Annotated in this window: 88 protein-coding genes (2 of these 88 running past the window's edge); 43 read left to right on the forward strand and 45 right to left on the reverse strand. The window is 71.2% G+C overall.

What is annotated here, in order from left to right; genetic code table 11:
• From G4D86_RS13795 to G4D86_RS13820, 6 genes are all read left to right on the forward strand, one after another.
• Positions 1-665, forward strand: the final stretch of a protein-coding gene (locus tag G4D86_RS13795; protein ID WP_163993594.1) for a lysyl oxidase family protein. The gene continues 1,282 nt to the left of window position 1, outside the view; the window shows 665 of its 1,947 coding nt (coding positions 1,283-1,947); its start codon lies off the left edge, out of view; it ends in the stop codon at positions 663-665.
• A gap of 11 nt (positions 666-676) precedes the next feature.
• Positions 677-1,831: a cysteine desulfurase family protein gene (locus tag G4D86_RS13800; RefSeq protein WP_163993595.1), complete on the forward strand. Its 1,155-nt coding sequence runs from the start codon at positions 677-679 to the stop codon at positions 1,829-1,831.
• Between the two features lie 173 nt (positions 1,832-2,004).
• A complete protein-coding gene (locus G4D86_RS13805; protein ID WP_163993596.1) occupies positions 2,005-3,231 on the forward strand; it encodes an ABC transporter permease in 1,227 nt (408 codons plus the stop codon).
• A gap of 15 nt (positions 3,232-3,246) precedes the next feature.
• Positions 3,247-4,467 (forward strand): ABC transporter permease, encoded by a 1,221-nt coding sequence (locus G4D86_RS13810; protein ID WP_163993597.1) that lies wholly within the window; start codon positions 3,247-3,249, stop codon positions 4,465-4,467.
• A gap of 166 nt (positions 4,468-4,633) precedes the next feature.
• A complete protein-coding gene (locus G4D86_RS13815; RefSeq protein ID WP_163993598.1) occupies positions 4,634-5,203 on the forward strand; it encodes a hypothetical protein in 570 nt (189 codons plus the stop codon).
• A gap of 51 nt (positions 5,204-5,254) precedes the next feature.
• Complete coding sequence (locus G4D86_RS13820) at positions 5,255-6,151, forward strand: aspartyl/asparaginyl beta-hydroxylase domain-containing protein (RefSeq protein ID WP_163993599.1); 897 nt, start codon at positions 5,255-5,257, stop codon at positions 6,149-6,151.
• 60 nt (positions 6,152-6,211) lie between these two features.
• On the opposite strand, the gene G4D86_RS13825 is transcribed toward G4D86_RS13820, so the two are convergent.
• Positions 6,212-7,000, reverse strand: a complete 789-nt coding sequence (locus tag G4D86_RS13825) for a hypothetical protein (protein ID WP_240360230.1) — start codon at positions 6,998-7,000, stop codon at positions 6,212-6,214.
• Positions 7,001-7,210: 210 nt separating this feature from the next.
• On the opposite strand from G4D86_RS13825, the gene G4D86_RS13830 reads away from it, so the two are divergent.
• Entirely contained in the window at positions 7,211-8,458 is a 1,248-nt protein-coding gene (locus G4D86_RS13830) for a phospholipase D-like domain-containing protein (RefSeq protein ID WP_163993600.1), read from the forward strand.
• An 85-nt stretch (positions 8,459-8,543) separates the two neighbouring features.
• Positions 8,544-9,071, forward strand: coding sequence for a GNAT family N-acetyltransferase (locus G4D86_RS13835; RefSeq protein ID WP_163993601.1), 528 nt, complete (start codon positions 8,544-8,546; stop codon positions 9,069-9,071).
• A gap of 4 nt (positions 9,072-9,075) precedes the next feature.
• Here the strand turns inward: G4D86_RS13835 and G4D86_RS13840 are convergent, their stop codons facing one another.
• Positions 9,076-10,044: a TolB family protein gene (locus G4D86_RS13840; RefSeq protein ID WP_163993602.1), complete on the reverse strand. Its 969-nt coding sequence runs from the start codon at positions 10,042-10,044 to the stop codon at positions 9,076-9,078.
• 102 nt (positions 10,045-10,146) lie between these two features.
• On the opposite strand from G4D86_RS13840, the gene G4D86_RS13845 reads away from it, so the two are divergent.
• Positions 10,147-10,974 carry a helix-turn-helix domain-containing protein gene (locus tag G4D86_RS13845; protein ID WP_163993603.1) on the forward strand — a complete coding sequence of 276 codons (828 nt, stop codon included), beginning with the start codon at positions 10,147-10,149 and terminating at the stop codon, positions 10,972-10,974.
• A 201-nt stretch (positions 10,975-11,175) separates the two neighbouring features.
• Here the strand turns inward: G4D86_RS13845 and G4D86_RS13850 are convergent, their stop codons facing one another.
• Together G4D86_RS13850 and G4D86_RS13855 are read right to left on the reverse strand one after the other, a co-directional pair.
• Entirely contained in the window at positions 11,176-11,649 is a 474-nt protein-coding gene (locus tag G4D86_RS13850; RefSeq protein WP_163993604.1) for a hypothetical protein, read from the reverse strand.
• A complete protein-coding gene (locus tag G4D86_RS13855; protein ID WP_163993606.1) occupies positions 11,646-13,307 on the reverse strand; it encodes a type VI secretion system contractile sheath domain-containing protein in 1,662 nt (553 codons plus the stop codon). The genes G4D86_RS13850 and G4D86_RS13855 overlap by 4 nt, the downstream gene beginning before the upstream one ends.
• Positions 13,308-13,542: 235 nt before the next feature.
• Here G4D86_RS13855 and G4D86_RS13860 point away from each other — a divergent pair, with 235 nt between their 5' ends.
• The 9 genes from G4D86_RS13860 (at position 13,543) to G4D86_RS13900 (ending at position 22,953) form a co-directional block, all read left to right on the forward strand.
• Positions 13,543-15,738 carry a type VI secretion system Vgr family protein gene (locus G4D86_RS13860; protein ID WP_240360231.1) on the forward strand — a complete coding sequence of 732 codons (2,196 nt, stop codon included), beginning with the start codon at positions 13,543-13,545 and terminating at the stop codon, positions 15,736-15,738.
• A 10-nt stretch (positions 15,739-15,748) separates the two neighbouring features.
• Positions 15,749-16,306: a hypothetical protein gene (locus G4D86_RS13865; RefSeq protein WP_163993610.1), complete on the forward strand. Its 558-nt coding sequence runs from the start codon at positions 15,749-15,751 to the stop codon at positions 16,304-16,306.
• Between the two features lie 22 nt (positions 16,307-16,328).
• A complete protein-coding gene (locus G4D86_RS13870; protein ID WP_163993612.1) occupies positions 16,329-17,003 on the forward strand; it encodes a hypothetical protein in 675 nt (224 codons plus the stop codon).
• Positions 17,004-17,046: 43 nt separating this feature from the next.
• Entirely contained in the window at positions 17,047-17,457 is a 411-nt protein-coding gene (locus G4D86_RS13875; RefSeq protein ID WP_163993614.1) for a hypothetical protein, read from the forward strand.
• 192 nt (positions 17,458-17,649) lie between these two features.
• Positions 17,650-19,134 (forward strand): CoA-acylating methylmalonate-semialdehyde dehydrogenase, encoded by a 1,485-nt coding sequence (gene mmsA / locus G4D86_RS13880; RefSeq protein WP_163993616.1) that lies wholly within the window; start codon positions 17,650-17,652, stop codon positions 19,132-19,134.
• Between the two features lie 63 nt (positions 19,135-19,197).
• Entirely contained in the window at positions 19,198-20,445 is a 1,248-nt protein-coding gene (locus G4D86_RS13885) for a GTP cyclohydrolase II (RefSeq protein ID WP_163993618.1), read from the forward strand.
• Positions 20,438-21,649, forward strand: a complete 1,212-nt coding sequence (locus tag G4D86_RS13890) for a DUF1688 family protein (protein WP_163993620.1) — start codon at positions 20,438-20,440, stop codon at positions 21,647-21,649. The genes G4D86_RS13885 and G4D86_RS13890 overlap by 8 nt, the downstream gene beginning before the upstream one ends.
• Positions 21,650-21,675: 26 nt before the next feature.
• Positions 21,676-22,311 carry a uracil phosphoribosyltransferase gene (gene upp, locus G4D86_RS13895; RefSeq protein ID WP_163993622.1) on the forward strand — a complete coding sequence of 212 codons (636 nt, stop codon included), beginning with the start codon at positions 21,676-21,678 and terminating at the stop codon, positions 22,309-22,311.
• Between the two features lie 111 nt (positions 22,312-22,422).
• Positions 22,423-22,953, forward strand: coding sequence for an MXAN_0125 family MYXO-CTERM protein (locus tag G4D86_RS13900; RefSeq protein WP_163993624.1), 531 nt, complete (start codon positions 22,423-22,425; stop codon positions 22,951-22,953).
• A gap of 3 nt (positions 22,954-22,956) precedes the next feature.
• Here the strand turns inward: G4D86_RS13900 and G4D86_RS13905 are convergent, their stop codons facing one another.
• The gene (locus tag G4D86_RS13905; RefSeq protein ID WP_240360232.1) at positions 22,957-24,336 is read right to left on the reverse strand and encodes an RluA family pseudouridine synthase; all 1,380 of its coding nucleotides are present in this window, start codon (positions 24,334-24,336) and stop codon (positions 22,957-22,959) included.
• Between the two features lie 113 nt (positions 24,337-24,449).
• Here G4D86_RS13905 and G4D86_RS13910 point away from each other — a divergent pair, with 113 nt between their 5' ends.
• Together G4D86_RS13910 and G4D86_RS13915 are read left to right on the forward strand one after the other, a co-directional pair.
• Positions 24,450-25,214, forward strand: coding sequence for a hypothetical protein (locus G4D86_RS13910; RefSeq protein WP_163993626.1), 765 nt, complete (start codon positions 24,450-24,452; stop codon positions 25,212-25,214).
• Positions 25,207-26,274 (forward strand): site-2 protease family protein, encoded by a 1,068-nt coding sequence (locus G4D86_RS13915; RefSeq protein WP_205519568.1) that lies wholly within the window; start codon positions 25,207-25,209, stop codon positions 26,272-26,274. Before G4D86_RS13910 ends, G4D86_RS13915 begins: the two co-directional genes overlap by 8 nt.
• 49 nt (positions 26,275-26,323) lie before the next feature.
• Here the strand turns inward: G4D86_RS13915 and G4D86_RS13920 are convergent, their stop codons facing one another.
• From G4D86_RS13920 to G4D86_RS13935, 4 genes are read right to left on the reverse strand one after another with little or no spacing between them, the layout of a single operon-like run.
• Positions 26,324-27,142, reverse strand: coding sequence for an Imm49 family immunity protein (locus G4D86_RS13920; protein WP_163993628.1), 819 nt, complete (start codon positions 27,140-27,142; stop codon positions 26,324-26,326).
• Positions 27,143-27,167: 25 nt separating this feature from the next.
• Positions 27,168-27,749 carry an imm11 family protein gene (locus tag G4D86_RS13925; protein ID WP_163993630.1) on the reverse strand — a complete coding sequence of 194 codons (582 nt, stop codon included), beginning with the start codon at positions 27,747-27,749 and terminating at the stop codon, positions 27,168-27,170.
• Positions 27,750-27,764: 15 nt separating this feature from the next.
• Positions 27,765-28,427: an AHH domain-containing protein gene (locus G4D86_RS13930; protein ID WP_163993632.1), complete on the reverse strand. Its 663-nt coding sequence runs from the start codon at positions 28,425-28,427 to the stop codon at positions 27,765-27,767.
• Positions 28,428-28,430: 3 nt separating this feature from the next.
• Positions 28,431-29,561: a hypothetical protein gene (locus G4D86_RS13935; protein WP_163993634.1), complete on the reverse strand. Its 1,131-nt coding sequence runs from the start codon at positions 29,559-29,561 to the stop codon at positions 28,431-28,433.
• Positions 29,562-29,843: 282 nt separating this feature from the next.
• On the opposite strand from G4D86_RS13935, the gene G4D86_RS13940 reads away from it, so the two are divergent.
• The 3 genes from G4D86_RS13940 to G4D86_RS13950 all read left to right on the forward strand — a co-directional run bounded on the left by G4D86_RS13940 (position 29,844) and on the right by G4D86_RS13950 (position 34,080).
• Positions 29,844-30,209, forward strand: a complete 366-nt coding sequence (locus G4D86_RS13940) for a hypothetical protein (protein WP_205519569.1) — start codon at positions 29,844-29,846, stop codon at positions 30,207-30,209.
• A 64-nt stretch (positions 30,210-30,273) separates the two neighbouring features.
• Entirely contained in the window at positions 30,274-31,626 is a 1,353-nt protein-coding gene (locus tag G4D86_RS13945) for a CapA family protein (RefSeq protein ID WP_163993636.1), read from the forward strand.
• 153 nt (positions 31,627-31,779) lie between these two features.
• The gene (locus G4D86_RS13950) at positions 31,780-34,080 is read left to right on the forward strand and encodes a membrane dipeptidase (RefSeq protein WP_163993637.1); all 2,301 of its coding nucleotides are present in this window, start codon (positions 31,780-31,782) and stop codon (positions 34,078-34,080) included.
• A gap of 110 nt (positions 34,081-34,190) precedes the next feature.
• On the opposite strand, the gene G4D86_RS13955 is transcribed toward G4D86_RS13950, so the two are convergent.
• Positions 34,191-35,486: a chloride channel protein gene (locus G4D86_RS13955; RefSeq protein ID WP_163993639.1), complete on the reverse strand. Its 1,296-nt coding sequence runs from the start codon at positions 35,484-35,486 to the stop codon at positions 34,191-34,193.
• Between the two features lie 222 nt (positions 35,487-35,708).
• Here G4D86_RS13955 and G4D86_RS13960 point away from each other — a divergent pair, with 222 nt between their 5' ends.
• Positions 35,709-36,797: an SGNH/GDSL hydrolase family protein gene (locus G4D86_RS13960; protein WP_163993641.1), complete on the forward strand. Its 1,089-nt coding sequence runs from the start codon at positions 35,709-35,711 to the stop codon at positions 36,795-36,797.
• Positions 36,798-36,900: 103 nt separating this feature from the next.
• On the opposite strand, the gene G4D86_RS13965 is transcribed toward G4D86_RS13960, so the two are convergent.
• On the reverse strand, positions 36,901-37,833 hold the full coding sequence (locus G4D86_RS13965; protein WP_163993643.1) for a hypothetical protein: 933 nt from the start codon (positions 37,831-37,833) through the stop codon (positions 36,901-36,903).
• Between the two features lie 108 nt (positions 37,834-37,941).
• Between G4D86_RS13965 and G4D86_RS13970 the strand changes: the two genes are divergently transcribed.
• Entirely contained in the window at positions 37,942-38,583 is a 642-nt protein-coding gene (locus G4D86_RS13970; protein ID WP_163993645.1) for a hypothetical protein, read from the forward strand.
• 68 nt (positions 38,584-38,651) lie between these two features.
• Positions 38,652-40,205, forward strand: a complete 1,554-nt coding sequence (gene lnt / locus G4D86_RS13975) for an apolipoprotein N-acyltransferase (RefSeq protein ID WP_163994188.1) — start codon at positions 38,652-38,654, stop codon at positions 40,203-40,205.
• A gap of 19 nt (positions 40,206-40,224) precedes the next feature.
• Here the strand turns inward: lnt and G4D86_RS13980 are convergent, their stop codons facing one another.
• Entirely contained in the window at positions 40,225-41,736 is a 1,512-nt protein-coding gene (locus G4D86_RS13980; protein ID WP_240360233.1) for a GMC family oxidoreductase, read from the reverse strand.
• Between the two features lie 149 nt (positions 41,737-41,885).
• Here G4D86_RS13980 and G4D86_RS13985 point away from each other — a divergent pair, with 149 nt between their 5' ends.
• Positions 41,886-42,815, forward strand: coding sequence for an alpha/beta hydrolase (locus G4D86_RS13985; RefSeq protein WP_163993649.1), 930 nt, complete (start codon positions 41,886-41,888; stop codon positions 42,813-42,815).
• On the opposite strand, the gene G4D86_RS13990 is transcribed toward G4D86_RS13985, so the two are convergent.
• From G4D86_RS13990 to G4D86_RS14005, 4 genes are all read right to left on the reverse strand, one after another.
• Positions 42,757-43,230, reverse strand: coding sequence for a hypothetical protein (locus tag G4D86_RS13990; RefSeq protein ID WP_163993650.1), 474 nt, complete (start codon positions 43,228-43,230; stop codon positions 42,757-42,759). The two genes, G4D86_RS13985 and G4D86_RS13990, sit on opposite strands and share 59 nt — an antisense overlap.
• 556 nt (positions 43,231-43,786) lie before the next feature.
• Positions 43,787-45,238: a reverse transcriptase family protein gene (locus tag G4D86_RS13995; protein WP_163993652.1), complete on the reverse strand. Its 1,452-nt coding sequence runs from the start codon at positions 45,236-45,238 to the stop codon at positions 43,787-43,789.
• Between the two features lie 402 nt (positions 45,239-45,640).
• The gene (locus tag G4D86_RS14000) at positions 45,641-47,479 is read right to left on the reverse strand and encodes an SWIM zinc finger family protein (protein WP_163993654.1); all 1,839 of its coding nucleotides are present in this window, start codon (positions 47,477-47,479) and stop codon (positions 45,641-45,643) included.
• Positions 47,476-53,985 (reverse strand): HEAT repeat domain-containing protein, encoded by a 6,510-nt coding sequence (locus G4D86_RS14005; RefSeq protein WP_163993656.1) that lies wholly within the window; start codon positions 53,983-53,985, stop codon positions 47,476-47,478. The genes G4D86_RS14000 and G4D86_RS14005 overlap by 4 nt, the downstream gene beginning before the upstream one ends.
• Positions 53,986-54,133: 148 nt before the next feature.
• Between G4D86_RS14005 and G4D86_RS53785 the strand changes: the two genes are divergently transcribed.
• The 7 genes from G4D86_RS53785 to G4D86_RS14040 all read left to right on the forward strand — a co-directional run bounded on the left by G4D86_RS53785 (position 54,134) and on the right by G4D86_RS14040 (position 69,571).
• Positions 54,134-58,081 carry a hybrid sensor histidine kinase/response regulator gene (locus tag G4D86_RS53785; protein ID WP_163993658.1) on the forward strand — a complete coding sequence of 1,316 codons (3,948 nt, stop codon included), beginning with the start codon at positions 54,134-54,136 and terminating at the stop codon, positions 58,079-58,081.
• A 101-nt stretch (positions 58,082-58,182) separates the two neighbouring features.
• On the forward strand, positions 58,183-59,466 hold the full coding sequence (locus G4D86_RS14015; protein ID WP_163993660.1) for a hypothetical protein: 1,284 nt from the start codon (positions 58,183-58,185) through the stop codon (positions 59,464-59,466).
• A 15-nt stretch (positions 59,467-59,481) separates the two neighbouring features.
• Complete coding sequence (locus G4D86_RS14020; protein WP_163993662.1) at positions 59,482-60,519, forward strand: hypothetical protein; 1,038 nt, start codon at positions 59,482-59,484, stop codon at positions 60,517-60,519.
• Positions 60,509-63,514: an ATP-binding protein gene (locus tag G4D86_RS14025; protein ID WP_163993663.1), complete on the forward strand. Its 3,006-nt coding sequence runs from the start codon at positions 60,509-60,511 to the stop codon at positions 63,512-63,514. Before G4D86_RS14020 ends, G4D86_RS14025 begins: the two co-directional genes overlap by 11 nt.
• Before the next feature lie 12 nt (positions 63,515-63,526).
• Positions 63,527-64,657: a trypsin-like peptidase domain-containing protein gene (locus tag G4D86_RS14030; protein ID WP_163993665.1), complete on the forward strand. Its 1,131-nt coding sequence runs from the start codon at positions 63,527-63,529 to the stop codon at positions 64,655-64,657.
• Positions 64,658-65,192: 535 nt separating this feature from the next.
• Positions 65,193-68,297, forward strand: coding sequence for a serine/threonine-protein kinase (locus tag G4D86_RS14035; protein WP_163993667.1), 3,105 nt, complete (start codon positions 65,193-65,195; stop codon positions 68,295-68,297).
• Positions 68,298-68,308: 11 nt separating this feature from the next.
• Positions 68,309-69,571, forward strand: a complete 1,263-nt coding sequence (locus G4D86_RS14040; RefSeq protein WP_163993669.1) for a hypothetical protein — start codon at positions 68,309-68,311, stop codon at positions 69,569-69,571.
• On the opposite strand, the gene G4D86_RS14045 is transcribed toward G4D86_RS14040, so the two are convergent.
• The 13 genes from G4D86_RS14045 to G4D86_RS14105 form a co-directional block, all read right to left on the reverse strand.
• A complete protein-coding gene (locus G4D86_RS14045) occupies positions 69,547-71,358 on the reverse strand; it encodes an NUDIX hydrolase (RefSeq protein ID WP_205519570.1) in 1,812 nt (603 codons plus the stop codon). The two genes, G4D86_RS14040 and G4D86_RS14045, sit on opposite strands and share 25 nt — an antisense overlap.
• Before the next feature lie 115 nt (positions 71,359-71,473).
• Positions 71,474-73,123 (reverse strand): serine/threonine-protein kinase, encoded by a 1,650-nt coding sequence (locus G4D86_RS53790; protein ID WP_163993673.1) that lies wholly within the window; start codon positions 73,121-73,123, stop codon positions 71,474-71,476.
• 50 nt (positions 73,124-73,173) lie between these two features.
• Positions 73,174-73,905, reverse strand: coding sequence for a hypothetical protein (locus G4D86_RS14055; protein ID WP_163993675.1), 732 nt, complete (start codon positions 73,903-73,905; stop codon positions 73,174-73,176).
• Between the two features lie 115 nt (positions 73,906-74,020).
• Positions 74,021-74,908: a cupin domain-containing protein gene (locus G4D86_RS14060; protein ID WP_163993677.1), complete on the reverse strand. Its 888-nt coding sequence runs from the start codon at positions 74,906-74,908 to the stop codon at positions 74,021-74,023.
• A 109-nt stretch (positions 74,909-75,017) separates the two neighbouring features.
• Entirely contained in the window at positions 75,018-75,815 is a 798-nt protein-coding gene (locus tag G4D86_RS14065; RefSeq protein ID WP_163993680.1) for an immunity 49 family protein, read from the reverse strand.
• A gap of 6 nt (positions 75,816-75,821) precedes the next feature.
• A complete protein-coding gene (locus G4D86_RS14070) occupies positions 75,822-76,406 on the reverse strand; it encodes an imm11 family protein (RefSeq protein WP_163993683.1) in 585 nt (194 codons plus the stop codon).
• A gap of 19 nt (positions 76,407-76,425) precedes the next feature.
• Complete coding sequence (locus G4D86_RS14075; RefSeq protein WP_163993685.1) at positions 76,426-77,349, reverse strand: AHH domain-containing protein; 924 nt, start codon at positions 77,347-77,349, stop codon at positions 76,426-76,428.
• A complete protein-coding gene (locus tag G4D86_RS14080; RefSeq protein WP_163993688.1) occupies positions 77,346-78,443 on the reverse strand; it encodes a hypothetical protein in 1,098 nt (365 codons plus the stop codon). The genes G4D86_RS14075 and G4D86_RS14080 overlap by 4 nt, the downstream gene beginning before the upstream one ends.
• Before the next feature lie 67 nt (positions 78,444-78,510).
• Positions 78,511-81,234, reverse strand: coding sequence for a hypothetical protein (locus G4D86_RS14085; protein WP_163993690.1), 2,724 nt, complete (start codon positions 81,232-81,234; stop codon positions 78,511-78,513).
• Between the two features lie 45 nt (positions 81,235-81,279).
• The gene (locus G4D86_RS14090; protein WP_163993692.1) at positions 81,280-82,137 is read right to left on the reverse strand and encodes a phospholipid scramblase-related protein; all 858 of its coding nucleotides are present in this window, start codon (positions 82,135-82,137) and stop codon (positions 81,280-81,282) included.
• Positions 82,138-82,148: 11 nt separating this feature from the next.
• Positions 82,149-85,463, reverse strand: coding sequence for a carboxypeptidase regulatory-like domain-containing protein (locus G4D86_RS14095; RefSeq protein ID WP_163993694.1), 3,315 nt, complete (start codon positions 85,461-85,463; stop codon positions 82,149-82,151).
• A 62-nt stretch (positions 85,464-85,525) separates the two neighbouring features.
• Positions 85,526-86,245 carry a lysophospholipid acyltransferase family protein gene (locus tag G4D86_RS14100; protein ID WP_240360234.1) on the reverse strand — a complete coding sequence of 240 codons (720 nt, stop codon included), beginning with the start codon at positions 86,243-86,245 and terminating at the stop codon, positions 85,526-85,528.
• Between the two features lie 82 nt (positions 86,246-86,327).
• Positions 86,328-87,227 (reverse strand): LysR family transcriptional regulator, encoded by a 900-nt coding sequence (locus G4D86_RS14105; protein ID WP_163993696.1) that lies wholly within the window; start codon positions 87,225-87,227, stop codon positions 86,328-86,330.
• Positions 87,228-87,324: 97 nt separating this feature from the next.
• On the opposite strand from G4D86_RS14105, the gene G4D86_RS14110 reads away from it, so the two are divergent.
• Positions 87,325-88,110 (forward strand): MBL fold metallo-hydrolase, encoded by a 786-nt coding sequence (locus G4D86_RS14110; RefSeq protein WP_163993698.1) that lies wholly within the window; start codon positions 87,325-87,327, stop codon positions 88,108-88,110.
• 75 nt (positions 88,111-88,185) lie between these two features.
• Here G4D86_RS14110 and sitI6 read toward each other — a convergent pair whose 3' ends face one another.
• Both sitI6 and sitA6 read right to left on the reverse strand, forming a co-directional pair.
• Positions 88,186-88,908 carry a SitI6 family double-CXXCG motif immunity protein gene (gene sitI6 / locus G4D86_RS14115; RefSeq protein WP_163993700.1) on the reverse strand — a complete coding sequence of 241 codons (723 nt, stop codon included), beginning with the start codon at positions 88,906-88,908 and terminating at the stop codon, positions 88,186-88,188.
• A gap of 12 nt (positions 88,909-88,920) precedes the next feature.
• The gene (sitA6, locus tag G4D86_RS14120) at positions 88,921-89,586 is read right to left on the reverse strand and encodes a SitA6 family polymorphic toxin lipoprotein (RefSeq protein WP_163993703.1); all 666 of its coding nucleotides are present in this window, start codon (positions 89,584-89,586) and stop codon (positions 88,921-88,923) included.
• Between the two features lie 279 nt (positions 89,587-89,865).
• Between sitA6 and G4D86_RS14125 the strand changes: the two genes are divergently transcribed.
• Together G4D86_RS14125 and G4D86_RS14130 are read left to right on the forward strand one after the other, a co-directional pair.
• Positions 89,866-90,957 (forward strand): hypothetical protein, encoded by a 1,092-nt coding sequence (locus G4D86_RS14125; RefSeq protein ID WP_163993705.1) that lies wholly within the window; start codon positions 89,866-89,868, stop codon positions 90,955-90,957.
• A gap of 59 nt (positions 90,958-91,016) precedes the next feature.
• Positions 91,017-92,075 carry a hypothetical protein gene (locus tag G4D86_RS14130; protein ID WP_163993707.1) on the forward strand — a complete coding sequence of 353 codons (1,059 nt, stop codon included), beginning with the start codon at positions 91,017-91,019 and terminating at the stop codon, positions 92,073-92,075.
• 4 nt (positions 92,076-92,079) lie between these two features.
• Here G4D86_RS14130 and G4D86_RS14135 read toward each other — a convergent pair whose 3' ends face one another.
• The 4 genes from G4D86_RS14135 to G4D86_RS14150 form a co-directional block, all read right to left on the reverse strand.
• On the reverse strand, positions 92,080-93,648 hold the full coding sequence (locus tag G4D86_RS14135) for a cyclic nucleotide-binding domain-containing protein (RefSeq protein ID WP_163993710.1): 1,569 nt from the start codon (positions 93,646-93,648) through the stop codon (positions 92,080-92,082).
• 339 nt (positions 93,649-93,987) lie between these two features.
• Complete coding sequence (locus G4D86_RS14140; protein WP_163993712.1) at positions 93,988-97,251, reverse strand: ATP-binding protein; 3,264 nt, start codon at positions 97,249-97,251, stop codon at positions 93,988-93,990.
• Positions 97,248-98,501 carry a metallophosphoesterase family protein gene (locus tag G4D86_RS14145; protein ID WP_163993714.1) on the reverse strand — a complete coding sequence of 418 codons (1,254 nt, stop codon included), beginning with the start codon at positions 98,499-98,501 and terminating at the stop codon, positions 97,248-97,250. The genes G4D86_RS14140 and G4D86_RS14145 overlap by 4 nt, the downstream gene beginning before the upstream one ends.
• Positions 98,502-98,648: 147 nt before the next feature.
• Complete coding sequence (locus tag G4D86_RS14150; protein ID WP_163993716.1) at positions 98,649-101,585, reverse strand: carboxypeptidase regulatory-like domain-containing protein; 2,937 nt, start codon at positions 101,583-101,585, stop codon at positions 98,649-98,651.
• Between the two features lie 111 nt (positions 101,586-101,696).
• On the opposite strand from G4D86_RS14150, the gene G4D86_RS14155 reads away from it, so the two are divergent.
• Positions 101,697-102,833 carry an aminotransferase class V-fold PLP-dependent enzyme gene (locus tag G4D86_RS14155; protein WP_163993719.1) on the forward strand — a complete coding sequence of 379 codons (1,137 nt, stop codon included), beginning with the start codon at positions 101,697-101,699 and terminating at the stop codon, positions 102,831-102,833.
• 70 nt (positions 102,834-102,903) lie between these two features.
• Here the strand turns inward: G4D86_RS14155 and G4D86_RS14160 are convergent, their stop codons facing one another.
• The 6 genes from G4D86_RS14160 to G4D86_RS14185 form a co-directional block, all read right to left on the reverse strand.
• Positions 102,904-103,182 (reverse strand): hypothetical protein, encoded by a 279-nt coding sequence (locus G4D86_RS14160; RefSeq protein WP_163993721.1) that lies wholly within the window; start codon positions 103,180-103,182, stop codon positions 102,904-102,906.
• A 142-nt stretch (positions 103,183-103,324) separates the two neighbouring features.
• The gene (locus tag G4D86_RS14165) at positions 103,325-104,200 is read right to left on the reverse strand and encodes an SAM-dependent methyltransferase (RefSeq protein WP_163993724.1); all 876 of its coding nucleotides are present in this window, start codon (positions 104,198-104,200) and stop codon (positions 103,325-103,327) included.
• The gene (locus tag G4D86_RS14170; protein WP_163993726.1) at positions 104,197-104,934 is read right to left on the reverse strand and encodes a hypothetical protein; all 738 of its coding nucleotides are present in this window, start codon (positions 104,932-104,934) and stop codon (positions 104,197-104,199) included. Before G4D86_RS14170 ends, G4D86_RS14165 begins: the two co-directional genes overlap by 4 nt.
• Complete coding sequence (locus G4D86_RS14175) at positions 104,931-106,274, reverse strand: sensor histidine kinase (protein ID WP_163993727.1); 1,344 nt, start codon at positions 106,272-106,274, stop codon at positions 104,931-104,933. The genes G4D86_RS14170 and G4D86_RS14175 overlap by 4 nt, the downstream gene beginning before the upstream one ends.
• Positions 106,271-106,588: a hypothetical protein gene (locus tag G4D86_RS14180; RefSeq protein WP_240360235.1), complete on the reverse strand. Its 318-nt coding sequence runs from the start codon at positions 106,586-106,588 to the stop codon at positions 106,271-106,273. Before G4D86_RS14180 ends, G4D86_RS14175 begins: the two co-directional genes overlap by 4 nt.
• 101 nt (positions 106,589-106,689) lie before the next feature.
• A complete protein-coding gene (locus G4D86_RS14185; RefSeq protein ID WP_163993729.1) occupies positions 106,690-106,887 on the reverse strand; it encodes a hypothetical protein in 198 nt (65 codons plus the stop codon).
• 277 nt (positions 106,888-107,164) lie between these two features.
• On the opposite strand from G4D86_RS14185, the gene G4D86_RS14190 reads away from it, so the two are divergent.
• The gene (locus G4D86_RS14190) at positions 107,165-108,055 is read left to right on the forward strand and encodes an EamA family transporter (RefSeq protein WP_163993731.1); all 891 of its coding nucleotides are present in this window, start codon (positions 107,165-107,167) and stop codon (positions 108,053-108,055) included.
• A 15-nt stretch (positions 108,056-108,070) separates the two neighbouring features.
• On the opposite strand, the gene G4D86_RS14195 is transcribed toward G4D86_RS14190, so the two are convergent.
• Positions 108,071-109,594: a hypothetical protein gene (locus G4D86_RS14195; protein WP_163993734.1), complete on the reverse strand. Its 1,524-nt coding sequence runs from the start codon at positions 109,592-109,594 to the stop codon at positions 108,071-108,073.
• A 137-nt stretch (positions 109,595-109,731) separates the two neighbouring features.
• Here G4D86_RS14195 and G4D86_RS14200 point away from each other — a divergent pair, with 137 nt between their 5' ends.
• Complete coding sequence (locus tag G4D86_RS14200) at positions 109,732-110,406, forward strand: hypothetical protein (RefSeq protein WP_240360236.1); 675 nt, start codon at positions 109,732-109,734, stop codon at positions 110,404-110,406.
• Positions 110,407-110,487: 81 nt separating this feature from the next.
• Here G4D86_RS14200 and G4D86_RS14205 read toward each other — a convergent pair whose 3' ends face one another.
• Positions 110,488-111,237 (reverse strand): DNA methyltransferase, encoded by a 750-nt coding sequence (locus G4D86_RS14205; RefSeq protein ID WP_163994194.1) that lies wholly within the window; start codon positions 111,235-111,237, stop codon positions 110,488-110,490.
• A 190-nt stretch (positions 111,238-111,427) separates the two neighbouring features.
• Here G4D86_RS14205 and G4D86_RS14210 point away from each other — a divergent pair, with 190 nt between their 5' ends.
• Both G4D86_RS14210 and G4D86_RS14215 read left to right on the forward strand, forming a co-directional pair.
• Positions 111,428-112,213: an alpha/beta fold hydrolase gene (locus tag G4D86_RS14210; protein WP_163993736.1), complete on the forward strand. Its 786-nt coding sequence runs from the start codon at positions 111,428-111,430 to the stop codon at positions 112,211-112,213.
• 28 nt (positions 112,214-112,241) lie between these two features.
• Positions 112,242-112,676, forward strand: a complete 435-nt coding sequence (locus G4D86_RS14215; protein ID WP_163993739.1) for a hypothetical protein — start codon at positions 112,242-112,244, stop codon at positions 112,674-112,676.
• 8 nt (positions 112,677-112,684) lie between these two features.
• Here G4D86_RS14215 and G4D86_RS14220 read toward each other — a convergent pair whose 3' ends face one another.
• Together G4D86_RS14220 and G4D86_RS14225 are read right to left on the reverse strand one after the other, a co-directional pair.
• Positions 112,685-113,377, reverse strand: a complete 693-nt coding sequence (locus G4D86_RS14220) for a molybdopterin-dependent oxidoreductase (protein WP_163993741.1) — start codon at positions 113,375-113,377, stop codon at positions 112,685-112,687.
• Complete coding sequence (locus G4D86_RS14225) at positions 113,370-114,047, reverse strand: cytochrome b/b6 domain-containing protein (RefSeq protein ID WP_163993743.1); 678 nt, start codon at positions 114,045-114,047, stop codon at positions 113,370-113,372. The genes G4D86_RS14220 and G4D86_RS14225 overlap by 8 nt, the downstream gene beginning before the upstream one ends.
• A gap of 228 nt (positions 114,048-114,275) precedes the next feature.
• Here G4D86_RS14225 and G4D86_RS14230 point away from each other — a divergent pair, with 228 nt between their 5' ends.
• Positions 114,276-115,343: the 5' end (the start) of a right-handed parallel beta-helix repeat-containing protein gene (locus tag G4D86_RS14230; protein WP_163993745.1), read on the forward strand. The gene runs 1,533 nt beyond the window's last position; 1,068 of the gene's 2,601 nt are visible here — the first part of the coding sequence; its start codon is at positions 114,276-114,278; the stop codon falls past the right edge of the window.

Here is a 115,343-nt window from a genome sequence, read left to right on the forward strand (position 1 = left end):
GCGGCGGCCGCGTGCCGAAGGAGCCGAAGGACCCGCCGTACATCGCGCCCGTACGCTCCTGCGACCTGCGGCTGGACCCGGTGAATGGCAAGCCGGACCTCACGGTGGACGCGGACACCATTGCCCGCACGCTGAACGTGGTGAAGAAGACGTTCGCCGCCGACGCGTGTGAGGTGTTCGAGGGCTGCGTGGCGGCCCCGGGGGAGCGGCGCCTGCTGCGCTTCAGCACGGCCATCCAGAACCTGGGGCGGGCCAGCGCCGTCTTCCCGCCCATCGACTCGCGGCCGGACCTCTACGTCTTCGACGAGTGCCACGGGCACGACCACCTGAAGGGCTTCGCCGGCTACGAGCTGCGCGACTCGCGAGGGCAGCAGGTCCTCACCGGGCGCAAGCAGGGCTTCGCGCTGGTGGACATCACCAGCTACTGCACGGACGCGGCGCCGACCGCCTTCTATGACCCCATGGGCATCTCCCCCGGCTGGGCGGACATCTACTCCTTCGACATTCCGTGTCAGTGGGTGGACATCACCGGCCTGGGGGACGGCGAGTACACCCTGCGCGTGGCCGTGGACACGTCGGACATCCTCGAGGAGGAAAGCGTCCATCCCAACGAAGTGTTCGTCCGCATGTCGCTGGAGGGCGACACGGCCACCGTCCTTCCGTAATCCTGCGGGGCATGAGCCCTCCAGAGCGCCCGCTGTATCTGGACCACAACGCCACCACCCCCGTCGACGCGGAGGTGGTGGACGCGATGTTGCCGTACCTGCGCGAGGAGTTCGGCAACCCGTCCAGCGGGCACCCCTACGGACGGAGGGCCCGCGCCGCGCTGGATGAGGCCCGCGCGAAGGTGGCCGCCCTCATCGGCGCGAAGCCCGGGGACATCCTCTTCACCTCTGGCGGCACCGAGGCCAACAACCTCGCCATCCGCGGCACCACCGAGGCCCGCGCGGAGCGGCGCCATGTCCTCACCTCGGTGATTGAGCACCCCGCCACGAAGCTGCCCTGCGACACGCTGGAGTGGCGGGGCTGGCGCGTGACGTGGCTGCCGGTGGACGCGGACGGCCGCGTGCGCGTGGAGGACGCGGCGCGCGCGCTGGACGCGGCGGGTGCGGACACCGCGCTGGTGACGCTGATGCACGCCAACAACGAGACGGGCGTCCTCCAGCCCGTGGCCGAGGTGGCCGCGCTGGCGCACCGGCACGGCGCCACCGTGCACACGGACGCGGCGCAGTCGGTGGGCAAGGTGCCGGTGGACGTGGAGGCGCTCGGCGTGGACCTGCTGACGCTGGTGGGCCACAAGCTGCGCGCCCCCAAGGGCGTGGGCGCGCTGTACGTGCGCGCCGGGACGCCGCTGCGGCCCTTCGTGCTCGGCGGCGGGCAGGAGCGGGGCCTGCGGCCGGGGACGGAGAACGTGCCCTACGCCGTGGCCCTGGGCACCGCGTGTGAGCTGGCCCGCGTCCGGCTGGCGCGAGGCACCGCTGCACAGGTGGCGCTGCGAGAGCGGCTGTGGGAGCGGCTGCGCGCGGAGGTGCCCGGGCTGGCGCTGAACGGCCATCCCACCGAGCGGCTGCCCAACACCCTCAACGTGCGCTTCCCGGGCGTGCGGGGCACCGACGTGCTGGCGGCGGCGCCGGAGGTGGCGGCGTCCACCGGCTCGGCCTGCCACGAGGGCGGCGAGTCCGCCTCGCCGGTGCTGCGCGCCATGGGCCTCCCCGAGCCCGAGGCCCTGGGCGCGGTTCGCCTGTCCCTGGGGCCTGACACCACCGGCGAGCAGGTGGACCGGGCGGCGGCGGCGCTGGTGGCCGCGTGGCGGAAGGTGGCCGGCCGCTAGGACCCGGAGTGTCCCACCGCTGGGAATCCTCCTCCGTGTGAAGAGGACCCGGACCCGTGGCATTTGCCCTGGGGAAGGCCGCGTGCAATCACTCGCTGGCTGGCGCGTAGCCAGGGTGCCCGCCGGGAGTGTGTGCTCGGGGCGCAACGGAGTACCGGCGGAGAGGGTTACACGTGAGCTTCCGGGTCGATGTGTGGGAGGGCGGGCGGATTGCCCTGTTCTCGCTCCGTTCCAACCGCCTGCGGACGGTGCTGACGACGGTGGGCATCGGCGTGGGCGTATGCACCCTGCTGGCCATCGTCGGCATCATCCAGGGCATCAACCGTTCCTTCGACGACCAGCTCTCGCAGATTGGCGCCAACACGCTGCAGGTCTCCAAGTTCCCGTGGACGATGGGCGGCAACTGGTGGGAGTACCGCAACCGCAAGGACCTGTCCGCGGACCTGGTGGGCCCCATCGTCGCCGCGTCCGAGCACGTGCTGGCCGCCGCGCCCATCTACTACGACCGCGTGGAGGGCCGCTTCCTGGACCGGAAGATGGCCTCGGTGACGATTGTCGGCACCACGCCGGACTACTCCACCGTGTCCTCCTTCGTCGTGGACAGCGGGCGCTTCCTCACCGACGCGGACCTGGACCAGCGCTCCTCGGTGGCCGTCATCGGCGCGGAGGTGGTGCGCTCGCTCTTTCCCAGCATCAACCCCCTCGGCCACCGCATCCTCCTGGAGGGCAAGCCCTACCGCGTGGTGGGGACGCTGGAGGCCAAGGGCACCATCCTCGGGGAGAACCAGGACCTGGTGGTGATGGTGCCCTACCGCACCTTCCTCTCGCACTTCGGCAAGCGGCAGTCGCCCAACATCGCGGTGGCGGTGGACTCGCCGGACCACGTGCTCGACGTGCAGGACGCGATTACCCCCGTGCTGCGCCGCGAGCGGAACACGCCCCCTGAATTGGCAGACGACTTCGCCATCAACCGGCCGGAGCAGCTGGCCAACATGTACAAGCAGCTCACCGGCGCGCTCTACGGCGCGGCCACGGGCGTGGGCTTCATCACGCTGCTGGTGGGCGGCATCGGCATCATGAACATCATGCTGGTGTCGGTGCGCGAGCGGACGCGGGAGATTGGCGTGCGGCGGGCGCTGGGCGCGCGCAAGCGCACCATCATCCTCCAGTTCCTGATGGAGGCCTCGAGCGTGTCCGCGCTGGGCGGCACCATTGGCACGCTGGCGGGGCTGGGGCTGGCGTACACGGTGTCGATGATTACGCCGCTGGCGGCGGCGGTGCAGCCGCTCACCGTCGTCTTTGGTGTGGGCTTCGCGGCCACGGTGGGGTTGCTGTTCGGCATCTGGCCGGCGGCGCGGGCGGCGAACCTGGACCCGGTGGAAGCGCTCCGCCACGAGTGACGGGAGAGGGCGGCGATGAACGCAATCTGGGACACCCTGCGGCTGGCCTTCGGGACGTTCGTCTCGAATCCGCTGCGCTCCTTCCTGACACTGCTGGGCATCGTCATCGGGGCCACCACGGTGGTGGCGATGATGGGGCTCATCGAGGGCCTGCGGAACCAGGTGAACGAGAGCCTGTCCGAGCTGGGCACCAACTGCTTCCAGGTGCAGCGGCTGCCCTTCGGCGGTCAGCTCACGCCGGCGCAGCTGGCGCGGCGGCCCCGGTTCACCGATGCGGACCTGGAGGCCATCCGCGAGCTGCCGTCGGTGCTGACGGCGGCGGGGGAAGACTCGAAGGGCGGGTTCAAGGTGTCCACGTCGCTGCGCGAGTCGCGGGCGAACGTGAGCATCTGGGCGGGCACGCCGGAGTACTTCCAGACGAACTCGGTGTCCCTCCACGCGGGGCGGGCCTTCACGGACACGGAGTTCCTGGACCAGCGGCGCGTGGCGGTGATTGGCCAGGACCTGGCGGACACGCTGTTCCCGGGCCTGGATCCGCTGGGGCAGACGATTCGCATGCAGGGGCGCAGCTTCCTGGTGATTGGCACGCTCAAGCGCAAGGGCGGCTTCCTGGGCGGAGGCAGCCAGGACAACAACGTGATGATGCCGCTGACGGTGTTCCGCCAGTTGTTCGGCGTGCGGGACTTCCGGGTGAGCATCCAGGCGCATTCGGCGGAGGTGATTCAGCGCGCGCAGGACGAGGTGACGTTGCTGATGCGGCGGCGCCACGGGCTGAAGCCGATGGAGGAGGACGACTTCTTCGTGTTCTCGAATGAGAGCGCGACGGAGATGTTCAACAACATCTCGCAGGTCATCTCGGTGGCGAGCTTCGGCGTGTGCCTGCTGTCGCTGCTGGTGGGCGGCATCGGCATCCTGAACATCATGCTGGTGGCCGTGACGGAGCGGACGCGGGAGATTGGCATCCGCAAGGCGCTGGGCGCGAAGAAGCGGCGCATCCTCGCGCAGTTCGCCACGGAGGCGGTGGTGCTGTCGCTGACGGGCGGAGTGCTCGGCGTGGGACTGGGCGTGGGGCTGGCGCACCTGGCGAAGTGGGTGATTCGGCTGCCCACGGAGGTGCCCATCTGGGCGGTGGCGCTGTCGCTCGCGATGAGCTGCGGCGTGGGACTGGCCTTCGGTATCTACCCCGCCGCGCGCGCGGCGAAGCTGGACCCCGTGGAGGCGATGCGGACGGAGTAGGGAGGGTGGGACGTGCGGAAGCCCGTTGATAGACTGGCTTCATGCCGGCCGCCTGGAAGCGCTTCTGCACCCTTGCTGCCCTGGCCGCGCTGGGATGCTCGACACCGCGAGCCGTAGACCCCGATATCGTCAGGCCCGCCACGGCGCCATGCTTCGAAGGTGCCCCATGAAGAGGTGGCTCTTCGTCGTGGCGCTGTTCGCCGCGGGGTGCCCCAGGAACCCGGCGCCGCGCATGACGGTGCTGGAAGAGGACCGGTCGATTGTCTTTCCCGAGTTCTTCGCGCAGTTCGCACAGAGAGTGGGCGAGCCCCCCGTCATCTCCGAGCTGGATGGGGTGACCCTGCAAGCCATCCGGATTGCCGCGGACGACTTCCTCCCCGTGGACACCCAGGAGGGAGCTTGCTGGGAAAGGCGGGCCGCGCACCGTTACCGGGTCATCCGCAGGGAGGACATCATCTTCGTCCGGATTGATGTGGACCTGGCGGCTTGCGACCCCAAGGCCCTCCCCTTGGACTCGGGCGTGGAATACGCCATCCGTGCAGATGGCCGCATCCTCCGGCGCGTCTTCGACGGTGAACCCGTCGTGCGGTCGGGTGCGGTGGTCTCTGACGCGGGCGTGCCCGTCGACGCAGGCGGGCCAGCGCTGACGCCACCCGTGGGCTCTACCTGGGGCGAGCCTTCGCCCTCCATTCCACCAGGATGGTTGGACGCAGGCACGCCTCCACGCGCCCCGTGACCTGGACGCTCCCCGCGGGGACGCGCTATGGCTTCCTTCCAAGGAGCCGCCATGTCCGACGAGTCCACCCAGCAGCTCACCGCGCAGGTGCGCCAGAAAATCGTCGAGCTGGCCATGCAGGGCGGGTACTTCGACACCGTCCAGCGCTCCGGCTCCGAGCTGGCCCGCCTGACGGAGTACTTCCGCATGCTGGCGGGACAGGCGCCCCTGCCTCCGCCGACGCCGGGACAGGCGCCCACCATCTTCCCGCCCCTCCCCGGCCTGGAGGAGCGCCCCTGGCGCGAGCTTCCCATTCCCTCGGCCACCGCGCTGGAGGGCTGCCGCGCCGCCGTGGAGAAGGACCTCGCGCGGCTGGAGAACGCCGACCTGCTGCACTACGACTCCGGCATCGTCGGCACCGGCCGCTGGTCCGTGCACCCCGTCTTCTTTGCCGGTGAGCGCCTGGACCGCCTCTTCTTCCCCGGCCTCGAGATGGAAGAAACGGCCGCCGCCGTGCAGTCACTGGACGGCGAGTGCACGGCCTTCCCCCTGGCGGACGTGCTCTTCTCCTCGCACGCGCCGGGCACCACGCTGACGCCGCACTGCAGCTGGGACGGCTTCCGCATGCGCCTCCACCTGGGCCTGCGGATTCCGGAGGGCTGCGGCATCCGTGTCGGCACCGAGTCGCGGCACTGGGAGGAGGGCCGTGTGCTCGCCTTCCATGACTCGTTCGAGCATGAGACGTGGAACCGCAGCCAGCAGCGCCGCGTGGTGCTCATCGTCGACTGCTGGCACCCCGGTCTCACGGTGCCCGAGCGCGAGGCCCTGCTCGCCCTGACGCGCAAGTTCGAGGTGCGCGGCCTGCTCGCGCAGCTGCGCGTCCCCGAGCCCATGGCCCAGCCGCTGCTGCTCCGCTTCGCACAGGCCGAGCTGACCGACTCGCTGGTGCGCCGCTTCTGGCGCATGTGAGGCGTGGACGCCGCGGCATTGCGTTCGGATGCACCCCGCTCGTAACTATCGCGTCTCCCCCTAGGGACGCGGGCCACCGCCGGCCCACTGGTAGCCCAGCGTCGCTCCCGCGCCGATGAAGCCCAGCCCGATGAGCTGACGCTCGGCCTTCAAGCGGGCGCTCGGCTCGGCCAGCTTCATCAGCACGCCGTGGACGGCCACGCCCAGCAGCGCGCCCGCCGCCGCGCCTCCGAGCGCGCCGAGGTACGCGTCGCCACGGTCTCTGCTTCCACCGAAGGCCAATTCGCCCAGGCCCCACGTGCCCAGCGCGGCCAGCGGCGGCGTCAGGACGAGCCCCGCGCCGAACGCCGTCACCTCCAATTCCGTCCAGCGTCCACCGCCCGGCGTGGCGGGCCGGAAGAAGAGGAGCCGGGCTGGCACGGAGCCCAGGAGCATGCCCGCCGCTGTCTCCGATGCGGTGGCGGTCAGCCGCGTGTCTCCGCCCACGCGGGTCGCGGCCCAGATGCCTCCGAGCGGCAGCAGCGTCAGTCCACCGTGCGCCACCCAGGCTCCGGTGGAGAGCGGCACGTCCTCCCCGTTCGACTGCACGGGCACGCCGCTCATTCCGGGCAGACGCGTGCCGCCCTCGCCGGATGACGGAGACGCCGCGAGTGGCGGGGCATCCGCGGGTACGGAGGTGTCACCCGCCGCGTCCGTGTCCGGCTCCGGCGCGGCGGTGGAGTCCGAAGCGGAAGCCTCCTGCGATAGCCCCAGGGCCTTCGCGTTCCGCCGCAGCGGTGCGTCGGAGGCCGCGTGGGCCAGGGGTGCCAGCAGGCACCCGAGCAACATCAGGGACACGGAAGAAGACATGGGCACACAAGGGCCACACGTCCTCCGGCCTGGAGCACGGTGGGGGACAACGGTGCGCACGCCCCGCGCGGGCTTCCACCCCCCACGGGCTTCCCGCCCTCCAGCGCACAGTGGCGCCACGTACGGATGTTGTCGGCTGGACGCTGTCATCCGACCCTCGCGTGATGGAGGGCAGGTGCGCTCATGCACCAGCGCCATTAGCTTCCGGCGGTGAAGCTGGCCTGGCTCGTGCTCGGCGCGTTGTTCGTCACCGGGTGCTCGTACCCCAACCACCGTCATGACCTGCGCCTGCGCGCGCTGCCGGAGGGTGACCCCGAGGCCCGCTCGCTCGCGTTCTTCCAGTCGCTCGGCGTGGCGCTGGAGCCGGGTCACCGCGTGGACCTGGTGGAGAACGGCCACATCTTCGACGCCATCGAGCGGGAGATTCGCGCCGCCCGCTCCAGCATCAATATCGCCAGCTACATCTGGCGCCCGGGCGAGCCGTCGGACCGGCTGGTGCGCGCCATCCAGGAGCGCCAGCCCGGCGTTGCCTGCCGCGTGCTCGTGGACCCACTGGGCAGCGTCAACTTCGAGTCCGTGGGGCTCACGCTCGCGAAGGCCGGCTGCGAGGTGCGCACCTTTCGGCCCATCCAGGGGTCCATCTCCTCGCTCGACGCGAAGCGCATCAAGATGCGCATGCACCGCAAGCTGGTGGTGCGTGACGGCGAGGTGGGGCTCACCGGCGGCTGGGGCATCTGGAAGAGCTGGCTCGGGGACGCGGACGGGCCCGACTCGTGGCGAGACCTCGCCGTGCGCGTGGAGGGACCCTCCGTGCGCGAGATGCAGGTGGCCTTCGCGCAGAACTGGCAGGAGGCGGGCGGGGACTTCCTCCCGGCCAGCGACTTCCCTTCGACGCTGTACGTGGGCGAGGCCCGCGCGGGCTTCGTCGCCAGCACCAACAACCGCTTCATGTCCAACGCGCGGCGGATGACGCTGCTCACCATCGCCTCGGCGCGGCGGCGGCTGTGGATTGCGAACTCGTACTTCATCCCCTCCGAGGCCATCAGCGACATGCTCATCGAGAAGGTGAAGCAGGGCGTGGACGTGCGGGTGCTGGTGCCCGGGCGGCACCATGACATCGCCCCGGTGCACGCGGCGCAGCGGGCCTCGTATGCGCGGCTGCTCGAAGGGGGCGTGCGAATCTGGGAGTACGAGCTATCGATGATGCACTCCAAGACGATGCTCGTGGACGACTCGCTGTCCGTCGTCGGCTCCACCAATCTGGACCCGCTGGCGCTGGGCAGCTCGGAGGAGTGCTCGGTGGTGGTGGACGACGCGGGGCTGGCGGCCGGGCTCGCCGCGGCGTTCGAGAAGGACCTGGGCCACTCCTACGAAATCCACTGGAGCGGGTGGAAGCGGCGCGGGGTGCTCCAGAAGCTGGGGGACCAGCTTCCCTGGTTCATCGGCGACTTTCTCTAGCGCCGCACCCGCATGCCGCGGCGCGGCGGCTGGGGCCCCTTTCCGCATGCGGCGGCAGAAAGGGGAGCGTGTTAGAGCCCGGGGCATGGAGACCCAGAATGTGGCGGAGCGGGCCCTCATCCGTGAGATACGGCCCGAGGATGATCCGGCGGTCGGAGAACTGCTGGTGGAGGCCTTCATCACGCAGTACGCGAAGAAGCTGCCGGACGTCGTCTACACGGAGGAGCGCAAGCGCGACTTGCGGGACGTGGCCTCGCGCCGGAAGGTGGCCTCGCTGCTGGTGGCTGAGGTGGACGGGGAGATTGCCGGGACGGTGGCCCTGTTCCGCCCGGGTGCGCCGGGCTCGGAGGCGTGGCTGCCGAACGCGGCGGACCTGCGCGGCCTGGCCACCGCCGTGCGCTACCACGGCACCGGGCTTGCCCGGCCGCTGCTCGACGCGGCCGAGGACCTGGCGCGGAAGTGGGGCGTGGACGCGATATGCCTCCACGTCCGCAAGGGCGCGGAGGGCGTCGCGCGCATGTACATGAAGCGCGGCTACGTGCGCGAGCCGGCGGGCGACATGGACCTGCCCTCCGTGTTCCTCACGGCGTACGTGCTCCGCCTCAAGGCGTGACGCATCACAGGCCGAGCGCGCTCATGGGCACGCGGTAGATGTCACCCGTGCCCTTGCCGATGCCCACGAGCGCGCCGTCGTTCCTCGGATGGTCGAACCGCGCGCCCACGTCTCCGGCGTGCGGCCGGTTGCTGCTGAAGTAGAACCACTTCCCGTCCGGGGAGACGCTCTGGTTGAAGTCCCTGGCGGGCGAGTTGATGCCGTCACCGAGCAGCCGGGCCTTCTCCCAGCCACCTTCCGGAAGTCTGCGGCTGACGTACAGGTCATATCCACCGACGCCATCCGCGCGCTGGAGTGCGCTGAAGATGAGGTAGCGCTCGTCCGGGGCAATCCACGGCTCGACTTCGTTCGCACCGGTGTTGATGGCGTCGCCGAGGTTCTCCGGCGGTTGATACGCGCCGTCCACGAGGCGGGAGACCCACAGGTCGCTCCCACCGCGAGTCCCCGGGCGCTCGGCGCCGAAGTACAGGTTCCCGTTGGCGGCCACGGCGGGGGACCATTCGTCGAGGTTCGCGTCGTTCACCGGCGCGGGAAGGCGCGTGGCCTCGCCCCATTCGCCGTCCGCTTGCAGCGAGGCGACCCAGATGTCGTGCGTCGCGCGCGCGGCCGTTTCCCCGGGGTGGGGACGGTTGGAGATGAAGACCACGCTCCGGCCGTCGGGAGCGATGTGCGGGTCCGCGTTGCTCCACGCCGCCGCGAAGCGGGGCTTCACGGGCATGGACCAGTGCCCGTCGTCACCGAGCCGTGTCTCGAAGATTTCGTATTGCTCGAACCCGTCGTCCGCGCGGCAGAAGAGCACGCGCTGCTGGTCCGGAGAGAAGGCCAGGAAGAAGTCCCACGCGCCGGTGGTGAAGAGGCCGGCGCCGTAGATTTCGGGGGCCTGGGTTTCGCGTGGAGTCTGACGAGAGGACGCGTGGCATCCGGTGAGCAGGGCGCTCACCACCAGCGCGGTGAGCAAGGGGTGGCGGGGCATGTGTCGTAAGCCTCCTGTGTCTCGTTGCAGTAGCATCCGGATGTGGCGCGAAACTTGGGGAATGTTGCGGCAGTGCCGGGCCTTCCCGTCAGGCCGTGCGGGATGCACCTGCTCGCGGAGGACGGGGCGTTCGGCGCCTGGGATTGCGTCTGCCACAAGGGCGCGCGGAGCACCGTCTCCGAAGGCGAGCACCCGCGCGTCCACATCAGCGTCACCCTCGCCGGCGTCTTCCACGCCCGGTCGAGCCGGGGCGAGGTGCTCTCGAGCCCGGGCTTGTTGCTGCTCGGGAATGCCACCGACGGGTACGCGTACCGCCATGTCGATGACGGAGGGGACCGCTCCGTCGTCTTCGACTACGCGGAGTCCTTCCTCGACGAGGTGAGCGGCTCGCTCGGTGTCCGGCTTCGCGAGACGCGGGCCTTCGGACGCGCCGCCATTCCTGCCTCCACGGCCTCGGCGGATGCGGTGGTCCTCACGCAGCGCGCCCTGTGCACCGGCGAGCCGGAGGCGGTGCGCGAGGCCGCGCTCACGGTGGCAGCCGTCGCGCTGACGGAGGACCGGGGTGGCGTCCATTCCGTGATGGCACCCACGTCAGCGCAGGCTCGCCGTGTCGCGAAGACGCTGCGCTATGTCGAGGCGCACAGCGCGGACGACTGCTCCTTGAACACGCTGGCCGAGCATGCGGGACTGAGCAGCTTCCACTTCCTGCGCGTCTTCCGGGCGATGACGGGACAGACGCCACGCCAGTTCGTCATCGCCACCCGGTTGCGAATGGCAGCGATGTCCCTGCGCGCGACGCGCGCGCCCATCACCGAGGTCGCGCTGGAGGCGGGCTTCGGGGACCTGTCGCACTTCACGACGAGCTTCGCTCGGGCCTTCGGTGTCTCGCCGCGCGCGTACCGCAAGCGGCACGGGCGCGGAGGGGACTGATTCAGAACGCGGTAGCCCCTGCACTCCCCGCGTCGCCTCTTCGGGCGGAGGACCCGTGGAATGAACGTTCCTTCCACGACTGTCAGCCGCCGGAGGACACCTCACTTCAGGCAGGCCGCACCCGCGTCCTGAATGAGCCGGAGGATGCCGGTCGTACCCGCCGTGCTTGCGGAGCGCCGCCGTGCCCGTCTGCGTCCTGGTTCAGCCGCGCGAGCCGACGAGGCGCTCGGCTTCTTCGCGGAGCGCGGCCGTTGCTTCGGCGACCGTACCCTCCGTCCCGTCGCGCGCGAGCATCCAGTCGTCCTGGAGCAGGCACCACGGGTGGTGTCCCTCCCGGACGTCATGGCGGGACAGCGCATACAGCTCGTCGACGAACGCATCGGGAGTAATTCGGCCCGCGAGGAATCCGCGGGCGAGCGGTCGCGCCATCATGCGGACCATGGAGGAGCGGTCCGGCATGGACAGCCCCAGCTCCCGGAGCATGCGCTGGATGAGGCTCTCCAGCTCCCAGGCGTTCGTCTCGCCGGAGAGCCCCGCCAGCATGCGCAGCGCGGGCGAGTCGAGCCCGGCCTCCATCGCGCGGACCGCCGCGTCGGACAGGTCGGCACTGCTCGCGCCGCCGACGAAGTACGTCGCGAGCAGGTCCACCACGGGCTCGGGATGGGAGGCGGTCATCCTCGCAGGGGCAGCACGAAGGCGAGCTGGAACCGCGTGCCGGCGTGCTCGGGCCGGACGGTGGCGCTGACGTGGACGCCCCGGCCGTTGTCGGTGTTGACGAGCTCGGCGCGGACCTGGCCGTTCTCGGTGGCGCCCCGGAAGAGGAAGACCTCGGCGGCCTGGGAGAAGATGGCGGCGACCTCGTCATTGCCGGAGCCGGGCGGGAGCTGGTCCCTCACCCAGGTGGCGAAGCGGACGATGCGGCCGGTGAGCAGCTGCGCGGGCAGCGGCACCGCGTAGCCGCCGCCGTACACCGTGGGCGCGGCGGCCAGCAGCACCGCGTCCGCGTTGCGCCCGCTGCCCAGGCCCAGGATGCCCCGCTCCTCCAGGCGCCCCTGCGCGCGGATGGGGAGGAACAGCTCGGTGGGGATGCCCAGGCCCTTGTCGCGGCCGGAGGGCAGCTCCCACGTCGTCGGGGCGCGCAGGCCGCCGGCCTGGCCCATGATGCGCGCGAAGGCGGTGGTGTCGCGGAAGCTGGCCGCGAGCATCGCCGCCACGGCAATGGCGGGGCTGGTGAAGCACGTGCGCCGCGCGGTGCCGCGTCCCTCGCTGGCCACCACCGCGCGGTTGAGGACGGCGCACAGCCAGCGCGAGGACTCGTCCTGGCGCAGCTCCGTCCACGCCTCGGAGACCTGCTCCCGCTCCTCCTCCAGCGCCACGGCGAGCTCTTCCGGAGCCACGCCCAGCAGGGCCGGGGACACGGCGGCCACCACGGGCACCTGCGAGCGCTCCCCGAGCGCCGCGAGCTTGCCGAGCAGGCCGACGTCACTCGTCGCGTCCACGACGAAGACGGCGTCGGGGCGGTCGAACGGCTCGCCCGCGAGCGCGCCCTGGAGCGACTCCAGCAGCGCGGGAGGCGCCACGTCGAGCACCTCCACGGCGAGGCCGGAGGACTTCGGGCACTGGTCCAGCAGCCACCTCAGGCCGCGCCACGCGGACTCGAGGCGGGCGACGGGCTCGGCGGCGAGGATGTCTCGGGCCGTGGCGAGCAGGGCCTCCTCGATGATGTCCCTCGCCGTCTTGCGCGAGGGGGAGGACGCGGCCGACGCGGGGGACCCGGAGGCCGGGGCGCGGGGGTTGATGGCGCGCAGGAAGGCGTCCACGGCGCGGGACGCGGCGGCGGGGGAGGTCGGGTCGGCGCGGTTGAGGAAGGCCTCCACCAGCTCATCGCCGCCCGTCTCCGGAGGCGGCGGCACGGTGGGGAGGGGAATCACGGCGGCGCGGAGGGCCTCGGCGACGGCGTCGGGGAGGCGGCCGGGGCCGGTGATGGTGGCGATGCGGGAGGCGGCCTCCTCGGCGGTGAGGGGGCGGAGCGGGTCGGAGTTGGAGAGGTCCGAGTGGAGGGCCTGGAGGGCGCGCAGCTCGGGGACGGTGGTGATGAGGTCGGCGCGGCCGAAGGCGCGGAGCTTGTCGAAGGTCAGCTCGACGGTGCGGGTGTCACTGGCGCCGAGGCGGTCGGGCACGGTGATGCGCAGGCCGGTGGCGACGCGTGCGAGCTCGGTACCGAAGGACTCGGGGGTGACGTGGAAGCGCCGGCCGGAAGGAGCGGGGGAGAAGGCTCCCGCCACCAGCCACCGCACGCGCGCACCCTCTGCACTGCTTCCGCTCTGACTCATTGACTGTTCCCGCCTGTGTCGTGAAGGGCGCCTACGTTACCGCGCTCGGGGGTGGTTGTCGGAAGGGGGGACGCTGTTGGCCTCTCGCGAGACGCGCCCACGTCCCCTCTCGGGTCCACCTCCCCTCTGTGTCCTGGAGGACGCACGAGGGGCTCCGGAGAGGAGCTGTCCGGGGAGGTAGGGCAGCATGATCCTCACGGTGGGTACGGGGCGGGACCCACCAGAGAGGCTCCCCGTGGGGTGGAACCCACCGGCATTCACGTTGAGGGTCGGGGCGCTCGGTGCCGAGCGACTGGCGCTCTCTGGCTTCGCGGGCAGGGAGGCCATCAGCCGGCTCTACGACTTCCGGGCCGACTTCTTCACGAGGGACGGCGAGCCGCTGGTGGTGGCCGACCTCGTGGGGAAGGACGCCCTGGTGACGGTGTCGGTGCGCGACGGCGGCCCGCGTTACGTGCACGGCCAGGTGCGCGAGGTGGAGTCGCTGGGGATGAAGACGGGCCGGCGGCGCTACCGGGCCCACGTGGTGCCGAAGCTGTGGCGCCTGTCCCAGGTGCACAAGAGCCGCATCTTCCAGAACAACAGCGTGCCGGAGGTTCTCGAGGCCGTGCTGCGGGAGGGCGGGGTGGAGGTGCGGCTGGCGCTCTCGGGCAGCTACGCGGCGCGCGAGTACTGCGTGCAGTACCGCGAGAGTGACTTCGCCTTCGTCAGCCGGCTGATGGAGTGGGAGGGCATCTTCTACTTCTTCGAGCACATGGACTCGGGACACACGCTGGTGCTGGGGGACAAGCCCAGCGCGCACGCGCCGCTGCCCCAGGGCCAGACGCTGCCGCTGCGCCCGCGCATGGGCAAGGAGGCGGTGGACGGCGAGCTCGTCTACGCGCTGGAGAGGGTGCACCGGCTGCGTCCCGGCGCGGTGCACCTGAAGGACTTCGACTTCGAGAAGCCCGCCATGGACATCTCCGGCAAGGGCAAGGCGACGGACGGCCTGGCGGCGCTCGAAATCTACGACTACCCGGCCGGCTACGTGGCGCCGGGCGTGGTCAGGTCGGCGGCGAGGACGCGCGTGGAGGCGACAGGCGTGGGACGGCGCACGCTGACGGGGGAATCCATTGCACCGCGGCTGGCACCCGGCTTCCTGATGAAATTGGACTCGCCGGAGGACGGCACCTTCGCGGGCGAGTACCTCATCACGGAGGTGCTGCACTCGGGCGTGCAGCCGGACGTGTCGGGCGGCAGCGAGTCCTTGCAGGGCCTCTACCGCAACCAGTTCCACCTGCTGCCCAAGGCGGTGCCCTTCCGGCCGCGCCGGCTGACGCCGCTGCCGCAGATTGCCGGCCCGCAGACGGCCACGGTGACGGGACCGGCGGGCGAGGAAATCCACACCGACGCGCACGGGCGCATCAAGGTGCAGTTCCACTGGGACCGCGAGGGGAAGAGGGACGAGAAGTCCTCGTGCTGGGTGCGGGTGGGCCAGCCGTGGGGCGGCCCGGCATGGGGCGACGTGTGGCTGCCGCGCATCGGCCAGGAGGTGATTGTCCGCTTCCTGGAGGGAGACCCGGACCGGCCGCTGGTGGCGGGGGCCGTCTACAACGGCATCCATCCGGTGCCGTATGCGCTGCCGGACGAGAAGACGAAGTCGACGCGCAAGAGCGCCTCCAGCCTGGGCAGCGACGGCTTCAACGAGGTGCGGATTGAAGACTCGATGGGCGACGAGGAGGTCTTCACCCACGCGCAGAAGGACGAGGCCCTGCTCACCGAGAATGACAAGGCCCAGGAGGTGCGCGGCTTCGAGGACCTGCTGGTGAAGAAGGACCGCAGGCGCAGGGTGGAGGGCCACCAGGAGCTGCGCGTCGTCATGGACGACGTGGGCGTCATCGAGGGCAACCAGATGTTGCTCGTCCAGAAGGACCGCGACACCTCCACCCGTGGGAGCCATGACGAATCGGTGGACGGCCATCAGGCGATGACCGTCGGAAAAGGCCTCAACGTCTCCGTGTCGCAGGGCGCCGTGGAGAGCGTGGGGGCGGCGAAAGCCACCACCATTGGCGGGGCCTACAGCGTCAACGTGGCGCTGGCCCACAACGCAGCCACGGGTGGTGCGAAGACCGAGCAGGTGGCGGGGCTCAAGCACGAAGCCATCGCCGGAAGCAGGCAAGAGACCGTGATTGGGGACAAGCAGCTCCGGGTTGGCGGCGAGGACTGGGTGGAGGTGGATGGCTCCGCCAGCCTGAGTGTCGGCAAGGACTGGAAGCTTCAGACGGGTGAAGGGCTGCACCTCCGCATTGATGGCACGCAGTCCGTGCAGGCCAGGTCCCTGATTCTCGACGCGGATGCGCTCAGCATCGCGGTCAACGGCAGGGTGGCTCTGCAGGTGGAGAAGTCCGGCCGGGTCCGGCTCTTCGGTCGCAACATCACCGTGGAAGAAGAGTAGGAGCGCGCCGATGGGGAGATTCAAGGGCAGGAAGGTGCTGATGATTCAAGGCGGCGGCGAGGTGCCCTTCGCGCGGCCCATGGTCGAAAACCCCTGTCCACCCGGCGAGCATTCCGAGCGCATCTACTTTCCAGAGGTAGACCCGGCAGAGGCCAGTCCGCTCAAGCGCATCGAGAAGATGAAGGAGGCGGGGAAGGATGAATTCGAGATTGCCGCGGCGGAACACAACGTCCGGATGGGGCACATCACCCATGGCCGGCAGATCTCCCGGGATGCAACCGACGAAGAGATGGCTGCCGGATTGCCGGGAGACCATCAGCATGTTCGCGCCGTCTGTATCAAGTGCGGCAAAAGCCGTGAGCTCGACCATGCCGCGAGCAAGAGGGATGTCACCGAGTGCAAGAACCAGGAGCGCTCCTATGGTTCGGAGCAGTTGATGAACAACCGGGTCCTTGCGGAGAGGGGCTACAAAGTCTCCTACAAGGTGCCCGCTGCGAGACGCACCGATAGGAAGGTCGGCAAGCTCACGGAGACTGGTTTCGACGTTGTCTTCGTCGCATTCTCATAGCTGTGGATTGGGAGCCCTGGTCATGAGCCCGCCTCGATGGTTCCAGATGTCCGCTGTGCGGCTTCCGCTGGAGCAAGCGGTCTACCAGTCCCAACTGCTCCGTGCTTCGCACCGTTTCATCGCCCGTCGCGCTCTTCGAATTCTATGGGACCCTGATTCGAAAAGTTTTGACGTGGACTTTGGTAATGACCAGCCGATTCAGGGCGATGCGCAAGCGCTGGACCTGGCTCGAACATGGAGTGGGGTGGCAATCGCCTACGACGTCATGTCCATTCGCGCGAGCCTGTACCTGGGGTTCTGGCGACAGGCTGAAGCGACCTGCCTGTCAGTGGAAACCGATACCCAGGTGCCCTACGTCACTCCGAACGGAATGGCGCAGGGCGAGTGGTTCGAGCGCTTCATGTGCGATTACGTCAACACCTGCGGCGTCCTGGCCTGCGCCAGTGGCCCGGGATGGTCCTCGATGGAGCCGCTTGATGTGGCCCAACTCATCGCGAGATGGCGGAAGGAGGGGCTTCCGAAGAGACCTACGCGAGGCTTCTTCATGGTGTCCAAGGACCTCCTGAGCAGCGCCGAAATGGATTCATTCCTTCGTGGACGCGACGAGCAGGACAGCCGCTGGCTGCGCTACTTCCAGACGCCCACGGGCTACCACGTGCTCTCCACCTGGTCCCGGCGCAACTGGTGGGCGGACTGAAGCGCGTGCAACCACCCCACGCAGCCATTACCCTCCAGGCGCCATGTCCATCCGCAAGGACTACATCGAGCGGCTCATCGAGGAGTTCGCCGCCGCGCTCGCCCGCATCCTCAAGGCCCGCAGGGAGCAGAAGTTCGCCGACGCACAGCGGCTCATCCAGGACACGGCCCTGTCCACGCTCGGCATGGAATACGGCGCCCTGCTGCTCGCGGACCCCGCGTCCACCGCGCGGCTGCTCGGCAGTCCCGTGCGCGTGAAGGTCCTCGCCCGCCTGGTGGCCGAGGAAGGCGAGCTGCTCCAACAACAGGGCGACCCGGTCACCGCCTCCGCCCGCTTCCACTTCTCCCTCGCGCTGTACGCGGAGGCCGAGTCCCTCGGTCTCACCCCCGACGCCGAGGACACCGCCACCGTCTCACGGCTGCGCGCCCTCACGGAGACGCCGCACCGCGTCTGATCCGCGCCGCCAGCGGGCCCTCCCGTTGGAAATGACGCTCTGCATTGGTCCGTTATCCGGCACTCCGCTTGCCTGGACACCGGACTGTCAACCGATTCACGAATGACCCGTACCGGGCCCGGGTTGCCGGTCTCTCCTCGCTCGCGGCTATGATGGAGCGCTCCTCGATCACGCTCCGCCTGGGGGGTGCGCGTGTCCTTCATCCAGCTTCCTGAGAGCGTAGTTCCTTGTCGCAACCTGGTGGGAGGTGAATGGCAGGCCCCGGTGGGCGCCACCCTTCTCGACGTGCGCAGCCCGTACACGGGCACGGTCATCGGCCGTGTTCCGCTGACGCCAGCCGCCGGAGTCGCCCACGCCGTGGAGGCCGCGAAGCCCGCTGCCGCCCTCTGGCGCAATACCGCGCTGCGCGAGCGCACCCAGCTCCTGCACCGCTTCCGCACGCTGCTCGAGCGGGATTTGGATCGGCTCGCCAACCTCGCCGCGAGCGAGGCCGGCAAGACGGTGGCCGAAGGCCGCGCCGGGCTCCTCAAGGGCATGGAGGTCTGCGACTTCGCCTTGTCCCTCCAGAACCTCGACACCGGCGGCCACATGGAGGTCAGCCGCGGCGTCACCTGTGAGCTGCGCCGCGAGCCGCTCGGCGTCGTCGCCGGCATCACCCCATTCAACTTCCCGGCGATGGTGCCGATGTGGATGTTCCCCATCGCCGTCACGCTGGGCAACGCCTTCATCCTCAAGCCGTCCGAGAAGGTGCCCCTCACCGCGTGCGCGCTCGGCGAGCTGATGTGCGAGGCCGGCTTCCCGCCCGGCGTCTTCTCCGTCGTCCACGGTGGGAAGGAAGCCGTGGACGCGCTGGTGGCGCATCCGGACGTGGCGGCCATCGGCTTCGTGGGCTCGTCCGCCGTGGCGCGGCACCTGTACGCGGAGGGCTGCAAGCGCGGCAAGCGCGTGCTCGCCCTGGGCAGCGCGAAGAACCACGTCATCGTCGTCCCCGACGCGGACCCGGTCCTCACCCCGCAGGCCGTGGTGGACTCGTTCACCGGCTGCGCGGGCCAGCGCTGCATGGCCGCCAGTGTGCTGCTCGCCGTCGGTGACGTGGAGCCCATCCTGAAGGAAATCACCCGCCGCGCCGCGAGCCTCCAGGTGGGGCCCGGCATGGGCGCGCTCATCGACCGGGGCGCGGTGGACCGGCTGGAGACGGCCATCGCCCGAGCGGAAGCCGAGGGCGCGAAGGTGGTGCTCGACGGGCGCGGCAAGCGGCCCGCGGGCGAGGTGTGGACCGGCGGCAACTGGCTGGGGCCCACGCTGCTGGACGGCGTGCGTCCGGAGATGGAGGCCGCCAAGCGCGAGCTGTTCGGCCCGGTGCTCTCCATCATCCGCGTGCCCACGCTGTCCGCGGCGCTCGAAATCGAGAACGCGTCGCCGTACGGCAACGCGGCATCCATCTTCACCACCAACGGCGCGGTGGCGCAGGCGGTGGTGGAGGGCGTGCGCGCCGGCATGGTGGGCGTCAACGTGGGCGTCCCCGTGCCGCGTGAGCCCTTCTCCTTCGGCGGTACCGGTGACTCGCGCTTCGGACACGGCGACATCACCGGCCCGTCCAGCCTCGACTTCTGGACGGCGCTGAAGAAGGTCACCCGCAAGTGGTCGGCTCGCACCGACGGCTCGTGGATGAGCTGATCCGCTTCCCGCTTCCACTCCTCGCGCTCGAACGACTCCCGCGCCCGCAAGGAGGGCGCTCCCATGGCAGACAAGAAGCCCGTCAATCACATCCGTCTCACCTCGCACCCGGATGGCGAGAGTGTCGCCCTGCGCTGGGGCGACGCCGAGCCGCTGCGCCGCGGCCCCGTGGTGGCCACGCTCACCGAGCCCGCGCACCGCAACGTCATTGGCACGCACGCCGGTGCGTACGCCGTCTACCGCGCGCTCGCCGTGGCCGCGGGCCAGCTGCCGCAGGACCACAAGGCGGACCTGAAGAACACCTCGCCCGCCGCGCAGGTGGGGCCGTACCCGTCCTGGAGCAACCCCGAGCGCATCGTCTCGCTGGACCCGTGGGGCGCGGTGGCGCCGCAGGTGTTCCGCGCGTACTCGGAGCAGGACGTCGACTTCCGGCCCACCATCGCCGTCACCAAGGCCCACATCAACCTGCCCGAATTGCGCGACGCGATTGTGGCCGGGCGGCTGAAGCCGGACGGTGACCTGCTCACGGCGAACGGCGACATCAAGGTGACGAAGGCCGCGGTGGACCCGGTGTGGCACCTGCCGGGCATCGCCAAGCGCTTCGGGCTGACGGAGAGCGCGCTGCGCCGCGGCCTCTTCGAGCAGACGGGCGGCATGTTCCCGGAGCTGATTACGCGCCCGGACCTGCACGTCTTCCTGCCGCCCATCGGCGGGCTCACGCTGTATGTCTTTGGCGAAATCGCCTCGCTGGCGGACAAGAACATCCCGCTGGCGGTGCGCGTGCACGACGAGTGCAATGGCTCGGACGTGTTCGGCAGCGACATCTGCACGTGCCGCCCGTACCTGGCGCACGGCATCGAAGAGTGCGTGCGCTCCGCGCAGAACGGCGGCGCGGGCCTCATCGTCTACCTGCGCAAGGAAGGCCGCGCGCTGGGCGAGGTGACGAAGTTCCTGGTCTACAACGCGCGCAAGCGGCAGGAGGGCGGCGACTCGGCGGCCACCTACTTCCAGCGCACCGAGTGCGTGGCCGGCGTGCAGGACATGCGCTTCCAGGAGCTGATGCCGGACGTGCTGCACTGGCTGGGCATCACCCGCATCCACCGCTTCGTGTCGATGAGCGACATGAAGCACGACGCGATTACCCGCTCGGGCATCGAAATCCTGGAGCGCGTCCCGATTCCGGAGGACCTCATCCCCGCCGACGCGAAGGTGGAGATGGAGGCCAAGAAGGCGGCGGGCTACTTCACCAAGGGGCCCGTGGCGGATCCGGCCACGCTGGCCCAGGTCAAGGGACGGGGGCTCGATGTCTGAGAGCGAGCTGGCAAGGGCGCACGTCTCCCCCGCCGTGGCCTGGCTGCGCACGCCAGCCGCCATCCGCGAGCGCTGCCACCAGTTGCTGGACCTGGGCCTCGCCGGCCGGTTGCCGCACTTCCGCGTGGAGCCCTCGCGACTGCCGGTGGTGGTGGACACCGTGCTGAACGTGACGCGCGAGCTGTACCCGAACCTGGACATCCCCCTGCACAGCCGCTGGGGCCACTTCGACGCGGGCGGCGTGGCGCGCGTGGCGGAGCTGGAAGAGCGACTGAAGGATGCGACGCCGCAGGAGCGGGCGCGGGCGAAGTTGGACCTGGTGGTGGTGAGCGTGCTGCTGGATGCGGGCAGCGGGCCGAAGTGGCGCTACCGCGAGCGCGGCGGCGGCACGTGGGCGCGCTCGGAGGGCCTGGCCGTCGCGAGCTTCCGCATGTTCATGGACGGGCTCTTCTCGTCGGACCCGGACCGGCCGCTGCGCGCGGACGCGGAGGCACTGGGGCGGATGACGCGCGAGGGGCTCGCGCACGGCATGCAGGTGTCGGAGTCCAACCCGCTGGACGGGCTGGAGGGGCGGCTGCACCTGTTGCACGGGCTGGCGAAGGTGCTGCCCCGGCCGGGCGCGCTGCTGGACATCGTCACCGCGCAGCGGCGCAGCGTGCGGGCCGCGGAGCTGCTGGGGCTGGTGCTGGAGGTGCTGGGCCCCATCTGGCCGGGCCGGGTGATGGTGGATGCCGTCAACCTGGGCGACGTGTGGCCCCACTCGTCATTGGGCCCGGTGGAGAGCGTGGACGCGCTGGTGCCCTTCCACAAGCTGTCGCAGTGGCTGACGTACTCGCTGGTGGAGCCGCTGGCGGAGGCCGGCGTGCAGGTGACGGAACTGGATGGCCTCACCGGCCTGCCCGAGTACCGCAACGGCGGCCTCTTCGTGGACCTGGGCGTGCTGGTGCCGCGCGACGTGAAGATCACCACGGTGGCGCTGCACCCCGGTGACGAGCCGATTGTGGAATGGCGCGCGCTGACGGTGGCGCTGCTGGACCGGGTGGCGGCGCTGGTGCGCGGCCGGCTGGGGATGAACGCGGAGGAATTGCCGCTGGGGAAGGTGCTGCAAGGGGGGACGTGGACGGCGGGGCGGCGGGTGGCGGCGGAGCTGCGGCCCGGCGGTGTGCCGCCGATTCGCGTGGACAGTGACGGCACGGTTTTCTGAGAACGGCTGACCCGACGGAGGATGCAATGCAATTCCCGAACTGCACCGTGGTGGACCATCCACTGGTGAAGCACAAGCTGACGCTGATGCGGCGGGCGGAGACGAGCACTGCCTCCTTCCGGGCGCTGCTGCAGGAAATCTCGCTGCTGCTGGCGTACGAGGCCTTCCGCGACCTGAAGCTGCGCGAGGAGGAAATCCAGACGCCGATGGCGAAGATGATGGCGCCGGTGCTGGATGGGAAGAAGCTGGTGCTGGTGGCCATCCTCCGCGCGGGGCAGGGCATCCTCGACGGCATGTTGCAGCTGGTGCCGTCCGCGCGCGTGGGGCACATCGGCCTGTATCGAGACCCGGAGACGCTGGCGGCGGTGGAGTACTACTACCGGGTGCCGGGGCAGCTGGCGGACCGCGACGTGGTGGTGTGCGACCCGATGCTGGCCACGGGCAACTCTGCGGTGGCGGCGCTGCAGCGGCTGAAGAAGAACAAGCCCGGCTCGGTGCGCTTCGTGTGCCTGCTGGCGAGCCCCGAGGGCCTGACGAACCTGCGCGAGCACCACCCGGACGTGCACGTGTACACGGCCGCCATCGACGAGAAGCTCGATGAGCACGGGTACATCATTCCCGGCCTGGGTGACGCGGGCGACCGGTTGTTCGGGACGAAGTAGACGCGCGGGGACTCTTCTCTCCTGGTGGGGCTGGTCCTTGGGTTCGGAGGGGCGCTGAGGCAGGATGCGCCTTCCGCGAGGGCCGGCGCGCCAGGAGCAGGGAGTCTGTGCATGCGTTGGATGCGTCTTCGAGCCCGCGGGTGGGCGGCGGGGCTCGGGTTGGTGGCAGCGCTGGGATTCGCGGGAGCGGCGGGGGCGGAGGACGAGCCGTGTGACTGCTCCGTCCGTAACCAGCGCGTGGGGCCCGGTGTCTCATGCATCATCGTGGACCTGAATGCGGCTTGCCCCCGAAGCACCGTGCGGAACGCCTGCGGCGTGCCCGTGCTGCTGGTGGATTGGCCGCTCAACAACGATCGGTGCCAGAGCACGCCGTGCACAGTGGAACTCCAGCCCTTTGACGAGGCGGCCTTCTCCTTCTACGACCCTGTCATCCAGGGCGAGAGCACCTTCACCGAGGCTTCCTACCAGGTGAAGATTGGCGACGCCGAGCCGCAGACCCTCACCGTCTCCGGGGACGTCACGTGCGTGTCCCTCTGGCGCGAAGAGAAACCGGAGGGCTGTGCCGCCGCTCCCGGCGCACTGGCGGCCCTGGGCGTGTTGCTGCTGACGGTGCCCGTGGCCCGGTGGCGCCGGCGCGCGTGACGCTCAGAACGGCGGGTGGCTCTCGAAGGTGAGCCCTTCGCCGGTCCGTGGGTGCGTGAAGGTCAGCGACTCGGCGTGGAGCATCAGCCGGGGGCCCTCACGTCCGTGCCGCGTGTCCCCGACGATGGGCGCGCCGAGCCCGAGCGGATGCGCGGTGTGGACCTGAAGCTGGTGCGCGAGCCGGGTGCGGGGCAGCAGGGTGACGCGCGTCCGCATCCCGGCGCGCTCCGTGACGCGCCACTCGGAGACCGCGCGCTTGCCGTGGACCGGGTCCACGAGGTGCCCCTCCGGGGTCATTCGGAGCGGAAGCTCGAGGCTGCCGTGGTCGCCAGCCACGGAGCCGTCGAGCCAGGCGACGTGGCGGAGGTCCGCCTCGCGTCGCGCGAACTGACGGCGGAGCGCAGCCTGGGTCTCCTCGTCCTTCGCGAGCAGCAGCAGGCCCGAGGTCTCGGCATCGAGCGCGAACACGACGGAGAGCTTGGAGGAACTCCGTTGCTGGAAGCGGGAGAGCATGGAGTCCCGCTGCCGCGCATGCCGGCCGGGCGCGGACGGAAGCCCGTGTGGCTTGTCCACGACGAGCAGCCACGCGTCCTCGAACACGAGTCGTGGCTCCTCCAGCGGCACGGGGCCCGTGCTCCACGGTGGTGCCGGGGCCACGTCCAGCCCTTCGAGCATGTACGGCAGCACGCGCCCGCACTTGGACTGGCAGGCCGGGTAGTACCCGCCCGCGAGCCACCTGCCCGTCACCGGTGGTGCGCCCCACCAGAACTCCGCGAGCGCCAGGGGGCGCAGGCGGTGCCGGTACGCCCAGGCGAAGAGCTTGGGCGCGGCGCAGTCACCCGCGCCGCCGGGAGGCGCCTCGGGTTCGAACAGGGCCGTGAGGGATTGATGTTCCCCGCGTGCGTTCGGGAGCACGTAGCTGTCGGTGAGCTGCCGCCAGAGCTGGCGTGAGCGCTCGGCGCGCAGGTGTTCGACTTCGTCGCGGTCGCCCGGGTCCGCGTGGCGCAGCTCCAGCGCGCGCAGCTCCTCCTGACCGTCGGGCCAGAACGCGTCGCGCGCGACGGGGTCGAACAGCGGCGGTGCGAAGCCTTCGACGTGCCAGCGTCCACCGAGCATGCCGGAGAACGCGCGCAGGTAGCCCACGCGACCGTCCTCCGTGGCGACGACCAGCGCTCCGAACATCTTCCCGCCCCCGGGCGCGTCGAGGCCGGCGTCCTTCGCCACGTCCCCACGGCGCAGGAGCGACTGGAGCTCCTCGGCGGCGCGGCGTGCGAGCGGATGCGGAGGGCTCGGGTCGAAAGGACTCGCGAGCCGCGCCGGCAGCTCGGCCGGTGACGGCGGAGGCTCGAAGTACGTCACGGCGGGTGGGGGCACTGCGCTCACGAGGGTCTCCGTCTACCAGCCGGACCTCGGGCTCGGATACAGGCGGGCCGGTTTTCGTGTGCCGGGGGTGATCGGCTAGGCTCGGGACCGTCCCCTACCGCAATCCCTATCCAATGACAGACCCTGCTTCCCCGGCCGCCCCGGACGCGCCACTCCAGTTCGAGCGCGCCGAGTTCACCGAGCCGCGCGCCACGCCACAGTGCAAGGCGTGCGAGCGCTCCATCACCGACACCTACTTCGAGGTGAACGGCCACCTGCTCTGTCCCTCGTGCCGGGACACGGTGGCGGCGTCGCTCACCGGTGGCTCGAAGTCGGGCCGGTTCTTCCGCGCGCTCGCCTTTGGTACGGGCGCGGCGGCGGCGGGCGCCCTGCTGTACTTCGGCGTCTCCGCGGCCACCGGCTACAACATCGGCCTCATCGCCGTGGCGGTGGGGTGGATGGTGGGCACCGCCGTGCGCAAGGGCTCGGAGGGGCGCGGGGGCACGTTCTACCAGTTGCTCGCCGTGGGCCTGACGTACCTGTCCATCTGCGCCTCGCTCGCGCCGGATGTCTACGAGGGCATGTCGGCGCCGGACACCGAGGTCGCCGCGCCGGCCCCCGAGGCCGCTGCCGCGGGTGACACCGCCGTGCCCGTGGAGGAGGAGATGCCCGTGGTGGTGCGGGTCATCGCGTCGGCCATCTTCTCGCTGGCCGCGCCCTTCATCGTGGGCTTCAACAGCCCCCTCTCCCTTGCCATCTACGGCTTCGCCCTGTGGGAGGCGTGGCGCCGCAATACCCGCGCCGTGCTGAACATCGCCGGCCCGTTCCAGCTCGCTCCGGCCGCCGCTGCGCAGGAGCCCTCGGAGGAAGGCGCCGCACGGGAGCAGTCCGTTGGCTGAAGCCCTCGCTGTCGTCACGAGCTGCCAGGGGTGCGGCACCGAGCTGGGTCCCCGGCTGCTCACCTGTCCTTCCTGTCACCGGCTGGTTCACGCGCGCGAATTGCAGCGGCTCGCCAGCGAGGCCGACGCCGCCTCCGCTCGCGGCGAGCCGGCCGTGGCGCTGGAGACCTGGCGCCTGGCGCTGGACCTGCTGCCTCCGGCCTCCAGCCAGTACGCCCAGGTGACGGCCCGGGTGGAGGCGCTGAGCAAGCAGGTGGATGCGTCCGGGCTGCGTGAGGTCAGCGCCGCGGCGACGCGCGAGCGGCAGAAGTCGGGCATGCCGAAGTGGCTCGCCGCGCTGGGGACGTTCGGCCTGCTGCTGTGGAAGTTCAAGTTCGCCCTCGTCTTCCTGCTGGGCAAGGGGAAGCTGCTGCTGCTCGGGTTGACGAAGGCGAGCACGCTGTTCTCCATGCTGCTCGCGCTGAGCGTGTACTGGGCGATGTGGGGCTGGGTGTTCGCGCTCGGGCTGATTGCGTCCATCTACGTGCACGAGATGGGACACGTGGCGGCGCTGCGCCGCTTCGGCATGCAGGCCAGCGCGCCCATGTTCATCCCGGGCCTGGGTGCCTTCGTGCGCCTCAAGCAGTCGCCGGTGGATGCGCGCGAGGATGCGCGGGTGGGGCTCGCGGGGCCCATCTGGGGGCTCGTCGCCGCGGCTGCGTTCTTCGTCGCCGCGCTCCTCACCGGCTGGAAGAGCCTGGGCGCGATTGCTCATGCGGCGGCGTGGCTCAACCTCTTCAACCTCTTGCCGGTATGGACGCTCGACGGAGGCCGCGGCTTCCGGGCGCTGTCTCGGAAGCAGCGGTGGATGGCGGTGGCCGTCATCGGCGCGGCGTGGTTCCTCACGGCGGAGGGGCTGCTGGTGTTGCTGCTGCTCGGCGCCGGGTTCCAGGCCGTGGCCATGCCCGGGGCGGAGGAGGGGGACACTCGCGCCACCGTGGAGTACGGCGTCCTCGTCGCCGCGCTCAGCGCGCTGGGCTGGGCCGCGCAGCACTGGACGCGCACGGGGCTGGTGATGTGAAGACCGGCCAGGGCACGTCAGGACGCGGCATCCCGCGAGCTGTCGAGCCTCAGGTGGACGGTGGGCCGCGCCGAGCGGGGTGCAGCGATGCCAGCTCCGCGAAGATGTCGTCGGGCCGGTCGCGCAGCGGCTTCACGCGGCCGAGCACCGGACAGAGGCGGTAGTCGTACTCCGCGGGCTGGAGCCCCGCGTTGGCCGCGATGCGCAGCAGTGCGAAGCCCTCGATGAAGAGGCGGCTTCGCGGCTCGAACGTAGGGATGTCCGTGGAGTGGGCGCGGGCCTTCTCCTGCTCGGCGGCGTAGGTGTCGATGACGGCCTGGAGGGCGGTCTCGAACGCCACCAGCGCGCCGTCGTGGAGGGCCTGGCACACCTCGAGGCGGGGCGAGGCGGGGCCGCTCAGGGCCTTGTCGAGCTGCCGCAGGGCCTCCTCGCGCTCCGAGGACGGAGCTCCCTTCATGAACTGGTGGAGGAAGAAGTGGTAGGCGAAGTCGTCCTGGTACTCGCCTTCCGGGTTCCACGTGCTGGGGGAGAGGTCGCCGATTTCGATGGCGAGCCTCATGTCCCCCGCGGCCGCCGCGCAGAAGAGGGCGTCGCTGCGGCTCCGGGCGCGGCGGAAGTTCCCGGTGCTGCCCTCGTCCTGGCTGCGACGGAGGAAGTCCCGGCGGGCCAGGGCGGACCAGCAGAGGTGCTTCTGGAAGCTGGCCTTGTCCGCGGCAACGAGCAGCGCGCAGGAGGCGGTCGCCTGGAAGTACTGCTCCACCTCTTCGTAGACCTCGCCCTTCTCGGCGGCGGGATGGCCCTCGGCGATGACCGCGAGGTGCTCCTGGAGCTCCTCCATGAGGCGTTGCTGCAGGGCGTGCAGGCTCACCGGAGCACCTCCTCGAACGTATCGCTCAGGTCTGGAACTCGTCGATGGGCGTGAAGCGGAGTCCCGTGAAGCCCTCGTCCTCCAGGGCCTTCGCCAGCTCCGGGTGGACCAGGACGTAGTACTCGACGTGCCGGGGGCGGAACATCAGCAGCTCGGGGTCCAGGGCCTCTGGCTTGAGCACCATCTTGCTGCAGGAGCTCATCTTCTCCGGGTCGATGTTGTTCCACTTGTACCGGGACTTGTCCTTGTCGATGCAGTCCACGACCCGGATGGGGTTGATGATGAAGTACTCGTCACTGGCCAGCTTCTGCTTGTGGTCGAAGAGGGAGACACGCAGGAACTCGACGTCACGGGGCTTGCGTGCCTCGACGAACTCCTTGAGCTTCCGGGAGACGACCAGCGACCTGCCCAGGTTGCTGAGGTTGTCCGCCAGGGCCACGTACTTCCGGTGCCGGGCAGACATGTGGAAGCACGCATCCTTCGGGAAGTCCTGGGCGCGGCTGATGCCCTTGCTGAGCTGGTATTCGTCCCGGACATGCTGGAGGCCTTCAAGGACGCAGAAGCGGTCTCCGACATCCCACTCCCAGACGACAGGCAGGGTACTCACGGTCAACCTCAGGGTTCAGAACGGCAGTTTGATCTTCTTGAAGATACCCGCCAGCTGCTGCAGGGACACTCCAGGAGAGCGGCGGCTGGGATTCTTACCCATCGAAAACGGGTAGTACCACTTGCGCTTGTAGTCCTCCTCGTATCGTTTCTCCCAGCAGAGCCGGGTTCCTCCCTTCCGCTCACCGCGGTCCGTGAGCAGCTGGCGGAACGCGTCGCTGGCGTCTTCGAGCTCCTTCTTGAGCCTCGCGATGTCGACGTCGTGGACCTCCTTCTTGGCGGTGAGGGAGCGCCAGACGTTCTCCGCGAGGTACTGCGAGACTTCGTCGGTGAAGCCATCCCGGGTGTTGTGGTCGACCTGATGGGACGGCAGGTTCTCAGGCTCCTGGCCCTTCGAGTCCACATATTGCCTGTTGATGGGGAGCCCGATGAGGTTCTGCGGATTGTTGATGTTCCAGGGCGTCACCCAGAGACAGGCCTCCAGGTAGTCGGGCAGTTCGGGAGGCTCCTTGGGGTAGTCCGCCTTGCGCCTGCCCACGGAGGACACACACACGATGTGGTGGGCCTGCCAGAAGCCCTCCCGCTTGAAGCCAGAGGCGCAGTTGTTGGCATAGCCCTTCACCCGCTCCGTGACGATTTTTCGCTCGCGCGTCTGGGTGATGTGTTTTTCCAGGCTCATGACCTATCTCCCGCTGTCTGGGTGAAGTCGTTCCCGCTGCTCGTGGACCCGCCCCAACATCAACCCCGCGCGGTGGCCGTCATCGCCGGACACCAGGAGCAAGGCGTGGTGTCCCCGGGCGTAGTTACGGGCGAAGGCCCGCGCGGCCAGGCAGAGCGCGAGCAGCGGTGAGGCGGTCCCTGTCTCGCCGAAGCTCAGGGCCGGGATGTAGGAAGCCCAGCCGCCAATGCGGCAGGTGTCCCGTGCCCGCAGCAACGTCTGGCCCCATTCGCGCGCCCGGAACTCCTCTCCGTTGAGGTCGAGGTAGAGGCTGCCTTCCGGAAGCGCATGGGCGTCGGCCTGCACGAGGGCCTTCGTGAGGACCTCCACCAGCGCACGGCCCATGGGCGGCGCCTTCGCGTTGAAGCACTGGGGCTCCTGGGCGGTGACAGGCGCGAAGAGGTGTGCGTGAGGGCGCTGGCCGCGCTCGCTCAGCGTGTCGTGACGCTCGAGAAGGACCGCCACGGTCGCCTCTCCCGGCATGAAGCCCACCGGATGGTCGGGCGTCTTGAGTCGACGCGCGCTCAGCAGGGGCTCGGTGCGCTCCGGCGACACCAGTGAGTCACACGCCAGCACCAGGGCCTGGTCGCAATGCCGCTCACGGAGCATGCGAGTGGACTCGGCCACGGCTCTGACAGTGCCCCCGCGCTCCTCCAGGAGGATGTGGATGGACTGTGGCCGCGGCGCCAGGCCCGTCTCTTCCTGGAGCCGCGCGACCAGCCGCTGCGCGATTTCCTCCGCGGACCAGGGCGGGGAAGTCCCCAGCCCCAAATCACGGGGAAGGCAGAGGAACCATTCGAGCCGCTCCTGCTGCAATCCAGGTGCAGAGGCACGCAGGTCCTCCAGCGCCGCGACGCAAAGCTGCACGAGCCGGCCGAGTCCCTCGAAACCGTCCGTCAGCGGGCCCGCTGTGTGGCCGATGAGCGGGACGAACTCGCGTGTCTCGCCATCGACGCAGGGGCTGGCCACCAGCTCCTGGGCCCGAACGATGCCGGCCCGTGCCGCGGCTGCTGCCTGGACGAGTGCTCCCAGGGACGTGGCGGCGCCCATGGCACTGAGCGCGACAGTTCCTGGAACGGCAGGTGACCGTTGCATTCAGCGGCCTCCACAAGCCAGCGATTGCCCGTGCAGCCCCCCGCATCCCTCGCTCCCTCAGCATGCCATGCTTTCAGGTTCGGAGCAGGTGGCCCGCTGGCGGGCCCTGCCGCGCGGCAGGGACGGATGCGGGGCTGGTGATGTGAGGATTCAGCGCCCCTCTCAGATTTCCGAGTGGGGCGTTGGCTTCCACTCGCTCCAAGTGCGCGGATTGTGGGGCGGCGGTCCATGGTCCGCGCCTTGCTCCCTGATTGCTCTTGTCACTCTCGTGAAGGAGCACCGATGCGCTGGACGCTGATGCTGGGATGTTGCCTCGCGGTCCTGGGCCTGGGGGCCTGTGGCTCGGCGGACGAGGAGGGGGAGCTGCGGCAGGGGCGGCTGACGCTGCGGGACGGGCAGTCGCTCGACCAGGCGCAGGCGTGTGGTGTGAACCTGCCGCAGTGCACGCAGGGCCTGAGCTGCATCTCCTTCAAGCTGGAGGGCGTGTACCAGGCGCGCTGTGTGAACGGCTCCACCGTCTGTGAGGAATTGCTCTCCTGCTCCGGCGGCACCGAGTGCGTCATCCTCGAGTCGTACCCTGGCCAGGTGACGTGCTCGGGCAGGTGCACCGGCTCGGACTGCGACGGCTCCGTGTCCACCTCGCCCTGAGGGCTGGGGTCACTGCAACCCGGGGCTTCCGTCCGAGTCGGGTGGCTGGACTAATGTCCTTCGTGTGACTCTTCCCGCGCTGCTGCTCGTGCCCGTGCTGTGCGCCGCCACGCCCACCCGCGTGGAACTCGTCTTCGGTGGGGACGTGATTCCCCACGGCGAGGTGAAGAAGGTGGCCACGCTGCACGCGCGCACGGGCGCGAAGCCGGCGGACGGCAGCGCCGCGCCGTCGCTCAACCACGAGGGCTGGGACCACGTCTTCGGCCCCATCACCGACGTGCTGCGCACCGCCGACGTGGGCGTCGTCAATCTCGAGACGCCTGTCACCGACAACCCGAAGGCCGTCACGCGCGAGCTGCTCTTCAACGCGCCGCCGGCCATGGTGCAGGCGCTCGCGTCTTCCGGCGTGAAGATGGTGTCCACCGCGAACAATCACGCGAGGGACCAACACCCCACGGGTCTCGTGGAGACGCTGGGCCACCTGGACGCGGCGGGCTTGCGCCACGCGGGCACCGGCTTGTCGAAGTCCGCCGCGTGGGAGCCCGTCTTCATGGACGTGCGCGGCATGAAGCTGGGCTTCCTGTCCTTCACCCGCTGGCTCAACGGCTTCAGCAACCCGAAGGACGAGGCGGACCCTCACGTCGCCTTCGTGCCGTACCCGCAGCACCGCCACCACCGTGGCCTCAAGCCAGAGGAGGCCGTGGAGGCCGTGCGCGCCGCCGCGGCCCGATGTGACGCGCTCATCGTCCTCGTTCACTGGGGCACCGAGTACAAGGACGCGCCGCACCCGGATGACCGCAAGCTGGGCCGCGCGCTGCTGGACGCGGGTGCAAAGGCCATCATCGGCCACCACCCGCACGTGCTCCAGCCGCTGGAGGCCTACCCCACCGCGGACGGACGGCGCGGGCTCATCGCGTACTCGCTGGGCAACCTCGTCGCGAACCAGGACCGCTTCTACCGCCACGTGCCTGGCACGAAGGGCGCGGCGGGCGACAAGCGCGACTCCATGCTGCTGCGCGTGTCGCTGGTGCGCCCCGAGCCCGGCGCCCCCGTGGTCCTGGAGGACGTGTCCGTGCTGCCGGTGTGGATTGAGAACAACGCCGTGGGCCGCGCGCGCAAGGAGGCCCGCAACATCCAGCCGGTGCTCATCGACCGGGAGGTGGAAGCCGTGTCGGAGCGGCTCGCCGCGCTGGCGGCCCGGCCCGCGCCGCTGGACAAGGCCACCCGCGCGGAGAAGGCCCTGCTGGAGCGGCGGCTGGCCGGCGCACAGCACCGGCGCGAGCGCATCCTCCGCATGTTGCCCACGGGCTTCGCCGTGGCCTCGCCCGAACTGCGCCAGCGCGAGGCGAGCGTGCTGCCTCCGCCGCCCGGCACCGGGAGCGTCAGCGGACGGATGGCCTCGCAGTCGGCACCGTGAGTGCTCCGAGGCCTCCACGGGCGGATGGCTTCGCGGCCCATGCCGTGGGTGCTTCGCGCTTCCGGTAACGGGGTTACGTTTCAACGCGCCACGGCTTGAACCCCGGGTGTGGGCTGTCGCTAACTGGTGGGCTCACCTTCGAAGGGAGCCCCCGTGTCCCATCCCCGTCTCTGGAGACGCTGTTCCGCGCTGGCCCTGGCGCTGGCCCTCGGCTGTACCCCCGTGCAGGAGGAGCCCACCGAAGCGCGGCCCGAGCCCACGGCCGCCACCGCGCAGGAGCTGGGCGTGGGCGGCTTCGCGGAACTGCACCACCACATGTTCGCGGAGGAGGCCTTCGGCGGCGGCTGGTTCCACGGCACCGTCACGGACGCACTGTCCCGGTGCGACGGCGGGTGGCCGGAGAGCGACCACGCCCGCGTCCGCATGGACCTGAGCGGGCTGCTCAACCTGTGTCCCAACTCCGGCGGCGTGGACCTGAGCGGCGTGCCGATTCTCGCGGGCCTGTTCGGCATCGGCGGCGCGGTGGGCTCGGAGTTCCTCGGCAAGATTGAGGGCACGCAGGGCGACACCGGCCTGCATGACGGCCGTTGCAACCCCAACACCGAGTGGCCGCGCTGGGACACCATCGCCCACCAGCAGTCGTGGGAGGGCTGGCTAAAGCAGGCACACCAGGGCGGCATGTCGCTGGTGGTGGTGTCCGCGGTGAGCAACAAGTTCCTCTGCGAGGCGCTGCCCCCGCAGAACCGCACGCGCCCCTGCGACGAGATGGTGGACGTGGAGGTGCAGCTCCAGAAGGCGCGCGACTTCGCCGCCACCCGCGACTGGGTGGACCTGGCGCTCACGCCCGCCGACGCGCGCCGCATCATCTCCGAGGGCAAGCTGGCCATGGTGCTCTCGATTGAGACGAGCAAGCTGTTCGGCACCGCCGACTGGCGCGCGGAGCTGAACCGCTTCCACGCGCTGGGCGTGCGCACGCTGCAGCCGGTGCACCAGCTGGACAACCGCTTCGGCGGCGCGGCGCCGCACAACGCCATCTTCCAGGCGGCGCAGTTCCTGGAGAACTGTCACATCGACTCGGACTGCGGACTCACCGTGGGCGGGCTCACCCTGGGCTTCGACGTGGACTCGCAGTGCCGCAACGTGCGCGGCCTCACGGCGGAGGGGCAGCAGCTCATCGGGGCGATGATGGACAAGGGGATGCTCATCGACCTGGCGCACCTGTCCGAGAAGGGCGTGCGTGACGCCTACGCGGTGGCCGAGCAGCGCCAGTACTACCCGCTCTACGTCAGCCACGGCCACTTCCGCGAGGTGATGAACGGCAAGCTGGCGGAGAACGAGAAGACGACGCCCGCGTGGGTGGTGCAGATGCTGCGCCGCACGGGCGGCATGTTCGGCCTGCGCACCGCGCACGACGAGACGCGCGCGTATACGAAGTCCGGCATCGCCAACAACTGCCAGGGCTCCAGCCGCTCCTTCGCGCAGGCGTACGAGTTCGGCCGCCAGGGGCTCAAGGTGCCCATGGCCTTCGGCGCGGACTTCAACGGCTTCATCCAGCAGACGCGGCCGCGCTTCGGGCCGAACGGCGCGTGCTCGGCGGGCTTCAAGGCGGAGTCCGACGCGCAGGAGCACGAGCAGGAGCTGTCCGGTCCCGGCCGGCTGGGCACCGCGTTCGACGAGCAGGGCCTGGCGCACGTGGGCCTCTTGCCAGACCTGATTCGCGACGTGCGCAACCTGGGGGCGAACACCGCGCCGCTGGAGAGCTCGGCGGAGACGTTCATCCGCATGTGGGAGCGCGCATCCGGGCCGCGCACCGGCATGGCGGACGCGGCGCAGGACATCGACACCAGCGGCGTGGCGCCGTGGGTGAAGCCGGAGGACCGCGAGCAGGCGTACCCCACCGTGTGCGGCGCGCACTACGCCCCGGACAGCAAGACGCTCAACGAGGGCTGCCGCTTCGACGCCGAGTGCATCAGCGACCAGTGCACCTCCGTGCTGTGCAACACCTTCGACGGCCGCTGCGTGTGTAACGACGACGGGGATTGCGGCGGCGCGGCGTACTGCCAGGACGAGATTCCGGGCAACCCGGGCGACAACGACTGCGTGGCGAAGAAGGGGAACTGGGACTCGTGCAGCCGGGACGGGCAGTGCCAGTCCGGCGCGTGCGGCGGCTGCGCCAACCTGGTGGGCTGGTGCTACACGCCCAGGTCCAAGGCGTATGGACAGACCTGCAAGGCGGACCGCGAGTGCACCACGGACCGTTGCAGCGCGGACTGCTACGTGAATCCCACGGGAAGCTGCCTGTGTGACAGCGACTCGCACTGCGGCACCAACCAGTACTGCGGCTGGGGACTCAACTCCGGCAAGTGCCAGAACAAGAAGGGCCGTGGCGCGGTGTGCTCGGCGGACCGCGAATGCCAGTCCGGGACGTGCCGCTGGTCGTTCACCTGCAAGTGAGGTGAGGGCACCGGAGCCCACCCCGAGGCGGGCTCCGGTGGCTCATGCACGCGTCAGGTTCCACCGCGCGCTCCGGGCCTCGCGAGCTGGAGCGCGTGGGCCCGGGCAAGCTACTCGGGCGCTCTCGGTCCGGGCTGTGGTGAGGGGTCCTCCCCGGGCAGCTCGCGCAGCGGTATCAGCCTTCGCAGCAGCGGCCCGCCGTGCTTCAGCCGTGCAATCCGCTGCGCGGGGTAGATGCCCCGGTGTCCCGTGAGCAGGTACGCCACCGTGGCGACAATCACCACGTGGGGCAGGACGCTCGCGCCCAGCAACTCCACCGCCATGATGGACAGCGCCAGCGGGGTGTTGGCCGCCGCCGCGAACAGGGCCGCGAGCCCCACCGCCGCGCCCAGGTCCACCGGCAGCCCGAGCAGCCGCGCCAGCACGTTGCCCAGCGCCGCGCCGATGAAGAACAGCGGCGTCACCTCGCCGCCGAGGAACCCCGCGCCCAGCGTCACCGCCGTGAAGACGAGCTTCCACGCGAAGGCCGTCACGGGCAGCGCCGGGTCCACGAAGGCGCGCAGGATTCCCGGCACGCCGAGGCCCAGGTACTCGCTCGTCCCCGACAGCTTCCACAGCGCCACCACCGCCGCGCCGCCCAGCGCCATCCGCACCGGCAGCCACGGCACGCGCTTCTCGGACTCCTTCTTCAGCCGGTGCGTCAGCTCCACGAACACCACCGCCACGACGGCGACGGCCACCGCGAACACCAGCCACTTCGCCAGCACCCACGCCGTGAGCGGAAGCGCCGTGGGCACCGGGTACACCGTGTGGTGGATGCCCAGCCCCCGCGTCACCAGGTCGCCCACCACCGCGGACACCAGCGCGGGCAGCAGCGACTCGTAGCCCAGCCGCCCCACCACCACGACTTCCAGCCCGAAGACGGCGCCCGCCACCGGCGTGCCGAACACCGAGCCGAACCCGCCTGCGATTCCCGCCGCCAGCATCTCCCGCCGCATGTCCGGCCCGACGCCGAAGCGGCGCGCCAGCACGTCCGCGAGGCTGCCGCCCATCTGCACCGCCGTGCCCTCGCGGCCCGCGCTGCCTCCGAACAGGTGCGTCAGCACCGTGCCCACCAGCACCATGGGCGCCAGGCGCAGCGGCACCTGCGTGTCGCCCTCGTGCACCGCGTCCAGCACCAGGTTGTTGCCCCCGCGGATGGGCCCGCCCCACCGCCCGTACACCGCGCCCAGCACCAGCCCCGCCACCGGCAGCGCGTACACGAGCGCCTCGTGCGACTCGCGAAAGTGCGTGGCCTCGTCGAGCAGGTACAGGAACACCGCCGACGCCACCCCGCACACACACCCCACCACCCCGCCCAGCAACAGCCACTGCGCCAGCGCTCGGGCTCCACGGGAAGGACTCACGCCGCGCACTCCAGGTCCCCGTGAGACAGGGTGAAACACTGCGTCAAACGTTGCATTGCGTCACCCATGTGACAGTGCACTGCGACAGAAGTCGAGGTCTGGGTTCACCCGTGTTTGCTGACATGACGCGTTATTCCGGATTCGGAGTGATTTGCGAATCAACAGCGTGTACGGTCCTGCTCCCCCCAAAACCCCCACGGGTAGAAATCAAAGGAGCGGGGCATGTCCTTCCGTCTCAGCGGGCAGTCCATCATTGCCATGTGCGCGGCCTTCACGGTCAGTGGTAGCGCGATGGCGAGCACCATCAACCAGAACGTCTCGTGGACCATCGACCGGTCCACGGCCACCACCAAGTACCGCGTGGTGGCGTACGGCGACTCCATCTACGCCGGCTACAACGGCGGCCTCAGCGCCGTGGCCCGTCGCGCCGCTCCGACGGTGCAGGGCGAGTACCTGGCGCAGAAGTGGAACGCGGACATCGAGGTCTACCGCCGCACCAAGTCCGGCGCCAAGGCCGACGACATCTACAACAACAAGATTGTCTCCGAGCGCTCGTACATGCAGGCGACGAACACGCGCGTCGTGATGTTCGAGATGTGCGGCAACGACTACCTGCAGGCCCGCAGCGCCTTCACGGACCAGACGGGCACGTGCAGCTACGCCGGCCTGGAGAGCGCGCTCGCCGCGTGCACCACGTACACGGAGAAGGCCATGCAGGCCATCAACCAGTACGCGACGACGGCGAAGGTGAAGATCGTCTCCAACATCTTCTACCCGGGCTATGCCGCGGACAACGTGCTGACGGGCTGCACGGACTCGGCGACGGGGCAGAAGATCAACAAGCAGACCAAGTTCCTGCCGCTGCTGGCGCGCAGCAACTGGCGCACCTGCAACCTGGCGGCGCGGTACGGCTTCCAGTGCGCGGACTCGTTCGCGGAGATGATGGGCGCGGAGTACGACTCCAACGGCGACGGCCAGGTTGACTCGGACGCGCTCCGCTACGTCGCGGGCGAGACCGAGGATGCATACGTCAACCGCATCTCCAACACGCTGCGCTCCACGCTGCGCGATGCGAACACGCACTTCGTGAACGCCAGCACCAGCTACGACTACATCCAGTCGGACAACACGCACCCGACCTACTTCGGCACCACCGTCAGCGTGGGCATCTTCGGCGGCACCGGCTCCGGCACGGCCGCGCCCCAGTTCACCGACGCGCAGATGCCCGGCGGCAAGAACCCCGAGTGGAACAAGAACGGCCACGACAAGATGGGCTGGGAGTCCTCGAAGTTCAATCCCGCCACGCCGTGATGCCCGCACCCGCACACCGCGGGTGAGCGCTTCGACAGGGCCTCCGACCTTCCACACGCGGGTCGGGGGCCTCGTCTTTTTCGGACGGACGGCTTCGTGCCGCTCAGTAGCCCACGAGGATGCGCACGACGAGCAGCGCCATCAGCACCCCGTAGTAGGCGAACCGGTTCAGCCACTCGGCGCCGCGCCGCACGCCTCGTGCGTAGGAGGGCGTGAGCCAGGCCGCCGCGAAGGACACCACCTCCACCAGTGCTCGGAAGAAGCAGGCGAAGAGCAGGAAGTTCACGAACACCTGCGAGTAGTCGCGCCCGAACGAGCGCAGCCAGGCCGCGAGCCCGTACATCTTGTACTCACCGAAGGGGCTACCGAAGGTGATGCGCTGGCTGAGCTGGAAGAAGATGCCCGTGGGCAGCATGGGGTAGAGCACCAGCTTGCCCACGAAGTGGTACCAGCGTCGACGCCAGAACGTGTGCCTCGCCTGGGCGTAGCGCACCAGCGGGTGCTCCCGCGCCGTGCCCAGCTGTGGGACATGCCAGCCGAGCGCCGTGAGCAGCGGCACCGCGTCCTCCACCTCCAGGCCGTGGCTGAAGGTGCGCCCCGACTTCATGCGCAGCGAGAGCCCGGGACCCGGCAGCGGCAGCTTCCAGGGGTGCACGGACTCCACGGCCTCGTAGGGAAGCTCCATCCGAGCGCGGCTGCGCAGGGTGATCATCAGGTGGTTGTCATCCACCTCCGCCGTCGCTCGGGTGCTCCAGCGGAGCACCGTGGAGAGGAGCCACGGTAGCGGCACTCCGAGCCCCAGGCCCCACACCAGCGGTCCGGGGGGAAGGGGGTATTGGCCCGGGAGGACGGCGTCCAGGATGAGCCAGCCGCTGAAGAAGAGCAGGCAGCCGAGCATCATCCCTCGCGCCGCCAGGCCGACGCCCCGTACGAGCGGAGTCCAGGCGTGCACCGTGAAGCGCTCGGGGGCGGGTGCGCTGTCAGGAGTCGTGACCGAGGGTGAGCCGGAGGCCGTGGCGGTGGACGTGGGACTCATGGGGGCGAGCGAGAGTGGCGGGCTGCGTCGACCGGTGGGGGCCGCATTGCCTCGGGGGAGGGCGCTCCGTAGCATACGCAGCCCGATGGTTCGCGGGCGAGGGCGAGCATGAAGCCGCGGCACCCAGCTCCTGGACGACGCGTCGACAGCGATGGCGTCACGCATGTTGCTCCCACGCGCTCCGGCCGCGGCGTGGGCGTGTGGCTCGTGGGCGGCGCGCTCGTCTTCCTCGTTGCGTGCATCGGCCTGAGTGTCTGGCTGAGCTCCTCGGAAGTGGAGGTGGAGGCGGTGCTCGAGGTGCCGCCTCCCGTCGTCCAGGCGCCGCCGCCGATGGCGGTCCAGGCTCCCGTGCGGCGTCCAGTCGCTCAGCGCCCGCAGCCCGTGGCCACACCGCCATCCGAGCTGGCGGGGAACCTGACTCCCGTGGAGGAACCGGAGCAGCCTTACACCGGGCCCACGGGCACGCAGCTCTACCGGCCCGGCACCAAGCCCATGAAGCGCGGCATCGTCGTGCCCGAGGACTTCGAGCTGCCCCCCGGCTTCGTGCGCCACTACCAGTCCACCGACAACGGTGAGCGCGTGTCCGCCATCCTGATGTTCCATCCCGACTTCGAGATGAAGGACGAGCGCGGCGAGCCCATTCCCCTGCCGGAGAACCGCGTGGTGCCCGCGGAGATGGCGCCGCCGGGTCTGCCCATCCAGATGCTGCAGCTGCCCGAGGGCGCCGAGGCCGGGGACTCCCCGCCGTGACGGACCCGGGAGTGGGGCGCGCGCGGCGCCTCGGTGTGGCGCTGCTCGGCGTCGTGGCCAGCACCGCGATGCTGGCGCTGTTCTCGAGCCTGCGGATGCCGTGGACGCTGCTCGGCTGGGTGGCGTTGGTGCCCTGGCTCGCGGTGGTGGACAGGGCCCGTTCTCCTCGTGAGGCGCTGGGGCTGGGACTGGCGCTCGGGGCGGTGTTCTCGGCGGCGGTGTTCGGCTGGTTCGCGGGCTCGGTGCAGGCGTACTCGCAGGCCCCGCTGTGGGTGTGCTGGCTGGCGCTGCTGCTGATGTCGCCCGTGGTGCAGCTCCAGTTCCCGCTCGCGGCGCTGGCCCGGTATGTGGCTCGGCGCGCGGTGGGGCCTCGTCTGGCGTGGTTGCCGCCGGTGGTCACCGCGCTCGTGTACGTGGGCGTGGAGTGGTTCGCGCCGAAGCTCTTCGCCGACTCGCTTGGACTGGGGCTGGTGACACAGGAGTGGTTGCGGCAGGGCGCGGACGTGGCGGGTGCTCCCGGGCTCACGCTGGTGCTGTTGCTCGTCAACGAGTGCGTGCTCGCAGCGCTTCAGGCTCTTCGCATCCCTGCTCAGCGTCGGCGCGCGGTGGCGCCGCTGGCGGCGGGCGCGGCGCTGGTGCTCGCGCTGACGGCGTATGGCGCCTTCCGCCACGCGCAGGTGACGGAGGCGACGCGGCGTGAGCCAGGGCTGGTGGTGGGCGCGGTGCAGGCCAACATCACCAACTACGAGAAGCTGAAGGCCGAGCGCGGCACGTACGAAGTGGTGCGGATGATTCTCGACACGCACTACGAGCTGTCCGACGGGCTGCTGCGCTCGGGGCCCGTGGACTTCCTGGTGTGGCCGGAGACGGTGTACCCCACCACCTTCGGCACGCCTCGCAGCGAGGCGGGCGCGGAGCTGGACGCGGAGATTGCCGGCTATGTCGCCCAGCGCGGCGTGCCGCTCGTCTTCGGCACCTACGATTTGGACGGCGAGCGCGAGTTCAACGCCGCCATGTTCCTGGGCCCGGATGCGCGCGGCGAGCGGTTGGAGCACACGGCGTACCGCAAGACGATGCTCTTCCCGCTGACGGAGTGGGTGCCCGACTCCATCGACACGCCGACGCTGCGCGAGTGGCTGCCGTGGACCGGCCGCTGGAAGCGGGGCCCGGGCCCGAAGGCGGTGAGCTTCCGGTTGCGCGATGGACGCTCGCTCACCGTCGCGCCGCTCATCTGCTACGAGTCCATCTTCCCCTCGTACGTCGCGGACAGCGTGCGCCAGGGCGCGGAATTGCTGCTCACGCTGTCCAATGACTCGTGGTTCTCCGGCACGCCCGCGCCCCGGCTGCACCTGGCGCACGCGGCCTTCCGCAGCATCGAGACGCGGCGGCCCCAGGTGCGCGTGACGAACTCGGGCGTGTCCGCGCTCATCGATGCCACCGGCGCGGTGGTGTCCGAGGTGGATGACAACCAGCGCTCCGGGCTCGTGATGCGCGTGCCCGTCACCGCGCCGCTGTCGTCACTGGCGCTGGCCTGGGGGAACTGGCTCGGGCCGGTGGCGCTCGTGCTGGCGTCCGCGCTGCTCGTGGGTGCGACACTGCACGGGCGCCGGGTGCGGCGTTAGCGCCCGTGTCAGGCGGGGCTTACAACCTTCCGGACTTGAGCTCGCCGACCATGTAGTCGCAGGCGCGCACGGTGAGCGCCATCATCGTCAGCGTGGGGTTCTGCGGGCCCTGGGACACGAAGCAGGAGCCGTCGGTGACGAAGAGGTTGGGCACGTCCCAGCTCTGGTTGTAGGGATTGAGCACGGACGTCTTCGCGTCAGTGCCCATCCGCGCGGTGCCCACCTCGTGGATGGCCATGCCCGGCGTGGACAGCGTGTCGTTGACCTTCTCCACCGTGAAGCCGGCCTCTTTCATCATCTCCTGGCAGGTGGCCACGGCGTCTCGCGACATCTTCAGCTCGTTGTCCGAGTGCTTGCAGTCGATGTGCGCGGCGGGGATGCCCCAGCGGTCCTTCACGGTGGGGTTCAGCGTCACGCGGTTGTCCGCGCTGGGCACCATCTCCCCGAAGGGGACGAAGTGGCAGTTGTCCCCGTAGGTGAAGACCTGCACGCCGTAGCCTCGCGCGAAGTCGGGCGCGCGCTCGGCGACGTTGCGGAACTGGGGGATGTACGCCCAGCTCTGCTCGTTGCGCTGCTGCTCGGCGGGCAGGTTCATCCGCGCTTCGAGCCCGAGCAGGTACGTGTGGTCCATCAGGTTGCGGCCGAGCTGCCCCGACGAGTTGGCGAGCCCGTCCGGGAACGCGCTGTTTCGCGAGTGGAGCAGGAGGCGCGTGGACTCAATCGTGCCCGCCGCGAGGACGACGATGCGGCCGTGGGCCTCGTACGTCTTGCCCGACTCCGCGTCGACGAAGGTGACGCCGGTGGCGCGGCCCGTCTTCGCGTCGTAGAGGACCTGGCTCACCACCGCGTGCGTGCGCAGCGTGAGGCGGCCCGTCTTCATGGCCGCGGGCAGGGTGACGGGGGCGCCAGCGGTGCGGCGGACGACGACGCGGCGCTCGGGCCAGCGGCGCTCCACGCGCTCCTTGAGTCGCTGCTCCGCGGGAATCATGGGGATGGACTCGGCGAAGACGGAGTCGGGCAGGGTGTCCAGCCCGTCCGCGTTGCCGCGCAGTCCCATCCACCGCTCCACCGTCTCGTAGTGCGGCACCAGGTCCGCCAGCGACAGCGGCCAGTCCGGGCCCTGCCCGTCGTGGCTGCCGGCTTTGAAGTTGAAGTCGGACAGCCGGTAGAACTGGCGGCCGTGCGCCTTCACCGAGGTGCGTCCGCCCACCTGCCGCGCGCGAATCCAGGTGAAGGGCTGGTCGTCCGGCGTGGTGTAGGGGTTGTCCACGTCGTCCACGAAGGCGTGGGGGTGGAAGGGCCACGCGAAGGTGGTGGACTGGATGGGCTGGCGCTCCTTGCGCCGCTCATCCGCCTCCGTGCGGTAGCGCAGCACCTTCTGGCGGAGCCGGTGCCACGTCCAGAGCATCTTGTCGGCGCGCTCGGTGCGGCCGGCCTCGAGCACCAGCACGCGCAGCCCGGCCTCCGTCAGTTGCTTGGCGGCCCAACCGCCGCATGCGCCCGAGCCCACCACCACCGCATCGAAGTTCATCCTGGACGTGCCCACAGCATCCCTGGTGCAGCAGGGCCGGGGGGCCCTGTGAAAAGAAGAGCGAGTGTAAGCTGCCCTGACTCGGATGTGAGCCCCCCGGCGGCGGGCGGACAGGCGGCCGGGCGCCGCTTCGAGGAGGACAGGCGGACATGAAGTGGCGGTGGCTGGTGGGTGGAGTGCTGGCGCTGGGGCTGCTCGCGGCCCTGGCCGTGTTCGGACGGGCGTGGCGGCACTCGGAGGGGTACTTCCACTATCCGAAGCCGACGGCCGTGAAGCCCGCGGACCTGGCGGAGGCCCGGGACGTGAAGCTGGTGGCGGCTGACGGGCTGGTGCTGCGGGGCTGGTACGTGCCGTCCCGCAACGGCGCCGCGGTGGTGATGGCGCATGGCCTGTCCCAGACGCGCGCGGACCTGCTGCCGGAGGCGCGCATCCTGAAGGCCGCGGGGTATGGCGTGCTGCTGTTCGACCTACGCGCCCATGGCGAGAGCGAGGGCGCGACGTCCACGTGGGGCGACAAGGAGCGGCTGGACGTGCGGGCCGCGCTGGACTTCGTGCGGGCGCAGCCGGACGTGGACCCGGAGAGGGTGGGGGCGCTCGGCTTCTCGATTGGTTCCGCAGCGGTGGCGGAGGTGGCGGCGAAGGACCCGGCGGTGCGCGCGGTGGTGCTGCTGTCCCCGTTCAACACGCTGTGGCTGGCGGCGGCGTATGACTTCCGGCGCTTCGGCTTCGTGTCGCAGTCGGGGGCGCTGGTGCCGTTCTGGCGGCGCGGGATTGCGATTGAAGAGGTCCGGACGATTGACGCGGTGGAGCACATCCGCCCTCGGCCGCTCCTCATCGTCATGGGGACGGAGGAGTCCGGACAGCCGCTCGCGGATGAGCTGTTCGCGAAGGTCCGCGAGTACGCGCAGACGTGGCGGATTCAGGGCGCGGGACACGGGAACTTCGCCGCGACGGAGCCCGTGGAGTACCCGCGCCGGCTGCGGGCCTTCCTGGATGCGGCGCTGCTGCCGGAGGGGGCCGTTAGCGCTGGCGTTCCTTCCTCGAGCGGGAAGGCGGCTCCGGAGCAGCCCCGGCCTTGAGCGTCAGGGCCTCGCGCACTTCATCTTCGCAGGCGCGCAGCATGCGTTCGAGGTTCTCACGGGCGAGTGGGTCCAGGGACGTCATGGCGTGTCGTGCCTGCTCCACCATGTGCTCAGCGGTGGGAAGGTCCGACGGCGAAACCCGGGCCGCCCATTTCCAATATTCGGCCGCGGCAAAGCCGTAGCGCTCCACTCCGAGAGGGTGGGTCAGCAGCTCTCTCAAGGCCGCACGTACGACTCGAGGGCTCTGCTGCGAGTGGGTCGCGCAGTGGAAGGCATCCTCGGCCAGGGCGCGCCGGAGCGGGACTGTGGGGATGCGCCTCGCGTATTTCCTTTCAAGGCGCTTGAGCCCCTGGCGGAAGCGGCTCCACCGGTGCTCCGCGAGAGCGCTGTTGGCTTCCCGCTCCAGCGTCATCTCCCGCCACGGCTCATGGTGGAACGAGGGGTCCGCCGGGCCTGCCTTCAAAGGCCAGGACATGTCCTTCGCTCTCCCTTCTGGTAGAGGGCCTGCGGCCAGAAACCCTCCGCGTTGCAGAAGTCCAGGCACTCCTGACAGCGGGTCGAGCTCGGGTGGTAGCCAGGAAGGTAGCCGCCCCCGGCCTGGATGCACTTCTCGTAATACTGAGCGCAGCGGTCCTTGGTTTCTTCCTCGGGCCCACTCTGCGTTCCGGTGCTGGGCGGAGGAAGATAGGGGCCTGGTTTTCGGGGCTTCGGCCCCGTGTCAGGTGCAGTGGCTCCGCACCGCTGCCATTGCCCGGGATGCTGCTTCAGACAGCAGGACACCGTGCTGTCTCTCGGGCTGCACGACACCTCACCCGGCGCACCGGCATGAAGTTCGCCTTCAAGGTGGGGTCTCCGTCTGTCAGCGGCGGAAGCACATCCCATGCAGGACAGGAAAGCCGCCAGGAGCACATTCCTGGGTACGAGTGGCAGGGATGGCCGTGCTCCCGACAACGAACGTGTTGTCACGCTCACGCCGCCGGGGCCGGTTCCTTCGCCTCCAGCTTCGACAGTTGCTCCAGGAAGGCGCGGCCCTTGGCCGGGTCCGCCATGTGGATGAAGGCGGCCATGCCCTTGAGCTGGTCCAGCGACTCACCCTCGCGGGCCGGCTTGCCCTTCTCGCGGTTGTGGATGGCGGCGCGCAGCCGGCGCACCACGTCGCGCGGGACTCGCGCCGCGGGCTGGCCTGCCTTCGCCTCATTCACCACCAGCCCCGTCACCCGCTGCCGCGTGCCCTTGCGCGCCACGCGCGTCTTGTCCGGGTGCAGGCGGAAGCCCTCGCCCTCCACCACGGTCTGCACGCGCGACAGCAGCACCGCCACCGGCGGACGCTGGGAGCGCTTCGCCTTGGGCTGCTTCGCCTTCGTCCAGGAGAAGGTCAGGTCGTCCGCGTAGCGCGTGTACGTGAAGCCCAGCCGCTTCGCGAGCGCGGAGAGGCGCTTGTCCAGGCGCAGGCACAGCGCATTCGTGATGCCCGGCGACGTGGGCGCGCCCTGCGGCAGCGCGCGCGGGCCCTTCGCCACGTGCAGCAGCTTGCCGCGGAACTGCACCGCCTCACGCGGCGCCTCGGTGGCCATCAGCGCGAGCAGCGTGGAGGTGTTCTCCGGCAGGCCGCCCTTGCGCAGCAGGCCCTTCACCCGCCGCCACGTCACGGAGGGGAAGAAGTCCTTCAGGTCCACCTTCACCACCACGTCCGCGCTTGCGTGGGCCAGCGCGTTGGTGAGGATGGAGCGCCCCGCGATGAAGCCGTGCGCCGCGCCGTGCACCGGCAGCCGCTCCACCACATTCGACAGCACCCAGCGCTGCGCTTCCTTCAGCTCCGGCTTGGGTGACGTAATCGTGCGCGAGCCGCCGTCGCGCTTCGGAATCTTCCAGCTGATGTAGTGCGTGGCCGTGTCCACCTCGCGGTGGAACGCGAACCAGCGCAGCTTGGACACGCTCAGCCCCAGCGCCTTCGCCAGCGCTTCCGCCGAGCCCAGCTCCGGCAGGCCGTTCGCCTTCGCGCGCTCCTCGCGGTCCGCGACGTCGAACTTGTCGGCCCCGGCGTCCTCTTCCCAGTGCACGCCCGCGCCCAGGTGGCCGATATGGGTGGCCTTCCACGCCTCATGGGCCTGGCGTTCCAGGGCGCGGCGCTCGGTGGCCTCGGCCTTCTTCTTCTCCTTCCAGGCCGTCTTCTCCTTCTCCGACGCCTTGGAGAAGTCGAGGTCGCCGACGGCGAGGCCCTTGGAGACGAGCTGGCCCTGCACCCAGGAGTCGGCGCCGCCGGACTCTTCAATCGCCTTGGCGCGAAGGAGGAGCGCCTCGTGGGCGGCGCGGCGGACCTCTCGCTGGGAGACGGCGTTGGCGGCGGGGGCCGACGGCGCGGGGGTGGGGACGGCCTGCGGCGAAGCTGCGGGGACGAACGACTCCAGCCTGGCGGTCATGTCAGCACCTTGGGCGGGCGCGGCGGCATCGGACGGGACGTGGCGCGAGCAGTCGAGGGAGGCCGGGAAAGCACCACCATCTTACCTGGGGCACGGTAGCCTCACCGGCTCTCCCCTCCTAGGCACTACGGCCCGGGCGGGTAAACGGCGTTCGCGTCGTTGGCTCAGCTACCCGCCCGGGCCGTAGTGCCTAGGAGGGAGAGAGCCAAGAACAGGCTACCTTGCGGAGAGTGTCCTGCATTCCAACCGGAGCGGCGCAACACCGCTCCCGCGCTCGAGGCGCTCAGGCTGATGCACTCCAGACCTCTCTCGGCTGCTCGCGCGTGAAGCGCATCTCGTCGTCGTTCCGTCGCTCCAGTCCTGCCGGCCGCCTCTAAGGCAGCCGGGCCGTGAATAGGGGGTTTACACCAAGGCCGAGGCTGCGTCGATGTAGCCTTCAGCCGCCAACTTCTCCAGGCGCGAGAAATAGGCCCCGCGCGCCTCCGCATCCGAGTCGAACCAGAGCCGCTGATGACGCGACTCGCCGGTGCGCGGGCCCCACTCCACCGCCACCACCTGCCCGTCCAGCGACACGCGGTACACGGTTTCGAGGCCACTTTCCGCGTCGCGGCGCACGTAGGAGCGCGTCTCCGCGCGGATGAGCTTGCGGCCCTCCGGCGTCTGGCGCAGCGCTTCCTCCTCCGCGCGGCGGCGCGAGTACGCCAGGCGCAGCGCGAGCAGGTGCTCGCAGGGGCCCTCGCGCACGCCGGAGCGGCGGTGGTGCGGGCAGCCGCAGTTGGCTTCGCGCAGGCGGCCTTCCACGTCCAGCATGAAGCTGGGGAAGAAGCTGCGCACGGCCTCGCGGTCCACCACCTCGCCGTGGATGCGGGTGCCTTCGCCCACGACCTCGTGGACCTTGGTGAGCTTCACCTCGCCCGCGCCTTCCAGCAGGCGGTGGGCGCGCGCCTCGAGCTCGCTGCCGTAGCGGATGACGGCCTCGTCCACCGGGGTGGGCATCAGCTCGCGCGGGCGGTACTCGCCCCGGGCCACGTCGAAGAGGACGCGGCCTCGCAGGCACTCCAGTTGGAGCGCGGCGCGCACGGATTCCTTGGGCGCACCGGCGTTGGCGACGAGCGTCTCGAAGGACAGCGGGCCTTCCGCGCGCAGCCGGTTGCGCAGCTTCTCCGCGAGCCCGTCCGGCACCGCGCGGGGCATGAGGGCGTCGAAGGCGGCGGCCGAGGACCAGCCGCTCTCCGTCCAGCCCGTGAGGCCCAGCGTCAGCGTGGCCGCGCCCATGTCGATGACCCAGAACACCGGCAGGCCGGGCCCCAGCAGCTGCACCCGCACCGAGTGCGCATGGGGCAACAGGCGCGCGAGCGCGGCGAGGCGCTGGCGGCCGAAGGTGCGCACCACCGCGGGAGCGCTGCCCGTGTACGTGCCGCCGTGGGCCTCCAGCACCAGCTCCCACGGCTCCAGCACCAGCCGGGGCGGGGCGCCGGGGACGAGCTCGAAGCGCAGCGCGCGCGGGGCCTTCTTCGCCTTGCGGGTGCGCAGCGCGAATAGGAGGTTGTAGAGGTCCACGGGCGCCAGCTTGCACGTGCTCGCGGGCAGCGTGGCGGCGGACTGCACCTGGAGGAAGCCGCGCAGCCACGCGTGCGGCACCTCCACGTTGCGCGGCTCACGGGCCGGCTGCGAGGGGCGCGCGGGCAGGGCGACGTGGGCCTCCAGCGACACGGGCACGTAGGTGCGCAGCCGGTCCAGGCGCGCGGGCAATTCCGGCGGCACGTCCAGGAAGGTGGAGCCGTGCGCGGCCTCGCGGCCGTCGAAGAGGGCGTTGTCGAAGGACAGGCGCGCGTAGGCGCTCTCGTCGCGGGAGAACACCTCCAGGGACACGCTGTCCGGGTCCACCGTGAGGACGGGGTCCAGCACCGCGTCCTTCTTCTCCTCGCCCTCCAGCGCGTTGTCGAGGAAGGCCTTCTGCGCCTCCCAGATTTGCGCGCTGGCCCGCTTCCCCTGCTTCATGAGGTACGCGAGGTACGCGGTGCGGTCCTTGCCCCGGTAGCGCAAGTCGCTGGAGAGGATGCCGAAGGTGGCGGCGAGCGCGTCGCGGAAGAGGGCGGAGTCCTTCACGCGGCCGCGCACGCCCACGGTGCCGCGCGAGCCCTCCAGGGAGAGCAGCACGCGCGAGGCGTCCGGCGCGGCCTCCACGTCGCTGGCGGTGGCGTAGCGCAGCTCGACGGGATGACGGGTGGCGGTCGTCACGACGGAGTCCCTTCCTTCCGGGCGCGCTCGGCGGCGCGACGTGCACGTTTGTGGGCGCGCCAGGCGGCCTTGCGCACTTCCACGGGTTGCGAGTTGTCGAAGGCGGCATCGTGCAGCAGCTTCGCCGCGTCGTCACCGCCCGCCCGGCTCAGCGCGGCCCAGGCGTCCTGCTTCACGTCGGCCTTCGCGCTCCGGGCCAGGGCCAGCAGCGGCTCCACGGCCTTCGCGCCCAGCATCGCGGGCACGGTGAGGCGGCGGCCCTCGGAGGTGGTGAGCGTATCCTGCGTCGGCTTCACACCCGTGGGGCCCAGGGCCACCGGGTCGAAGGGCTTCACCTCCAGCGCCCACGGCGTGGCGCGCTCGGGGGCGAGCTTCGCCAGCGCATCCGCCGCCGCCGCGCGCACCCGGGCGTCCGGGTCGCTCAGCGCCGCGCGGAGGACCTCCGCCGCGGCGGTGCGCTCCTTGTCGGAGAGGACGGCGGCGGACTGGAGCGTGCCGCCCGCCGTGCCCAGCCGGCCCAGGACGCGCGCGGCCTCCTGACGGACGCTGGCGGGGGCTCCGGCCTCGCCACCCTGGAGGATGGTGCGCGCGGAGTCGAAGAGGGCGGAGGCACCCAGGCGGGAGCCGGCCCACAGCAGCCGCGCCCACGCGGTGGCCAGCGGGTTGCGCTTGGGGGCGGGAGCGGCGGCCCACTCGGTGGCGGAGCGGCGCTCGGCCGTCACCAGCGCGCGGGACACCGCGGCCACGTCCACCTTGCCCGACTCGCGCGCCTCACCCGTCCACGTGCCCACCAGGGACGCCGCTTCCTCGCGGGCCTCCGGCTTGTCGTGGCCGAGCAGCGCCACCGTCTCGGGCACGGGCAGGGCGCCGCGCCGCGCGAGTCCCCGCCGCAGCCTCAGGCGCAGGTCCGCGTTGGAGAGCGTGGCCAGCCGGGGCACCAGCAGCGCCGGGTCGCCCTCGTCGGAGAGGTACGCGGCCGCCGGCTCGGAGACGTCCGGGTAGCGGCTGGCCACGGCGTGGAACTCCACCCGCGTGCGCTCGGTGGGGAAGAGCACGTCGAGCGCCTTGCGCGCCTCCTTGCGCACGTCCTCCTCGTCGTCGTCCAGCGCGAGGGCGAGGGCGGTCTCCGCCTCCGGGTCCTTCAGCTTCGCCAGCTCCTGCGCCGCCGTGGTCCGTACGTCCAGGTCCGTTTCCGAGTCGCCGAGCAGCGCCTCCAGCTTCACGCGAGCCCGCTCACCGCCGATGGCGCGCAGACCCCGGATGCCGGCCTGCTGCAGGTCCAGGGAGGTGCCCTCGACGGCGGCGGTCTCCACCTTCTCCTCGACGCGGCGGCGGTCCTCTCCGTCGGGCAGCTTCGCGGCGAGGCGGCCCAGGCCCTCAATCGCGGCGGCCATCATGGAGGGCTCGGTCGGAGCCTCCGGCGTGCCACCCGCGGCCACCGTCTCCAGCTCGGAGAGGGCGCGCGCGTCGCCCAGCGTGCCCAGGGCCAGCAGGGCGCGCTCGCGCTGCCCGTCCTCACCGGCGCGGGCGTACAGGAGCAGGGGCCGCAGCGCGCTGGCGCGGCCCTGGTGTGCCACGCCCTCGGCGGCGGGCAGCATCAGCTCGCGGGCGCCACCACGCAGCACCTCCTCGAGGGGCTCCACGCTGGCGCCGTGCTCGATGACGCGCTTCGCGTAGCGGGCCACGGCTTCCGCGCGCACGGTGACATCGCGGTCGGCGAAGAGGCCCACCAGCACTTCGGACTGGCCGGCCTCGGCGCCGTGCTCCAGTTCCTTCACGGCGGCCTGCCGCACCGCCGCGTCCTGGCTCTTCACCGCCTGGCGCAGGAAGCGCACGGCCAGGGCCGCGTCGCGCTTCTTCACGTCGATGCCGGCCACCTGCATCGCCGCGGTGATGCAACTGGAGCGCACGGCGGCGGACTCGTCCTCCAGGCAGCGGCGGGCCAGCACGTCCAGGGCCTCCGCGCGGTGCGTGTTGCCGAGCGCCGCCACCAGCCGCTGCCGCTCGTTGGCATCCGGAGCGGCCTGAAGCCGAGCGGCCAGGGCACCCACGGCGGCGGGCGTGGCCAGCCGGCCCAGGGCCTCCACCGCGCGCTTCGCGGCGGCCGCGTTCTCCGAGCGCAGGAAGGCGGCGAGCACCTCCACTGCGCGGTCATCCCCGCGCCACGCCAGCAGCTCCGAGGCGCGCAGGCGCAAATCCTCGTGCTCGCTGGCCATGGCCCGGCCCAGCGCCTCGGTGACGCGCGAGTCGTTGGCGCCGGCCAGCCGCTCGATGACGCCCACGCGCAGGTCTGCGTGCTCGCTGCCCAGCGCGGCCAGCAGCGGCTCCAGGCTGCCGGGCGGGCTGAGCTTCTCCAGCAGCTCGAAGGCGTAGCGGCGCACGTCCGCCAGTGGCGAGTTGAGCGCGGCGGCGATGCGCGGCTTCGCGACGTCTCCGCGCTCCGTCAGCTCATCCAGCGCGGCGCGGGCCACGTCCGGGGCCAGCGAGGCCAGGGCGAGCGACAGCGGCTCGTCGCTACCGGCGGGGTACAGCTCCTTGAGGCCCGCCAGCGCCGCCTTGCGGACGAGCTGGTGCGGGTCTTCCAGGGCGCGCAGCAGGGCGGCCACGGCGGCGGGCGTGCCGGCGTAGCCCTCCTGCGTCAGCTTCACCACGCGGTCCACGGCGTCGCGGCGCACGCGGTGGCCTTCGTCATCACCCGCGGACACCTGCCGCAGCAGGCCCACGTAGGCGCCGAAGGCGAGCCGGCGCAGGTGCTGCCGCTCCGCGCTGGTGGCCGCCTCGGGCGAGGCGCCCGGCACTCCCGGCTTCACCGCCGAGAAGAGGCGCCGCAGCCAGCTCTTCGCGGGCGTGGCCGACACGGGCGAAGTGGTGGGAGCCGTCTCCGGCTTCCACGGGGCCTCCAGCGTGCGCGGGCGGGCCACCTTCTGGGCTTCGCGGAAGTAGTCGAGCGGCTTGTTGCGCAGCAGCAGCACCTGGGCCGCCGCGTAGCGCTGCTCGGGCTGGTCGCTGGAGAGGGCCTCGGCGAGTCCGACCATGCGCTTGGCGCGGTCCTCCTCGGCGGGCCACTCCTTCATGTCGCCGGCCTTCTCCGGGCGCGGCGGCAGCAGGGCCTCCACCAGGTGTCCGCGCGACGCGTCGGCTTCCGTGCGCAGCTCCAGCGCGCGGGCCGCGGCGTAGCGCACCTCCGGCCTGCCGCTGGAGAGGGCGCTGGTGAGCAGGTCGGGCGGCTCGCCCCGGCGGTTGGCGCGTAGGTCGCGCGCGAGGACGATGGCGAACACCATCTCCTGCACCTCGCGGGCGCGGTCCTCCAGGCCGTGCAGCAGACCGCCGTCACCGTCGGGGCCCAGGGCCGCGAAGGAGAGGATGGCGCCGAGGCGAATCGGCAGGTGGTCATTGCGCAGGTTGCCCGTGAGCACCGGCAGGGCGCGCGCGTCGCCCAGGCGGGACAGGCCGTCCGCCGCCCACGAGCGCACCGCCACGTTGGCGTGGCCCAGCGCGTCCAGCAGGTAGCCCTCGTCGCCCCGGCGGCTGGCGGTGGCGAGGCCACGGGCGCCCTGCTCCTGGATGTCGCTCAGCTCGTGCGGCACCAGCACGGTGGCGAAGAAGTTGAGCAGGCGCCGCGAGCCCAGCGAGGCCAGCGCGCGCGAGGCGCGGAAGCGCAGCGGGTTGAGGAACGCGGGCGGGTAGAGGCGCTCCAGGTCCTTGTCGGTAATCAGGACCCGCATCGGCTCGATGATGTCCTCGGCGCCGCGCGGGGCCAGCAGCTCCGCGGCGCGCACGCGCACGTAGAGCGAGGCCGACGCGATGCCCGCCAGCAGCGGGCCATTCTCGCTCGGCACCAGCTTGTCGAGTGCCTCCAGCGCGGCGACGGCGACGTCGACATTCTCGTCCTGCACGAGCTTCAGCAGCGGCGAGCGCAGCGTCTCCACGGGGGCGTGGACGGAGCCCTTCGCGCCGGCAATCCGCAGGGCGGCGTGCGTGGACGCGAGTGCCGCGAGGTGCGGCTCCGGCTTCTCCTTGCCGGCCAGCTTCACCCACGCTTCGTACGCGGCGGTGGCCACTCCCGCGTCGCGGTCCTCCACCGACTTGCGCAGGCGCTCCAGCGCCCAGCCCTCGGTGCCGCGCTGGGAGAGTACCTCCACCGCGCGGTTGCGCAGGTCCGGGAAGCGGCCGGAGAGCGCACGGTCCAGCGCCTTCTCGGGCACCTTCTCGTTCCACGCCCACAGCGTGCGGAAGGCCTCGCCGCGCACCTTGGCGGACTCGTCCTCCAGCGCGTCTCCGAGCAGCGGCTCCGCGCCCTGCGTCGCCGTGCCCAGCTTCACCAGCCTGTCGAGTCCGCGCACGCGCACGTCCTCGTGACCGGAGCGCAGCGCGGCTTCGGCGGCGGACAGGGGCGCCTCGACGTCCAGCGCCACCACCGCGTCCAGCGCGGCGGCACGCACGTCCGCGTCCGCGTCGTCCAGCATCCATACCAGCCGCTCGCGGGCCCGCGCGTCCTGCAGCGCCTGGAGCGAGGTGGCGGCCTGCCGGCGGATGGCGGACTCCGGTTCGCGAGAGAGCTGGAGCAGCGCGCCCAGCGCCCGGCCATCGCCGAGCTGCGCCAGACCGCGCGCGCCCCGCACCGCCGTATCCGCCGTGCGGCAGGCCATGGCGGCGAGCAGCGGCTCCAAATCGGACTCGACGAGCGCGCCACCGACGGTGCCCTGGGCGGGCAGCGCGTCGCGGGCGGCCTGCACCTCGGCGTCGGTGAGCGGCGCGTTGGCGGCGACCCCCTGGGCACGGCGCGCACGCTGGGCCAGGCGGCGGGCCACGTCGCGGGTGGCGCGGGCGAAGTCCTCGTCGCGCGACTCCAACGCGTGGGCCAGGGCGCGGCGCTCCAGCACGCGCACCGTGAAGGCCACGCGGCGCACGTCCGAGTCCGCATCGTCCAGCGCGCGAGCGGCCAGCGGTTGGAGCTGCGCGTGGCCCAGCAGGCCGGCCCCGGCGGCGCGGATGAGCACCTCCACCTTGAGGTGCGCGGGGCCCCGCTCGAAGGCGGTGCGCAGGGGCTCGGTGGCGCCGCCCGGCGTGACTTCGGAGAGGGCGTCCAGCGCGGCCAGCCCGACGGAGGCCTCGGGGTCCGCGAGCTTCCCGGCGATGAGGCCGGGCACCAGCGGGGACGTGCCGCCCAGGAGCGCCAGCGTCTCCAGGCCGGAGACGCGGATGTCCGCATAGCGCGAGTCCAGCGCGGCGCGCGGGGCGGCCAGGGGCGACTCGGTCTCCAGCGTCTGGAGCGCGGCCAGGGCGGCCTTGCGCACCATCGGGTGGTCGTCGTTGAGGCGCTCGCGCAGCTTCGGGCGCGCGGCGGTGCGGCCCTTCGCGGCCAGCTCCTGCGCGGCCAGCTTGCGTACCTCGGCTTCCTTGTCCGAGCCGAGCACCTGAAGGACGAAGTCGAGCGCCTCGGCCTCGTCCAGCGCGGCGGCCTCGCGCACCGAGGCCTCGCGCTTGGGGCGGCCGGCCTTGAGGGACTCCGTCAGCAGGTCGAAGCCGTGCTGGTAGGAGTCATGGTCGTCGGTGGGCTTGCCGTCCACCGCCACGCCGTAGCGGTGCGTGCGGCGGTCCTCGCCGGCCGCGAAGACGGAGCCCAGCGTCGACTTCGCCTGTCGTCCCTGCGCCGGGACGAAGGTGAGGGCGTTCACCGCCTTGTTGCCCACCTCCAGCGTGCGCGGCTTGCGGCGCTCGTCCAGGCGCCATGCCTTCACCTTGCCGTCGCTGCCGGCGGACCAGATGCGGTCGGCGGGCTCCTCACCGCCGGGCTCGGCGGCGGGCGTGGGCGGGAAGAGCAGGGCGAGCACGGAGCCGGCATGGCCGGAGTCCTTGTCGCCGCGCACCTCGAACTCCACCGCGCCGACGAGGTACCAGATGCGCAGCTTCCCATCGTCGCCGCCGGAGACGAGACGTCCGTCGCGCGGGGTGAAGGTGAGCGCGCGCACGGCGCCCTCGTGGCCGGGCATGTCGCGCCGGGCGCCGGTGGCCACGGTGAAGGAGCGCACCACGCCGTCATCACCGCCGCAGGCCACGTACGTGCCGGACGGGTCCACCGCGACCGCGCGCAGGGGCTGGGGCGACGCCTTCCACTCGCTCAGCTTGCGCGTGGACTCCCAGTCCCAGGCGCGCACGGTGCCGTCCATGCCGGCGCTGAAGAGCTTCTTCCCGTCCGCGCTGGATGCGAGCGCGGTGGCGCCGCCGGGGTGGACGCCGTTGAGCTGGAAGGGCGTCTTGCCGTCGGAGAGGGTGCCGAAGTGCAGGGTGCCGTCGGCACCGGCGGCGGCCCAGCGCTCTCCGGAGAGGACGAGGGCGAGCACGGCGGAGGGCAGCTCGGTGCTCCACAGCACCTTGTTGGAGCCCGGCTCGTACGCGGTGACGCGGCTGGCGGCGGAGGCGCGCGCCCCACCCACCAGCAGCAGGCGGGCATTGGCCGCGAGCGCACGGACCTTCTCGATGTTTCCGATGGCGAGGACGGGCATGACGCTCCTTGCGGGGGGCCCTTCTTAACACTCCGCGTACGACGGGTGGAGCAGGAGTCGCCAGGTTCAGCGCGATGAAAGGTGGGGGGCGGCCGGCCACCCCGGATTGATGTAGGCTCCCCGCCGCCTTTCCGTTGGGGGCTTCTTCTTGTCCGCGCAACACAGGTCCACGGTGACGACGCGTCACCTCATGGCGCTCGCCGTGCTCACGGTGCTCCTGGCGGGGCCGGCCCGCGCCCAGGAACCCGATGTGCCGCTCGTCGGGGCGCTGCACCGCGTGTGGGGCCTGGACGACGGGCTGCCGCAGAGCTCCGCCCTGGCGCTGGCCCAGGCGCCCGACGGGCACCTCTTCGTCGGCACCCAGGAGGGCCTCGCCCGCTTCGACGGACGCACCTGGAAGGTGCTGGACCAGGCCGCCGGCATGCCGTGCGAGGAGGTCATGGCCCTGGCCACCGTGCCGGACGGCACGCTGTGGGCGGGCACCGCCGGCTGCGGGCTGGTGCGCCTCTTCAAGGGGCAAATCACCCATATGCCCACCCGCCCCGGCCAGGGGGGAGATCGCGTCTCCGCCCTGGAGCGCACCCCGGACGGCACCCTGTGGGTGGGCACGGACCATGGCCTCGCGCGCCTGAGCGCGGGCCGCCCGCTCACCTTCGTGCCGGCGCTCGGCACCCTGGATGTCAGCTCGCTGGCGCCCTCGAAGATGGGGATGTGGGTGGGCACCCGCACGGCCGGCCTGTGGCACGTGCGTGAGAACTCCGCCGAGCGTGTGAGTCCGCCCGGCCCGCTGGACCACGTGACGGCGCTCACCGTGGACGCCGACGGCACGCTGTGGGTGGGCACGCATACCAACGGCCTGTGGCGCCACACCTCGGAGGGAGGCTTCGAGCCCGGCCCGTCCGAGGTCCCCGCCCGCATCATGGCCCTGCGCGTGTCGCGCCACGGCGGCCTGTGGGTGGGCACCGAGACGGCGGGCTTCGGGCGCCTCAAGCGCGGCAAGTACACGCCGACCCAGGCCGTGACGCCCAACGCGGGCGTGGTGTCCTTCCTCGAGGACAGCGAGGGCAGCCTGTGGGTGGGCACCTTCTCCGCCAGCCTCCACCAGCTGCGCCGCCCCGAGCTGGACGTGGTGGGCACGCCCGAGGGGCTCGCCGACGACTTCGTCTGGAGCGTGTACGAGGACCGCGAGGGCGCGGTGTGGATTGGCACGTCCGGAGGCGTGCTCCACCGGTGGAAGGACGGGCAGCTCACCCGCTATGGCGCGGCGGAGGGGCTCCCCCAGGGCCGCATCCTCGACATCCTCCAGGACCGCCAGGGCACGCTGTGGCTCGCCACCAGCGTGGGCGCCAGCCGCTTCCGCGACGGCCACTTCGAGCTGCTCACCACGAAGGACGGGCTGCCGAGCAACATCGTCTACTCCCTCTTCGAGGACCGCGAAGGCGCCCTCTGGTTCGGCACGCGAGGCGGGCTGGCCCGGCTCTTCGACGGCCAGTGGCACGTCTTCACCACGCAGGACGGGCTGTCCAAGGACACCGTCACCAACATCCGCGAGGCGCCCGGGGGCGGGCTGTGGCTGGGCTCGGCCTCGGGGCTGGACTTCCTGGACGCCAGGGGCGTGGTGCGCAAGGCGGGCCCGGAGCAGGTGCTGGCGGGGCGGGACGTGAGCGGGCTGGTGCTGGACGCGGACGACCCGTCGACGCTGTGGGTGGCCACCGACGATGGACTGGCGCGCGTGAATGCCGAGGGCGTGAAGGTGGCGCGCGGGCGGGACGGGCTGCTCGTCAACAACCTGCTGTCCGTGGTGGATGACCACCGCGGCCACCTGTGGATGGGCAGCAACCGCGGCCTCTACCGCGTGCCCAAGAGCGAGCTGGCGGACTTCTTCGCCGGCCGCGCCGAACGCGTCCATACGGTGGCGTATGGGCGCTCGGAGGGCATGCGCAGCATCGAGTGCAACAGCTACTCGAATGCCGCCAGCCTGCGCACGCGCACGGGGGAGCTGTGGTTCCCCACGGTGATGGGCGCGGTGCGCGTCCCCGCCTCCGCCGAGCCCCGGCCCCGCATTCCCCCACCGCTGCACATCACCCAGGTGCTGTCGCGCGGGCAGGTGGTGGACCCGGAGAAGGGACTGCCGCCCGGGGTGCTGGACGTGGAGCTGCACTGGGCGGCGCTCACCTTCGTGGCGCCGGAGAAGGTGCGCTACCGCTACTGGCTGGAGGGCTTCGACTCGGGCTGGGTGGAGGCCGGAGACCGGCGCGTGGCGTACTACACGAACCTGCCGCCGGGGGAGTACCGCTTCCGAGTCCAGGCGGAGGCCGCGGACCGGCGCTGGGGCCCGGTGGAGACGGGCGTGCTCTTGCACCGGCCCGCGCGCTTCTTCGAGGCCACGGGCTTCCTCTTCACGGTGGGGCTGGCGCTGGTGGGCGGAGCGCTGGGCACCTACCGCTGGCGCGTGGGCCGGCTGCGCGCGCGGGCGGCGGAGTTGAGCACGCGCGTGGAGGAGCGCACGAAGGAGCTGGCCACCGCCAACTCGGAATTGAAGACGGCGCTGGACACGTCCGCCGAGGGAGAGCGCAGCCTGCGGCTGCTCATCGACCGGCTGCCCATCGCGCTCACCGTGTACCAGGAGGACCGCGCGGTATACGCCAACCGGGCGTCGCTGGAGTTGATGGGCTACGAGCGCCTGGAGGACTCGGTCGGGCACTCCGTCTTCGACCACCTGCCCGAGGAGGAGCATCCCCAGTGGCGCGAGCGGATGCAGGCGGTGCGCCAGGGCGCGGTGCTCCCGGAGCGGCTGGCGCGGGTGATGCGCCGGGACGGCACGGTGGCGCTCGCGCAGGTGTGCGGGGTGATGCTGCGCTTCGGGGGGCACCCAGCGGTGGTCTCCGTGGCGCGCGACGTGACGGAGGCCCGGCGCATGGAGGAGCGCCTGCGGCTGTCGGACCGGATGTCCGGCGTGGGCACGCTGGCGGCTGGCGTGGCGCACGAAATCAACAACCCGTTGTCCTACGTCATCGGCAACCAGCAGTTCGTGCTGGAGCGCCTGGAGCCGCTGCTGGAGGGCTCGCAGGGCGAGACGGCGCACGTGCCGGTGTCCACGCTGCAGGGGCTGGCGGAGGCGCTGCGCGACGCGAGCGAGGGCGCGGGCCGGGTGCGCCACATCGTGCGTGACTTGAAGACCTTCAGCCGCGGTGACGAGGAGTCCACGCGCCCGCTGGACGTGCGGCCGGTGCTGGAGAGCGCGCTGTCCATCTGCGCCAACGAGGTGCGCCACCGGGCGCGCGTGCGCCGCGAGCTGGGAGTCGTGCCGCTGGTGGTGGCCAACGAGGCGCGGCTGGGGCAGGTGTTCCTCAACCTGCTGGTCAACGCCGCGCAGGCGATGCCGGACGGACAGGCGGAGCGCAACGAGATTGTCCTCACCACCTTCACGGACGCGCTGGGGCGCGCGGTGGTGGAGGTGGCGGACACGGGGGGAGGCATCGCCCCGGAGCACCTGGAGCGCATCTTCGACCCGTTCTTCACCACCAAGCCGGTGGGCGTGGGCACGGGGCTGGGGCTGTCCATCTGCCACGGCATCGTCAGCGTGCTCGGGGGCGACATCCAGGTGGAGAGCCAGTTGGGGAAGGGCACGCGCTTCCGCGTGGTGCTGCCGCCCGCGCCCGCGGACGCCGGGGTGGAGGTGCAGGTGGCCCGGGTGCTGGAGCAGCGCGCGGTGGTGTCGAAGAAGGCGCGGCTGCTGGTGGTGGACGACGAGCCGCTGGTGGCGCGCGGCGTGGCGCGGCTCCTGGCGAACGAGTTCGCGGCGGAGAGCACGTCGAGCGCCCGCGAGGCGCTGGAGCGCCTGTCGCAAGGCGAGCGGTTCGACCTGATGCTGTGTGACGTGATGATGCCGGAGATGAGCGGCGAGGCGTTCTTCCACCAGCTCTCCGAGGTGGCGCCGGACCAGCGCGAGCGCGTCGTGTTCATCACCGGAGGGGCCTTCACTCCGGAGGCCCGCGCGTTCCTGGAGAGCCTGCCGCCGGGGCGGTGCCTGCTCAAGCCGCTGGCCGCGGACGTGCTGCGCGCGCTGGTGCGGGAGCAGCTCGCGCGGGCGTGAGCGTCCTGGGGCGCGTGTGACTCTCTGGCAGGGCCCCTCCGAGTGCGCTCGGATGGCGCGCGCGGATATGCTGTCGCGCGCGTCGACCCGGGGGGCCTGGCATGACGACGAAGTGGCTGTGTGCAACGAGCACCTGTCCAAACCCGGACCTGACCGAGCTGGTCACCGTGGCGGCAGGCAAGACGGCTGTCTCCGTTCTCGAGGTCTTCGACCCGGAGGCGCGTACCCCGGCTCCCGCGAAGCCGCGCTACTCCGATGTCGAGCTCATCTGCCCGCACTGCAAGACGCGGCAGATGTTCGACCTCCGGCGGACGGAAGCGGAGGTGAAGGGCCGGCCCATCCTCGACACCGAGGCCGTGGCGCTCGACAAGCTGCGGGCCCTGTTCGAGCCCCAGAAGTCCGCTGAGCGCCTGGAGGCGTTCGGCACGTGGCTCTTCGGCGGGACTGCCTTCTTCACCACGCTGGTGGGCTTCTACGCGTACACCGTGCACGACACGGTGAAGGCGGGCTCGCAGGTCTTCTTCACCGTCGCGCTGGCGCTCCTGGGCCTCAGCATGGCGTTCGCCGCGCGCATGAAGACGCCGGCCCTGAAGACCTTCAATCCGGACAGCCCGAGCAGCATGCTCAAGGCGCTCGAGGAGCGGGCGACGGAACGCAGCGGGCAGCTCAAGGTTGCCTCGGCCTGCTTCGCGGCGGCGCTGGCGTTCGCCGGTGCGGCCCCGGCGCTGGGGGCACTGTTCTCCAGCACGCCGGACGCGCAGGTAACGACGAGCTACACGCGGGATGCCAGCGGGAAGCTGAGCGCCGTGCTGAGGGCCACCGCGATGAAGCCGGGTGACGTCTTCGGCGCGAGGCTTCACAGGCAGGGCTCGCCGCAGGCGGTGTTGCTGGAGGGCTCGCAGGCGGTGAAGGCGGACGGCACCGGCGAGCTGACGCTGGAGGTGGCGAAGCTGGAGGCGAAGGACGGGCCGTGGGAGCTGGCGACCTATACGCGGGGGCAGGGCACCGCGGAGAAGGATGCCGGCGTCCATGTGCTGACCGGGCTCGCCGTGCCCGTGCCCGTCGCGCGTCCGGAGCCCTCGCTGAGCACGACGTTCTCCTTTACGCAGAAGGGGAAGCTGACGCTGGAGGCGCTCGGCTCGGCGCTGAAGCCGCACGAGCCCGTGGAGTTGCAGGTGCGCCAGGGCGACCAGGTGCTGGGCTGGACGCGCGGCGTGGCGGCGCAGGACGGCGCGGTGTCGCTGAAGCTGGAGCTGGCCACGGTGGACGTGAGCAAGGAGCCGGTGGTGCTCACCGTTCTGGGCAACAACAAGGACGGCAAGCTGGAGCCCCTCTTCGAGAAGCTGGTGCCGGGGCCCGCGAAGGTGGCGGCGGACGGCAGGTAGGGAGGAACGGACGGCATGTTGCTTCTGGACCCCACGCAGCGGGATGTCGTCTTCCGACGCATCCAGAGCCAGACCGGTGGCCAGGCGCTCGTACTCATTGGCGCCTGGATGGGCAATGACGTGCGGGACAGGCTCACCGTCATGCCCACGAACAAGGAGCAGATCGAGGAGTTGCTCCGGTTCTGTGAGAAGGACGGCCTGAGCGGGCCGGACCCGCTGCTGCTCAAGCTGCTGGACCGGCCGGAGCTGCGCCTCTACCCGGAGGTGGCGGCCGTCCTGACGGACCTGCGGAAGAAGAAGGCCGACATCACCCAGGCGGACCCCTATGGGCAGTGCCTGCTCATGCGCAAGCCCTTCATCAACCGGTGGAACTTCCGGCAGGTGCTCCAGGACTTCGTCGCGCGCAACCCCACGCGGCGGCTGCTCGTGGTCAACGGACGCCCGAAGTCCGGCAAGTCGTACTCCAAGCTGTACGTCACCCACCTCAAGGGCGCGTGCTCGGGCTTCGCGCCGGTGTGGTTCTCCGCCGTGGGAGGACAGCCGGAGAGCTACACGCCGGACGAGGTGGCTCGCGGCATCGTGTCCGTGGTGGACGGCAACATGGCCCAGATGCCCGCGCAGCACAGCTCGGACAACCGCAGGGCACATGAGCTGGCCACCTGGGTCATCAACGAGCTGGGCCGCCGCTCCACGGCCTTCTGCCTCTTCCTGGATGGGCTCCGGAACACGCCCCGGGAGACGCACGCATTCATCTACTTCCTGGCGGACGCCCTGACGTCGAACCTCCACCACGTCGACGGGCGCCTCGTGCTCATCGACTACGACCAGGAGTTGCTCGCGGACCTGCCCTACGGCTTCGACGAGGAGACGCTGGACCCCATCCAGAAACCGGACGTGGAGAAGTTCTTCCTTCGCGTCCACCCGGACCCCTCACCGGAGAATGTCGACAAGGCCGTGGCGAAGGTCTTCTCGAAGCTCACGGTGACGCCCGCCGACGAGCAGTGGCAGTCCGCCGTGGCGAAGGCGGTCCTGGAGGTGACGCGTGAGCTCTAGGCCCCTGCTGCCGCAACAAGAAGTGGAGCGTCGGCGCGCGATGCTCCAGGCGCTCCAGGAAGAGGACGAGGAGGAGGTTGCTCCAGCGCGGTGGCGCTACCGGAAGACGGCGTGCGTGCTCGCCAGCTTCGACCCGGCGACCCTGCGGCCCATGGGACGCGAGCAGAGTTGGGGCGGCGCGCTCACGTCGTTGAGAGGCGAGCCGGAAAAGGGCGGCGCGCTTCGGTGGTTGATGGACGACTGCGAGGTCGTCGGGGGAAGGGGTGGCCCGCATCTCTGGATGTTGAAGGAGCCCGTGCGGCGAGAGGCCATCGAGCGGCTGGGAACGCTCGAGGCCTTGAGAAACGCACTGTGGCGCAGCCCTCACGAGGGGGAAACGGACCCACTCCAGCGAATCATCACCTTCTACCTGGAGGAGGAGGAGCTGCCAGGAATGCCGTCGGACATGCTTGCCCATCCAGGGCAGGAGGACTCCATTGGCGAGGAGGGCGGGGACGTCTTCGAGACAGGGGACGAACACGCGAGCCATCCACACACTCCGTACCCCGCCGGGGAAGTGGACTACCTGAACCGTGCGCTCCAAGTGGTCCGGTGGTTCGGTGCTGTCGTCGAGGGTCCCAAGCGCGCGGCCAGGAAGGAGAAGGAGCTGTCTCAGCAACTGGCTCGGGCGCGCCTGCTGGCGCCCTTCCGGAAGCTGGCGGGACCCACCTTCCGGGGCCGCAAGGACGAACTGGAGAAGCTGCGCGTCCACGTGGGCGTGCTCGACACCTCCGTGACGCAGACGTTGTCGACCTACGCACGCCGGGTCCTGAACATGGGAGATGGAACCTCCCTGCTCATCCATGGGCCCGGAGGCATGGGCAAGTCGGCGCTGCTCGCCCGGTTCATGCTGGAGCACAGCGGCGCGGTCCCCTTCGCCTATCTCGACTTCGACACCCCCCAGGTCAGCCTCGACAAGCCCGCGACGCTGCTGCTGGAGGCGAGCCGCCAGCTCGCGTTGCAGTACCCGGACTCGCAAGAGCCGCTCGCGGCCTTCGAAGCCCGGTGCCGCCATGCGCTGGGGGAGGAGCGTCGGCGCAGGGCGGGCGGCCGTCGGCCCGGCCATGCACGCTTCTTCCCGGGGAGTGCCCGTGAACTCTGGATGCCCCTGGCGGAGGAGTTCGGGACGCTGCTGATGACGCAGGTGCTGAACCGCTGGGCGGAGCAGGGCGGGCCCTTCCTCCTGCTGCTCGACACCTTCGAGGAGGTCCAGTACCGGAGCGGGGACCTGGTGCGGGACCTGGAGCTCCTGCTCGGGGCTCTTCGTGCCACCTATCCCCAACTGCGGGTCGTCCTGTCTGGCCGTGCGCCGGAGCCCCGGCTGAAGGCCACGGAGCTGGTCCTCAAGGAGCTGGATGAGGCCTCCGCTCTGTCGCTGCTCGCGGCGAGCGGCGTGGGAGGTGAGGACCTGCGCCGTGGGCTCTACGCCCAGGTGGGAGGCAACCCGCTCAGCCTGAAGCTGGCGGCGGAGGTGGCGCGCAGGGAGGGCGCCGAGGCGGAGGGGCTGCGCAACCTGAAGACGCGCCGGTTCCTCTTCTTCGCCGCGCGCGAGGCCGTGGTCCAGGGGCAGCTCTACCGGCGCGTGCTGGAGCACGTGCATGACCCCACCGTGCGCAAGCTCGCGCACCCGGGGCTCATCGTCCGCCGCCTCACGCCCGAGGTCATCCAGGAGGTGCTCGCCGAGCCATGCGGGCTCGGCGAGCTTGCGTTCGAACAGGCCCAGGCGCTGTTCGAGCAGCTCCAGCGGGAGGTATCGCTCGTCTCCCTGGGGCCCGACGGCGCGCTGTATCACCGGCCGGACGTGCGGCGGGTGATGCTGGAGCCGCTGCGCGTGGACCAGCCCGCGAAGGTCGCCGCCATCCATGAGGCGGCGGTCCGCTACTACGCGCAACAGTCCGACGTCGTGAGCCGCGCCGAGGAGCTGTACCACCGCATGGCGAGTGGCCAGTCCCGGGAGGAGATAGACCCCCGGTGGATGCCGGGCGTGGAGCCGTATCTGCGCTCCTCGCTGGAGGAGCTGCCCGCCGAGGTGCAGGCCTACGCATGCTCCTTCCTGGGCGTGGACCTGCCGAAGAAGGTCTGGGAGCAGGCCCAGCTCGTGGACTGGGAGAGGTTTGTGGTCCGCCGGCTCAGGGACCTGTTGCTCAAGGGTGAGCCACAGTGGGCGCTCGAGGTCCTGCGAGAGCGGCGGGAGCGGACTCCGGGCAGCGTGCTCTATGCCATCGAGGCGCGCGTGCTCATCCTGCTTGAACGGAGAGACGAGGCGGAGCGGTTCGTCGAGGAGGGGCTCGACAGTGTGGGCTGGGGCGGGGATTCCGTGGTCGTGTTGAAGCTGTTGCTGCTGAAGGCACTGCTGGTCTCGGCACGCGGGGAACTGGCCGAAGCGCAACGAATCCTGGATGACGCGGATCGGTTCGCGGCGGAGCGGGTCTGCGAGTCAGCGCGCGTCCTGCCCCTGATGGCCGGCGTGCAGCTCTGGCGGGTGCGTGCCCACGGCGCTCCGCCCCATCTGAGTGTGGCGAAGACGCTGGCGAGCCTGCTGTTGCGGCTGCCTTCGGATGACCTGCACAAGGCGCCTCGGCTCTACCTGCGCGCGCTGGACCTGCTGCGCGAGGTCGTGCTGATGCAGCCTGGTGAGTCGCTCAATGCACTACGTCCGCTGATGGCTGAGCTCGAGACCTGGCGACGCACCATGAGCATGGTGCGTGACTTCTGGGATGTCCCTGAACCGGTACCGGTGGTGGCTGCCTCGCCGAGGGCGCCCCGCGTCCTGGCTACTTCTTCACCGGCGGAGCGCGGCGCTGCCATCGCGGAGCCGCTGGCGCGACTGCTGTCTCAGGACGTGATGGCACATCCGTACTGGGATGCATTCCAGTGGGGAGCACCTCCCACCCTCAAGCCACCCCAGGGCATGAGCTTCGGCCCGCTGGGTTTCCTGCTGGAGCTGATGTCCTGAGGAGGACCTGACATGACGACCATCAAGCTCCTCACCGATGAGCAGCTCGACGCGCTGATGCAGGAGGCCATCAAGGCCAACCTGGCGAACCCGGCGTCACTCCAGGCGCTCCTGAGCGGGATGAATCCGTACTTCGTCGGGACGATTCCCTACGTGCCGCACCCCATCGCCCAGCTCAAGCTCACGCTGGACCGGCTCAACACCACGCCGGAGCTGACGGACGGCAGCGTGCCCATGGTCTCATGGCTGCGCAACGCCGCGACCTTCGCCGGCCCGATGCCCTCGGCGAAGACCTTCACCAACACCCTCGCGGCCATCACCAGCCACGTCCCCGCCGGCCCCGTCATCGCACGCGAGCAGCTTCCCGAGCGGAAGGAGCGCATCGTCCATGAGAACGACATGCTGCCCTTCGGCTTCCTCCTCGGAGGACAGAACGCGGGCCGCTGCGTCGCCCGGGCCCTCGTGCCCCGCTTCGACTCGGGGACGAAGCGCGCGCTGACCAACGGCGACCCGTATCTGTTCATGGGCACCGCGTGGCTGGTGACGTCCGACCTCGCGCTCACCAACCACCACGTCGTCAACGCGCGGGTGCTGGGAGAGGCGGATGCGTCGCGCTCGGACCTGGACCTCCAGGCCGGCGGGACGGTGCTCGAGTTCGACTACGACCACACCAGCGCGCCCGTGGACGAGGCGAAGGTGACGAAGCTGGAGGCCGTGGACAAGGCGCTGGACTTCGCGCTGCTGCGGCTCGCGGCGCCGCAGGCGGCCCGGCGATTCCTCCCGCTGAACACGGAGCCCGTGGCGAAGCACGCCCCCGTCAACATCATCCAGCACCCGCGTGGCCGGCCGAAGATGATTGCCTGCCGCAACAACCTCGTCACCCACGTTGGCACCACCGAGCTGCGCTACTTCACCGATACCGAGCAGGGCTCCTCGGGCTCACCGGTGTTCGATGACGCGTGGCGCGTCGTCGCCCTCCACCGTGCCTCGGTGGACGTGGATGACGTGGAGTACCAGGGGCGCAAGACGGCCTGGGTCAACGTGGGCACGCCCATTGGCGCCATCCTCGCGCACCTCCGGGCGAACCCGAGCTACGCCGCGCTCTGGGAGGAGATTCGCCAGGTGCAGGGCCTCTCGGCCTGACGCGGGAAGCGGATTGGGGCCCGCTCGGGCCGGGGCCGGCGGTGGCGGAAGGAACGTTCATTCCGCCAGTGAGCCGCGCGTCCCCGACTGAGGCAGGACGTGGATGGGGCGGCCTCGGCCGAGGCGGGCGGTAGCGGAAGGAACGTTCATTCCGCCAGTGAGCCGCTCATCCCAGCCTGTGTCAGGCGCGGGTGGCGTCCCCTCGGCCGGGGCCGATGGGGGCGGAAGGAACGTTCATTCCATCCGGCATCCGCCCGTCTTGGCCTGGGTCAGAACGCGGGTGGGGCGGCCCGGTCCGAGGCGGGCGGTAGCGGAAGGAACGTTCATTCCACCTGGCATCCGCTCGAAGGAGGCAGCGTCTTTCCGCGTTTTGAATGAGTTCCCGTCGGGCCTGCCTCGTGAGCGCTCCGCCGGGGGCGTGGAGTTCGCGTGACGCAGCGCTCGCGTCCCTCAGCTGGACCGACCGTCCACCGCCAACGTCGCCGCCGGGGCCCACGTTCCTGGCCCTCGGGGACCTCGGGATAGGATGACCCCGATGACCTCGAACTCACGGGATACCCAGGAAACGGAGCAGGGCCACGCGGACGCGGGTGGCTACGGCACCGGCCACCCCGACACAGGCGGACAGGCCGGCGCGGGCCGCTCGGACGACGGTCATCCCCCAGCCGTGGGCCAGGGCACGGGCAGACAGTCCGGCGCGGACCGCTCGGAGGACAGTCATTCCCCGGCGGCGGGTTACGGCACGGGCGGCCGCGATGATGGCTCGCACACGGAGGGAGGCACGCCGCTGCACCACACGCGCGTGGGCCGCTACGTGCTCCTGTCGCGCCTGGGCCGTGGCGGCATGGGCGAGGTTTTCGAGGCGTTCGACCCCGAGCTCCGCCGCACCGTGGCCATCAAGGTGCTCCACGAGCGCCAGCTCCCCGGCGAGTCTCGCGACACGCGCGCGCTGCGGCTGATGCGCGAGGCGCAGTCCATGGCCCGCCTCTCCCATCCCAACGTGCTCACCGTGCACGACGTGGGCACGCATGACGGACGCGTCTTCCTCGCCATGGCGAAGGTGGACGGCGGCAACCTGCGCCAGTGGCTGAAGAAGGGCCCGCGCCCCTTCCGGCAGGTGCTGCCCATCTGTCTGTCCATGGGCCGCGGGCTCGCCGCCGCGCATGCGGCCGGGCTCGTGCACCGCGACTTCAAGCCGGACAACGTCCTCCTCGGGACCGAGGGCGGCGTCTGGGTGACGGACTTCGGCATCGCCCGCGAGAGCGACGCCTCCGAGGAGCCCACCGTCCCCGTGCCGCACGCGCTGCCGCCCGGCGAGGACGCGCCCCTCACCGCCACGGGTGCCATGGTGGGCACGCCCGCGTACATGGCCCCGGAGCAGTACGCGGGTCGGCCCGCGGACGCGCGCTCGGACCAGTTCAGCTACTGCGTCTCCGTGTACGAGGCGCTCGCCGGAAAGCGCCCCTTCGAGGAGGGCACGCTGCGTCGCATGGCCGTCACGCTGCTCGACACCGCGCGCGCGAAGGAGGGCGCCATCGTCGCCGAGCGTCCCGACCTCGCACCTCCCGCGCACCCCAACGTGCCCGGCTGGGTGCACCGCCTCCTGGTGCGCGGCCTCTCCGTGTCGCCCGAGGCGCGCTTCCCCTCCATGGACGCGCTGCTGGATGCACTGTCCAAGGACCCATCCGCCGCGCGTCGCAAGTGGCTGGGCGGCGCGGCGGCGGTGCTCGGCGGCGTGGCGCTGGCCGCGGGCGTCGCGGTGACGGTGTCGAAGCCACAGGCGCAGCCGTGCGTCGGCGCACCCGAGTTGTTCGCCCACGTGTGGAGCGCCTCGCAGCGGGCCGCCGTGGAGAAGGCCTTTACCGGCAGCGGCGCACCGGGAGCGGACGGGGCCTTCACGCAGGTGGCGAAGGCGCTGGATGCGTACGGCACGCAGTGGAGCACCATGCACCAGCAGGCGTGCGAGGCCACGCGCGTCAGCGGCGCGCAGCCCGAGGCGCACCTCGCGCTGCGCATGGCGTGCCTGGACCGCCGCCTGCGCGCCGTGGACGCACTCACCGCGGAGCTCACGCGCGCGGACGCGGACCTGGTGAAGCGCAGCACGGAGGCGGTGGACGCGCTGCGGAGCGTGTCCGGCTGCGCCAACGTGGAGGCACTCGCTGCCCCGGTGCCGCTCGCGGAGGACCCGGCCCTGCGCGCGAAGGTGGACGCTGTGCGCGGCGACCTCGCGAAGGCGCAGGCGCTGCTGGACTCGGGGCGCTACCAGCCGGCGCTCCCGGCCGCGAAGGCCGCCTCGGACTCGGCGCGTGCGCTTGGCTACCGCCCGCTGGAGGCCGAGGCCCTCCACGTCCTCGGCTGGGCGCACCAACGGCTGAGCCACACCGACGACTCCATGACCGCGTGGACGGACGCCATGGCCGCCGCCACCGCCGGCCGCCACGACGAGGTCGCCGTGCAGGTGGCCACGGACCTGGTGGGTGGCCTCAGCAGCGAGCGCGATTGGTTCTCCGAGGCACACCTGTGGGCCCGTCTGGCCCACTCGCTGCTGGAGCGCATGGGCGGCTCGCCCGAGCTGGAGGGCAAGCTGGCCAGCCACGAGGGCATCCTCGCCTTCCGCGAGGACAACTATGAGCTGGCGGTGACGCACTACACGCGCGCGCTGGCGCTGCGCGAGCGCGTGCTCGGCCCCACCCACGTGGACACCGCCAAGGTGCTCAACAACCTGGGCATGGCCCGCGTGCGGCAGGCCCGCTACGACGAGGCGATGCCGCTCTACCAGCGCGCGCTCGCCATCACCGAGGAGCGGCTGGGCCCGCAGCACCCGCTGCTGGCCTCCACGCTCGCCAACCTGGGCATCGTCGCGAAGGAGCAGGGCCGCTACAAAGAGGCCCTCCAGTGGATGGAGCGCTCGTACGCGCTGCGGCGGGACACGCTCGGCCCGGACAACCGGCAGACGCTGCTGATGCTCAATGACCTCGCCACCATCCACGAGCTGACGGGTGAGCCGGACAAGGCCCTGGCGCTCCATGGCCAGGCGCTGGAGGGAATGCGCCGCGTCTTCGGCCCTGAGAGCCTGGAGTCCATCGAGGCACTGCGTGCGCTCGCCGACGCGGAGGAGCGTCTGGAGCGCGAGGACGCGGCGCTGGCGCACTACCAGGAAGGGCTGGCCCTCCAGCGCAAGGTGCTCTCGCCGGAGGACCTGGCGCTGCACACGATGGAGGAGGACGTGGGGCGCCTGCTGCTCCTTCACCGCAAGCGTCCCCGCGAGGCACTGCCGATGCTGACCGCCGCGCTCGCGCGCAAGGTGCGCACGCTGGGCGCGGAGCACGCCGCCACCGTCCACCCGCGCACGGGCCTGGGCCTGACGCTGCTGGCGCTGAACAAGCCCGACCGTGCGCTGAAGGAACTGGAGGAGGCCGCGCGCGTGCTGGCCCCGCTGGGGTGGAGCGACGCGGAGTCCTCGTGGCTGCGCTTCGCGCTCGCGCAGGCGCTGTGGAAGGTGAAGCCGGCGGAGCGTCCCCGCGCCATGACGCTGGCCCAGCAGGCCGTGGAGGGCTACACGCAGCTCGGCCAGTACGCCCGGAGGGATTTGGACGAGGCCCGCCGCTGGGTGGCGTCGCACGAAGTCTCGAAGCGGTAGGCTTCGGCGGGATGGACCTCTTCGACAATCGCGCCTGGCTCCGCAAGTCGCGTCGGCGCGTGCTCTGGCCGTTGTCCCTGTCCATCTATCGCTCCTGGGCGAAGGACGTCGTGGCGCTGTCGGCGCTGCGGGACGAGAAAGACTTCGAGCTGCTCGATGTGCTGTTCTCGTTCCGCCGGTACGCGCGTGTGCTCGCCCTCATCGAAGGCGCGGGCCCCGGGCTCTCCGCGCGGGAGCTGGCGGTACGACGCGCCGTGTGTCTCTGCCACCTCGGACGAGACCTCGAGGCCCGCCGCGTCCTCGTCGACGCCTGGAACCGGAGCGAGGACCCGCTGCTCGCCTTCGAGACGTCCTGGCTGTCGAAGCTGCGAGGCTGGGAGCCGGTGGTGCTGCCACCGTCGGACGCCTTCGACTGGCTGCTCGCGGCGAGGTTCGACGTCCGGCCGGCACCGCTGGACGCGGCCCGTGCCACGCGGTGGGCGGAGTCCAACTGGCTCTTCGAGGAGGACCGCAAGCAGGCGCCGGTGCCGGACGTCGACGTGGGCCCGCGCTACCTTCCCTATGAGCCACCGGTGGCGCTGTGGACGGCGGTGCTCGCGGTCCGGAGTGGAAGCCCGGTGCGAGACACCGTGGAGGACGCGCTGGGAATCTCCACCCGCGAGTGGCCGGAGCTGTGGAACGTCCTCACCCTGGACCCGCTCTTCCAGCCCTTCGTGGCCCCACCGCGCCCCACGCTGCCGGTGCTGCCAGCGGAGCTGTCCGAGCGCATGCAGCTCTGGAACATCATGGAGGTCTCACCCGAGCCGGGTGACAGCGGCGTCGCCCTCCCGCTGGGCGCGTACTGCCCCGAGCCGTACGAGTTCGACAGCGACCCGCTCTTCATCCTGCATGACCCGGTCGGCCGCGTCCGCCTCTTCGATGCGCGGAAGCACGAGCCTCCCTTCCGCATCGAGGTGTCCCAGTACGGGGACCGCGTCGCCGGCCGCTACGACAAGGACGTGCTCGGGACCCTGCGCACGCTGGCCCCGCACAGCGGAGACGTGTGGTTCTTCCTGCGCGACATCAACTGTGAATACGCGGATGAGCTCTACCTGCGCGGCGGGCGATACGGTTTCCGCCGCTGGTCGCTTGCTGGCGTGGAGTCCGACCCATACCGGCCCTTCATCGACCAGGTCCACGCGCTGCTCCGCCAACTGGCCTCACGTCCGGAGGCGCGGTTCCAGTCGGCGGAGCTCCAGCGTTTCCTCCGTCACTTCTCGTCGAGCGCTCCGTAGCGCACCACGCGGAAGCGCGCACCCTGGGCCTCGCGGATGCGGGCGGCGAGCACATCGTGCAGCTCGGGCGTCCAGGTGCTCCAGCGCTCGAAGAACTTCGCCGTGGCCGCCTTGTCGCCCGTGTGCTGGAGCGTGATGACCTCCTTCAGCAGCGAGCCGACGGTGTCCAGGTACTTGTCGTACTGGATGGTGAGGCGCGCCGTCTTCGGGTCCGCGCGAATCAGGCCGTGCTCCAGGAACCAGTTGAACTGCACCAGCTGCATGCGCTGGTAGGGCTGGTCCTCGCGCGGGCGCACGTTCTGCAGCGTGCGGCGGATGCCGGAGGCCTGCACGGCGCGCAGGCTGGCGGCGTCCAGCGCGCCGCTCTTCTGGAAGGAGTGCAGCGCGAAGAGGCTGACCAGGTCCGCCTTCATCTCCTCCATGGCGTCCGCGTAGTCCTCCAGCGCCACGTCGAGCGTGCGGCCCTTCGCGTCGCGGTCCGGGCCCAGGTAGTGCCCCACCTCGTGCCAGAGCGTGCGCTGGAAGTTTCCCTCGGAGGTGAGGTCCTTCGCGTGCGCGTCCGCCGTCGCGGTGCGCCAGATGCGCTCGTCCGCGGCGAAGAGGTCCGGGTTCTTCATGATGTTCTCACGCAGCAGGATGGTGCGGCCGTAGCGGCGCGAGTACAGCGGGTCATTGGGCAGAATCGTCGCGGTGTTGGTGCCGCGCGCCTGGCCGAAGTCCGCCACCACCTCGTACACGCCCACCGGGATGTCCTCGCGGATGCGCTTCTTCGCGGGGTACGGCAGCGCATCCTCCACGCCTTGCAGGCCATTCATCCGCTTGCGCAGCTCCGTCGTCGCCTGCTCGTTCAGCAGCAGCACGGACACGCTGTGGAAGGCCTTGACGCCGTAGAGCGCGTCGTCGTACGTCTCGTACGGGCCGAGCTGCACGTTGAGGTGCTTGAAGCGCCCCGTCACCCACGCCGCGTCGCCGCTCTCGTAGTCATTGCTGAGGAAGTCGCGCGCGCGGTTTCGCAGGTAGCGCGCCAGCTCCGCGTCGCTCGCGTCCAGCCGCCCCGCCGCTCGCATGAGCAGCCCGTAGACCTTCACCAAATCAGGCCCGTAGGCCACCGAGTACGGCACCGCGTACAGGCTCTTCGCGTCCGGCCGCTTCGCGCGGGCTTGGAGGCTCTCACGCAGCCCGGGCTGCAGCGTGTCCAGCATGGGGTACGTCTGGAGCACCTTCAGGTCCTGGCGCAGGTTGTCCGCGGTGGCCCGGCGCACCACGGTGAGCTCGTCCATCAGTGTGTCGCGCTGTTCGGGGTGCGCGGCGAGGAAAGCGTCCACCTCCGCGCGCGTGGCGTCCGGCGGGTAGACGTTGCGCGCGGGCACCTGTGGGTCCACGGGCAGGAAGGGCTCGCGCGCGTTGGTCAGCGTGCTGGCGATGGGGCCCTGGTACAGGCGGTAGAGCGTGAGCAGGTCCTGCGTGCGCTTCGGGCTGCCCAGCTTCTTGTCCAGGGACTGGAGGCGCGCAAACGACGCGAGCGCCTGGTGATGGCGCGAGGCCTCGTAGATGCCCTGCAGCAGCTGACCGACCTCGAGCAGGTCCTTCACCGCTGCCTGTTCGTCAGGGGTGAGACGCGAGAGGTCGGGAGCGAGCCGGACCTCCTCCGTCTTGGCGAGAATCTCCGCCACCTTCTCCTCGGGCCAGTAACCCGGGGGCAGGGTGGGGGAGGCGGGCTGCGCGGCGGGGGCCGCGAGGGCCGTGAGGGCCGTGAGGGCCAGCGTTACTGCGTGGGGAAGTCGCATGGCGCGCAAGACTGCCACGGGCCCTCGGGTATTCCCCACGGCATCGGCCCCGATTCCTTTCAGCGAGTCCACCGTCCGGTGGGGGATGGCGGGGCCTTCCTTCCCGCGTCGTCCCTCATGCCCACCACCAGCACGCGGCGGCCACAAGCAGCACGAGGCCGCCCAGGGCCACCCACCGCAGCATGGGCTGCTGGCGGGGTGGTGGGGTCAGCAGACGCGTGGACTGCTGCGCTTCGTCCTCGGGGACCTCGGGCATCGACGCCGACAGGCGCGTGGGCCGCGAGTGAAGCGAGGCGGAGGGTGCGCGCGTGGGGACGGAGAAGATGGAGTGCTCGGCCTCGGTGGGGGCGGAGGGTGCGCGCGTGGGGACGGAGAACACGGCGTCCTCAGGCGTTGGCGGGCGCGTGGGCGGTGAGGACGGCGAGTGTTCGGGCGGAGGTGTCGGCCGGCGAGGCGAGCGGGCCACCGGGGCGGAGGCGGGCGTCGGCTTGCGCGGAGCGGCTTCGGGCAGCGGCGTCGGCCTGCGTGCTTCCGCTTCGGGCGCGGCAATCGGCCTGCGTGCTTCCGCTTCGGGCGCGGACGTCGGCCTGCGTGCTTCCGCTTCGGGCGCGGGCGTCGGCTTGCGTGGAGCGCCTTCGGGCGTCGGCGTTGGCTTGCGTGCTTCTGCTCCAGGCGCGGGCATCGGCTTGCGCGGAGCCGCTTCGGGCATTGGCGTCGGCCTGCGTGCTGCTGCTCCAGGCGCGGGCGTGGGACCGCGGGGCACGGCGCTCTCCGCCTTCGGCCCCAGCAGGCGCTGAGGCTTCGTGGCGGACAGGTCCTCCAACTCCACCTCGGTCGCCTGCTCGGCCGGTGCGAGCCGTGCCCGGTTCCGGGGCGGTGCATCCAACAGCCGCGAGGAGAACAGCGGCGACTCCTGCCGCCCCGCGAGCACCGCGCGCAGCTCCTTCGCCACCTCCGCGCAGGAGCTGGGCCGCGCCTTTCGCTCCTTGGCGAGCATCCGCGCCACCAGCGTCACCAACGGGGCAGGCGCGTCCTGCCGGAACTGCTCCAGCGGCGGAGGCGCGTCGTACAGCACTGCCTCCATCACCGAGCGCGCCCGGTGCGTGGGCAGCGGGCGCTTGCCGGCCACCAATTCGAAGAGGCACACCCCCAGCGAGTACACGTCACTGCGCGCATCCAGCGTCTCGTCGCGGAGCTGCTCCGGCGACATGTACCCCAGCTTGCCCATGATGACGCCGGACGTGGTCTGCGTGCCGTCCGCCGTCTTCACGATGCCGAAGTCCGCGAGCTTCACCTCGCCCGAGTACGACACCAGCAGGTTGTCCAGCGACACGTCGCGGTGGACCAGCTCCATCCACTTCCCCGTGCGCGGCTCGGAGAACGCGTGCACGTACGCGAGCCCGTCACACGCTTGCGCCACCGCGTGCAACACGGGCGCGAGCGGCAGCGGCTCGGGGCGGCTGGCGGCCAGGACTCCGGCGAGGCTGGAGCCCGGCACGTACTCCATGGCCAGATAGACCTGGTCGTCGATGACGCCCGTGTCGAGCACCCGGACGACGTTGGGGTGCTGCAGGTCCGCGGCCACCTCCGCCTCGCGCAGCAGGCGCCGGCGGAAGCGCGCGTCCGCCGCCAGCTCGGCGTTGATGCGCTTGACGACGACGGGGCCTTCCAGGTCCTCGCGCTCCGCGAGCGACACGCGTCCCATGCCTCCCGCGCCCAGCTCGCGGAGGATTCGGTACGGTCCGAAGCGCTCGATGCTCCCCATTCGTCGCGGAGGCTATCCCCGGAGCCCGCCACGGGTCTCCCCCGGTCTGCCTACTCGCGCCGCCGAGAGGCCTCGTCCCGGATGAGGACGTTGTCGGTGTGCGTCAGCCCGGGCGACTGAGGCCGGTCGGGGCGCCCGTGGATTCCGTCCGGGTCCTTGCCGCCCAGGGCGGGGCCTCGGGCCGCGTCGAGCCACTGGGACAGCAGCTCCACCAGGCGGCGGATGGGCAACGAGGGCGGCTTGAGCGGCGTGCCCTGCCCCGGGAAGGGGCCCTTGAAGATGTTGTCGGCGCTGCTCCCGCCCGGCTTGATGGGATGCCACTTCCCCGGCGGCACGATTCCCGGACGCTCGAAGATGCCCGGCTTGTTCCAGGGGCCCCCCGGCTTGGGGTTGAACCCGCCATTGCCGATTCCGCCCGGGGGCCTGTCGTTGCCCAGCAGGACGTTGTCGCCGTGGTCTCTGCCCCCGGAGCCGGGGCCGCGCATCGCGTGACACACCGGCCCCCTGGGGCCGTCGGAGCCGCTCCCGGGCTTGAACACGTCGGGGTTGAGACGCCCGCGCAGCTTCCCGGCCGGGTCGAAGCCGTCAGGCTTCACCTTCTCGCAGACCATCTGGGTGTTGTCGGAGTGCGAGCTCCCGGTCCGCATCGACCGGCCAATCCCGTCCCGCTGGTTCGGGTCGAGGCCCGACACGTCGATGCGCACCTGGCGGTCCCCGGGCTCCGACGTCTTGGAGGACTTCGGCGACGGGACGTGGTTCTGACGCGGTCCGGCAATCTTCACGGGACACCTCTGCGGCACGCACCTCGTGCCACAGGGATTATGGGTGTGAGCCGTTTGGAAGTTTCCGGGGGATGAGGGCCCCGGGTTTGCGCACAAGGTGCGACAGCGGGCGTCTTCAGCGCCCGCCGCCGCGCAGCCCCGCCGAGCGCAGGTAGAAGCGCGCCGTCTGCGCGAGGAACCGCAGCGGGAGGCCTGGATCGGCCAGGGCGCGCTGCAGCTCGCCGCCCAGCCCGGTGAAGAGCGTGCGGAGGACCTCCAGCTTCTTCATGTCATCCAGGTCGGACGCATACCCGAGCGCGGGCAGGCGCCGCCGCCACACCGGGTTGCTGGCGAGGTTGGCGCGCACCGCGTCCAGCACGTCCAGCAGCGTGGGCGCCAGGAGGCCGATGGAGATGGAGAGCGCGTCCTCGGGGGCCTGGGCCATGTGCCAGTGCCCGGCGGGGATGTAGATGAAGTCCCCGGCCTCCAGGGTGCGCGTCTCCACGGGCGTCGTCTCCTGCGAAGCCAGCGCGCCGCTCGGCAGCGACTCGGGGAGCGGCACGGGGTGGAGCGTGTTCTCCCGGAGGAGGTAGTCCTTGCGGCCGGTGGTCTGGAGGATGAAGACCTCCTCCGGGTCGCAGTGCCAGCCGAAGCCGTGGTGGCCGGCGGGCGTGCAGTAGAGGTGCAGGTTGATGCGCCCGTGCAGCTCCGCGCTGAAGGTGCGCGCGAGCTGCGCCAGCCCGGCGTGGTGCTGGTCCGGCTGGCGGAGCACCAGCGTGTAGCCCTGCGCGAACAGCTCGCGGGCCTGCTTCGCGGTGGAGGGGCGCTCACCGGCGTAGGGCATGCCCTGCCGCGCGAGGAGCAGGTCGCAATCCGTCTTCTCGATGAGCTCGTCGACGACGCTCCAGGTGCCCAGCTCGCGCAGGCGCTCCGCGGCGGCCCGTCCGGAGAAGGGCTTGCGTTGATAGTGCTCCCGCAGGAAGCGCTCGCGGGGGAAGTCGTTCAGCAGTTCTTCGAGCAGCATGTGGCGCCAGCGTAGCCGCACGCGGGCAGGCGCACGGTCTGCCCGCCGGTGTCACCCGCCAGGGATGCTTATCAGGTGACGAAGGGAGGCCCCTCGCACCGCGGGCGCGTCATGGGGACACGTCACCGAGCCGGGTGACCCAGTCACCCTGGTACGGCTCCGTCATCGGCACCTGGGCCAGGGGTGGGCAGTAGCGGTAGCGCTCGTCGGGCACGTCGAGCCCGCGCTTTCGCGCCAGCCGGAGCAGGGCGAGTCCCTCGAACCACAGGTACCGGTGCGCGCCGAAGTGGTCCTCGCGTTGGGTGAAGCCGCGCGCCAGCTTCTCGGTGCGGGCCTCGTGGCTGGTGAGGGCCTCGGAGAACGCGGAGAGGAAGGCGGGCGAGTCTCCGTCCACCAGCGCCTGTGCGAGCGCGGGCCAGCACGCTTCCTTTGCGGCGCGCGTCAGCTCCTGAAGTCTCGGAGTGGGGTCTTCACCACGCGTTGAATGCAGCACCAGCCCGGCCAGCGCGGAGGCCCAGGCGAACTCCGCCGCGTACTCCCCCGAGTCCTTCTGCCAGGACTTCGTCATCCGCTCCGCCACCTGGGTGGCGAGCTCCCAGTGGCCCGCGGCCACCACGCCGGCCAGGGGGACGAGCCCCCACGAGGCGGGCGGCGGCGGCAGGTTGCGCCGCTCCAGGTGGACGAGGAGCCGGCGCCAGTTCTCCGCCGAGCGGCAGAGGTTGAGGAAGAAGGGCTGCGAGCGGCCCTCCAGCAGGAGCGTGGCCGCCGCGATGTTGACGAAGCAGCGGCACAGCTCACGCACGTCCTCCACCAGCCGGTCCTGGTTTCCGTCCGGGTCGATGTGCGAGATGAGGACGGGCACCGCGGCTCCGGCGTTCTCGCGCAGTTGAGCGAAGTCGATTTCCATGGACCCTCAGCGGAACTTCCCGTCCCAGCCATTGGCGGAGAGGAACTTCACGCCCGTCAGCCCAGCGGCGGTGAGGGCGGCTTGGACGGTCGGGTCGACCATCGTGTAGATGCGCAGGTGCTTTGGCCGGAAGACCTTGGGACCCTCCTCCGGAATGTCATCCTTGAGCACCAGCTCCGACACGTCGTCGATGTCCTCCGGGAGGATGCTGCTCATATCGACCGTCGAGCGCTCGAGGTCGATGACGTCCCGGCCAGCGACCACGTTCATGATGAAGTAGTCGCGCGAGACGACGTCCTTCTGGTGGTCCACAAGAGTAACGGGCAGGAACTCCACGTCCTGTGGCGCCAGTTCCAGGATGATGCGTCGCACCCGTTCGGAGACGACGCGGATGTCCAGGATGCTGTCGACGAAGTCGTAGAGCTTCCGCCGGTCCGGGAAGTTGGGCGAAAACCCCATGGTGAGACCGCCGGAGGGGTACTCGGTCGCGAGGCGATGCGACACCAGGTAGCGCCACCCTTCGGGGCCGCCTTCAGGATAGGCGTCGAGCAGGGCTCCGTTGTTCCGGTCACAGAGTAGCGAGAAGCTCACAGGTCTCTCTTCCGTTCCACTACCACAGCGATGGCCATACGTACTCCCTGCCTTCCTGCGTCTTCCAGCGGCAATAGGGACCCTCGTAGAGCTGGCCCTCGGCGGCGCTACGGACGGCTGCTCGCGATTCTTTGAGGAGATCCTTCCAGAGCTTTGTCTCCAGCTTCTTCAGGTCATCGAACACGTTGGCCACGATGGCCTCATGTTTCTTCTTCTGCCCTCGCAGAGTGTCAATGCGCGTGTCGATCCGCTTCAGCCGCTGCATCACTTCCGCTGTGTAGCCGTTGTGGTTGTTGGGATGCTGTAGCAGTGCATGGATGGGCACGGCCCAGGCGACGTACGGGAGCAGAATCATGTTGTGCCCGTGGTCGATGTCGTAGGGCGTCTGCAGCAGGATGTCGAAGTTCTCCGTCTTGTCGAAGAGGGGCTTTCCGGTGGAGTCCTCGGTGTAGAAGGCCTCGCCCGGAATCATGTGATGGGCCTGCCACGGATAGGGTTGGCTCTGTCCGGTCAGCTCGGGGTTGAAGTTACTCACCTGGGTGATGCTGCCCCGTGACTGCACGTCGGACTGGAAGGCCGCGGGGCCCAGGTGCGGGTAGGTGTTGTACTCGGCGGGCCGGGTGCCGCGGATGTACGTCGCGCCATTTCTGGCGTAGTTGCTGCCCTTGGCGAGGATGGCCCGGTTCGGGTTCTGGGGATTGGCGTGGGGCGCCGCCTCCTCCTGGCTGTCATCCTTCTTGCGATTCTGCTTCGTGTCCTTGGCCTGCTGCTTCCGGGCTTCGTTGCGCTTCATCGCGCCGCCGCTGCCGGGCGCCGGACCGAAGTCGCGGATGTTGGGCCGGCCATCGGCAACGGCCTTCCCGTGCAGGTCGAAGGGGCTCTGCATGAGCCCCTGGAGCGTCGTCGCCACGCCCGCTCGCCTGCCATTGCCTGAGTTGCTCACGTGCGACCTCCGACTCCTGGCGTGCCACTCGAAGTCACGGCGAACGCGGCGCGCTCTCCCGAGTCCGACTGGGAAACCACGACAATCCGACGCGCGGGCGAGTAGCGCCGCAGGAAGGCATGGCGCGCGATGGCCGCACCCACCGCGCCCGCCGCCGCGCCCACGTCCCCGAAGCCCGTGGCCGGTACCCAGAAGGGCACATCCCCACCCACTCCGCCGTCGCTCCTCAGGCGGAGCAGGGCACAGCCCCACTCCCAGGCGCGCACCTCCTCGCCATTGAGGTCCGTGATGAACAGCACCTCGCCCTTCGGGACAGGCCCGGGGCCGAGCGCCGCCTGCACGCAGGCGGAGAGCACCACGCCATCCGGCCGCCGGTCGGAACCCCGCGGGTGAGGCTCGCGCCCGAGCTGAACAGGGGAGATGTCCACGGTGGGCGCGGTCTCCGGCTCGCTCCTGGACCGGCCCGAGCGGAGCACCATGAACGCCCCCGCCTCGCCGGGAACGAGGCCCACGGGGTTGTCCGCGGTCTTCAGCCGACGCTCCTCCAGCAGGTAGCGCAGGTGCTCCGGGTCCACCAGCGAGTCGACTCCGCCCACCAGACACGTCTCGAAGTCGCGGCGCTCCAGTGCCTGGTGCGCGGCCTCCAACGCGAGCGCGAAGCCCGCCGAGCCGCCGCTGAAGAACCTCCACCGCGCTTCCGGCCAGGACACGCCGAGTCCCTCCAGCGCGCGTCCCAGCACCCGCCGTCCCAGCCGACCGGCCGCCGCCGCCAGGGCCGCGGGCCCCGAGCCATCCGAGAAGTCGGGCAGGGCCAGGAAGGCGCCCGCCTCGCGGCCCAGGGACTCCAGCGGCACGTGCGTGCGCAGGTCCTCCAGCGCCTCCCTCGCAATCGCGACGAGCCGGCCCTCACCCGAGAAGCCGAACGTCGACCCCAGCAGCTCGCGGACGAAGACCGGCTGCGGAGCACTGTCGCCAGGAGCGAAGGTGGTCACCGACTCGGAGGGCTTTGCCCGGACGATGCCCGCGCGGAAGGCGGCGCAGGCCGTCATGGCGGGGCCGAGGCTGGAGCTCATCCCCACCGCTACCATTCGCATCGGCGCGTCCTCCAGTTGGAAGCGCCGAGTCTACAGCAATCAAGTTACCGAAGGAGGAGCGCGTCCCTCACAGCCCGCCGAGCTGCGCCTCCGGATGCGCGGCCCGCAGCTGCACCAGCGATGCGAGGCAGCTCTGCCACTCGCCCTTGGCCACCGAGCCGGTGAACTCGCCCAGCACCGGCGCCACCACGCGGGCGAACGTCTCGTCCTCCAGCCCGAGGTCGCGCACCAGTTCGATGACGCGGCGCTTGGCCTCGCTGGCGGACAGGCGCTTCTGCACCTCGCCCTCGCGCGCTTCCTTGGCCCGGCCCGGCGGGAGGCCAAAGAGCATCTTCCGCAGGAAGGTGCGCAGCGCCTCCACGTTGGGGAAGCGCTCGGTGGCGGTGGCCACGGCCTCCTTCGCACCCACGGGCTTCCAGCCCTCCGGCAGGTGCGTGGGGCGGTGCTTCTCCCAGAGCAGGCGCACGGCGAACAGGCCCACCTCGCGGTCGGCGCTCTGCATCAGCCACGCGAGCCGCTCCGCGCCGCCCAGCCGCGCGTAGTGCCGGCGGATGAGCTCCACCGCCACCTCGCGCGTGCTGCGCTTGGCGCTCTCCGTGAGGGAGAACACCTTCACGGGGTCCAGCTCCTCCGGGTGCAGCACGTGCCGCGCGTCCGCGCCCTCTTCGCCCGCCTTCAGCAGGGCGTCATAGGCCAGGTTGCGGACCTCCTTCGCCTCGGCGTCGGCCAGCTCGTACACGCGCGTGTGCCAGCCCCAGGCGCGCAGCTCCGCGCGAGTAATCGCGAGTGCAAAGCGGCGCACGTCGTCGCGCGCGTCGAATAGCGCGGGCCACAGCTTCTCCGGCGTGTACGCCTTGCGCGGCGCACGCGGCTTCAATTCATACGACTTCGACTCCGGCTGCTCCGGGCCGATGACGGGGTGGTGGCAGCGCAGGTACGTCTGCGCGAAGCCTCGCACCTGCACCGGCTGCTTCGCGCCCAGCGCCAGCTCGAACAGGCGCTCCAGGCCCGAGGCCGCGTCGCCCGAGTCACTGAAGTCCGCCGGCGCCACGTTCTCCAGCAGGTAGCGGTGCGCGAAGCCGTGCAGCTGCGGGTCCGCGCGGCGGGCCAGCGCCAGCAGCCAGGGCACGGTGAGCTGGCGCGCGCTGAACAGCTTGCGGTTGCCCAGGAGGGCCAGCGCCACGTCGCGGTGCTTGCGGCTGAAGACGAGCCCCTTCACCCGCTCCACGTCCAGCCCGGGCAGGCTGTCCGCGCGCGTGAGCCAGTTGCTCACCGTGCCGCCGATGCGCGGGTGCGACGCCTTGTCCAGCAGCCACTCCGGGCCAATGGCCGAGGGCGGGTACGCGCCCAGCGCCTTCACCGCCAGCCCCTCCACCGGGTGCGGCTTCTTCTCCAGGCGCGGGTCCTCCAGCAGCTCCTTCCAGAACGCCACGGGCAGCTCGGTGCCGGGGTACTTGGACGCGACGTAGCCCTTCACCCAGTTGAGCTGCTCGTTGGCGCCCAGGTACAGGTCGCGCAGGAAGCTGGCGGACAGCTCGGCGCGGTCGAAGGACTGCTCCAGCGACTTCGCCGCGAAGGCGTTCGTCGGCTTGGACACGAGCAGCCGGCCCAGCAGCTCCACGCCCAGCTCGCGCGGGTTGCGCTTCTCCAGCGTGGCGGCGGCGAAGGCCTTCACGTCATTGGCGCCCTGGGCCACCAGCTCCGCGAGCCGCTCGGCGGGCAAATCCTGCGCGTGGGCGCGGGCGTACTCAATCGCGTACGCGCGGGCCTTGTCGCTGGGCGACATCAGCAGCGCGAGCACCGCGTCGTGCAGGCCGAGCGCGCGCAGGCGACCCTGGTGGAACTCGGGTGAGCCTTGCAGCGTCTCCACGAGGAAGTCGTGCGCACTGGCGAGCGGCCGGCGCGCGAGCCGGTCCAGCCACGCGGGCGTCACCTTGCGCAGCACCTCCGGGAAGTCCTTGCGCAGGCCTTGAATCGCGAAGCGCGCGGCGGGGTCCGACTGGCAGGTGTCCAGCAGGCGCATCAGCGCGTCCGGCGAGCGCTTCCACGCGTCCGGGAAGGCGCGGTGCTTCACCATGTCCGCGGGTGGCTGGATGGAGAAGGACGTGGCCGTGTAGTTGTCGGTGCCGTGCGCCCAGATGTGGTGGGCCACCCAGACGGTGTACCAGGACAGGTCCTGCTCGTAGTGGCGCAGGACTTCCACGGCGAACTGCGGGTACAGCTCCGGCACGGCGGCGCCCAGGTGGCGCAGGTAGCGCCAGGCGCGGCGGCGCAGGTAGGTGAGGGTGCCGGCCGAGACTTCGCGGTTGTAGCTGCCCCGGCCGCGCTCCACGTCGAAGCGCCAGGCGAGGATGCCGAAGATTTCCGCGTCGTGGCGGGCCTCGGCCAGCTTGTAGATGCGCTTGAAGCCGCCCCACAGGCCGAAGCGCAGGTCCGCGCGGCGGATGAGCTCCATCAGCGCGGCGCGCGAGGCCTCGGTGCCCTTGTCGTAGAGGCCGACGAGCAGGTCCGCCAGGGCGAGCCTCGGCGGGCGGGGCACGTCCTTCTGGGAGTTGAAGCGCTGCCACGCCTCGGTGGAGGCGGTGCGCCGGCCCTCCGAGTTGTAGCGCGCCTGCGCCTGCTGCAGCGACTGGAGCAGCTTGTCGAAGGTGAAGGCGCCCTTCGGCAGCGGCGTCTCAGGGGCCTTCTCCTCCTGGTCGAGGAAGGCGATGACGGCCTCGGCCAGGTCGGGCGCTTCGGCCCGGACCAGCCGTTCGAGGTCTGCTGCGCTCAGCGCATCGCTCGTGGACATGGTCCAGGGGACTTAGCACAGCCCTCTGGGGGCGTGCCTCACCTCTCACTTCCAGAAATTGAAGATGTCGAAGATGTCCAGGCCGGCGCCGACGCTGGACTTGCGGCTGCGGTTGTCGAAGTACGTCAGGTCCACCAGCAGCGCGACGGCCAGGACCATCTGCCGCAGCCGGGCGTCGGCGCAGTCCGGCTTGAACTCCAGGGTGAAGGTGTCCGCGTCGGTGAAGGTCTCCTGCAACAGGCCGCTCCACCGTTTGCGGACGACGGCCACCTCCACGCCGCGCTGGAGGATGCGGAACGTCCAGGGCCTGAACAGCGGCCCCTCCACCGTGGCGATGACGGCACCGCCCGGCGTCACCACGTCGAAGCGCCGGCCGAGGAAGGTGAAGCGCTGCTGGATGGTGGCCAGCGGCCGCCCGTCCCACGCCTCCACGTTCGCCCGGGAGAAGAGGAAGCTCCACGGCCGCTCCACCGCGAGCGCCACCGTGCCGCCCAGCGTCATGCACTCCAGCCGCGCCTTGTAGAAGGGCCAGAAGTTGCGCACCAGCGCCGAGCCCCAACCGTCCCCCGTCTCGCCCACGTACACCGCCGGCCGGCCCGTCGGGTCGCACACCTCGTAGCGGTTCTTCGACTCCCAGCCGATGAGGACTTCCGCCAGCTCGCGCATCTGCCGCATGCGCAGCTCGGGCGCCTCGAACATGCCCGCCAGCTGCGTGCGCAGCTCGTGGCTCATGTAGCGCGGGTCTCCCGGTGGCCCCTTGCCCGCCGCGCCGGACGGCACCTCCACGAGGAGTGCGTCGTTCGCCGTGGCGACGTCCCCCGCGGGCGACGGCGAGCGCTGCTCGCGGCCGCCCCAGTCCAGCTCCAGCTCCTGGGTGTCCGCGAGCTTGGGTTTGGTGCTCATGAGCAGCAAGCCTACCTGCGGACCGGCTCGTCGCGCGAGCCGGGCACCGGCCGCCACACGGGAGCCACCTCCCGGACGACGCTCTCCCCCTCGGACACGTCCACCTCCTCGCTAGAGACTTCTCGCCTGCCGGGCTCCAGCTCACGGTCCAGGAGGAAGGTGTAGTGCCCCGCGGGGATGTGCTCGTACACGTGCGTCCCGTCGTCCGGGCTGCCGGCCGTGAGGGGCAGGGCGTGGCGGTACATCAGGAAGCGCAGCTCCCCCCACGTGGCGGTGGAGGACACGGAGCCGGGGATGAGCGCGCCGTGCCGCCGTCTGAGCTCCTCCGGCGGCACGCGCAGCCGCAGCGAGGCGCTTCCCTTCCGCACCGTGAGGGCCAGCGTCACCCGCCCCATGGGAGGAAGCCGCACGCGCTGGGTGAGGAACTCCACCGGGCGGCCCTCCGGGCCCGGCACCTCGCGGGCGGACACGGCGTAGTCCCCGCCGGCCACGCCCTCGACGTGGAAGTGGCCCTGCGTGACTTCGGCGGAGCGGGCGGAGTCGTCTTGGCCGAGGGGCACGAAGCCGTCGCCTGGGGTCCTCATCGGGGTGAGGAAGACAGTGGTGTCCACGGGCCGGCCCTCGTGGTCCGTCACCGTGCCGTCCACCTTCGCGCCGGGGAATATGCGCAGCTCCACTTCCTCGTCATCGGCGCCAACGCGTTGGAGCTGGGGCGGATAGCCCTCGCGCACCAGGGCCAGCTCCAGGGGACGTGCCTCCAGCTGCCGCAGCGTGAAGGAGCCGTCCGCGGCGGTGGTCTCCAGGTCCAGGGGGGCGCGCTCGCTCGTCCACGCGTCCGCGTCCGGCAGGTTCACCCGGACCAGCACCCCGGCGACGGGCTGGGACGTCTCCGCATCCACCACGCGGCCGCGCACCTGGCGCCCCGGCTCCAGCACCACGTCGCCCAGGTCCAGATCACGGCCGGGTGGCACCTCCACCTCGCGCACGGCCAGCGTGAGGCCGGGCGCGTCGAAGCGCAGCCGGAGCCCGCCCGAGCGCTCCATGGCGATGCGGAAGGCGCCGTCCGGACTCCGGAAGGACTCCTGGTTGATGCTGAAGCGTGTGACGGGCGTGCCGTCCCGGTGCACCACGCGTCCGAGGACATAGCCCTGGTAGCGCAGCACCAGCCGCGCGTCCGTCGCGCCCGCGCGCGACACCACGCCCGGCCGCCGCTGGGACTCGACCGGCTCGGGCTCCTCGAAGGTGTAGCCCGGCTTGGACGCCCTCAGTGCGCATGCGCCCTCCAGCAGGTGGTGCACCGTGAAGCGCCCGTCCGGGCCCGTCTTCGCGGTGGAGGGCAGCATGCCCTCGTCGTCGTCGGGCTGCTCGCGCAGGGTGTACGCCGCCACCTCGGCGTCCGGCAGGGGGCGGCCCTGTTCGTCCACGACGAGGCCCGACACGGACTTCCCCGTGTCCATCCGCAGCGAGGCGTCCATCGTCTCCGTGCCCCGGATGGTGACGGTGCGCGAGGCCTTGTGGACGAACGCGCCCAAATCCAGCGACGCCTGCAGTACGTAGGTGCCGGGCGGCAGCCCGCCGAGGGTGAAGCGGCCCTGCTCCTCGCTCGTCGTCTCCAGCACCCGGCCCCGCGCGTCCGGGCCGAGCTGCACGGTGAGCTGCACCTGCTCCAGCGGCTCGCCGCGCGCGTCCACCACCGAGCCCTCCAGCGTGCCGCCGCCGCGCAGCTGGAACCGCAGGCCCGAGGCCGGCGCGTCCACCTCCAGGCGCGCCGGGAGGAAGCTGTCGCCGCTGGCGGTGAGGGTGTAGCGCCCCGGCTCGTCCAGCTCGATGAAGAAGCGGCCCTCCTCGTCCGTGAACACGCTGGACGACTCGCCCGAGCGCTCCTCGAAGTCGCCGGGCTCGGTGTCTGCCTCCTCCTCGGGAAGAGGGGGCTCGCGGACGAGCATGCCGCGCGGGGCGCGCACGGGGCGCGTCGCCTCCACCTCGATGTCCGCCAGCGGGCGGCCCTCCATGTCGGTGACGGTGCCGGCGAGGACGTGGGCGCGCTGGAGGGTGAAGGACAGGGGCGACGGGGACGCGGACACCTGCACGCCTGGCGTCGCGAGCCCGCGGTAGCCCTCCGCGTCCACGTCGAAGGTGTACAGGCCGGGGGCCATGGGGCCCAGGCGGAAGCGGCCATCCGGCCCGGTGGTGGCATCGTCGAACGGAGGGCCCTCCACCTCCGAGCTTGCCGTGACGATGGCGTCGGCAATGGGCTGCCCGGCCTCGTCGAGCACCACGCCCTCGAGGTGGACGATGGTGCCCAGGTACACCGTGGCCTCCGCGTCGGGGCGCTCCTCGGAGAGGCTCAGGTGGGCGAAGCCGTGCAGGCCGTCGCGCTCCGCGAGCACGTCGTAGTCGCCGGGAGGCAGCGGCCCGAGGGCGAAGCGGCCCTCCGCGTCCGCCACCCCGGCGAGCGACACCGGGGAGACGTGCACCTCGGCGCCCGGAGCCGGCGTGCCGTCGGCGAGCAGCACGCGGCCGGTGAGCTGTCGGGGCGGATGGAGGACGATGCCGTCCAATTCCTCGTAGGCCGCGTCCGGTACGAGGGCCGGCATCAGGCCGGGGCTGGATGCGACGAGGCCATAGTCGCCGTCGGGCAGCGGGCCGAAGCTGAAGCGGCCGTCCGCGCCGGTGCTCGTGGTGAAGTAGCGCGAGTGCGTCTGGTGGAAGAGCGTCACCTTCGCGCCGGGCAGCGGCGCGCCGGACTCGGCCACGACGCGGCCCGCGAGCGAGAGCCCTTCGTCCAGCGCCAGCTCCACGTCCTCGCGGCCCGTGGCCACCTCGGGCTCCATGGCGGAGCCGCGCGCACTGAAGGCCCAGAGGGCCACGGTGCCCTCGGGCAGCGCGTCGAGCTGGAAGGTGCCGTCCGCCGCCGTGGTCCCCTGCGCGAGCACGGGCGCGCCGCCGCGCTCCTCACTGATGAGGTCCAGGACGCGCAGGCTGGCCTCGCCGATGCAGTCGGGAGAGGTCAGCGACAGGACGGGGGACTCCTCGCCACAGGGAAGCTGGGACAGCGACTCGCCGGGCAGCGCCTGGGTGGCGGAGACCTGGACGCCCGCGACGGGCTGGCCCTCCATGTCCACGACGCGCCCGCGCACGGACAGCGCGCCGCGCGGTGGCGGGGTGGGGACGCCGGGGCCGGAGCGCGTGCGGGGCTGGGGGCTCGCGGTGGTGGGGGCGGGTGGTGCCTCCGTCGCGGAGCCGCCGCGGAACTGGAGGAGCGCCACGGCGGCGACCAGCGCGAGCACGCCGAGTGCGATGACCCCCGCCGACGGCTTCCGCATGGCGCCCTCCCGGAGCGCTCACGGTAGCAGGCCCGGGGCCTCCGGGTCGCCAGGCAGGCAGACTACGGCTGCGAGGGAGCGGACACTCCCGACTCCAGCCGGGCCTTCTCCGCGATGATGAGGTCACGGACGTGCTCTCGCAGGGTGGGCACGTCGGGGAAGGCGGACGGGTCCACCGGAGGCATGACCTCCACGTGGCAGTGGGACTGGGTGTCCATCACCCAGCCGTGCTTGGGCAGCGTGCGCGCGGTGCCGGTGAGGACCACGGGGATGATGGGGCACTTCATCTTCATGGCCAGCACGAAGGCGCCGTCCTTGAAGGGCTTCACCTGCCCGTCGAAGGAGCGCGTGCCCTCGGGGAACATGAGGATGGGCACGCCGCGCGACAGCCAGTACTCACAGCCGCGCATCATCTTCGCGATGCTCACCTTGTCCCCGCGAATCAGCGGGACGTAGCGGTTGAGGCGCATGTTCCAGCCGATGAGGGGCAGCCGGAAGTTCTCCGCCTTGGAGACCCACTTGAAGGGGCGGTAGAGGCCGAAGAGGACGAGGATGTCGCCGAGCGACTCGTGGTTGGACACCAGCACCGCGGGCCCGCGCCAGGGCAGGCGCTCGCGGCCGTCAATGCGCAGGTGCCACAGCGGATTGACGTAGAAGTAGAGCTGCGCCCAGAAACACGAATACAGGTGCAACACCCGCCCGTCCCGGTCGAACGGAAGCGTGACGAGCCAGATGAGCACGGCGCCCACGAAGAGCACCAGGCTGGAGAGCGCCAGGAACAACCAGAAGAAGATGGACAGTAGGAGTCGGATGGCGCGCAGTGTGCCACAGCCCGGCGCGCGGGAGGCAAGGGGAGTTGTCCCCTCAAGGCCCCGGCGGGCCGGCCTTCGCGAGCAGCTCCACGAAGGCGGTGAGGTACGGCGCGGGACGCACCGTGCGCGGCCAGGCCGCGTGCCAGTGGCGGCGCAGGCCCGGCTTCGTCACCCGCACCGCGGCGAGCGTGCCACGTGCCAGCTCCGGTGCGATGGCCCAGCGCGCGAGCACCGCCACGCCGAGCCCGGCCTTGGTCAGCTCCACCATGGCCTCCGTCAGCTCCACGCGGGATACGCGCGCGGGTGTCACTCCCGCGGGCACGAGCACCTGTTGGAAGAGGGTGCTCTGCGTGAGGGGGATGCTGTAGAGCAGCACGTGCTCCCGGGCGAAGTCCTCCGCGTGGAGCACGCGCTTCTTCGCCAGCGGATGGTCCGGGGCCATGACGGCGACCAGCTCGTCTTCGAAGAGCGGGGCGCCGGTGAGGCGGCGGTGGTGGACGGGCTCGCTGAGGATGCCCAGGTCCAGCTCTCCCGCGAGCAGCGCTTCCACGGGGCGGCGCGTGGCGTCCACGGCGATGCGGACCTCGACGCCGGAGTGCTTCGCGGAGAAGCGCCGCAGCACCGAGGGCAGCCAGTGGTAGGCGGTGTAGCACTCGGTGGCGAGGCGCAGCAGGCCGCGTGACTCCTGGGAGAGGCGGGAGACCTCGGCCTCGGCGGCGTCCACTTCGGCCACCACCTTGCGCGCGGCTTCGAGCACGCGCTTGCCGGGGCCGGTGAGGACCATGCGCCGGCCCTGCCGCTGGAAGAGCTCGGCGCCGAGGCGCTCCTCCACGTCGCGGAGCTGGTGGCTGAGGGCGGGCTGCGACAGGTGCAGCACGCGCGCCGCCGCCGTCACGGAGCCCGTGTCCACCACCGCCGCCACGAGTCGCAGGTGTCTGACGTCCAGGACCATCCATTCGATTCTGTCATGAATTCATGCGGACGATGCGCTGGATGCATGTGGGAAAGTTGGGGATAAGTGCCGGGTTCCCTCGCTCGAGGTGCCCTGCATGAGACTGAAGACGCAGTCCCTGGCCCCGGATGTCCTGGTCGTCATCGGGGAGACGTATGCCTCCAACGCCACCCTGTTCCTGGATGGCCGTGACGTGCTGATGGTGGATGCGCTCGGCAGCCGGGCGGACGCGCTGGCGTTGCGGCGCTTCATCCACGAGGAGCTGAACGCCCGGGTGCGGCTGGCCGTGTGCACCCACGGGTTCAGCGACCACCTGGCCGCGCTCCAGGAGTTCCCCGAGGCGCTGGTGCTGGCGCACGAGCGCTTCGAGGAGACGTTCCAGGCGGAGCGGTTCCGCACGGAGGAGGAGTCGCGGTTCTTCCGGCCGCCTGAAATGCGCGCGGCGGGGCCGCTGCACTTGCGGTGGGGGCGGCATGCGCTGGAGGTGTTCCCGAATGCCGGGCACACGGCGAGCACGCTGAACATCGACGTGCCCGGGCTGGACCTGCTGTTCTCCGCGGACACGGCGGTGGGGCACATGGCGTACATCGCGTATGGGGCGCCGGAGGCCATCGACGCGGCGCTGGGGCGCTCGGAGGCGCGGGGGCGCTCGCGCGTCATCCAGGGGCACGGCGGGGTGGTTTCACCGCGGACGCTGGGGTCGGCGCGGCATTACCTGCGGGCGCTGGAGGAGGCGGTGCGGGGCGCGCGCGGAGTGCCGGAGCGGGTGCGGGCGATTCCGTTGAGTGCCTGTCTGCCGGCGGAGGTGCGGGGCAGTGAGTTCGAGGGGTTCTTCCACTCGCGGAACCTGGACGAGGTGGTGGCGCGGCGGCTGTGGGCGTGAGGGGGGAGACCGGCTTCACGGATGAAGGTGAGCCGGCTCTTCCGCTGCTCCCTGGGGCAGTATGCCCGTCGCCGCTCAGCGGGTGGGCAGTTCGCGGAACGTGATGCCGTCCAGTTCCAGGCGGCGCGCTGCATCCATGAACCGCTCGGTGCCAACAATCACCGTGGCGAAGTTACCCACCCGGAACAGGTCCAGGTCTGCTGGCAGAGACGCCGCGTCGAGGATGGGTTGCTCCGGCAGCCGGACTGCGACCCGTCCGCAGGTGGCGCAGGGGGGAGGGAGGTCAGGCGGCAGGCAGTCCGGGTGCAGCCTGCCGTGCGGTTCAATCTGGAGCTCCAGCAGTTCCGGCGGGTTCTTCTGGCGAAACCGTAGCCCCGTCATGCAGCCTAGCAGTCCCCGCACGCCTTCAGCCTGGAGGCGCTCCAAGGTGTCCCGGCGCAATACCAGCAGGTAGTCCCCCTGCCACGTGAGCGGCCCCAGGTCTCCATGGGCCGTGCCTACCAAGGGCCCGAAGCTCGTACCGGGCGGAAGCGTCGCGGATGGGGGCGCCAACGGGCGCACCAACTCTCGAAGGCGCGCGCACTCGGACACGGAGGTCGGCCCGGGGCTGATGAACTTCGCCTGCTCCGGCAATTGCGAGAGGCCCACGGACGGGTAGTCATGCCCTGAAGCACCCCAGATGGCGCCGCACGCGGTGCATTCGACCGATGGAAGGGACCACTTGTGCGTGGCGCCGAAGTCGCCTTTGTACCGGGCAGTTGCCGCCCTGTTCTCTCTGAGCTCGAAGAACCGTGTCATTTGTAGGGCGCCTCACCCGGGCCTGGAATGATAGGGCTGAATGGGGCCGCCGAGGAGCTGGAAGCGGTAGATGAGTTCCCCCGCGTGCTTGAAGATTTCCTCTCTGCTGGGCGTCGCGTTCCGTCCCTTGAAGTCGCGCCAGGCGTTGTTCCATTCGCCGCCACGCTCTCCGCCCCGGTGAATCCTGACGTGGGTGTCGCGCGGAATGGGCAGGGTGTAGTCGTGGATGTTGATACCCCTTCCCTTGAACCACTCCGCGAGGTCCTGCGCCTGGGGGAAGATGTGGTGCTTCTCGAAGCGGCCCGCCGGTAGTTGCCGGTTTGGCGGTGCGGGTCTGGGCTCGCCGTGCCAGGGGAAGACCATGATAGGTCCACCCTCGCCGGGGAGTCTCATCCCGCTTCCCCAGTTGCGCTGGGGACCGCTGCCGGGTGCAGCCGCGGCCGCCGGAGGACGGGCAGGAGGGAAGAGCACTCGCTGCACTCCACCGGGCACGTCTTCGCAGCGGTAGATGCCGCAGGTGTCGCCGCCACACACGACGGTGGTGCACGTGTCTTCTCGCGGATTCGTGCACTCCACTTCTGTGTCAGCCCACGACTCCTGGGGGGACGGCGTGACGGTTGAGCAACCGAGCCAGGAGATGGCAAGCAGTGAGAGCAGGAAGGTCTTCAAGACAGGCATGTCTTGACAGCTATATCATTCAGGTTCACTGCCGCCACGATGGGCTCGTAGGGTGAAACCCGGCTCGGCTTTCGAGGACAGATGTGACCTGTTGGGGCCATTGATTCCAATAGAATATATTAGGTAGGGTTGGCCGACGCATGTGGCCTCTTCTGAGGTACACGCGCGGCGCATGCTTCGTCGCACCCCCAATGCTCCCCGCTGCCGACAGTTACGGTCGAAATTTTCGGCGTCGCCGCCTCCTTCGCCAGCAGGCTCGCGGTCGTTGAATCCCTTGATATGAAAATCGCCATCAAGCTTCTGTCGGATTCAGACTTGTCACTGTTCGAGGGTCACGTGGCTTATGCCGGACGGAGGACGGTTGAGCTGGATGCCAATATCTTCTTGGGCGAGTTCTACCCTGGGCTCAAGGGGCTGTATGAGCAGGTAGCCATTTCGCTCGTGGTTGCCGGGCCCGGTGGAGGGGATGCGCAGCGATTGACGCGGGAGATTCAGAGAGCACGAGGTTCAGGCCGTTGGTGCCTGGAAGGGGAGCGGATACATGCTCCGGTCGGTAAGCCCGGCCGATATGACACGCTGACTGTCGGCGACTATGGCATTTTCGCCTTCGATGGGGTCACGCGCCCGAACATTGTGACACTTGTTCTTGTATCGGCGCATGATGATCCCCGGTTGCACGAAGTTATTACATCCCGCTGCGGTTTCACCGCGCAGCGTTCCATCGTCGCGGTATCGGAATTACTCATCGCGGAACTGCGGGCGGTCTCTGGCGTAGCATATTCCGGAGAGCATCCTCTTGATGTATTGGGCTTCCGCGACACGGTCGAGGAAGTGCTCTTTGGTGACACGGCGACCGCGCAGATCTTGGAGCGACCATCAGGCGGGTCGATGTTGCATGCTGACTTGCGCCAGCAACTTCACTCTGCGGGCGAGTTCGTTCAGTGGGGTGAGGAGCTTTTCGGGATGTGGCTCGTTGCCTCTGGTCACGGTGAGGAAGAGTTCGAGTGGGTTTCGCAGACTCATGTGCGGTCGGTGTTTGACTATGAAGTGCGTTCGGCGAAATGGATTAATGGGGCTCCTGTTGTGTTTGTGTGTGTGAAGTCGACGCGAGGACCCTTCGAGCGGCCACTGCATTTGACTGTGGGGGAATTGAGGTTCGCCGCACGGATGGGGTGTTGCCGTATCGCGCGGTTGTATGCTGTTGATGGGAATTCGATGATGGTTCGAATCCTTGCGGGAGTGGAAACGGTTGCCGGAAGGATGCTGAGGGACCTTGACGCTTTTCCTCCAGGAGCCTTGGCGGAGAGTTTTCAGATGGATCCGATGATGTTTGAGGTCGAATGGGAGGCAGTACTGGAATCTCGGTCCTGAGCGCGCTCGCGTCAGTGCCTGAAGCCCGGCCCCGTCGCTGCGCGGCAGGAGGTGGACGGATGTCCCCGCGAATCACCGTGAGCCCCGACGACACGGACTGGAAGGTGGCCCCGGAGGTGCCGGGCCTGCTGCTGGACGTGCCGCATGAGGGCCGCTGGCGCCAGCGACCGTCCCTGCACATCGAGGCCACGGCCCACCACCTGCTCCGGGTGACGAGCGGTGGGCAGCCGCTCCTCTGGATGCGAATCGATGACTGGTGGGACGACGGTGCCTTCCTTCGCGGGCCCGCTCCAACGCCCTGGCGGCTTCCCTCCTTCACCTCGGCGGAGGCACGAGGGATGCCCCACGCTCCCGCGACGGTGGAGTGGTGGACGTCCTGGGCCCACCGCTTCGTGAGGGAGCTGGAGCGCGCCGACGCTTCCATCCTGCACGCTGGCCTCTGGGGCCTGCGGCCGCTGCTCCCCGTACCCGCGAGCAAAGCCGCGTCGTACCCGTGCATTCCCACCTCCAGGTCGGGTGGACCGCTCGACCCGCCCCACTCCCTGGAAGAGGCGCTGCGCTTCGAGCCGTTCTGGTGGGAGCCCTGGGACTGGCGGATGCCCGACCGCTACGAGGTGCGCAGCGGCGCCGTGCTCTCCCTGCGCCAACCCTCTCCGCCGGACGACGGCCGGGTGAAGGCCTGGCGCAAGCACGCGCGCGACGGGACGCTTCCACCCGTGCTGCTGCTCTACTTCCAGCTCGCGGGGAAGTGGCTGGTGGTGGATGGCCATGACCGCCTGCACGCGGCGCTGCTCGAAGGGCTGGCCCCGCCCCTCCTCGGCCTGTGGCCCGTCCAGGAGCGGCCTGTCCCCGACAATCCCCACTGGCGCGCGGGTGCCATGCAGGGCGCCCAGGCCGCCCTCGGGGCTGGCATCACTCCCGCCAGGGTCGACTCCGCGAATGAATTGCTCCTGCGCAGCCACCAGACGCACCAGCGGCTGGCCATCACCCGTGCGTGGCCGCTCGCGGGAGGTGCCCCGGCGTGGATGCGCGAGGTGGTGGCCCGGCGTGAGCAGGCGCCCTTCCCAGTGAAGGACCCCGACGACTGGGAGTGGTTCGCGGGGACGCGCCAGCGCTGACGCTTCACGCCGCCGCGCGGGGCTGCTCCAGGGAGACGCGCGGCAGGGGCAGGGCCTGCGGGACGCTCGCCTCCATCGCGAGGAGCAGCTCCGGCGACGCGAGGCGGGGGAGGACGACGAGCTGCGTGCTCTCCTGCGCCACCACGCGCAGCGGGCGCTCCACCTCCAGCAGCATCGTGCCCCGTGCCGTCATCCTCGGCGCGGCGTGCGTCAGCTCCACCGCGCCCGCCAGCACCAACAGGTACGAGCCCGGCTCCAGCAGTCGCTCCTGCCGCGGCGCCAGCTCCACCTGCTCGCCGCGCCGCAGCCAGCCGAGCCGCGCCTTGCGGCCCAGGTGCGCGTAGCGGTCCATCCCCCGCACCAGGTCGTCGAAGCGCCGCTCCGCGAAGGTGCCCCACACGCTGTGCCGCAGCCCCGCGTCCGCCGCCAGCATGGGCAGCAGCGCCGCGCGCGGAATCCGCACCAGCGTGGACGCCGCCGCCGTGCGCACCGAGGCCGAGCGCCGCTCGCCCCCCAGCATCGCAATCTCCCCGAACACCGTCCCGCTGCCGAGCTGGTTCACCACCCCGTCCTCGCCCCCGCCGTTCTCCGCCAGCACGTACGCCGCGCCTCGCGCCAGCAGGTACAGCTCGTCGCTCGCGTCGCCCTTGCGGAACACGTAGCGGCCCGCGGGCAGCTCCATCACCTGCGCGCTCGCGGCCAGCGACTCCAGCGCCTGCGTGCCGAAGCGCGCGAACAGCGGCGACGCCTTCAGCTGCCGCACCACCTCCGAGCGCCGCAGCTTCGCGCCGCCGGGCAGCCGCCGCGCCAGGGCCCTCAGCGCGTCCATCGGCTTGCGCAGCGAGCGGCCGCACAGCACGCGCAGCACGCTCAGGATGTTGGCCGCCGTCGCCGGCACCAGCGTCACCAGCCCGTGCCCGTCCACGTAGCCGGGGTTGGCCTCCATGAAGAAGCGCGCGGCCGGCTTGTCGCACTGGCGCCAGTAGTCCTGCTCCACCTCGGACTCGCGCGTGCGCCAGCCCACCTCGCGCAGGAGCGGGTTGGCCGCGTCCACCTTCTCCAGGCCGAACTCCGTGGCCAGCCCGTCCATGAAGGCCAGCAGCTGCGGCGGCACCGGCTGCTCGCGGCGCGGCCACACCTCGCCGCAGTACTTGGCGAACAGCGCGTAGCTCGACGGGTGCACCAGCGAGCCCATGTAGTACGTGGGCCGGCCCGGGTGCCGCAGCATGTACTTGAGCACCAGCGTCAGCCCGAAGCGCGTGTTGGTGTTGGCCCCCCGGTACGCCCGCAGCGAGCCCGCTTCCGCGCGGAACACCGCCGTCGTCACGCCGTTGAGCGGCTTCTCGAAGACGTGCATGGCGAAGTAGCCGACGATGTCGCCCGCCTCGTTCTTGTGGACCTGAATCCAGGTGTGCTCGGCCTTGGACTCCACCACGTATTTCGCGAACGACTCCCGCTCCACGCCGTCGAAGATCTGCTGGTGGACCGCGTACAGCGCGTCCGTCAGGCGCGCCCGGGCCTCCAGGGTCAGGGACTTGGGGACGATGACTTCGGTGCTCGCGATACGGGGCATGGCGGCTCCTCCCGGCTCTGCTGCCGGGGGCCTTGTGCAATCGCGCTGCCATGGTCCGGGCGCGCTGTACTGAGTGGGGATTCCCGAGGGAGACCTCGCCGCCCGTGTGGGAAAGCAGACGGGGAGTGGGAGCCCGGGCGCGTCGGTAGGGAACGCGGATGCGTGCGTGGGCGACGCCGACCCCTGGCCGGGCCCGGCTCGCGTTTCTGGAGGACGCGGGAGCGTGCGCGGGCGACGCGGGGCCGGGGGATGCGGGGGGGCTGGCTGGTCCTCTCAGAACCCAGTCAGCGCCAGGGCAGGCGGGCAGGCGTCACCCCCGGGAAAGGCCGGCCTGAAGGCTCAGCCGGCCTGGAGCTCGGGGGCGGGGATGGGCTGCGCCGTGCTCACGGTGGAGTCCAGCTCCTGCACCCGGGCGCCCTCGGCGGCGAAGGCCTCGCGGAGCCAGGGGTGGCAGGTGAAGGCAATCACCTGGTGCTGCGTGGAGAGCCGGGCCAGCAGGCGGATGGCGCCACGGGCCCGCTCCGGGTCGAAGTTCACCAGCACGTCGTCCACGATGAGCGGCAGCGCGCCGCGCGTCTCGCCGAAGTCGCGCACCACCGCGAGGCGGAAGGCGAGGTAGAGCTGCTCGCGCGTGCCCCGGGAGAGCTGCGCCGCGCTCCAGTCGCGCTCGCCGTCGCCCACGCGCAGCTCGCGCTCCTCGCTCGTGGGGATGAAGACGCGGCGGTAGCGGCCTCCGGTGAGCGCGGCGAAGTGCTCGGAGGCGAGCTGCACCACGCGCGGCTGCTGCTCCTCCTCGAAGCGGCGCCGGGCCCGGGCGAGCAGGGCCAGCGTCAGCCGGTCCGCGGCATAGCGTGTGGCCAGCTCCGCGACGCGGGCGCGCAGGGCTTCCTCCTCGATGCGGAGCCGCGCCAGCTCGTCGTCGTTCTCCCAGGCCGAGAGCTGGTTGCTGAGGGCGCCCAGTTCCGTGAGCACGGCCTTGTTCCGCTCCTGCGCTTCGGTGTGCCGTGCGCGTCGAGTGCCCAGTGAGGCGTGCAGTCCTTCCTCTCCGCCCACTTCGCGGAGGGCCTCGCGCACGTGGGCCTCCGTCAGGCCGGTGCGTGCTTCGATTCGCTGGGACAGCTCGCGTGCGCGGTGCGTGAGCTCGGCGTAGCGGCGGGCCTGCGCGGCGCGGCGGCGGAAGGACTCCTCGTCGGCGCCACCGCCCTCGGCCAGGAGCAGCGCGAGCGCCAGCTCCTCCTCGTGGGACAGGCCGTCCAGCCGGGCCTTCTCCGCGAGCAGCTCGCGGCGACTCTCCTCGAGGACGCGGCGCTCGGCGGTCTGCTCGCGCTCGGAGTCCAGCGCGGCGGAGACTCGCGCGGCGACGGTCTCCAGCGCACCCTGGGGAATCGCGGCCGTCATGGCTTGCGTGGCACGGGTGGACCCCGGCTCCGAGAAGCCCAGCCCGGAAGCCAGCCCCGCTGCCACGGCTTCCTCCCACAGCTTCAGGGCCACGGGGGCACAGGCCCGCTCATCCACCGCGAGCGCCGCCGCCTCCGCGCCCACGTCCAGCAGCCGCTGCCGGAGCGCCGCCGCATCCCGCCACAGCGTCAGGGCCGCCGACGCCGGAAGCGTGGAAGGGAAGTGCCGCGCGGACAGGTGCGCCGCCAGCTCCGTCGCGAGCGTCCCGCGTCGCACCTCGGCCTCTCGCAGCGTCTCCTCCGCGCGCTGCTCCTCCCGCACCGCCTCGCCATGTCCCTCGCGGAGCTTCTCCTCTTCGCGCAGGAGCAACTCGCGCCGACCGGCCTGCTCCAGCGCTTCCGCCAGCGCGGCCTCCCGTGTCGCCAGGTCCGACGCCGTCGCCACTGGCGTCATGCCAGCCTCCGCGGCGGCGGACAGCAAATCGCGATGCAGCATTTCCTCTCGCGCCGCCAGGCCCGCCAGTGTCGAGCGCAGCCGCTCCTCCTCCTGCTGCCTCCCGCGCTGCCGCGCCGCATGCGCCTCCAGGCCCGCGTCGCGCGCGGCCTCCACGCGCCTGCGCGCCAGCTCCAGCACGCCTGTCAGCAGCAGCCCGCCCACGAGGCTCAGCGCCCCGGCCACCGTCCCCGCCAGGAGCCACGTCACCACCGCGAGCACCACCGTCACTCCCGCGACGGCGGGCACCCACCACATGGGCAGCACCACGTCCGCCGGCGTCGGCTCGCCTTGCGAACGGGCGCTCTCGTACTGCCGCCGCAGCTCGGCGCGCTGCTCGCTCAGTCGGTCCAGCTCACCGCGCACCGTCCGCAGCCGCCCCAGCCCGGACTGCTGCTGGCGCACCTGCGCGGGCCGCACGTCCGGAAGCCCCGCCAGCTCACCGCGCACTCGCGCCACCGCGCCGTCCAGCCGCTCCCGCTCCGAGCGCGCACGCATCCTCGCGCCCAGGGCCTCGCGGCGCTCCGTCTCCACCGCCGCGAGCCGTGTGGCCAGCTCCTCCAGCGCCGCGCGCACGCTCGCGCTCAAGTCGAGCGCCATCAGCCCGGGCCCGTCCACCGGCAGCCCCAGCTCGCGCAGCTCACGCTCCACCTGCCGGCGCTTCTCCTCCACCGCCGCGCGCCGCGCGGGCAGTGCCCGCAACAATCCCGAGCGCTCCGTGTACGCGGCCAGCGCCAGGTGCAGCGCTTCCCCCCGCCCGCGCACCGGAGACGGCGCGGCCAGCCGCTCCAGCCCCGCGTCCACCGTCGCGAGCTTCTCCGCCAGCCGCGCCCCTTCCGCGCGGTAGCTCCTGCGCCGGTGCAGCGCGTCCTCCAGCCGGGCCTCGCCGCCCTCGGGGAAGTGCTCCAGCTCGGGCAGCGACGCCAGCTCCGCGCGGGCCTCCGCCAGCGCCGACACGTCCGCCAGCGCCGCCTCCAATCGCCCGAGCCGCTCCAGCTCGCGGCCCGCGTCGTGCAGCTCCGCCTCCAGCACGCGCTGCTCTTCACTTCGCGCGGCCAGCCGCTCCTTCTCCGCGAAGTACCGCGCTGGCCGGTCTCCCGCCTCGCGCAGCCGGGCCTGCACGTCCTCCAGGGCCCGCAGCGCCTCGTTCAGCAGCGGCGTCTGCCCGTTCGGCTTGTAGAGGGCGCCCGCGCTCTTCTCCAGCCGCGCCACCACCTCCGGCAGCCGGCGCGCGCCCCGCATGCTCGCGGCGACGAGGGCCTCGGAGGCGCCGCGCTGCTCGGTGAGCCGCTCGAAGCCGGCCAGCTCATCCAGGCGGAAGGCGAAGACGTCGAAGAACAGCTCGCGCGACACGTGGCCCAGCGCGTCCTGCACCCGCTCCCACGGAAGGGGCTGCCCGTCCGGCCCCAGCACCGTCGGCTCGCCCTTGGACTTCCGGCTCGCCGCCACGCGCCGCACCAGCAGCGGGCCCAGCTCCGTCGTCAGCCGCAGCTCGCCGCCGAAGGTGCCTCCGTCGCGGGGCTCGTAGCGCTCCGGGTGCCCGTTCTTCTCGAAGCCGAACAGCATGCTGCGCAGGAAGGCGAGCAGCGTGCTCTTCCCCGCCTCGTTGGGCCCGTACAGCAGGTGCATCCCCGGCCCCAGCTCGCGATGGAGCTGGGAGAAGCGGCCGAAGCCCTGCACGCGCAGCCCGTCGATGCGCAGCCCTGGCTTCATGGCGCGTCCTCCTCGTGCAGCGATTCGGCTCCGTGCAGTCCCGCTCCGACGACCCACTCCGGACGAGGCGTCGCCAGCACGTCCACGCCCAGCCGCTTCAGCCGCTGGCCCAGGCTGCCCAGCGCTTCCTGCTCCCACAGCCGCGCCAGCTCCTCCGGGCTCTCCGCGAGGAAGCGCGCCTCGTCCAGCAGCGTGCGCGAGAAGCCGCCCGCCGCGCGCAGCGCCTCCACGTCCAATTCCGGGCGCGTGCCGTCCCGCAGCGACTCCAGCAGCACGGGCGGATGGACCTTCGCCAGTCGCTCGCGCAGCTCCGTCTCCACCTGCGCCAGCGCGCCGGGCCGGGCCAATTCACGGTGCAGCGGGCCGCGGCCGGTGAGGGTGAGCCGCACCGCGTGCCCGTCCAGCTCCGACGCACACCGCGACTCCACCGCCTCCAGCGCCGTGGACACCAGCCCGTCCAGCGTGCCCACTCCGGACAGCGGCAGCTCCAGCTTGTGCCAGCGCACGCCGTCCACCGGGACGAAGCGCCGCCGCGTGCCGCCGTCCTCCACCTCCACCAGCACGCAGCCTCGCTCGCCGGACTCGTGGGCGTGACGGCCCTGCGGGTTGCCTGGGTACACCGCGACGCCTCCACCCGGGAGCGCATGCTCGGCCCGCGTGTGCACGTGGCCCAGCGCCCAGTAGTCCAGTCCGCGCGCGCCCAGGCCCGCCGTCGTGCACGGCGCGTAGTTGGCGTGGCCCTCCGCGCCGCCGAGGTTGGCGTGGAGCAGCCCCACGTTGAAGCCGTCACCGGTGCGGCGGAAGCGCGCGGACAAGTCCTCGCGCACCTCCACGTCGGGATAGGAGATGCCCTGCACGCGGCACAGGTGGCGGCCCTCGCGGACCACGTCCGCCTCCTCCCAGTCCGGGCCGAACACCTTCACCGACGCGGGCAGGCCCAGCGTGCCGGTGTCACCGCTCAGCGGGTCATGGTTGCCGTGGACGATGAAGGACTGGATGCCCGCGGTGTCCAGCCGGGCCAGCTCGCGGCGCAGCGCGAGTCGCGCTCGCACCGAGCGGTCCTTCACGTCGAACAAGTCTCCCGCGAGCAGCAGGAAGGCCACGCGCTCGCGGAGGCACAGGTCGACGATGCGAGTGAGCGCGCGGAAGGTGGATTCCTGGAAGCGGCCGGGAAGGGGCCCTGGCGCGGCCACCCCCCGAAACGGCGTGTCCAGGTGCAGGTCGGCGGCATGGACGAACTTGAAGGGCATGGCCGCCTCCCACCGTATCCGAAGCCACGCGAGGGCCCGATTTTCCGGCCCCGCGCCGATGGCTGGAGGACAGCGACCTGCCCTCCGCGCCGAGGTGGCGTCCGCTGGCCGCCACACCAGATGTAGACGGGGAGACAGCACACCCGCCTACTCCTGGAAGTGGACCTGGAGCAGGCCGCTCTCGGGCACCACCACGCGCTGGGGAGGGAAGACGGGGAAGGGGCGCTTGTTGAAGGCCGCCTCCTCCAGCCGCACCGTGTAGGGCCCCGGCTCCAGCCCGAGCTGGACGAGCCGGCCCTTCTCGACGCTCGCGGACTCGCTGTCGCCATCGTCTCGGTGGAACTGCACCTGCGCGTCGAGGGGGCGCCCCTGGCCGTCCTTGACCGTCACCTCCACGCGGGGACCCGGGGTCAGGCGGAGGGTCAGCTCCTCCTGCTCGGGGCCCACGGCGAGCTGCAGCTTCCGGTAACCCGGGTCGTTCACGATGAGGGTGAGGGCTTCCGGGGGCAGGTCGTGCAGCTCGAAGGTGCCGTCCTCCCGGGTTATCGCGATGGAGATGGGGGCGGGGTGTTTGACCGCACCGGTGGACCCGGCGGCGTGCACGACGCAGATGTTGGAGAGGGGCTTGGACGTCTCTGCGTCCACCACCCGGCCCTGGAGCGCGCGGCCCCGGCTCATGCGCAGCACGCCCAGGTCCACATCCGCGTTTCCGGTAAGCGGCCTCACCTCGCGCACCAGCGAGGCCAGGCCGTCCGCCTTGAAGATGAGCGGCCCGCCGCCCACTTCTTCACCGGCCACGGCGAAGGCCCCGTCCTCGGCCTCCTGGGGAGAGCCATTCACCCGGAAGCTTCGGAGGGGCGCGCCGTCGGGCCCCACGAGCCGGCCGATGACATGCGGATGGCGGGTGAGGACGATGCGCATCTCGGCCGTGCCGGCGCCGACGCGGAGCAGGCTGCCCTCCTCCCCGGCGGGCTCGCCCGTCGAGTGCTCGGCATCCAGGGTGTAGCCCACCTTCAGGACGCGGACGTCGTACGCGGCTTCCGTCAGGCCGTGCAGGGTGAAGCGCCCATCCGGGCCCGTCTCGACTCCCAGGGGCGGACCATGGTGGCTGTGGCGGCCCTCCTTCTTCCAGACCGGCCCGCCCTTCAGGGGCGGCGTCCAGGCCCGGACCCAGGCGCCTTCCACGGCCCGGCCCGCGCCGTCCACGACGATGCCGGACAGGGTGCGCTCCGGCTCCATCCGCAGCACTACCCGCGTCCGCATGCCGTCTCTCAGCTCCACCACGCGCCAGACCCTGCGGGTGAGGTCTTTTGCCGCGCGCGTCGCCAGCAGCAGGTAGCGGCCGGGCTCCACGCCACGCAGCTGGAAGAGGCCCTCCTTGTTGGTGTACCCGCCGCGTCGCAGGTTCAGCTCCTCCCGTCCCTCCGGGTCCTGCAGCTCCACGAGGAAGTCCTCCAGGGGCAGCCCGTGTGCATCCACCACCCGCCCCTCCACCGACGCGCCGGTGCGCAGCGTGAGGTGGACGTCCGTCGAGGGCGCGCGGACGGGAAAGGACGCCTCGATGAAGGGCACCTCCGAGATGTCGATGCGGTAGTCCCCGGGCTCCTTCGCATCCAGGACGAAGCGCCCCTCCGCGTCCGTCCAGGTGCCCTCCTGTGGCTCGTCCCAGGGCACGTCCGGAGGGGTGGGGCGCACGAAGGAGAGCTCGAGGCCGGGCAGCGGACGGCCCTCCGCATCCGTGACGCGGCCGGTGACGATGGCCGCGCGGAGGAGCGTGAAGTCCACGGGCTTCATGGCCGCGTCCAGATTGCGCTCCTCGGACTCCTCCATGTCGACGTACCCGGACGCCTCCACCGTGAAGCTCCAGGCGCCGGGCTCCACCGGGCCCAGGCGGTAGTGCCCGTCCGCGCCCGTGACGGCGCGCAGGTTCGCATTGGACTCGCCGAGCGAGCTCACCTCCACGCGGGCCCCTGCCACCGACCGTCCCGCGTCGTCGCTCACGGTGCCTTCGACGTGGAGGGCGCTGCCCAGCTCCAGCACCACCTCTGGCGTCGAGGTGCCCGCCGTCGCGTGGGCGAGCGCGTAGCGTCCCTCGCGCGAGGCGCTGAGCGTGTGCGGGCCCTCGGGGAGCATGAGGCTGAAGCGGCCGTCCGCGTCCGTGGTGAGGCTCCGCGCGGTGTCATCGGGGAGGTCCGCGCCGCGCGCCACGCGCACCTCGAGGCCCGGCACGGGGGCGCCACCGGAGAGCACGCGGCCGGAGAGCCGGCTGGGCCGGTGGAGCGTCACCTGCTGATTCGGTTCGCCGTAGCGGAGAACGAGCTCCGGGAACCAGCCGTCCTTCGCGACGAAGATGAAGTACATGCCGAAGGGCAGGGGGCCCACGCGGAAGCGTCCGTCCGCGCCGGTGGTGGCGTCGAAGTAGCGGGTGTGCATCGAGTTGAGCACCGTCACCGTGGCGCCGGCCAGGGGCGCGCCGTCGCCGACGACGAGGGCCTCCGTCATGAGTCCCTGTCCCAGCACTAGCTTCACGTCCTCGGAGCCGGCGGAGACGTCGTCACGCCTCACCGCGCCGTGCTCGCCGAGCGCCCAGAGCGCCAGCGGACCTTCGGGCAGGGCCTCGAGAAGGAACGTTCCGTCCGTGCCGGTGGTGGCCTCGGCGTAGACGGGGGCCTCGCCCTCTCGCGCGCCGACGAGCTCCATGACGAGGTCGGTGACACGACTCATGCAATCGGGGAGCGTCTGGCCCCGGGTGCTCGGGTCCCTCGGGTCCTCGTGGGGCTCCAGTGAGCCTTCGGGGCAGGGCAGCTCGGAGAGCGTCTGCCCGGGCTCCGGCCACGAGGCGGAGACGCGGACTCCGGCCACGGGTGCGCCCTGCGCGTCCACCACGGTGCCGCGGATGTGGAGGCCGGCGCCGGGGCGCTGCGACGGGGTGGTGACGGAGGCGCGGGACGTGCGCGGCGTCGCGGTGGCGCGGTTCGCCTGCTCCGGGGTGGACGGCTCGCTGCTCCCGCCTCCGCGGAGCACGCCCCAGGCCACGAGTGCGAGCGCGCAGACGATGACCACTCCAGGCATCCACCGACGCATGCGCGAGCGACCTCCGGCCACTGCCATCAGACGCAACACGATAGCAGGACAGGGCGACGGCCCGCCGAAAGCGCCACTCTCCGGGCCGCGCGGCAATAGACTCCCGCCACCATGCCCCTGCCTGGCCAGCGACACCTGTTCGAGATTCCCGACGGCGTCACGTACCTCAACTGCGCGTACATGTCCCCGCAGCTGCGCGCCGTGCGTGCGGCGGGCGAGGTGGCGCTGGGGATGAAGGCGCAGCCGTGGCGCCTGACGTCGGAGGACTTCTTCACCCACTCGGAAGCGCTGAGAGCGCTCTTCGCCCGGCTGGTCGGCGCGGACGCGGACGGCGTGGCGCTGGTGCCCTCGGCCAGCTACGGCATGGGGGTGGCGGCGGCCAACGTGCGCGTGCGCGAGGGCCAGCGCATCGTGGTGCTGGCGGAGGAGTTCCCCTCCAACTTCTACCCGTGGCGCGAGGCGGCGCGGCGCGCGGGCGCCGAAGTCACCACCGTGGCGCGCCCGGAGGACGGTGACTGGACGCGCGCGGTGCTGGCGCAGGTGGACTCGCGCTGCGCGGTGGTGGCGGTGCCGCACTGCCACTGGACGGACGGCGCGTGGGTGGACCTGGTGCGCGTGGGCGAGCGGGCGCGCGAGGTGGGCGCCGCGCTGGCGGTGGACGGCACGCAGTCGGTGGGCGCGCTGCCCTTCGACGTGGGCACCGTGCGGCCGGACTTCCTCGTGGTCGCCGGCTACAAGTGGCTGATGGGGCCCTACAGCCAGGGCTACCTCTACGTGGCGCCCCAGCACCGCGAGGGCCAGCCGCTGGAGCACAACTGGCTGGTGCGCCAGGGCAGCGAGGACTTCGCCCGGCTGGTGGACTACCGCGACGCATACCAGCCCGGCGCGCGCCGCTTCGACGTGGGCGAGCGCAGCAACTTCCAGCTGGTGCCCATGGCCGCGGTCGCGCTGAGCCAGCTGCTGGACTGGGGCGTGGACGAAATCCAGCGCACGCTGCGCGTGCTGACGGAGCGCATCGCCCGGGGTGCAACCGGGTTGCGACTGGAAGTCACGCCCGAGGCGCACCGAGTGGGGCACCTCATCGGCCTGCGGCGCCGGGGCGGATACGCGCCCGGGGTGGCGCAGCGACTGGCGGCGCAGGACCTCCACGTCAGCGTGCGCGGGGAGAACCTGCGCGTGTCGCCGCACCTCTACAACACGCCGGAGGACGTGGACCGGCTGCTCGCCGCGCTGGCGCCACTGCTGTAGGCGCACGCATGCGACGCCAGGGCCCGGGCACCGCCCGGACCCCTGGCGCCTTCATGCCCTTGCGAGCGAATCACCGCTGCTGGGTGTCTTCAGGAACCGTGTCCACGCTGCCGGAGCCACCGGTGCCCGCATCCATCATCGTGCCGGCATCCACCTTCGCCTTCGCCTTGCCGCTGCCGCCGGTGCCAGTGGTTCCCGTGTCCTGACTGCTCATGCCGCTGGAGCCCGAGCCACCGGTGCCCTCCATGCCCGCGCCTTCCTGCTCCTGGCTCTTCTGCCGGCAGCCCGCCACCGTCATCATGGCCGCCGCCACCGCGCCCAGCACCATCCACTGCTTCAAAGTCTTCATCCAGACGCCTCCCGTGAGATGACTGGCCCAAGGCTGGGAGCGGTGACGCTTTGCGGCACCTGTCCTCGCGGTCCGGGTGCCCGCTGCTCGGACCGTCAGCGGCCGGGCAGGCGGGCCTGTCATCTCATGGGGTTCGAGCGGCTCACCCCACGCGGCGGAGCACGAGCAGCGCGTACTCCAGTCCGCCATCCATCAGCGCCTGCTGGAGCCGCAGGTGCTCGCGGCTGGACTCGCGCCCCGCGAAGGAGGACGTGCGCGACGGGTACGGGCCGCCGAGGCTTGCTCGCTCGTGCGCGAGCAGCTCCAGCGTGAGGGACCAGAAGCCCACCACGCGCGAGGACACGTCGTCGCGCACTTCCAACTCCAGCCCCGCGGCGTGCGCGGCCGACAGGTACTCGGCCATGGAGCCGATGCGCGTGCGCCAGTACCTGTCGAAGGGCGCGGCCGCCTCGGGCCGGCCGAGGAAGCAGTCGGCGATGGCCACCACGCCCCGGGGCTTGAGCAGCGCGCGCACGCGGCGGAACCAGTCGGCGCGCGGCAGGTAGCACGCGCTCTCCACCGCCACCACCGCGTCGAAGCACGCACGGCCCGGCACCGCGAGCGCGTCGCACAACAACGGCCGCACCCGCGCGCCCAGGCCCGCGGTCTCCGCGAAGCCTCGCACCAGCTCCACGTGCGAGGGCACGTTCGTCACCGCCGTCACCCGCGCGCGGTGCTCGGCCGCCCAGTACAGCGCGCCGCCGCCCAGGCCGCAGCCCACGTCCAGGACGTCCCCACCGTCGGGGAAGCGGCCCACCGCGCGCGCCAGCTCCGCGAGCAGCGACTCCTGCGCGCCGTGCACCTGCGCGCGCACCACGTCCTCCGGCGAGCCGGGCGGAGGCACCGCGTCCACCAGCCCGGCGTGGTAGTGCACGCGCGGCCCCGGCCCGTACCGCCGCAGAATCCGCTCCGTCTTCGCTTCGTAGTACCCGGCCACCTCGTCACGCCACGCGTCGAGCATCGGGGCTTCAGCCCTCATGACTCCACCTCCGGGAGAATCGGTTCGATGCGGCGCAGCGCCGCATCCAGGCAGCGCAGGTCCTGCCGCCGCAGAGAGTCGGTGGCGGCGCGGGCCCAGCCCACCACCACGTTGCGGTCCTCGCGCGGCATGCTGGTGAAGCGCGCGTCGCGCGAGCGGATGTCCTCCACCACGTGCGCGGCCACGCCCAGCGCCCGGCCCGCCACCGCCGCGCGCTCCTCCAGCACCGTGCCCGCCCACAGCACGCGCAGGTACGCCGCCCACTGCTGGCCGGCGATGCCCTCGGCCACCTGGCGGAACAGCGGCGCCGTCCACTCGCGCGCGCGGACCTCCAGCGCCTGCGGGCCCGCCGCCCTCGCCAGCGTGAGCGCGGCCTCCGCCAGCGCGGGCGCGGGCACCCGCGCCTGCGCTCCCGCGAGCGTGGCGAAGGCCAGGTTCTGCAGGAGGAACTGCACGCACGGGCCCACGCGCAGCGGTGCCTCGTGGTAGGTGCAGTCGCCGTCGATGAGGTCGTCCGCGAGGTTGCCCGCGCAGAAGCTGAAGAAGAGGCCCGCGCCGCGCGCGAGCAGGACGTCCCGGGGCAGTCCGGCCTCGGCGCCCGCTTCATAGAAAAGGGGCAGGGGCCCGGGCTGGGCCGCCTCCAGCGCGGCGAGCACGTCGCGCTCGGACACCTCCGGCAGCTCCAGCCGCCGGAGCAGTCGCAGGGACTCCTGGTACAGGGCTCCGCCGCTCATCGGTACTCCCTTGGAATGAGCATGCGCAGCAGGGCGCCACCGCCGGGTGCGTTCTGCCGGTGCAGCATGCCGCCGCTGGCGCGCAGCAGGCACTCGCTGGTGTAGAGGCCCAGCCCGGTGCCCTGCGGCTTGGTGGTGTACAGCTCCTCGGCGGGGCCGGTGAGGCGCCCGGTCTGGAAGCCCGGCCCGTCGTCGATGATGACGACCTCCAGCCGCCCGCTGAGCGGCTCCACGCGCGCGCGGATGCGCACCTCCTCCGCGCCCTGCTCGCCGTCCCCCTCGCACGCGTTGAGCACCAGGTTCTCCACCACCCGGCGCAGGGTGGGGGCGCCGCCGCGCATGAGGGCCCGCAAGGGCGCGCCCTGCTCCACCTCCACCTGGATGTCCACGTCCGGGAAGCGCAGGCCCACGCTGACCTGCACCGCTTCCAGCAGCGGGGGCAGCTCCACCGGCTCCGGCTCCGAGCCCGCGTACCGCCGGCCCTTGGCGCGAATCTCCGTCACCATCTCCTTTATCTGCGCGAGGCTCTCGTGGAGCTTCTTCACCAGCTCCTCGAACTCCACGCGGCCGAGCGCGCCGCGCTGCACGCCCATGACGGTGAGCATGTCCGCCGCGCTGCCCGCCGTCAGGAGCGCGTTGTCCAGGTCATGGTGGTAGCCGAGGATTTCCCCCAGCGCCTGGGACAGCCGGCCCACGTCGCGCTCCTGCTGCTCCAGCAGCTGCGCGTGCACGGCGGCGCGCAGGCGCTCCGCGTCCGCGCGGGCCCGGTCATGCTGCACGGCGAAGGTGCCCAGGTAGAGCTGCGCGGCGAGCGCCGCGGGGCCGATGACGCCGAAGAGCGCGAGGTGCTCGTCGCTCACCCGCAGCAGGAATGCGGCGAGCAGCGCCACCGCGGTCCCCAGGGCGAGGAAGGGCTGGCGCGGCGTCACGCGGTGCAGCCGGCCGTGGAAGGCGGTGGTGAAGAGGAAGAGGGACGCGAGGACGGCGGCGCCCGGCAGCGCGGACAGCGCCATGAGGGAGGCCACGAAGAAGTGCACGGTGGCCACGCCGACGGCGAGCCACACCCAGCCCCACGGCTCGATTCGGCGGCGGTGCCGGTGGACGGCGGAGAAGAGCAGGCCGCTGGCCAGCATGGGCGCGGCGCACAGCAGCGCGGTGCCGAAGGGGATGCCGAAGAACAGCCGCGCTCCCGGCGCCCACGCCGCCACGGCCAGCAGGCCCACCACGAAGGCGGTGAGGCCCAGCCAGGGGCCCACGCCCGCGGCGGCCAGCACCTCGGCCGCGTCCTGGGAGCGGGTCCACCGGCGGAAGGCGGCCGTGACGGTGTTGCGAGCGCTCATACCGTGGTGGTGAGGGAGGAGCCCGAGACCTTTTGGAGGATGTTGGCCTCCAGGGTGGCGTGCGCGGCCCGACGGTCCAGCTCCGCGACGATGTCCGGGTTGCCGCTGCGCAGGACGTGGACGGCGACCTCGCCTCCAGCGAGGACGTGGTGCAGCGCCTCCAGCACCGGCTGCAGCGCCGGGTGGAGCGCGAGTGAGCCCTCCGGCCCCTCCACCGCTCCCAATTCCTGCGTGCGCAGCAGGTACGCGCCCAGCGAGCTGGCCACGTTGACGTTGACGATGCGAGGCGTGTTGGTGGTGTCGTTGCCGTCCACTGAGATACCCCCCCGGGCCCGCTTCCAGGCCCCCATCGTGGTTGTACATGCTTCCCTCGGCCCGAGTCGCCTCCCCGTCCATGCATCCGCCTCCGGGGCTGTCATGACGCGGCCTCGTGCAGTGGGTCTCCGGTGACGTGGAGGGACGCCCGTGAGGCGTCGAAGGCGAGCACGGCCTGGAGGTCACCGGCGCGGCGCGGCTTCGCGTCAGCGGCCTCGCGCACTTGCGACGCGGTGCGGGAGACGGCCAGGACGCTGAAGTCGACGAGTGGATGGAGCAGTCGTTCTTGAGGCCTCATGCTGGCAGCCCCCCCGGGAACCAGTCACCGCCGTGGATGTCGCCTCGCGGTGCCATGTCGCGCCTGCCACCGCACCTTCTCCTGACAGCGAGCTAAGCGGTGCCCCGCGAGTCCCGTCAAACCCATGAGTCAGGGGAGTGTTGTCCAGCGGCTTGGCGTCGCCCCCGGGGGCAGGTGGGTGCACGGCAGTGGACAGGGTTGGGGCGTCATCACGGGCGCGGCCGGATGACGGATGGGCGTAGGGCGCACGCCGCCTGCGTGCGAAGGTGCGCCGCGCATGTCTCGAATGGGAATGAAGCCGGGCCCGGTGGGCGTGGCGGTGCTGGCGGTGCTGGCGGCGATGAGCACCATCCAGTTCGGAGCCGCGCTGGCGAAGGGGTTGTTTCCCGTCGTCGGCGCGCAGGGGGCCACGGCGCTGCGGCTGGCCTTCGCCGCGCTGATATTGCTGGCCGTCTGGCGCCCGTGGCGGACGAAGCTCACCGGCCGCGCGCTGCGCATCGTCATGGTGTACGGCGCGGCGCTGGGCGTGATGAACCTGACGTTCTACCTGGCGCTGGAGCGGATTCCGCTGGGCATCGCGGTGGCCATCGAGTTCACGGGTCCGCTCGCGGTGGCGGTGCTGTCCACGCGCCGGGTCCTGGACTTCGTGTGGGCGCTGCTCGCGGTGGCGGGCATCCTGCTGATTCTTCCGCTGACGGAGGCGTCCCAGGCGTTGGACCCGGTGGGCGTGGTGTGGGCGCTGGCGGCGGGCACGTGCTGGGCGCTGTACATCCTCTTCGGGCAGCGGGCCGGCGCGGCGGTGCACGGAGGCACGGCGACGTCGCTGGGGATGGTGACGGCGGCGCTGCTGGTGTTCCCCTTCGGCGTGGCGCACGCGGGGCGGGGGATGCTGAACGTGTCGCTGCTGCCAATGGCGCTGGGCGTGGCGGTGCTGTCGAGCGCGCTGCCCTACTCGCTGGAGATGATTGCGCTGAAGGCGCTGCCGACGCGGACGTTCGGAATCCTGATGAGCCTGGAGCCGGCGCTCGCGGCGCTGTCGGGACGGGTGTTCCTCCGCGAGCAGCTCACGGTGGTGCAGTGGGTGGCCATCGGCTGCGTCATCCTCGCGTCCGCGGGGAGCGCGGCGTCGTCACGGCAGGGGGTGGTGCCGCCGGAGGCGGCACCGTGAGCCGGTAGCGTCCGCTCACTTCGTGTCTTCCGCCGCGCCCTCCTCGGGAAGCTCGAAAGTCTCCGACGTGTACTTCCCCGTCTTCGCGTCGAACGTGTGACGCGAGGTGAGGTGCTTCGCGCCGCGCTTGCCGTCCGCGTCCTCCGCCACCTCGAACGCCTCGATGCGCGTGAGGTCCGCGCTCACCGTGTACTCCACCGGGTTGCCCGTCCGTCCACCCGCGCCCTCCAGGTCCACCGGCTTGGAGAACTTTCCCTGCGCGTCCATGGTGACGGAGCGGAAGAACACCAGCGGGCACGCACCGCACGCGCCGCTGCCCATCGGACTGGAAGGGCCGTCGTACACCCGGAGCACGTGCAGGCCCGGCGCGCGCGGTGTCACCTTCACCTGGTCATTGCCCAGGTTCTGCATGTGCAGAATCGTCTGCCCCTTGCGAGACACCAGCCACCGATTCACCCCGCCGTACTCGTCCGCCGTCGCCGGTACGGACACGAGCTCCACGTCCCCCACCTTCCCCAGGCTCGTCACCGTGCCCAGGTCCACCTGTGTCACGTCCGGGCTCGGCACCGTCGGGCTGAACTGGTACGCCTCCGCCCGGTTCACCCAGACCTGGAGCGCATCCGCGCCCGGGCCCGGCAGGTACGACGCGCCGGGCTGCTCCTTCAGCGACCACTCCAGCAGCTCCGGCCACTTCCCGAAGCGCAGCGGCTTCGTCAGCGTCACCGCGTGGAACGTGGACGCGTCCGCGAACTTCCGCTTCGGTGACGAGGACAGGAACGTCTCCTGCTTCGCGCCGCCCTCGTCGCTGTCCACCAGGTCCACCAGCACGCGCACGTCGCGCAGTGGCGCCTGGGCGGTGCGCGGGAAGGCGCCCACGGGGATGAAGGCCTCGAAGCGGTAGCCGCCAGGGAACGTCTCGTAGCGCGCCGGGCCCACCGAGCCATTGAGCCCGAAGCGTATCGTGCCCTTCGGCGACAGGGCGTACTGCGCCACCAGCTCCGACTGCAGCTGCTTGCGCCGCGCGGTCTGCTGCTTCCACCACGCCTTGCACTTCGCCGGGTCCACCTCGGACACCGTGTCGCAGTCCGACTCCTTGGGGACGAGGTTTTCGGCCACGTGGCTGATGAAGGCCAGCGGCGGCATCTTCGGCTGCGGCAGCGCGAGCCACACCTCGACATGGTCCGCGTTGATGTCCTTCTTGTTCGTGAGCTGGACCTTGTCGTCGAGCACCTCGCCCGCGATGGCGAGTCCCTCTGGGCCCACGGCCAGCCACACCTTCGCGGATAGGTCCTGGGGCGAGGCGACCTTGAGCGCTCCGGCCACCTGGTTCGCCGCACCCATCGTGAGCGAGGGCCGCTGCGTCCACTCGTCGAGCTTCCCGTCCGCCTTGAAGCCCGCGGGGACTCCCTCGTGGAGCTGGACGGAGCCGCTGGAGGGCGCGGCGGCGAGGAGCAGCAGCGTCGTGGGCAGCGTGAGCATGGCGTTGTTCCCCCGGAAGAAGACGGCCGCCGCATGAGGGACACCGAGTCCCTCGGGCACCGCGTGACGTGCGCTTCCTTGTGTAGCACCTCGCACGGTGAGTGGGGACGTAGCGACAGGTCGCGCACCCCACCGTGCGTCCGGTCGAGCGTCTTCGTGCTCGCACGGCGACGCCTGCCGCGCTACACGGCGGCGCCATGCGAGACCGAATCCAGGCCGTGCTCCGCCAGCTCTCCCAGACGCCTCAGCTCGAGGCGCGCTGGCTGCACACCCTGTCCCTCATGGAGTTCATCGGCGCGCGGAAGATTTCGCGCACCGTGGCGGACCGGCATCCTTCGCTGGAGGTGCTCGGCCACCTCGCGGACGAGACGCGGCATGCCTTCGCCTTCAAGCGACTGTCGGCGGAGGTGGCCGGCGCTGAAATCACGGCCTTCCTCTGCCCGGAGGCCGCGGGCCGCTACTTCCAGGCGCTGGACCACGAGCTGGCCACCTGGGCCACGGCCCACACCGGCGCGCCGGACGTGTACCTGCACTACCTCCTCACCACGACGACGATTGAGCGCAGGGCCATGGTCCTCTACCCGCTCTACAAGGCAGCCTCGCGCCACCCCTCCGTGCGCGAGGAACTGGGCCGCGTCGTCACCGAGGAGCAGAGCCACCGGCGCACCATCGAGGACGCGTGCGTGGCGCGCCTCACCGCCGTGGGCGCCTCGCTGGACGAGGCACTCGCGCTGGAGGAGCGCCTCTTCGGGGCCTTCATCGGTGAGCTGGAGGCGGCTGTCACCCGCGAGATGTCCACTCCGAGCCATGACGCACTGCCCTTCACCGCGACGCAGGGCGACGAAGGCCGGACGGCCCGCGCGGCGAAGTAGGTTTCAGCGCGCAGGCGCCGCGCACCCGGGGAGTGTCCATGGACCTCGAGAAGGGGTCCGGCACCCACTGCGCCGGGTCGCTCACTCCCCGCTGGAGTCCTCCGGCGCGCCCGTCCCGCCCGCGCCGGCGAGCACGAGCTTCCCTTGCGTCCACTCGCCACGCAGGTTGCGCGCCTTGCGTGCGCGCTTGCGGCTGAGCTCCACACCCACCGCGTCCAGCCCGAGCGCGTTGGCCACGGCGAGCACGGTGCCATGTCCGCAGAACGGGTCCACCACGGTGCGCGTGGCGGTGTGCTCCAGGATGAAGCGGCACGCGGTGAGGCATGCCTCCACGCCCATGCCGCGCGTCCACGTCACCTCGCCCGCGTCGGGCAGCACGTCCGCGGTGGACTTCCCCATGTCCACGCGCACGCCCTTCGAGAAGGCCAGCAGGTGCGAGTACGCGGGCCGGCCGAACGTCACCGTCCCCGGCGCTCGACGGCACACCACTTTGTGGAAGAGCAACTCGCACCCGGCCTCCTCCGCCGCGCGCGCCACCAGGTAGCCCTTGTCCACCCAGACGCCGTCCTGCTTCACGTCCGTCTGGTAGAAGAGCGCCACGCCGTCCGCCGGCACGCGCGAGATGACGAGCCCCGCCGCGCGCTGGAACCACGCCTTCCACTCCGCGAGTGTGAGCGAGGGGAACTCGGACACGTCCGGCAGTGAGGCGATGGCCGAGCACCCCTCCAGCACCGGCCGCGCCTCCAGCCACGCGAGTGCGTCCTCGCAGTACACCGTGCGCCGGGGCTCTGCCGAAGGAGCGCCGCCCGTCCCGTCCCGTTCATCCGCCATGAGGGCGCGGAGTCTGCCAGAGCGGACTCCGCGCATGACGCCTGTCCTCCCGTCAGCCCGGTGAGGGGGCCTTTCACTCCGTGCGCGCTCCTACATGGCCCCCCATGGCGCATGTCTCAGGGTCGTGGCTTGCTTTCAGTCCTGCACATTTTTTCCGCACTGTTTTATCCTTTTGCTCCGAGGAGACTGCATGCCCACGACTTCCGCATCTGACGGGACTTCGCTGCACTACCGCGTCATTGGTGATGGTCCGCGCACGGTGGTGCTGGTGCACGGGTGGATGGTGTCTGGAGCGGTGTGGGACTCGATGGTCGAGCGGATGGACCTGACGGGGCTGCGCCTGGTGATTCCGGACAGCCGTGGCACGGGCCAGTCGGGGAAGCCGACCGGGGGCTACACGCTGCAGGGGCTCGCGCAGGACGTGCTCGCGGTGGCGGACGCGGCCGGTGCGAAGCGCTTCACGGTGGTGGGCCACAGCATGGGTGGCCAGTTGGCGCAGTGGGTGGCGGCGCAGGAGCCCTCGCGGGTGGAGGCGCTGATGCTGCTCAACCCGGTGCCGGCGGCGGGCCTGCCGCTGCCTCCGGACGCGGCGGGGCTGTTCCGCACGTCGGCGGGCAACCGCGAGAAGCAGACGACCATCATCAACCTGTCCTGCAAGTCGCTCGGCACGGATGTGCTGGAGACGATGCTGAAGGACGCGGCGAACACGTCCGCGCCGGCCATCGAGAACATCTTCGACGCGTGGACCAAGGGCGGCTTCGCCGACAAGCTCTCCGCGATTACGGCGCCCACGCTGGTGGTGGCGACGGACGACGCCTTCCTGCCGCCCGCCTTCCTGCGCGACGCCGTCGTGAATCCCATCCGCCGCGCGCGTCTGGCGTACCTGCCGGGCCCCGGCCACTACCCGCAGGTGGAGCGCCCCGTGGAGGCCGCGGCGATGCTGACCGCCTTCCTCGCCGGCTCCTCGCCGGCATAGCGCCAGCCAAGGCACCGCAGGAGGCACGATGGCCTGGAGCATGAACTTCGAGTACGACGCGCCGAACGACGTCGTCACCGCGCACTTCACCGACTGCATCCTCAGCAACGAGGCGGATGTCCTCCGCTGGCGGCGAGAGGTGGAAGAGCACCTCTCGAAGTACCCGGGGAAGGTAGACCTGCTCATCAACCTGGACGGGCTGGTGGTGAAGTTCACCGCCGGGCGCGTCTTCGGCAAGGAGCGGCGCGAGGTGCTCGAGCGCTACACGCACCGCTCGTACCGCTTCGGCGGGGACGAGATGACACGCATGTTCGTGCTCACCAGCGGGGCCATCAACGGCGCGGCGGTGAACCACTACTCCACGCGCGACGAGGCCCTCGCCGCGCTGCAGGCCGAGCGCGAGGCGCTGCGCAAGCGGGGCTTCTCGCCCTTCGGCGGAGGCTTCGTCGGCAGCAAGGCGTGAGCTGAGCGCTACACGCCCGCGAACCACTCGTAGCCGCGGTCTTCCCAGTAGCCCCCGGTGGGCTCGGGCAGGAAGTTCACCTCGGTGAGGTACTTCACCATCTTGTAGCCGAGCTTCACCGCCGAGTAGAGGCGCAGCGGCGCGCCGTGCGCCGGAAGCAGCGGCTGCCCGTTCATCCCGTAGGCCAGCATCGTCTGCGCGTGGAAGGCGCTCGGCCTGTCCCAGGACGAGTAGTAACCCGAGTCGAACGAGCGGAACTCCACGTAGCCCGCGCGAGGGTCCGCGCCCACGTGCTCGGCGAGGTCTCTCAGGCGCACCCCGTGCCAGGACGCCACCGCGCTCCAGCCCTCCACGCAGTGGTGGCGGATGCGGTACTCCGTGCGAGGCAACCGCTGCAGGTCCTCCAGCGACAGCACGCCCGGGCGCTGCACCAGGCCGCCCACCTTGAGGGCCCAGCCCGCGGGCGCGAACGGCACGGTGTCGGAGATGTAGTACTGCGGGAAGGCGCCGGGCGGCGTGTCCTCCGACGGCGGCAATTCGGGCGCGAGCTGATCCGCGTCGAAGAGGGCGGACTGGAAGCGCGCGTTGAAGCGCTCCATGGCGCCGAGGAAGCCTTCGCGGGGGCGGCTGCTGTCGCACGCGCTGGTGGTGAGCGCCGCCGCGCCCAGCAGGGCGGTGCGCCGGGTGATGAGTCTACGCATCCGGCTTCCTCCCGCCCGTCACCATCTCCCCCAGCGTGCGCGGGTGGAGCAGCACCAGGACGACGTGGCCCACGGTGAAGAGGGCGAAGGCCGCGAGCACGATGAGGTGGAGCGCGCGCGCGGAGTCATAGCCGCCGAAGAGGCGGGTGAGCGACCCGAGCTGCACGGGCTTGTAGAGCACGAGGCCGGTGAGGATGGAGAGGGCACCCAGCACCAGCGTGCCCGTGTAGGCCAGCCGCTGGAGGCCGTTGTAGAGCCCCTGCTCGGGGGCGTGCTTGCGCAGGCGCACGTAGAAGGCGAGCGTGTCGAGCGCGTTGCGCGTGTCGCGGCGGGGCAGGAAGAGGCGGCGGCGCCACTCCCCGCTGAAGGCGAGGTAGAGCACGTACGCCACGCCGTTGAGGGCGAGGAACCAGGCGAAGGCGAAGTGCCAGTGGCGGGCGCCGGCGAGCCAGTCTCCGAGCCGGCTCCACTCCGGCGGCGTGATGCCCTGGAAGGGATACCAGTCGTAGGGTCGCCCCTGAGGGCCCTGCATGGGGTACGCCGCGAGAATCTGCAGGCCGCTGGCCGCCATGATGACGAGCAGCGGCACGTTGAGCCAATGGCTCACGCGGATGGGCCACGGCTGCGGCCGGCGATGTTCCGGGGCGTGCACGGCGGTCCAGGAGAGCACCGCGAGTGGCCGTGTGCCGGTGCCAGCAAGCGCGGATGGGAGTGCAGCGACCGATAGCGGACGTCAGGGGCTTCACGTGCGTCGTGCACCCGACGCCCGTGTTACCCCGGAGGGCGCCACGCCGGAGAGCAGGCTGGCGCGTTCGCAGAAGGGGGGCGGTTCCTTGGGACGGTGAGGGGCTTGCCGGTATCGTTGCGGGCCTCGGCCCCACGCACAGAGGACATGGACATGCATCGAGTGGAAACGACGCGTCTGAGCCTGCTGGCTGGCGCATGGGTGCTGGCCACGATGGCGGGCTGTCACCTGGAGGATTCGACACCCATCAACCTGGAGCCCTCGGGGTCGGCGCGGGTGGTGGTGGCGTTGCCGCGCTCGCTGCCGGTGGCCTCGGTGTCGCGCGTGGTGGCGACGGCGACGCCCGCCGGAGGGAAGCCCGTCACCCAGGAGCTGTCCGGCCAGGGCACGCAGTGGCAGGGCGGGCTGCGCGGAGTGCACGCGGGCGCGGGCGCCACGGTGGAGGCGGCGGTGTTCGACGCGCAGGGCGTGGCGGTGGCGCAGGCGCAGGTCTCCGGGGTGGTGCTGGAGCGGCACCGCTCGGAGCTGCTCGTCCTGGTGCCCCAGGCGCCGTCCCCGGGAGCGCCCGTGGGCAACGTGGCACCCTTCATCGATGCGGTGGTGGCCTCGGCGCCGGGAGTGAAGCCGGGCGCGGAGCTGACCCTGCGCGCCGTCGCGCATGACCTGAACGCGGCGGATGCGCTGACGTACGCGTGGCGGGCCACGGGTGGGAGCTTCTCCAGTGACACGTCGTCCACGCCGGTGTGGACGGCGCCGGCGGAGCCTGGGGCTGTCACGCTGACGCTCCAGGTGACGGACTCGCACGGCGCGGCGGCGACGCTGGACTTCGCGGTCGGCGTGGACCGTGGGGGTGGGGCGGTGGACGGGCAGGCCGGCTTCAACCGCTGGCCCGCGCTGGCGGAGCTGGCGGCGGAGCCTTCGTCCGAGGTGAGCGAGGGCAGCCCGGTGTCGCTCCAGTCGGTGAGCGTGGACGAGGATGGGGATGCGCTCAGCCTCGAGTGGAAGGCCTCGTGCGAGGGCACCTTCGACGACGCGACGGCGGCCCGGGCGAGCTTCACGCCCACCGCGCTGCCGGCGGGGACGTGCAACAACTGCACGCTGACGCTCTCGGTGCGGGACGGGTTCGGCGGCGAGCGCGAGGGCACGGTGGAGCTGTGCGTGGTGCGCAAGCTGCCGCCGGTCATCGTGTCCACCTCGCAGTCCTCGCCGGGGGCCGTGGCG

It is taken from the genome of Pyxidicoccus caerfyrddinensis (assembly GCF_010894405.1).
Lineage (GTDB): Bacteria > Myxococcota > Myxococcia > Myxococcales > Myxococcaceae > Myxococcus > Myxococcus caerfyrddinensis.

Bases quoted from the DNA above. Each gene is read 5' to 3' on its own strand.
- G4D86_RS13885 (WP_163993618.1), top strand. From the start codon at position 19,198: ATGGCAGACAAGAAGCCCGTCAATCACATCCGTCTCACCTCGCACCCG.
- G4D86_RS13965 (WP_163993643.1), bottom strand. From the start codon at position 37,833: ATGAGTCCCACGTCCACCGCCACGGCCTCCGGCTCACCCTCGGTCACG.
- G4D86_RS14060 (WP_163993677.1), bottom strand. From the start codon at position 74,908: ATGCTGCTCGAAGAACTGCTGAACGACTTCCCCCGCGAGCGCTTCCTG.
- G4D86_RS14030 (WP_163993665.1), top strand. From the start codon at position 63,527: ATGACGACCATCAAGCTCCTCACCGATGAGCAGCTCGACGCGCTGATG.
- G4D86_RS14020 (WP_163993662.1), top strand. From the start codon at position 59,482: ATGTTGCTTCTGGACCCCACGCAGCGGGATGTCGTCTTCCGACGCATC.
- G4D86_RS14160 (WP_163993721.1), bottom strand. From the start codon at position 103,182: ATGAAGACTTTGAAGCAGTGGATGGTGCTGGGCGCGGTGGCGGCGGCC.
- G4D86_RS13855 (WP_163993606.1), bottom strand. From the start codon at position 13,307: ATGAGTCAGAGCGGAAGCAGTGCAGAGGGTGCGCGCGTGCGGTGGCTG.
- G4D86_RS14035 (WP_163993667.1), top strand. From the start codon at position 65,193: ATGACCTCGAACTCACGGGATACCCAGGAAACGGAGCAGGGCCACGCG.
- G4D86_RS13990 (WP_163993650.1), bottom strand. From the start codon at position 43,230: ATGACGCTGGAGCGGGAAGCCAACAGCGCTCTCGCGGAGCACCGGTGG.
- G4D86_RS13910 (WP_163993626.1), top strand. From the start codon at position 24,450: ATGACAGACCCTGCTTCCCCGGCCGCCCCGGACGCGCCACTCCAGTTC.
- G4D86_RS14125 (WP_163993705.1), top strand. From the start codon at position 89,866: ATGAAAATCGCCATCAAGCTTCTGTCGGATTCAGACTTGTCACTGTTC.
- G4D86_RS14110 (WP_163993698.1), top strand. From the start codon at position 87,325: ATGAGACTGAAGACGCAGTCCCTGGCCCCGGATGTCCTGGTCGTCATC.
- G4D86_RS13815 (WP_163993598.1), top strand. From the start codon at position 4,634: ATGAAGAGGTGGCTCTTCGTCGTGGCGCTGTTCGCCGCGGGGTGCCCC.
- G4D86_RS13865 (WP_163993610.1), top strand. From the start codon at position 15,749: ATGGGGAGATTCAAGGGCAGGAAGGTGCTGATGATTCAAGGCGGCGGC.
- G4D86_RS14205 (WP_163994194.1), bottom strand. From the start codon at position 111,237: ATGGCGGATGAACGGGACGGGACGGGCGGCGCTCCTTCGGCAGAGCCC.
- G4D86_RS14155 (WP_163993719.1), top strand. From the start codon at position 101,697: ATGCCCCTGCCTGGCCAGCGACACCTGTTCGAGATTCCCGACGGCGTC.
- G4D86_RS14040 (WP_163993669.1), top strand. From the start codon at position 68,309: ATGGACCTCTTCGACAATCGCGCCTGGCTCCGCAAGTCGCGTCGGCGC.
- G4D86_RS14165 (WP_163993724.1), bottom strand. From the start codon at position 104,200: ATGAGGGCTGAAGCCCCGATGCTCGACGCGTGGCGTGACGAGGTGGCC.
- G4D86_RS13960 (WP_163993641.1), top strand. From the start codon at position 35,709: ATGTCCTTCCGTCTCAGCGGGCAGTCCATCATTGCCATGTGCGCGGCC.
- G4D86_RS14185 (WP_163993729.1), bottom strand. From the start codon at position 106,887: ATGAGGCCTCAAGAACGACTGCTCCATCCACTCGTCGACTTCAGCGTC.
- G4D86_RS14135 (WP_163993710.1), bottom strand. From the start codon at position 93,648: ATGCCCCGTATCGCGAGCACCGAAGTCATCGTCCCCAAGTCCCTGACC.
- G4D86_RS13810 (WP_163993597.1), top strand. From the start codon at position 3,247: ATGAACGCAATCTGGGACACCCTGCGGCTGGCCTTCGGGACGTTCGTC.
- G4D86_RS14130 (WP_163993707.1), top strand. From the start codon at position 91,017: ATGTCCCCGCGAATCACCGTGAGCCCCGACGACACGGACTGGAAGGTG.
- G4D86_RS14015 (WP_163993660.1), top strand. From the start codon at position 58,183: ATGACGACGAAGTGGCTGTGTGCAACGAGCACCTGTCCAAACCCGGAC.
- G4D86_RS13835 (WP_163993601.1), top strand. From the start codon at position 8,544: ATGGAGACCCAGAATGTGGCGGAGCGGGCCCTCATCCGTGAGATACGG.
- G4D86_RS13850 (WP_163993604.1), bottom strand. From the start codon at position 11,649: ATGACCGCCTCCCATCCCGAGCCCGTGGTGGACCTGCTCGCGACGTAC.
- G4D86_RS53790 (WP_163993673.1), bottom strand. From the start codon at position 73,123: ATGGGGAGCATCGAGCGCTTCGGACCGTACCGAATCCTCCGCGAGCTG.
- G4D86_RS14145 (WP_163993714.1), bottom strand. From the start codon at position 98,501: ATGCCCTTCAAGTTCGTCCATGCCGCCGACCTGCACCTGGACACGCCG.
- G4D86_RS13870 (WP_163993612.1), top strand. From the start codon at position 16,329: ATGAGCCCGCCTCGATGGTTCCAGATGTCCGCTGTGCGGCTTCCGCTG.
- G4D86_RS14045 (WP_205519570.1), bottom strand. From the start codon at position 71,358: ATGCGACTTCCCCACGCAGTAACGCTGGCCCTCACGGCCCTCACGGCC.
- sitI6 (WP_163993700.1), bottom strand. From the start codon at position 88,908: ATGACACGGTTCTTCGAGCTCAGAGAGAACAGGGCGGCAACTGCCCGG.
- G4D86_RS13995 (WP_163993652.1), bottom strand. From the start codon at position 45,238: ATGACCGCCAGGCTGGAGTCGTTCGTCCCCGCAGCTTCGCCGCAGGCC.
- G4D86_RS13875 (WP_163993614.1), top strand. From the start codon at position 17,047: ATGTCCATCCGCAAGGACTACATCGAGCGGCTCATCGAGGAGTTCGCC.
- G4D86_RS13900 (WP_163993624.1), top strand. From the start codon at position 22,423: ATGCGTTGGATGCGTCTTCGAGCCCGCGGGTGGGCGGCGGGGCTCGGG.
- G4D86_RS13840 (WP_163993602.1), bottom strand. From the start codon at position 10,044: ATGCCCCGCCACCCCTTGCTCACCGCGCTGGTGGTGAGCGCCCTGCTC.
- G4D86_RS13970 (WP_163993645.1), top strand. From the start codon at position 37,942: ATGAAGCCGCGGCACCCAGCTCCTGGACGACGCGTCGACAGCGATGGC.
- G4D86_RS14190 (WP_163993731.1), top strand. From the start codon at position 107,165: ATGTCTCGAATGGGAATGAAGCCGGGCCCGGTGGGCGTGGCGGTGCTG.
- G4D86_RS13985 (WP_163993649.1), top strand. From the start codon at position 41,886: ATGAAGTGGCGGTGGCTGGTGGGTGGAGTGCTGGCGCTGGGGCTGCTC.
- G4D86_RS14080 (WP_163993688.1), bottom strand. From the start codon at position 78,443: ATGCGAATGGTAGCGGTGGGGATGAGCTCCAGCCTCGGCCCCGCCATG.
- G4D86_RS13980 (WP_240360233.1), bottom strand. From the start codon at position 41,736: ATGAACTTCGATGCGGTGGTGGTGGGCTCGGGCGCATGCGGCGGTTGG.
- G4D86_RS13890 (WP_163993620.1), top strand. From the start codon at position 20,438: ATGTCTGAGAGCGAGCTGGCAAGGGCGCACGTCTCCCCCGCCGTGGCC.
- sitA6 (WP_163993703.1), bottom strand. From the start codon at position 89,586: ATGCCTGTCTTGAAGACCTTCCTGCTCTCACTGCTTGCCATCTCCTGG.
- G4D86_RS13935 (WP_163993634.1), bottom strand. From the start codon at position 29,561: ATGCAACGGTCACCTGCCGTTCCAGGAACTGTCGCGCTCAGTGCCATG.
- G4D86_RS14095 (WP_163993694.1), bottom strand. From the start codon at position 85,463: ATGCGGAAGCCGTCGGCGGGGGTCATCGCACTCGGCGTGCTCGCGCTG.
- G4D86_RS13800 (WP_163993595.1), top strand. From the start codon at position 677: ATGAGCCCTCCAGAGCGCCCGCTGTATCTGGACCACAACGCCACCACC.
- G4D86_RS14200 (WP_240360236.1), top strand. From the start codon at position 109,732: ATGCGAGACCGAATCCAGGCCGTGCTCCGCCAGCTCTCCCAGACGCCT.
- G4D86_RS14005 (WP_163993656.1), bottom strand. From the start codon at position 53,985: ATGCCCGTCCTCGCCATCGGAAACATCGAGAAGGTCCGTGCGCTCGCG.
- G4D86_RS13845 (WP_163993603.1), top strand. From the start codon at position 10,147: ATGCACCTGCTCGCGGAGGACGGGGCGTTCGGCGCCTGGGATTGCGTC.
- G4D86_RS14065 (WP_163993680.1), bottom strand. From the start codon at position 75,815: ATGGAAATCGACTTCGCTCAACTGCGCGAGAACGCCGGAGCCGCGGTG.
- lnt (WP_163994188.1), top strand. From the start codon at position 38,652: ATGCTGGCGCTGTTCTCGAGCCTGCGGATGCCGTGGACGCTGCTCGGC.
- G4D86_RS14140 (WP_163993712.1), bottom strand. From the start codon at position 97,251: ATGAAGCCAGGGCTGCGCATCGACGGGCTGCGCGTGCAGGGCTTCGGC.
- G4D86_RS14090 (WP_163993692.1), bottom strand. From the start codon at position 82,137: ATGAGCACCAAACCCAAGCTCGCGGACACCCAGGAGCTGGAGCTGGAC.
- G4D86_RS14150 (WP_163993716.1), bottom strand. From the start codon at position 101,585: ATGCGTCGGTGGATGCCTGGAGTGGTCATCGTCTGCGCGCTCGCACTC.
- G4D86_RS13940 (WP_205519569.1), top strand. From the start codon at position 29,844: ATGCGCTGGACGCTGATGCTGGGATGTTGCCTCGCGGTCCTGGGCCTG.
- G4D86_RS14105 (WP_163993696.1), bottom strand. From the start codon at position 87,227: ATGGTCCTGGACGTCAGACACCTGCGACTCGTGGCGGCGGTGGTGGAC.
- G4D86_RS13825 (WP_240360230.1), bottom strand. From the start codon at position 7,000: ATGTCTTCTTCCGTGTCCCTGATGTTGCTCGGGTGCCTGCTGGCACCC.
- G4D86_RS14220 (WP_163993741.1), bottom strand. From the start codon at position 113,377: ATGCGTAGACTCATCACCCGGCGCACCGCCCTGCTGGGCGCGGCGGCG.
- G4D86_RS13930 (WP_163993632.1), bottom strand. From the start codon at position 28,427: ATGAGCCTGGAAAAACACATCACCCAGACGCGCGAGCGAAAAATCGTC.
- G4D86_RS14175 (WP_163993727.1), bottom strand. From the start codon at position 106,274: ATGAGCGCTCGCAACACCGTCACGGCCGCCTTCCGCCGGTGGACCCGC.
- G4D86_RS14085 (WP_163993690.1), bottom strand. From the start codon at position 81,234: ATGTCCACGAGCGATGCGCTGAGCGCAGCAGACCTCGAACGGCTGGTC.
- G4D86_RS14210 (WP_163993736.1), top strand. From the start codon at position 111,428: ATGCCCACGACTTCCGCATCTGACGGGACTTCGCTGCACTACCGCGTC.
- G4D86_RS13820 (WP_163993599.1), top strand. From the start codon at position 5,255: ATGTCCGACGAGTCCACCCAGCAGCTCACCGCGCAGGTGCGCCAGAAA.
- upp (WP_163993622.1), top strand. From the start codon at position 21,676: ATGCAATTCCCGAACTGCACCGTGGTGGACCATCCACTGGTGAAGCAC.
- G4D86_RS14215 (WP_163993739.1), top strand. From the start codon at position 112,242: ATGGCCTGGAGCATGAACTTCGAGTACGACGCGCCGAACGACGTCGTC.
- G4D86_RS14170 (WP_163993726.1), bottom strand. From the start codon at position 104,934: ATGAGCGGCGGAGCCCTGTACCAGGAGTCCCTGCGACTGCTCCGGCGG.